A 96,940-nucleotide genomic window follows, 5' to 3' on the forward strand; every position below is an offset into this window, starting at 1 on the left:
CCACGGCCGGCCTCGCGGCCCGGCTGCAGTTCGCCCTCGACGAGATCGAGGACCTGCGCATCGCCGTCGACGAGGCGTGCGCCATGCTGCTCGCCATCGCCACCCGCGACGCCGAGCTGGAGTGCCGGTTCGCGGTCACCGAGGACGCGCTCACCGTCGAGGTCACGGTGCCGACGGTCCGGGGCGCGACGCTGCCGTCGGAGTCGTCGTTCGCCTGGAAGGTGCTCACCGCGCTGACCACCGGGGCGAACGCCCACGCGACCGACGGCCGGGCCACCATCTCCCTGCTGACCCGCCGCGCCGGCTTCTGACCGGGTCGGGGTCACCGCCCCGGCGGCCGTCCGGCGTTCAGCGGGCCGGGTCGCCGAAGCCGAGCGCGCGGTTGGTCGGGCCGCTCACCAGCAACCCGACCATGCCGATGCCGAACGCCATGAGCGGCAGGCCGAGCCAGCCCATGCCGCCCTCGATCATGAACCAGCCGACCGGCAGCAGCATGAGCTGAAGCACGATCGCGGGCGCGCGTGCGCCGGCGCGACGGCGGGACAACGCGCCGCCGAGCGCCCAGAGCGCCACCGCGCCGCCGATCGCGAACGCGGTCACCCACAGCGCCGAGACCAGGTCTGTCGTCTCAGCGGTGAGGTCGGACCAGATGAGCCACACCGCGATCAGCCCGAGCGCCACCGCCTCCGCGCGTAGCAGGAGCACCGCGGCGCGCAGCGTGCCGGGGACCGGGTCGGAGTCGATCGTCACGGGCGCCACGATACCGGTGGGTAGTCGCGGTACAGTGCCGCCCATGCGGGCCGTCCTGGTGGTCAATCCGAAGGCCACCACCACCAGCGAGCGCAGCCGGGACGTGCTGGTCCGGGCGTTGCGCAGTGAAGTCGACCTGTCGGTGCGCTACACGCGCCGGCGGGGCCATGCCATGGACCTGGCCCGGGAGGCCGCCCAGGAGGGCGTCGACCTGGTGGTCACGCTCGGTGGCGACGGCACCGTCAACGAGGTGGTAAACGGCCTGATGGCGGCGGAGCCGCCGACGTTCCGGACCGGGCAGACCTCGGCCGAGCGGCTGCCCGCGCTGGCCACCGTGCCCGGCGGCTCGACGAACGTCTTCGCCCGCGCGCTCGGGCTGCCCCGGGAATGGCCGGACGGCACCAGCATGATCCTGGAGGGACTGCGGCTGGGCCGGTCCCGCACGATCGGGCTGGGCCGGGCCGACGACCGCTACTTCACGTTCTGCGCCGGCTTCGGGCTGGACGCGGCGGTCATCCGCCGGGTGGAACAGTCCCGCAAGAAGGGGCGCGTCTCCACGCCGGCGCTCTACTTCCGGTCCACCGCGAGCCAGTACTTCGTCGGCTCGGACCGCCGCCACCCGTCGATCACGCTGGAGCGTCCGGGTGAGGCGCCGGACACGGAGCTGGCCACGGCGATCATCCAGAACACCGCGCCGTGGACGTATCTGGGCGACCGGGAGATCAACCCGAACCCGGAAGCCTCGTTCGATCTCGGGCTCGACGTGCTCGCGCTGCGGCGGCTGCGGGTGGCCAGCACGGCCCGTACGGCGGCGCAGTTCTTCTCCCGGAAGCCGGACCCGCACGGCAAGCAGGTGCTGCGCCTGCACGACCTGGCGGAGTTCACCCTGCGCTCGGAGCGCCCACTGCCGTTCCAGATGGACGGGGACTACCTCGGCGAGCGGGAGAAAGTCCGATTCACCTCCGTGCCGGCGGCACTGAGAGTAATCTGCTAGGTCTCGGGTACTCCAGTCGGTTGACGCGGATCCCCCCGCCGCGCGGGCGCGGTGGCCGCCACGCCGAGGAAGGGTGCCGGAAATGTCAGCAACGTCACGCAGACCGTACTACATTGATTATCGACTGTGGCACGCCGGGTAACCAGGACCCTGGTAAACCCGGACAAATGGGTGGTGAGCCCGCTCACTGTTCGGAGTTTTTCCGAGCGGCACCCTTGACATCGCTGTAGTTCGTGAAAGTATTCACAAGCGAACTCGTGTTGCCGGGACATTGCCTGGATATGCTCGTTCGGTTGAGCTGTTCCAGCAGGTCCAGGCACCCCACAGCCTGCTCACGCTGCGCCGAATTGATGGATGCTGACCGTCACCCTTCGGCAATGCGGACGCAAATAGGAATAGCAACGAAGCGTTTACTGGCCACCCACTAAGAATGAGGAGTGTTGCCGCCATGGACTGGCGCCACGATTCGGTCTGCCGCGACGAGGACCCGGAGCTGTTCTTCCCCATCGGGACGTCCGGCCCGGCCCTCCTTCAGGTGGAGCAGGCGAAGGCCGTCTGCCGGCGCTGCCCCGTGACCGACCAGTGCCTGCAGTGGGCGCTGGAGTCCGGTCAGGACGCCGGCGTCTGGGGCGGGATGAGCGAGGAGGAGCGCCGCGCGGTGAAGCGCCGCGGCGGTCTCCGGGTGCTGCGCGCTCACTCCGCCTGACCCGTACCACACGACAACGCCCCGGCCGGGATTCCGGCCGGGGCGTTGCGTTGTCCTCACCCGTCAGGCCGCAACCGTGTCCACGCGCCGCCGGACCAGATCCGCCAACTCCGGCAGGTCGTTCAGCGGCTCCGCCACCGCCACCGCGCCCGCCGACCGGGCCGCCGCGCGTACCCCGTCGTGGAACCGGCCCGGCGCCAGGAAGTAGGCCGCCACCGCGACCCGGCGGGCCCCCGCCGCGCGCAGTCGCGCCACCGCGCCGCCGACCTCCGGCGGCGCCGCCGACGCGTACGACACGCGGCACGGCACGCCCAGCCCGGCGCCGAACGCCGCGGCGACCCGGCCCACCGAGGCACGAGCGGCCGGATCCCGGGTACCGGCCGCCGCCAGCACCACCGCGTCCAGCCCGCCCGGCCCGTCGCCGGTCGCCTCCGCCAGGCGGCGGCGCAGCCCGTCCAGCAACCCGCCGTCCACGCCGGAGCCGGCCGGGCCCAGCACGTCGGTCACCCGTACCTCGATCTCGGCGCCGGCCGCCGCGACCGCCGCCGGGATGTCGACCTTCCGGTGGTACGCGGCGGTCAGCAGCAGCGGCACCAGAACCGCCCGGGAGTGGCCGGCGGCGGCAAGCCCGCGCAGCACCTCGGCCGGGCCGGGATCGGTGTGGTCCAGCCAGCTCGGCAGCACCGCACGACCGGGCCAGGTGTCCGCCACGGCCCGGGCCAGCGCCCGGGTCGCCTCCGCCGCCCGAGGGTCACGGCTCCCGTGCGCCACCAGCACCACGGGCGGCCCGGCCCTCAGGTGTGCAGGCCGCACTCGGTCTTCTCGAACATCGCCCAGCGACCGGACCGCGGGTCCTCCCCCGCCTTCGTCCGCCGGGTGCACGGCCAGCAGCCGATCGAGCCGTAGCCACGGGCGAACAACTCGTTGACCGGGATGTCGTACCGGGCCACGTACGCGTCCACCTCCCGCTGCGTCCACGCCGCGATCGGGTTCACCTTGACCTTGCCGCGCCGCGCGTCGAAGCCCACCACCGGCGTGTTCGCCCGGGTCGGCGACTCGTCCCGGCGCAGTCCGGCGGCCCACGCGTCGTACCCGGACAGCGCCCGCTCCAGCGGCTCCACCTTGCGCAGCTGGCAGCAGTCGTCCGGGGACCTGTTGAACAGCCGCGGACCGTACTGGCCGTCCTGCTGGCCCACGGTCATCCGCGGCCGGATCGAGCGCACCCGCACCGGCATCCGGCGGGCCACCTCGTCACGCACCCGCAGCGTCTCCGGGAAGTGCAGCCCGGTGTCCAGGAACACCACGTCGACGCCGGGCGCGACCCGGGAGACCAGGTGCGCCACCACCCCGTCGGCCATCGAGCTGGTCACGCAGAACCGCTCGCCGAACGTCTCGGCCGCCCACCGGGCGATCTCGATCGCCGGAGCGTCCGCCAGCTCCCGGCCGGCCTCCTCGGCCAGCGCGCGCAACTCCTCCGGGTCCCGGCGGGCCGGCCCGGCCTCGCCGATCAGGCCGAGGCCGGCGGCGGAGACGAGGCCGCTCACCGGGTCACCGCCCGGCTCAGCAGACCGGTGAACTTGACCGCGAAGACCCGCGCGCAGGCGTGGCACTCCCAGGCGCCGTGTCCGGCCTCGTGCGGTCGCAGGTCCTCCTCCCCGCAGTACGGGCAGTAGAGAGGCGCAGATCGGGCATCGCTCATCGGAGCTCCTCCTCGTCGGCTCTGATCACCCAGTTGGCGAACGTCTCACCCTCGGTCCGGCCGGCCAGGTAGCGGCGGGCGAGCCGTTCCACGTACTCCGGAAGCTCCTCGGCGGTGGTCTTCAGGCCGCGCAGCTTGCGGCCGAAACCGGCGGTCTGGCCCTGGGCCATGCCGAGGCCGCCGCCGAGGTGCACCTGGAAACCCTCGACCTGCCGGCCGTCCGGGCCGACCACGAGCTGGCCCTTGAGCCCGATGTCCGCGACCTGGGTGCGGGCGCAGGCGTTCGGGCAGCCGTTGAGGTGGATGGAGATGTCCGCGTCGAAGTCGCGCAGCCGCTCCTCCAGGCGCGCGACCAGTTCCTCGCCGCGCCGCTTGGTCTCGACAATGGCGAGCTTGCAGAACTCGATGCCGGTGCAGGCCATCGTGCCGCGCCGCCACGCCGACGGCCGGGCCTCCAGGCCGATCCCGCGCAGCGCCGTGACCAGCTCCTCGGTCCGCTCCGGCGCCACGTCCAGCACCAGCAGCTTCTGGTACGGGGTGAGCCGCACCCGGCCGCTGCCGTGCGCCTCGACCACGTCGGCGAGCTGCGCCAGCTGGGTGCCGGAGACCCGGCCCACCACCGGGGCCGCGCCGACGTAGTTCGCGCCGTCACGCTGGGCGTGCACACCGATGTGGTCCACCGGCTTCGCCGGCAGTTCCGCGGCCGGACCGTCCAGCAGCGTGCGGCCCAGGTACTCCTTCTCCAGCACCTCCCGGAACCGCTCCACGCCCCAGTCGGCGACCAGGAACTTCAGCCGGGCCCGGTTACGCAGCCGGCGGTAGCCGTAGTCGCGGAAGATGCCGACCACACCGGCCCACACGTCCGGCACCTCGTTCAGCGGCACCCAGACGCCGAGCCGCTTGGCGAGCATCGGGTTGGTGGAGAGCCCGCCGCCCACCCACACGTCGAAGCCGGGACCGTGCTCCGGGTGCTCCACGCCGAGGAACGCGATGTCGTTCGCCTCGTACGGGGTGTCGACCAGCCAGGAGATCGAGGTCTTGAACTTGCGGGGCAGGTTGGAGTACGCCTTGTCGCCGACGTACCGGCGGACGATCTCGTCGATCGCCGGAGTCGGGTCGAGCACCTCGTCCCGGGCCACCCCGGCGACCGGGCTGCCCAGCACGATCCGGGGGCAGTCGCCGCACGCCTCGGTGGTCTGCAGGCCGACCGCCTCCAGCCGGCGCCAGATCTCCGGCATGTCCTCGACCCGGATCCAGTGGTACTGGATGTTCTGCCGGTCGGTGATGTCGGCGGTGTCCCGGGCGAACTCGCGGGAGATGTCCGCGATCACGCGGAGCTGGGCCAGGTTGAGCTGGCCGCCGTCCACCCGGACGCGGAGCATGAAGAACTCGTCTTCCAGCTCGTGCGGCTCCAGGACTGCGGTACGCCCGCCGTCGATGCCGGCCTTGCGCTGGGTGTAGAGGCCCCACCAGCGGAACCGGCCGCGCAGGTCCTGCGGGTCGATCGAGGCGAAACCGCGATGGGCGTAGATGTTCTCGATCCGGTCCCGCACGTTCAGCGGGTCGTCGTCCTTCTTGATCCGCTCGTTGGGGTTGAGCGGCTCTTTGTGCCCGAGCGCCCACTGGCCCTCGCCGCGTGGCCGGCGGGGCGCACGGGCGGCGGGCGCCGGGGAGTCGGGACGGGTCGGGGTGCTGCTGACCGCCATCGCGGCGTCCTCCATTGCTTGCTGCGGTGCCTGCGAGCGCGGACGCGGCGGCCGGCCCGGGAGTGGGCCGTGGACGGCGATGTCGATGACGGCCGGCGCGAGTGCGCGCCCGAGACGGAAGGGTCGGGCGTCGTCAGTGGGCCGGACAGATCGCGCTGCGCACGCGGCCGTAATCGACGTGGCGGCGAGCCACGAAGCGGCGGACGACAGCGGCGGTCATGTGCCTCATGCTGCCACACCACGCCCGGCCGGACCACAGCTCCGCACTGTGATCCCACATCACGGGCCCCAACCGGGATCGACTCCCATCCCTGTCCCCCGCCCTCCCTCCCCGCCCTCTCCCGTTGATCAAGGAGTTGACGTCCCCCAACCCGCCACATCAGGCCGCAATCTCCTTGGTCGACACCGCCGGCCCCCGTCCACCCCCGTCACCGCACCGTTGATCATGAAGTTGGCGGGGGCAAAAGGGACGGTGAGTGCCGTCAACCTCATGATCGACGGGGCGGGGGCCGGGGTGGGGCCGGGCGGGGTGGGGTGGGCCGGGTGGGTGGGAAATGGGGGAGCTGGGGGGTGAGCGGGAGCGGGCGTGTGACGCTGCGGGGGTGAGGAGGTTCGGGCCCGCGTCTGTTCGCGCCCTTCCCGGCTGGGCGGTGTGGGTGACGCCGGGGCTGCTCACGCTCGTGGTGACGCTGGCCGGGATCGGGCACGCCCAGCCGTGGCGGGACGAGCTGGCCACCTGGAGCGCGGCCACCCGCCCGCTATCCGACCTGACCCGGATGACCCGCACCATCGACGCCGCCACCGGGCCGTACTACCTGCTCATGCACGGCTGGACGGCGATTGCCGGCACGTCGCCGACGGCGCTGCGACTGCCCTCCGCGCTCGCCATGGCCGTGGCCGCCGCGCTCACCGCCCGCCTCGGCGCGGTGCTGGTCGGCCGTCGCGCCGGGCTGCTGGCCGGACTGCTGTTCGCGGTCCTGCCGGTCACCTCGAGGTACGGGCAGGAGGCCCGCCCGTACGCCCTAGCCACGCTGCTCGCCGTGCTGGCCACGCTGCTGCTGGTCGAGGCGCTGCGCCGGCCGACCTGGCGACGCTGGGCCGGGTACGCCGCTGCGGTCGCCGCGCTCGGCCTGCTCCACCTGGTCGCGCTCACCCTGCTCGCCGCGCACGCCGTGGTGGTGCTGCTGACCGCCGCACATGGCCCTGCGGGGGTCGTCGATCCGCCCGGCCAGTCCCGAGCCCAGATGCCCGACGCGAGCCGGCCACGCCGCAGACACCTGTGGCGTTCCACCCAGCCACGAGATCGAGCGCGAGTGGAACACCACGGGTGTCACGACGCCCCGCAGACACCCACGGCGTTCCACTCAGCCACGAGATCGAACGCCGGTGGAACGCCACGGGTGTCACCGCATCCCGGGAGCAGGGAGCATGGCACGGACGCGCCGGAAGCGGAACCGCAGAACGTGACCGGCGAGGCTCGGGAGGCGCTGGCCGGGTGGCTGCTGGCGCTGGTGCCGGCCGTCGTGCTCGTCACCCCACTGGCACTCGTCGCCCGGGGGCAGCGCGGTCGACAGCTCGACTGGGTCGACCCGGCGCGCCTGCCCGACCTGGCGGCGCTGCCGGGTGCGCTGGCGCAGAGCGGCGTCGTCGGCGGTTTCGTGCTCGCGCTCGCGGCGCTCGGCGTGGCCCGGCTGGGTCGCCGGGCGCTGCTGCCGGCCGCCGCCGTGCTGCTGCCGGTGCTGCTGATGTTCGCCGCCGGAACGATGGTGCCGCTCTGGGTGACCCGCTACCTGGTCTTCACCGTGCCGTTCGCCTGCGTACTGGCCGGCGCCGCGCTGGCTGCCGCGCGGGTCACTCCCGCACCGGCCCGAACGCCGGCAACAGCAACGCCCGCTGAAGCAACGCCCGCTGAAGCAACGCCCGCTGAACCAGCGCCCTCTGAAGCAACGCCCGCTGAACCAGCGCGCACGGCGACACCCGCCGCAGCCGGCCGCACTGCCGCGCCCGTGGAAGCAGAGCAAGGGCCGACGTCGCCGCGCGGACGGGTCGCGGCGGGAATCGCGGTGGTGGTCCTGGCCGGGCTGCTCGGGTTGCCCGATCAGGTGGCGCTGCGCCGCACCCACGAGTGGCCGCGCAGCGCACCCGTCGACTACGCGGGCGCGGCCGGGATCATCCGCGCCGGGCAGCGGCCGGGCGACGCGATCGTCTACTCGCCCCGGGACGGCTGGCTGTTCCCGGATCTCGGCATGGCGTACCACCTGGGGTCGAGGCTGCCACGCGACGTGCTGGTGGTCCGCGACCAGCGTCAGGACGCGAGCCTCTGGGCCGTGGAGTGCGACGACCCGGCGCGGTGCCTGGCCGGGGTGGACCGGGTGTGGCTGGTGGTCACCGGCCGGCGCGCGGACCCGTTGGCGGCGGTGCCGGGTGCGAAGGGCGACGCGCTGCGCGCGGGCTACACGGTGCGGCAGGTGTGGCCGCGTCCGGGGATCACAGTGGCCCTGCTCGTCCGGTGAGGCGGTCGGTGGTGCCGCGGGCCAGCGGTACGACGATGGCCGCCTCGGTGCCGCCGTCGGCGCCGTTACGCAGCTCGATGGTGCCGCGCAGCTCGCCGGTGACCAGCGCCCGGACGATCTGCAGGCCCAGGTTGCCGCCGCGCTCGGCGTCGAACTGCTCGGGCAGCCCCCGGCCGTTGTCGGTCACCGTGACGTGCAGTTGCTTGCGCGCCCGGTGCGCGGAGACCACAACCTCGGGCCGGGGCGCGGAAACCCCCGCCTCCGGCCGGGGCACGTCCACAGGAGGAGCGGCCGCCTCCTCCTCGGCCGACGGGAAACCGTGCTCGACGGCGTTGAGCAGCAGCTCGTTGAGCACCATCACCAGCGAGGTGGCGATCTCGGCGGGCAGGACGCCGAACGTGCCGCGGCGGCGCATGCCGACACTCACCTCGGTGGCGGCGACCTCGGTGGCGGCGCTGGCCACCCGGTCCACGATGCCGTCGAACTCGACCGCCTCGTCGCTGGACATGGAGAGCGTCTCGTGCACCAGCGCGATCGAGGCGACCCGGCGTACCGATTCCTCCAGCGCGACCCGGGCCTCGGGCATGGAGACCCGCCGGGCCTGCAGGCGCAGCAGCGCGGCGACGGTCTGGAGGTTGTTCTTCACCCGGTGGTGGATCTCCCGGATGGTGGCGTCCTTGGTGATCAGGGCGCGGTCGCGGCGGCGTACCTCGGTGATGTCGCGGACCAGCACCAGCGCGCCGATCGGCACTCCGGCGGGCATCAGCGGCAGCGCCCGGGTGAGCATGGTCGCGCCGCGGGCGTCGATCTCCCGCCGGGGCGGCGCCTCGCCGCGCAGCGCGGCGAGCACGGCGTTGCCCGCGTCGGTGCCTTCGAGGGGGTCGCCGGCGAGCCGGCGGTGCAGCTTGGCCAGGTCCTCGCCGACCAGGTGGGAGGCATAGCCGAGGCGGCGGTACGCGGACTGCGCGTTCGGGCTGGCGTAGGTGACCTTGCCGTTGGCGTCGAGCCGCACCAGGCCGTCGCCGACCCGGGGCGCCGAGGTGGTCTCGCCGGGGTGCCGGGGCGGCGGGAACGTGCCGTCGGCGATCATCTGGGCCAGGTCGTCGGCGGTGGTCAGGTAGTTCAGTTCGAGCTGGCTCGGGGTGCGCGCGGTGGACAGGTTGGTGTCCCGGCCCACCACGGCGATCACCTCGCCGGCTTCACCGTCGCCGGTGCGCAGCCGGACCGGGATCGCCTCGTGGCGGGCCGGGACGTCGCCGTACCAGACCGGGTCGCCCTCGCGCCAGATCCGTCCCTGCCGGTAGGCCACCTCCAGGTGGGCCACCTCGGCCCCGCCGACGATCCGCCCGACCTGGTCGTCCAGGTAGGCGGTCGGGGCGGTGGTGGGACGGACCTGGGCCACGCAGAGGAACGTGCCGTCGCCGTCCACCGGCACCCAGAGCAGCAGGTCGGCGAAGGACAGGTCGGACAGCAGCTGCCAGTCGCCGGCGATCCGGTGCAGGTGGTCGATGTCGGCCGGGCGGAGCGCGGTGTGCTCCTCGGCGAGGTCACGGAGGGTGGACACGCCACACAGCGTGCCACGCCGGGCCTCACATCGTCGCCGTGACCTTCTTCAAGCCGCGCGGCGCGTCCGGGTCCTCGCCCCGGGCCAGCGCCAGGGCCAGCGCGAGCCGTTGCAGCGGCAGGATGTCGAGCAGCGGCGCGTACCGCTCGTCGACCTCGGGCACCGCCATCCGGGTCTCGCCGACCTCGGCGGAGCCGACCACCACCACGTCGGCGCGGCGCTCGCCGAGGCGGGGCAGCACTTCGCGCATCGACGTGCCGCCGGGGCCGGAGCCGACCACGGCGAGCACCGGTACGTCCGGATCGGTCATGGCGAGCGGGCCGTGCAGCAGGTCGGCGCCGGAGAAGGCGAGCGCCGGCAGGTACGAGGTCTCCATCAGCTTCAGCGCCGCCTCGCGCGCGGTCGGGTACGCGTACCCCCGGCCGGTGGTGACGAGCTGGGCGGCGAACCGGTAGCGCGGCGCGAGCCGGGCCGGGGTGTCGTCGGCGAGCGTCTGCGCGGCCAGCTCGGGCAGCCGGCTCAGCGCGGCGCGCTCCTCGGCGGGCAGCACGCCGTCGCCGGCGCGTACCCCCTCGATCAGCATGAGCAGCGCGAGCAGTTCGGCGGTGTAGGTCTTGGTGGCGGCGACCGCCCGCTCGTGGCCGGCGGCGATGTCCACGCTCAGCTCGGCGGTCTCGACCAGCGGCGAGCCGGGGTTGTTGGTGACGGCCAGGGTGAGCGCGCCGGAGGCGCGGGCGACCCGCAGCACCTCGGCGAGGTCGGGCGAGCCGCCGCTCTGGCTGACGCCGACGACGAGCGCGTCGGAGAGGTCGGGCCGGGCGCCGAAGACGGTGATCGCGCTGGGCGAGGCCAGCCCGGCGGGCAGTCCGAGGCGGATCTCGGTCAGGTAGGCCGCGTAGAGCGCGGCGTGGTCGGAGGTGCCCCGCGCGGTGAACACCACGTGCCGGGGGCGCCGCTGCGCGACGACGGCCGCGACCTCGGCGATCGCCGCGGCGTGCTCGGCGGAGAGCAGACGCTCGTAACCGGCCGGCTGCTCGTCGATGTCGGCGGCCATACCGGCCCCTGCTCGCGTCACTCCAGACCTCCTTCTGCGCGTTTCTCGCGCGTTCGATGCTCAGTCTTGCACGTTTCAGCAGCCTCAATCAACGCAACGAGCAGGAGTGCGCAGTGGATCACTAATTGACGGAAGATCCCCTAGGCTTGCCCGGCTGACCGACCCCGACCGGCGGAAGGACGACGTGCCCGAGGACGACGCCGCGCTCTCGGCGGAGGAGGAACTCGCGCTGGCCCGGCTGGCGCTGGGCGAGGGCGACCTGCGGCACGCCGCCGACCACATCGCCGCCGCGCTGGTTTGCTCCCCCACGCTGCCCGAGGCGCACGAAGCGCTCGCCCGGCTGGACGCGGCCAGCGGCGGCGACCTGGACCTCTTCCCGCTCGGTCAGCAGGCGTTCGTCGGCGCCGTGGTGGCCCGCGCGCACCTGCTCGCCGCCGCCGGCCGGCCCGCCGAAGGGCTCGACCTGCTGGCCGCCGCCACCGGCTACGCGCCCGCCGCGCCGTGGGCCGCCGTGCCCTGGGTGACTGCCACCGACCTGCCGGAACGCCTCGACCCCGAACGCACCGCCCGGATCCTCATGCAGGTCTGCGCGGCGGCGCCCGACCCCGCGCCGCGCCGGCTGCGCGAGCCGCTGGCGCCGTACCTCACGCTGGCCCGCAACGCGATCACCGTGCATCCGGCCCACCCGCTGCTGCTGGGCGCGGCGTCCGCGCTGGCCCGGCGCCTCGGCGAGGTCACCCTCGCCGTCACCTGGGCCACCCGGGGGGTACGCGCACAGCCCACCAAACTCGGCGAGGTGTGGCTCGGGTACGCGTACCGCAGCGCCGGCCGCACCGGCGAGGCGCTGGCGGCGCTGGAACGGGCTGTCGCGCTCGACCCCGACGACCTCGCCGTCTACGCGGACATCGCCGGCACGCTCGCCGACAACGGCCGGCTCGACGCGGCGCTGGGCTGGATCGACCGGGCGCTGGCGAAGGACCCCACCTTCGACTGTGCCGTGCACACCGCGCACCGGCTGCGCTACCTGCGCGACGGCGACGTGGACCACCTGGTGGCGCTCGCCGATTTCGTCCGGGAACATCCGGACGACACGCACGAGCACGGCGACCTCGCCGAATGCTGCCGGGGGCGGCCCTGGCTGGGTCAGGTCACACCGGCAGACGACGATTTCCCGTCCCCCGACGGGCCCGCCCCCTCGGCAGCCGCGGTACGCCGCCTCCAGCACCTGGCGCACCCGGCGTGGGCGCACCCCCCGGCCGCGTACGACGCCGCCGTCGGGCTGGCCACACTGGACCTCGCCGACCTGCTCGCACTGCTGGCGCACCCGCCGGAGGCACCCGCCACCGCGCTGGGCCGCGTGCTCGGCGGGCAGGACCCGGCACTGTGGAGACGCTGCGCGCAGGTCTGGGCCTGCCTCGGCCTGCTGCACCACCGCACCGACGAGCCGTGGGAGTCGTCGACCCGGCGGCGGGTGCTGCACGAACTGGCCACCGATCCCGGCCCGGCCGCCGAGGCGGCGCTGTTCGCCCTGGTCACCGCCGCCTGGGTGGACCCGGCCACCCGCGCCGACGTGGCCGCCGTGGTGGCCGGGCGGCTCACCGAGGTGGCATCCGGCGCCGCCCGGCGTACCCCGGTGGCGGTGTCGCTCGCCTATCTGGCGCGGGCGACCCCGGCCCTCGACCCGGCCGCCCGCGCCACCGCCGACTCGCTCATCGCCGGCGCCGGCGGAGGCCCGCTGCGCCGCCTCTGGCGACGCCTCACCGCCCTGTTCCGCAGAGGCTGAGCGCCGGGACCGTTCCGGGGCCCCATTTCCGGCCGGCTCCCCGGCCCCCACCACCCAGCCGAGCGCCGCCACTTCGCCGAGGTGGCGCGATCAACTCCCCTCCGACCCCACCACTCCCCCGATGTGGCGGGCAGCGGGCGGAAGGCACCGGGTGCCTCGCTGGAGTGGATACGCGGCGGCCCCGCGTACCCCCGGGGTGGGGGCGCGGGGCTGCGGCGGGTGAGTCAGGCGACGGGGGCCTTGCCGAGCGCGGCCTCGGCCTCGTCCTCCGGCGTGGGGCCGGCCGGCCGCACGTCGTTCGTCGCGCGCAGCGGCACCTCCTTGATGAACCAGGCGAGCACCGGCACGGCCACGGTGAAGAGGACCGCCCAGAAGAAGACGTGCGAGATGGCGTCGGCGAGGCCGCCGAGCACCGCCTCGCGCATCGGGCCGGTGAGCTTCTTGAGGGCTTCCAGGTTCATCGCGCCGCCCTCGCCGCCACCCGAGCCCGCGAACGCGGGGCCGGCCGCCGAGTCGGCGAGACGGTTGGCGAAGATCGCGCCGAAGAGGGAGACGCCGAACGAGCCGCCGATGGACCGGAAGAACGTGGCGGCGCCGCTGGCGGCGCCGAGGTCCTTCTGCTCGACGCTGTTCTGCGCGATCAGCATCGAGGTCTGCATCAGGAAGCCCATGCCGACGCCGAGCACGACCATGTAGAGCGAGGACTGCGCCTTGCTGGTGTCCACGTCGAGCAGGCTGAGCAGGCCCATCCCGGCGGCCATCACGACGCCGCCGACGATCGGGAAGGCCCGGTAGCGGCCGGTCTTGGTGATCGTCCGGCCGACCACGAGCGAGACCACGAGCATGCCGAACATGAGCGGGAGCAGCAGCAGGCCGCTGTTGGTGGCCGAGGCGCCCTGGACGGTCTGCTGGTAGAGCGGCAGGAAGTTCATCGCCCCGAACATGGCGAAGCCGAGCAGGAACCCGATCACCGAGATCAGCGCGAAGTTGCGGTTGGCGAACAGGCTCAGCGGCAGGATCGGCTCGGGCGCGCGCCGCTCGACGAGAGCGAACACGCCGAGCGCGGCCACCGCCAGCACGGCGAGGCCGAGGATCTGCGGCGAGGCCCAGTCGTACTGGTTGCCGCCCCAGGTGGTGACCAGCACGATCGCGGTGATGCCCACGGACAGCAGCGCCGCGCCCAGCCAGTCGATCTTGTGCTCGGTGCGGTACTTCGGCAGGTGCATGGTGGTGGCCAGGACCAGCAGCGCCACGCCGCCCAGCGGCAGGTTGACGTAGAACGCCCACCGCCAGGAGAGGTTGTCGGTGATGAAGCCGCCGACCAGCGGCCCCGCGACCATGGCGATGGCCATGATGCCGGCGATCATGCCCTGGTAGCGGCCCCGCTCGCGGGGCGGCACCAGGTCACCGATGATCGCCATGACGCCGACCATCAGGCCACCGGCGCCGAGGCCCTGCACGGCGCGGAACGCGATCAGCTCGATCATGCCGCTGTCGGCGCCGCCGAAGACTCCGGAGCCGGACATGCCGCACAGCGCCGAGCCGACCAGGAACACGACGACGGCGGTGAGGAAGACGGCCTTGCGTCCGTAGAGGTCGCCGAGTTTGCCCCAGATCGGCGTGGAGACAGTAGTGCCCAGCACGTACGCGGTGACCACCCAGGTGAAGTGGTCGGCGCCCCCGAACTCGAAGACGATCCGCGGCAGCGCGGTGCTGACGATCATGTTGTCGAGCATCGCGAGCATCATCGCGATCATCAGGCCGAACAGGACGACGCGGATGTTCGGTCTCGCGACGACCGGGGCTTGTTGACTCATCGGTAGGCTCCCCCGCAGATCATGTGATCAACTTACTTGCCGCCCGGCTAGTTTGCTTACTAGCCGGACGGTAAGCTGATGACGGTCGGACGTCAAGCGGATTGGAAGGAAGTCGGCTGGTGAGGGAGACCACAGGAGGCACACGGCAGCGCATCCAGGCCGTCGCCTTGGAACTCTTCACCGAGCAGGGCTACGAGAAGACGTCACTGCGGGAGATCGCCGAGCGGCTCGGCGTCACGAAGGCGGCGCTCTACTACCACTTCAAGAGCAAGGACGAGATCGTCACCAGCTTCGTCGACGACCGGCTGCGCCGGATGGACGAGCTGATCGCCTGGGCCGCCGACCAGCCACCCACCCTGGCGACCCGGCGCGCCCTGCTCGGGCGGTACGCCGACAGCATGTTCGCCGGCGACCTGCCCCAGGTGATGCGCTTCTTCGAGCAGAACCAGACGGTGCTCAAGAGCCTGGTCGCCGGCCAGCAGATGCGGGACCGGATGATGCGGCTGGCCCACGAGCTGTGCCGGGGTGACGACTCGCCGGCCGCCCAGCTGCGCGCCACGCTGACGCTGTTCGCGGTGCACACCAGCTGGTTCGCGGTCCGCGCGCCCGGCATCACCGACGACGAGCGGAAGCGGATCGCGCTCGAGGTGGCCGACGAGCTGCTCGCCAAGATCGGCGAGACCGGCCAGGGCTGAGCCGGTTCAGCCCGCCGCGGTCAGGTCCAGCCGCAGACCGAGCAGGTCGATGCCGGGCAGCGGCGACCAGTCCTTCTCCGGCAGCCGGACGAACCCGAGCCGCTCGTAGAGGCGGTGCGCGTTCGCCGCCATCCCGGCGCGTACGCAGATCACCACCGCCGTGCAGCCCAGCTCCGTCGCGCGCGTCACGCACGCGGCCGCGAGCGCGGCGCCGGCGCCCCGGCCCTGCGCGGCCGGATCCACCGCGAGCATCCGGAACTCCGCCTCGCCCGGGCCGGCGAGTTCGGCGTACGGGGTGCCGGGCAGCACGAACGTCACCGCGCCGAGCACCTGGCCGGTGGTGTCGTCGACGGCCACCAGCACCTCGCCGGTCTGGGCGCGGGTGGCCACGTCGGCGAGCACCGGCGCGTACCCGCTCTCGTCCTTGAGCTGGCCGTCCGCCTCGTACGCGGCCACAGTCAGCCGCGCCACGGCCGGGAAGTCCGCCGGCTCAGCGCGGCGCACCAGCAAGGCGGTCAACCGATCTCCGCGATCAGGTCGCCGTCCTGCACCACGTCTCCCTCGTTGACGGCGAGGCGCTGCACCACGCCGTCGGACTCGGCGACCACCGGGATCTCCATCTTCATCGACTCCAGGATGACGAGCGTGTCGCCCTCGGACACGGTGTCGCCGGCCGACACCACGACCTTCCAGACGTTCGCCACCATCTCGGCGCGGATCTCCTCGGCCATCTTCCGGCCCTCCCTCTCCCCGACGACTCCCCGACAGTCCTGCGAACGGTATCCAATCATGACGCCGGTCACGCCGGCCCGCGCACCACCGGGCACGCGATGCGCCCCACCGCGCTCCGGCGGGCTGCGTCGGCACTAGCATCGTGCGGGTCGGCCACCGGCGAGCCGGGGAGCCACACCGCGACCTCCGCCGCGGCCAGCCGCGGACGGAACCGTGACCAGCACAAGGAGGCAGAGCATGGCGAAGAAGGCCCGCAAGAAGAAGGCCCGGAAGAAGAGCAGCGCCAACCACGGCAAGCGCCCCAACTCCTGATCATCGGGAGCAGCGCGGCACCTGCCGGAAACGCGTGACGGCCCGGGTCCGATCATTCGGACCCGGGCCGTTCCGTCGCTTGTTCAGTCGGCCAGTTCGCGGGACTCGGTGGTCTCGAAGACCACCAGCTCGGTCAGCCGCAGACGCAGCCGCTCACGCAGCTTCTCCGGCGCCGAGTCGTTGCCGCAGCACCGGGCCACGAGCGCCTTGACCTCCTGCTCGATGCCGTACTCGCGCAGGCACGGCCCGCACTCGTCCAGGTGGTGCCGGATCAGCAGCCGGCGCTCCTCGCCGCACTCCAGGTCGAGGTAGAGGTAGACCTCGGCGAGCACCTCGCGGCAGTCCGTCTCGTGCGGTTGTCCACAGCTCACGGTCACACCTCCCGGCTGGCGGCGGCGGTCGAACCCTTCTTCGACGAGGCGGCGCTGAAACCGCGCTCCGCCGCGTACTGCTCGAGCAGCTTCCGCAGATTACGTCGGCCACGGTGCAGACGGGACATCACGGTGCCGATCGGCGTGCCCATGATGTCGGCGACCTCCTTGTAGGAGAAGCCCTCGACGTCGGTCAGGTAGACGGCCAGGCGGAACTCCTCCGGCAACTGCTGGAGGGCCTCCTTGACGTCGCTGTCCGGGAGCCGGTCGAGCGCCTCCGTCTCGGCCGAGCGCAGGCCGCTGGAGGTGTGCGACTCGGCCTCGGCGAGCTGCCAGTCGGTGATCTCCTCGGTCGGCGCCTGAATGGGCTGCCGCTGCCGCTTACGGTAGGTGTTGATGTAGGTGTTGGTCAGGATCCGGTAGAGCCAGGCCTTCAGGTTCGTGCCCTGCTCGAACTGGTGGAAGGCGGCGTACGCCTTCAGGTACGTCTCCTGAACCAGGTCCTCCGCGTCGGCCGGGTTGCGGGTCATCCGCAGACCGGCGGCGTAGAGCTGGTCGACGAAGGGCATAGCGTCCCGCTCGAAGCGGGCCCTGCGCTCGTCCGTCTTCTCGGTGGTCAACCGCACATCCCCTCGCGTCGGATGCTTTCCCGCTGAGGATACGCGTACCCACTTTCCGGCAGATTCACTTCCGGAGTCTGTGCCGGTGCTCACGACCGACGCCGCGGGCCACTCCGGCGCGTCGAGCAGCCGCCTGAGCTGCCGCTCGTCCCGTTCGTCCCGTTCCCGGCTCCGTGTCTGTATCGGCACCGGTCACCCCCCTCGCGCTGGCACTGTCGTCGTCCACAGGGAGGTAACGCGAGGTACGGGGTGCGGCATTCCACCGGTCCCACCCGATCCTGGCCCCGGCGGCGGCCGCGACCGCCGCTGGGACCAGGAAGGGCCTGGGAGGGTGGCCCCGGCGCACCCGAACCGGGCGGCCGGCACCAACCGGTGCAACGACCCGCCGCGGGCGACGGTCACGGCGCGCGCCGCCGCTCAGGACAACCATCCGTGTACGCGCAGCCAGTCCCGGACCACGGCGGCCGTGCCGGCCGGGTCGCCCCGCAGGTCGTGCCGCTGTCCCGGCCGGACCACCACCTCGATCCCCGGGCCGGGTTCGGGCACGCCGAACGGGTCCCGGTCGCCGTTGACCACGAGCGTGGGCAGCCCGGTGAGCAGTTCCGCGGCCCGGGAGCGTTCCGGCCGGCCCGGCGGGTGCAGCGGGAACGCCAGCGCGACGACTCCGGCCGCCCCGACGGCGGCGGCGGTGCGGCAGGCCACCCGGGCGCCGCTGGACCGGCCGCCGACCACCCAGTCGCGCACCTGCGGGGCGCGCCGGCGAAGCTCGGCCAGCACCGCCGTCCACGCCTCGTCGAGGTGCCCGGCGGGAGCGGGCGCGCGCCGCCCGGCGACACGGTACGGCTGGGTCACCAGGGCCACCCCGGCCCCGGCGTCGCGCACCGCGTCCCGGACCGCCGTGAGGTCCGGCGCGTCCACGTCGCCGCCTGCCCCGTGGCCCAGCACCAGCACTGTCGCGCCGTCTGCGGGCGGGTGGAAGCGGAACCGGGCTCGTCCCCGGGGTGTGTCGATCTCGTCGTCGTGCCGCACCGGCCCATTCTGCGCGTGCCGGTCGGCCGGCGGCGCCGGGACGGGCCGAACCGGTCGTCGCCCGTGGCCCGCGGACGGGCCACGGGCGACGAGGGATCAGCTCAGCGGCACCAGGGTGAGCAGGCGGTCACGCACCGGCGGGCCGGCGTCGTCGATCGCGTCCGGATCGGGTTGCACCTCGCTGCGCCAGGCCACGAGCATGGCTCGGCGCTCGCGCGGCGTCGTGCCGCCCCAGACGCCGTGGCAGTCGCCCACCTCCAGCGCCCAGGCCAGGCAGGAGCCCTGGACGTCGCACGTGCGGCAGAGCGCCACCGCCGCGTCGGCCGGCTCGTTCGGCGCCGGGAAGAACGTCTCCGGATCGACGTTCTGACAGGTGCCTCTGGTGCGCCACGCCTCGTCCTGGCGTCGTTCGTGCAGAGCCCGCAGCAGTCGTGGGTCGCGCCGTGCCGCGGCGACCTCGTGCGGGCGGGGCATGCGTGCCCGTGTCAATACACCCACCTCCCCCGTGGGACCGGCAGAGATCTTTCAGCAAGATCGATGGGTGTCGTCGCCCCGTGCGAACCAACGCCCATCACCGGCGCTGTGTTCTATCGCATTCGCATACGTAAGGACAAGAGTCTTCAATGAAACTGACTGAACGTCCGGGCGACTTTTCCGGCGCAACCCCGGCAAACGGGGCGCGTCGATGTGGCGGAGCGTGATCAGAACAGGGTCGGCCCGGAGACCGCCTCCACGCCCTCCGGAGACACCCGCGCGATCAGCTCGGGACCATCGTTGCGGACGTCGCCGACCGCCCGGGAGACCGGGCGGATCTCCAGCCCGGCGAGCAGGCCGGCGTCGGGCGGCGCGAGCAACCCGGCCGGGTCGTCGGCGGGGCCGAGCCAATCCGCCCAGCGATCCGGCGCCAGCAGCAGCGGCATCCGGTCGTGCACCTCGGCCAGCTCGCCGACCGCAGCGGTGGTGAGCACGCTGAACGTGAGCCGGGCCACCCCGGCCGACTCCCACACCGACCAGATGCCGGCGAAGGCGAGCACCGAGCCGTCCCGGGGCGTCATGAAGTAGGGCTGCCGCCCGCCACCGGCGAGCCGGACCCACTCGTACCACCCGTCGGCCGGCACCAGGCACCGGCGCCGGGCGAACGACGGCGCGTACGCCCGGCTGGTCGCGACCGTCTCGGCCCGCGCGTTGATCATGCGGGCGGCGCCGGCGGCGCTGCGGGACCACCCCGGCAACAGCCCCCAGCGGCCCAGGGAGAGCAGCCGGTGCCCCTCCGGAGCGAGCCGGACCAGCGGCACCGGATCGGTCGGGGCGACGTTGAAGTCCGGCGCCACCCCGCCGGTCTCGTCAGCCGAGGAGAACAGCGCGCTCAGGTCACCGGCGCTCCGGGTCGTGGCGTACCTCCCGCACATGGCGCCCACGCTAGCCCCATCCGGACGTTTCGGCTGTCCCGCCCAACGGGAGCAGCGGCCACGGACGGTTCCACCGGGCCGGGAACTTGGCAGAATGTGACCGTGGGGAATCCGATCGCTACCCGTCAGCCGCAACCGTGGACCGCGCCGACCGCCAGCGACCCGGTCGCCGCGACACTGCGCCTGCCCGGCTCCAAGTCGATGACCGCCCGGGCCCTGGTGCTCGGCGCGCTGGCCAGCGGGCCGTCGACACTGGCCCGGCCGCTGCGCGCCCGGGACACCGAGCTGATGGCCGGCGGCCTGCGCGAGCTGGGCGCGCACATGTCCATCTCCGACGACGACCGCTGGCTGGTCCGCCCGCATCCGCTCGCCGGGCCGGCGCACGTCGACGTCGGCCTGGCCGGCACGGTGATGCGCTTCCTGCCGCCGGTGGCGGGGCTGGCCGCCGGCCGGGTCACGTTCGACGGCGACCCGCACGCCCGCACCCGCCCGCTCGGCCCGCTGATCGGCGCGCTGCGGGCGCTCGGCGTCCGCATCGACGCCCCGCCGACGGGCAGCCTGCCGCTCGTCGTGCTCGGCGCCGGGCAGGTGACCGGCGGCGACGTGGTCATCGACGCCTCCGCGTCCAGCCAGCTCGTCTCCGGGCTGCTGCTGGCCGCGCCCCGGTTCGACCGGGGCGTGGTGGTCCGGCACCAGGGTCCCCCGGTCCCGTCCGCGCCGCACCTGCGGATGACGGTGCAGATGCTGCGCGCCGCCGGCGCCGCGGTGGACGACACCACGCCGGACGTCTGGGCCGTCGAGCCGGGCCCGCTGTCCGGGCGGGGCTGGGAGATCGAACCCGACCTCTCCGGCGCCGCGCCGTTCTTCGCCGCCGCGCTGGTCACCGGCGGCGAGGTGACGTTGCAGGACTGGCCGCGCAGCAGCCTCCAGCCGGTCGAGCGGCTGCGGGAGCTGCTGCACCGGATGGGCGGCGAGGTGACGCTCGGCACCGACGGCCTGACCGTGCGGGGCACCGGCACGGTACGCGGGCTGGACGCCGACCTCTCCGACGTCGGCGAGCTGACCCCGGTGCTGACCGCGCTCACGCTGCTGGCCGACGGCCCGTCCCGGCTCACCGGCATCGGCCACATCCGGGGCCACGAGACCGACCGGGTCACCGCACTCGCCAAGGAGTTCACCGCGCTCGGCGCGGACATCACCGAGACCCCCGACGGGCTGGACATCCGGCCCCGCCCGCTGCGCGGCGGGACGTTCCGCACGTACGCCGACCACCGGATGGCGCACGCCGCGGCGGTGGCCGGGCTGGCCGTCCCCGGCATCGAGGTCGACGACGTGGCGTGCACCTCCAAGACCATGCCGGAGTTCCCGGCACTATGGTCGGGGATGGTGACCGGCAAGAACTGACAGCGGGGGGACGTCCTGGCGACGAAGCGGCGCGAGTACGACGAGGACGACGTCCGGGTCCGACCGGGCCGGTCGTCGCGGCCGCGTACGCGCACCCGCCCCCGGCACGCCGACGCCGTCGACGGGTTCGTCATCGCCGTCGACCGGGGCCGCTACACCTGCGTGCTGCCCGGGGCCGGGCCGGATGCCCCGCTCGTCACCGCCATGCGCGCCCGCGAGCTGGGACGCAAGTCGGTGGTGGTGGGTGACCGGGTGGGTCTGGTCGGGGACACCTCCGGCGCGCCGGGCGCGCTGGCCCGGATCGTGCGCATCGCCGAACGGACCTCGGTGCTGCGGCGTACCGCGGACGACGACGAGACCACCGCCGAGGGGCGGCTGGAACGGGTGGTGGTGGCGAACGCCGACCAGTTGGTGATCGTCAGCGCGCTCGCCGACCCGCCGCCGCGTACCGGGTTCATCGACCGCTGCCTGGTGGCCGCGTACGACGCCGACATCGAGCCGCTGCTCTGCCTCACCAAGGCCGACCTGGGTGGCCCGGAGGCGGTGCTCGGCTACTACACCGAGCTGGAGCTGCCGTACGTGCTGATCCGCCCGGACTCCGACCTGGCCGCGCTGCGGGCGCTGCTCGCCGGCCGGGTGTCGGTGATGGTGGGTCACTCCGGGGTGGGCAAGTCGACGCTGGTCAACCGCCTGGTCCCGGACGCCGAACGCGCGGTGGGCACGGTCAGCGCGATCGGCCGGGGCCGGCACACCTCGACCAGCGCGGTGGCGTTGCGGCTGCCCGCCGAGCCCGGCGCCGACGGCGACACCGGCTGGATCGTCGACACCCCGGGGGTGCGCAGCTTCGGGCTGGCCCACGTGTCCGCCGAGAGCCTGCTGCACGGCTTCCCGGACCTCGTCGAGGCGACGGTGGACTGCCCGGCCAACTGCCCGCACACCGCCGACGAGGCGGACTGCGCGCTGGACGCCTGGGTGGCCGCCGGGAAGGCGGACGCGCGCCGGCTCGCCTCGTACCGGCGGTTGCTGGCCTCCCGCAGCGGCGAGGGCGACCCGCGCGAGCCGGAGCGCAACCCCGGCGATCCGCTCGCCGGGTCCTGACCGGCGTCGCCGGCCGGGCCCACGGCGCCGGGCCTCGCCGGTACGCTGACCCACCATGATCGATCCCCGGCCGACCCCACGGCCTCTGCCCGCCGAGCGGGTGCTGGAGCTGGCCGCGCCGATGCTCACCGAGGTGGGTGGCGAGTGGCGGATGACCGACGGGCCGATGCTGCGGTCGGGATCGCTGGGCGTCCGGGTCCTTCCACCGGACAGCGACGACTACCGCCACCTGGACCTGGAGCTCCTGCTGAACGCGGACCGGCCGGACGTGCCGACGATCGTCGACTGCACGCTCGGCCTGGCGGCCGACCCGGTCGAGGCGGCCCGTCAGGCGATCGGGGCGTGGATCGAGACCTGCCTGGTGACGGTCCTGGAGATGATCGAGCAGCGAGGGCGGCTGGCGAGCCACTTCAGGTCGGGCGACAAGGGCGGGTTCGCCGGCTGGCATGCGATCGTCGGCGGCGTGACCGGATGGTCCGCCGACGGATCGCAGCACAAGCAGGAGTGGTTCGCCGAGGCGATGCCGTGGTCGACCCTGGCGCCGGTGATCGCGGCCGGGCTGGACCGTCCACATCTCAACGGCGTTCGCATGCTGGTCGGCCAGGGTGGTGACGTCACCGAGTGCGAGGTGCGGATCAACGGCCGGCGGCACGAGCCGTCCGCCGCCGCGCTCGCCGCTCTGGACTGGCCGCGCACCGACCGTTTCGGCCTGGCACGCACCTTCGTCCTCCTGGTCGGCCCCGACTGAGGCGGTGACAGCGCTCGGGTGACGCCCCGACGACCGACGGTCGTGGTCACGCCACTAGCGTGTCCGTCATGACCGGGTACGCCGACGATCTCGCCCTCGCCCACCTGCTCGCCGACGCCGCGGACGCGGTCTCCTCGGCCCGGTTCCGCGCGCTGGACCTGCGCGTCGAGTCGAAGCCGGACCTGACCCCGGTCTCCGACGCGGACACCGCCGTGGAGCGGGAGATCCGCGCGCTGCTGGCCACCCACCGTCCCGGCGACGGCCTGCTCGGCGAGGAGTACGGCGAGCAGCCGCCGGCCGGGCCGGACGGGCGGCGCTGGGTGATCGACCCGATCGACGGCACGAAGAACTTCGTCCGGGGCGTACCGGTCTGGGCCACGCTGATCGCGCTGCTGGAGCACGACCGGCCGGTGCTCGGCCTGGTCTCCGCCCCGGCGCTGGGCCGCCGCTGGTGGGGCGCGCTCGGCGCGGGCGCGTTCGCCGGCGCCGGACCGGCGGACGGCACGCCGATCCGGGTCTCCGGCGTCACCGCGCTCGGCGACGCGAGCATCTGCTACTCGTCGCTGACCGGGTGGGAGCAGGCCGGCCGGCTGGACGCGATCCTCCAGCTCATGCGGGACACCTGGCGCAGCCGCGCGTACGGCGACTTCTACGGTTACATGCTGCTGGCCGAGGGCGCGCTGGACGTGATGGTGGAGCCGGAGCTGTCGCTGTGGGACATCGCCGCGCTGGTGCCGATCGTCACCGAGGCGGGTGGCGTGATCACGGATCTGGCCGGCCGGCCGGCCCCGGCGGGCGCGGACTCCGCCGACATCAGCGCCGTGGCCAGCAACGGCGCGCTGCACGACGACATCCTGGCCCGGCTCGGCCGTCCAGCCGAGCGCTGAACCGGGAAGAGCCTCTATCCTCGCCAGGTGGTTTCCTCCGGTTGGTGCTTCCTGGCAGCGATGATCGTCGCGTACGGCTTCGCCAACCTTCTCCAGTCGGTCGCCGCGGCGCGGACAACCGTGCACCACACGTTCGACCCGGGGCTGCTGCTGCGCCTGGCCGGGCACCGGACGTACCTGATCGGCCTGACCTGCCAGGTGGTCGGCTTCGTGCTGGCGTTCCTGGCCCGCCGCGACCTGCCGCTGTTCCTGGTGCAGGCGAGCGTGGCGGCCGGGCTCGGGGTGACCGCCGTACTCGGCGTGCTGGTGCTCAAGTGGCGGTTGCCGGCCGCCGAGGTGGTGCTGCTGGTGCTGCTGTTCGCCGGCATCACCGCGCTGGTGCTGTCGGCCCAGCCGGCGCCGTCGCGGCAGCTCGGCACCGCCGGACTGGTCGGCCTGGCGGTGGCGGTGTTCGCGATCGCCGGGTCCGGGTTCTTCGCCGCCCGGCTGCACGGCGCGCTCGGGTCGGTGGTGCTCGGCTCACTGGCCGGGATGGCGTTCTCCGCCGCCGCGGTGGCGGCCCGCCCGCTCGCCTCGGCCGGATCGGTGGAGGCGTTCGTCCGCGACCCGCTGCTCTACCTGCTGATCGTCCACTCGGTCATCGGCCAGCTGCTGCTCGGCCTGGCCATGCAGCGCGGGTCGACCACGGCGGCGGTGGCCGCGATGGACGCCGCCGGGGCGGTGCCCGCGGCGATCGTCGGCCTGCTGCTGCTCAACGACAAGATCTGGCCCGGCCGGGAGTGGCTGGCCGGTCTGGGCTTCCTGGTCACGCTCGCGGCGGTGGTCGGCCTGACCCGGTACGCCGAACCGCAGCACCACCACGCCAGCGCCCGCCAGAAGGCGATCGTGGGCGCCGGGATGGTGCCGGTTCAGGCCGCCTCGACCGGTCCCCGTTCCGAGACGGCCACCTCGACCGGCGGCGTCACCTCGACCGGCGTCGGCTCGATCGGCGTGGCCGGGCGGCGACGCCCGATCACCCGCTCGTAGAGACGTTCCAGCGCGGCGGCGGTACGTTCCCAGGTGTAGCTGCACCGGACCCGGTCCACCGCGGCGTGCCCGTACGCGAACCGCCCGGCGTTGTCCGACAGCAGCCGGCGCAGCGTGACCCCGAGCGTGCGTACGTCACCGGGCGGCACCAGCTTGCCGGTCACCTCGTCCACCACCGCGTCGGCGATGCCGCCCATGGCGTAACCGACCACCGGCACGCCGCAGGCCATCGCCTCCAGCGACACCCGCCCGGCCGACGCGTAGTGCGGCGTGCAGGCCACCACGTCGGCGGAGCGGTACCAGGTCGCCATCTGGTCGTGCGGCACCGCGCCGACCAGCTTCACCTGCTCCGCCACCCCGGCCCGCTCGGCCAGCTCCCGCAGCCGGCGCGCCTCGGCGTGCCCGTCCAGCCGCTCGGCCGGCGGGCCGCCGGCGATCACCAGCTCCGCGTCGCCGACCAGCCGCATCGCCCGGATCAGGTCGTCCTGCCCGTGTCCGGGGGCGAGCCCGCCGACGGAGAGGATCCGGGCCCGCTGGTCGCGGGGCGCCGCCTCGCCGTCCGGATGGAACTGGCCGGTGTCCACCCCGGTCGGCACCATCGCCACCGACGTGCGCTGCAGGCCCATCCGGGTCAGCTCGTCCACCTCGTCGTTGCACTGGGCCACCGCCACGTCCACCGCCCGGGTCAGCGCCCGTTCCAGCGGGATGCGCTCGCCCGGGCCGCCGTACCGGGGCCCGAGGTGCCGCAGTTGCTCCACGCCGAGCGAGTGGAACGTCTGCACCACCGGGATGTCCGTGGCGCGTACCGCGTGGGCGGCGGCCAGCCCGCCGACCCAGTAGTGGCCGTGCACCACGTCGGGGGTCCAGTCACCGGCCCACTGCCCGGCCAGCCAGCGGCCGTACTCGGCGACGAAGGGCACCAGCTCGGCGGTGGAGAGCACGTCGGGCGGGCCGACCGGCACACGTTCCACCCGGTAGCCGTCGAGTTCGGTCAGGGCGGGCTGGGCGGCGGCGGCACGGCGCTCGTACACGCGGACGTCATGGCCCCGGGCGGCGAGCTCCGCCGCCACGCGCGCAATGTGCTCCTGCGTCCCGACGGTGGGACCGTCGGTGGACGAGCCGGCGTGCGCGCATACAAGGCCGACGCGCATGGTGCACCTCCATGCGTTTCTCGCGTAGCGGGGTCTCCGGTCAGAGCGTCCCATTAACCCAGGTCCGGCGCGCCCAAACCTGGCAGATCGGGGTCACCGGGCCACCGCTGTCCCGCGAGCGGGACGGCCGACCGAACCCGATCACCGTCGAAATCGGTCGGCATGACCGGGCGGCCCGGGGGTACCGCCGGAGAATGCCGCTAACCCGCAGCCTCTCCGACGCAACGGTCGTCATCACCGGCGCCTCCAGCGGGATCGGCGCGGCGACCGCGTACGCGCTGGCCCAGCGGGGCGCCGACGTGGTGCTCGCCGCCCGGACCGGGTCGGCGCTGCGCCGGGTGGCGGCGAGCTGCCGGGAACTGGGCGGACGGGCCCTGGTGGTGCCCACCGACGTGACCGACCCGGAGGCGGTGGAGCAGCTCGCGGCGCGGGCGGTGGCCGAGTTCGGCCGGATCGACGCCTGGGTCAACAACGCGGCGGTCGGCACCGTGGGACTGTTCGACGAGATCCCGGTGGCCGAGTTCCGCCGGGTGGTGGACGTGAACCTGCTGGGGGCCGTGTACGGGACACGCGCGGCGCTGCCCTGGCTGACCGCCGCCGGTGGCGGGGTGCTGGTCAACAACGCCTCGGTGCTGGCCGAGGTGGCGATGCCGTACCAGTCGGCGTACAACGCCACGAAGCACGCGATCCGCGGCCTGGCCGACACGGTCCGGCAGGAGCTGCGGGTGACCGGGCGGGGCAACATCTCGATCTGCACGGTGCTGCCGGCCACCATCGACACGCCGTTCTTCCGGCACGCGGCCAACCACACCGGCCGGGAACTGACCCCGCCACCGCCGGTGTACCCGCCGGAGATGGTCGCCGAGACGATCGTGAAACTGCTGCGCCGGCCCCGGCGGGAGGCGTACGCGGGCGGCGCGGCCCGGCTGATCGGGCTCCAGTGGCGGCTCGCCCCGGCGCTGGCCGAGCGGGTGATGGGCTGGTACACCGCGCGCACCCAGTTCGGGCCCGGCGTACGCGCCGACTCCACCGGCGCCGTCTTCACCCCCGGCGCGGCGGCGGAGCGGACCGACGGCTGGTCCGGGCGGCGGGGTCAGTTGCTGCGGCTCACCGCGGCCGTCGGTCTGGCGGCCGGCACCGCTGTCGGCACGGCGGCGGCGATCAGCCGCCGGTCCCGGACGGGCCGGCCGTGAGTCCCGCCGACCGGACCGGTGCGCGGGCGGCGGCCGAGGTGCACAATGGGGCGATCATGCCGACGGATGCGCGTTGCCTGGTGGAGACCGACGATTCCTCCGCGAGAGTCCGGCTGACCGGCGTGCTCGACCGGGCCGAGGTGGAGGCCGTGCGGGACGCGCTGCTGGCCCGGCTGTGGCAGCGCCCCGGCCTGCTGCTCGTGGACCTGTCCGGGGTGCGTATCGCCGACCCGCTGGCCCGCGACGCGCTGGACGAGGTCTGCCGGGCGGTGTCCGACTGGCCGGCCAGCGAGATGCTGCTCGACCCGGAAGCCACGCCGCCGGACCCGCCGCCGGACCCGCTCGGCGTCGAACTGCCCCCGGTGGTCGAGGCCGCGCGCGAGGCACGGTCGCTGGTCTCCGCCGGGTGCCTCCGGTGGGGCCTGCCGGAGCTGGTCGAACCGGCCTGCATCGCGGTCACCGAGATGGTCAACAACGTGGTGGCGCACGCGCTGACCCCGATGACGCTCCGGCTGGCGCCGCGCGGCAACGCGCTGCACGTGGCCGTCCGCGACCACTCGGCCGGGCAGCCCGCGTACGCGGGTCCGGCGGCGGCGGACGCGCTGGGCGGGCGCGGGCTGCTGCTCATCGACACGGTGGCCCGGCGCTGGGGCAGCACTCCGCTGCCCGACGGCAAGGTGGTGTGGTGCGTGCTGTACGTCGAGGACGAGGCGGCGGTCCGCAACTGAGGCGCCCTTTCGCCCTGTTGCTCCCGATCCACCCGGCCGGTTGCGGTTAGGGCGGGGAGCGCAGTGGGTAGTTCCCGAGCATGCGCGACGACGAGTACCCCACCCCCGTGTCCGATCCCGAGGCGGCGGGCCTGCCCGACACCGCCGACGACGACTCCACCGCCAACGACGACGTGCTGACCGGGCGCGAGGCGGACGGCCCCGAGCCGGCCCAGCTCCCCGGCGACCGCACGCCGGTCGCGGTGGACGAGTTCGGCACCACGGCGGAGGAGCAGCTCGACGGCGAGTCGCTGGACTACAAGCTCCAGCGCGAGCAGTACGAGCGTCCCGCCGACGACCCGCTGGCCGGCCCGGTCGACCCGGACATCGCCGCCGAGGCGGACAGCGAGGAGGCCGCCGCGCAGGCCCAGCTCGACGCCGACGTGATCGACCCGGGCCCGGTATCCGACCCGGACTCCCCCGTCTCCGTGTACGACCACGGTCAGCTCGGCACCGTCGCCGACCACCAGGTGGGCCGGCTGGTCGAGCCGGACGAGGGCGCGCACACCGACCAGGAGACCGACAACGTCGCCTACGACGCGGGCGCGGCCGGTGGCGGGGCCAGCGCGGAGGAGCTGGCGGTGCACGAGACCCGCCCGCCGGACGCCCGCTAGCTAGCCGTCCAGGCCCCGCTCGATGGCGTACCGGGTCAGCTCGACCCGGTTGTGCAACTGGAGCTTGCCCAGGGTGTTCTGCACGTGGTTCTGCACGGTCCGGTGGGACAGGCCCAGCCGGTCGGCGATCTGCTTGTAGGACAGCCCCTTGGCGACCAGGCGCAGCACCTCGGTCTCCCGCTCGGTGAGCCGGGGTGCGTCGTCGTCCGGGGCGGGCGGCGCCGCGGCCAGCCGCCGGTACTCCCCCAGCACCAGCCCGGCCAGGCCCGGCGTGAACACCGGCTCGCCGGCCGCCGTGCGGCGCACCGCGTCCAGGAACTCCGCCGGGGCGGCCGACTTGACCAGGTAGCCGGTGGCGCCGGCCTTGACCGCGTCCAGCACGCCCTGCGGCTCGCCGCTGGCCGAGAGCATCAGCACCCGCACCTCGGGCAACGCCGCGCGCAGCCCCCGGATCACCTCGACGCCGGAGATGTCCGGCAGCTGGAGGTCGAGCACGACCAGGTCGGGGCGGGCCGCCGCGGCCACCCGTACCGCCTGCCGCCCCTCGCCGCTGGTCGCCACCACCTGGTGACCCGCCTCGGTGAGGTCGCGGGCCACGCCCTCGCGCCACATCGGGTGGTCGTCGACCACCATCACCCGGATGCTCACCCGCGGCTCCTCGGCACGATCAGCTCGATCTCGGTGCCGGCGCCCGGCGCGGACGCGATCCGCACCTCGCCGCCCAGGTCGGCCACCCGGCCCCGGATGGACTGCGCCACCCCGAGCCGCCCCTGCGCGGCGGCCTCCGCCAGCCGCCCGTCCGGGATGCCCGGCCCCTCGTCGCGTACCGAGACGGTCACCGTCTCCTCCTCGTCCTCGATCAGCACCCAGGCCCGGCCACCGGCGTGCCGGGCCACGTTGTCCAGCGCCGCGCCGACCGCCGCGCCCAGCTCACCGGCGGTCCGCGCGGGCAGCGGCACCGGGGTGGCGGGCGCGGACACCACGACGGTGGCCGAGGCGTACCTGTCGATCAGGTCGCGCAGGTCCTGCTCGGCCCCGGCCGGGTCCGGCGGCGCGCCCGCCCGGCCGATGAGCGCCCGCAGCGCGGCCTCCTGCTCGCCGGCCAGCCGGGCCAGCTCGGCCGCCTCGCCGTCCAGGTCCGCGCCGCGCCGCCGGACCAGCGCGAGCACCTGGAGCACGGAGTCGTGGATGTCGCGGGCCAGCCGCTCCCGTTCCCGGGCCGCCGCCTCCAGTTCCACCGCCCGCTGCAACCGCTCCTCCGCCTGCACCGCCAGCCGCGCCACGTGCCCGACCACCACACCGGCGAGCAACATCAGGATCGCCCCGGTCAGCGCGGACGGGCTGATCCGGTCCCGGGTGGCGAGGTCGGCGCCGCCGAGCACCAGCGCGGCCACCGCGCCGCGCCGCCGCCCGCCGGAGACCGCCCAGGCGAGCACCGGCCCGGCCAGCCAGGCGGCGGTCAGCATCGGCACGCCGGCGGCGAGCGCCGCGCGCCCGACCACCCAGGGCGTGACCAGGATGATCGCCAGCACCACGCCGAGGTCGGCCAGCAGCAGCGGCCAGCGCCGCCCGGCCGGGCGGCCGTAGCCGGCCGCCGTCACGCCGCTCCAGGCCAGCATCGCCAGCAGGACGCCGCCCGCGGCGACCGGGTGCGCGTAGCGGTCCGCGTCGCGCAGCACGACCAGCCCGACGTACGCGAGCGCGGCGAACCGGAACACCGCGATGGAGCGCCAGAACGGGCCCTCGAGGCCGGAGGACGACGGCATGTGCGTCACCCTGTCACAGCCGGACGAGGGGACCCCGGCCGGTGCGGCCTGAGAAACCCTGACGTACGGTTGAAATGCCGCGAAAGTCGTCGAGAGCCATCGTCGGGACGGGGTCATGACAGACGCAGAACTCCCCGCACCGCGTACGGTTGTGCCCATCGAACCTTCCCTCCTTCTCGCCACGGCCTTCGGTCAGGCGCAGGTGACCGAGCTGCGGCACTCGGTGACCTCCTGCGCGCAGGACTCCGGCCTGTCCGGTCAACGGCTGGACGACTTCGTGCTGGCGGTCAACGAGCTGATCACCAACGCGGTGCGGCACGGCGGCGGGCAGGGCTGGTTGCGACTCTGGCAGCGCGACGGCGAGCTGGTCTGCCAGGTCGCCGACCACGGGCCCGGGATCAGCGAGCGGCGGCTGCGCGACCGTGACCGGCCGGCGCCGGACACCGCCGGCGGCTGGGGCCTCTGGCTGGCCCGGGAGCTGAGCGACACGATGGAGGTGGAGACCGGCGACGCCGGCACCGTCGTCCGGATCACCGCCGCGCTCGCCACCGTCAGGCGAACAGGGCGCTGACCGACTCCCCGTTGTGGATCCGCCGCATCGCCTCGGCCAGAGCCGGCGCCACCGACAGCACCTCCAGCTTCGGCACCCGCTTCTCCGCCGGGATCGGCACGGTGTTGGTGCAGACGATCTCCAGTACGCCCTCCTGCGCGCTGAGCCGCTCCAGCGCCCCGCTGGAGAACAGGCCGTGCGTACAGGCCAGCCGGATCGAACGGACCCGCCGCTCGCGCAGGTGCGAGATCAGCTCGATCACGGTGCTGCCCTTGGCGATCTCGTCGTCCAGCACGATCACGTCCCGGTCCGTCACGTCGCCGATGATCGTGCTGATCTGCACCCGGTCGTCGCTGAAGCGCTGCTTCGCGCCGGCCGCCACCGGCGTACCCAGCATCCGGGCGAACGCGGCGGCCTCCTTGGCGTTGCCCAGGTCCGGCGAGACCACCACCGCGTTGCCCAGGTCGTGCCCCTTGAAGTGGGCGGCCAGCTCCCGCAGCGCGTGCAGGTGGTCCACCGGGACGCTGAAGAAGCCGTGCACCTGCGGCGAGTGCAGCGTCATGGCCAGCACCCGGTGCGCGCCGGCGGAGGTGAGCAGGTCGGCGACGAGCCGGCCGCCGATGGAGATGCGCGGCGCGTCCTTCTTGTCCGACCGGGCGTACGCGTAGTGCGGCAGCACCACTGTGATCCGGGCGGCCGACGCGCCCCGGGCCGCGTCGATCATGAGCAGCAGCTCGACCAGGTGCTCCTGCACCGGCGGCACCAGCGGCTGGATGAGGAAGACGTCGCGCTCCCGGCAGTTCGCCTGCAACTGCACCTCCAGGCAGTCGTTGGCGAACCGGGACACCCGCACCGGATGCAACGGGACGTGGAGGTGGGCGCAGATCTCGGCGGCGAGGACCGGATGGGCCGACCCGCTGAACACGGCAATGTCACGCACGTCTGATGATCGTACGGGCCGCCGGGAGGAGACGGTGGACACTCGCGGCGGGTACGGTGCTGCCGTGACCGCAGAGTTCGTCGCCGCCATCGACCAGGGCACCACGTCGTCGCGCTGCATCGTCTTCGACCGGGCCGGCGAGATCGTCGCCGTGGCCCAGCGCGAGCACCGGCAGATCTTCCCCCGGCCCGGCTGGGTGGAACACGACGCCGAGGAGATCTGGACGAACGTCGAGCACGTGGTCCGCGAGGCGCTGGCCAGCGCCGACATCGGCACCGAGTCGCTGGCCGCGGTGGGCATCACCAACCAGCGGGAGACCACTGTGGTGTGGGACCGGGAGACCGGCCGCCCGGTGGCGAACGCGATCGTCTGGCAGGACACCCGCACCGGCCCGCTGCTGCGGGAGCTGACCGAGACGTACGACCAGGAGCGGCTGCGGGCCCGCACCGGCCTGACCCCGGCCACCTACTTCGCCGGGCCGAAGCTGCGCTGGCTGCTCGACCACGTCGACGGGCTGCGCGAGCGGGCCGAGCGCGGCGAGGTGCTGTTCGGCACCATGGACAGCTGGCTGATCTGGAAGCTGACCGGCCGGCACGTCACCGACGTGACGAACGCCAGCCGCACCATGCTGATGGACCTGGAGACGCTCGACTGGGACCCGGAGCTGCTCGACGCGCTGCGCGTCCCGGCCGCCGTGCTGCCCGAGATCCGCAGCTCGGCCGAGGTGTACGGCACCGCCCAGGGGGTGCTGGCCGGGGTGCCGGTGGCGAGCGCGCTCGGCGACCAGCAGGCCGCGTTGTTCGGGCAGACCTGCTTCCAGCCCGGCGAGGCCAAGTGCACCTACGGCACCGGCAGCTTCCTGCTGCTCAACACCGGGGCCAGCCCGGTGCCGTCGCGGCACGGCCTGCTCACCACCGTGGCGTACCGGATCGAGGGCCAGCCCGCCGTGTACGCGCTGGAGGGTGCCATCGCGGTCACCGGCTCGCTGGTGCAGTGGCTGCGCGACAACCTCGGCCTGATCTCCTCCGCCCCGCAGGTCGAGGAGCTGGCCCGCACCGTCGACGACAACGGCGGCTGCTACGTGGTGCCGGCCTTCTCCGGCCTGTTCGCCCCGCACTGGCGCAGCGACGCCCGGGGCGTGATCGCCGGGCTGACCGGCTACATCACCAAGGGGCATCTGGCCCGCGCGGTGCTGGAGGCGTCCGCGTTCCAGACCCGCGAGGTGGTCGACGCGATGAACGCCGACTCCGACGTGGCTCTGCGCCGGCTGCGGGTCGACGGCGGGATGACCGGCAACGAGCTGCTCATGCAGTTCCTCGCCGATGTGCTGGCCGTGCCGGTCGTACGGTCCCGGATCACCGAGACGACGTGCCTCGGCGCCGCGTACGCCGCCGGCCTGGCCGTCGGGTTCTGGCCGGACCTGGCCACGCTGCGCGAGAAGTGGCGTTCGGACGCGCAGTGGGAGTCGACGATGGACCCGGCGCACCGGGAGCGTGAGCTGCGTCAGTGGCACAAGGCGGTCCAGCGCACGCTCGACTGGGCCGAGTGAGCGTCAGTCCCAGCGGTTGCCGGTGAGTTTCTCGTACACCTCGACGTAGCGGGCCCGGGTCGCCTCGATCACCTCGGCCGGCACCTCCGGTGCGGGCGGCTGCTTGTCCCAGCCGCTGGATGTGGCCCAGTCCCGCACGTACTGCTTGTCGTAGGAGAACTGGGCGCGGCCCGGCTGGTACGACTCGGCCGGCCAGAACCGGGACGAGTCGGAGGTGAGCACCTCGTCGCCGAGAACCAGCGTGCCGTCCGCCGCCCAGCCCAGCTCCAGCTTCGTGTCCGCGATCAGGATGCCCCGCTCGGCGGCGATCTCCGCGCCGCGCCGGTAGACGTCGATGGTGATCTGCCGCAGCCGCTCCGCGACCTCCGGGCCGACCTTGTCGACCACCTGCTCGTACGTGATCGGCTCGTCGTGCTCGCCCTTCGGCGCCTTCGTCGACGGCGTGAAGATCGGCTCGGGCAGGATCGACGCCTCGACCAGGCCGCGCGGCAGCGGCACCCCGGAGACCGAGCCGGTGCGCTGGTACTCGGCGAAGCCGCCGCCGGTCAGGTAGCCCCGGGCCACGCACTCGACCGGCACCATGTCCAGCCGGCGGCAGCGGATCGCCCGGCCGGCGAACTCCGCCGGCACGTCCGTCGCCGAGATCACGTGGTTCGGCACCAGGTCGGACAGCTGCTCGAACCACCACAGCGACAGCGCGGTGAGCAGGCGGCCCTTGTCCGGGATCGGGGTCGGCAGCACCACGTCGTAGATGGAGACGCGGTCGGTGGCGACCAGGATCAGGTCCTCGCCGTCGGCGTAGACGTCCCGGACCTTGCCCGAATGCAGAAGTTCCACGGCGCTAGTACACCATGACCGGCGGGGGCCGCCCGGCGCGCCCACCGGAGGTCCCGCCCGGCGTTGACACCCCGCCGTAGGGGCCGGTGAAATGATCCGTCCACCGACGTTCGGAGAGAGATCCGTGCCCGCTGCGCAGTCCGTACCCCGTCCCGGCCTGGACCGGCGACGGCTTCTCGGCGCGCTCGCCGGGCTGCCGCTGCTCGGCGGCGGGCTGCCGGCACTGGCCGGGTGCAGCCCGGAGGAGGCGGCCGTCGACGACGGCCCGGTCGAGCTGTCGGTGTTCTGGTGGGGCGGCGACCGGCGGGCGGCGGCCACCGAGCAGGCGCTGCGCCTGTACTCGCAGCAGAACCCCCGGGTCAGCTTCCGGGTCACCTGGCAGGGGTTGAGCGGCTACTACGACCGGCTGGCCACCCAGGCCACCGGCGGCAACCCGCCGGACCTGTTCCAGATCGACGACACGCTGCTCGCCGAGTACGCCGGCCGGGACATCCTGCTCGACCTCAGCCCGTACGCCGCCGACGGGCGGATCGACCTGCGCGAGGTGCCGGCGCAGCTGGCCCGCTACGGCCAGGTGGACGAGCGGACCGTGGGCGTGGCGGCCGCGCAGACCAGCGCGGCGCTGGTGTTCAACCGCGCGCTGCTGCGCCGGCTGGGCCAGCCCGAGCCGCGCACCGGGATGTCCTGGAAGGAATACGTCGCCTGGGCCGCCCGCGTGACCCGCGCCTCCGGCAACCGGGTGGCCGGCACCATGGACGCCTCCGGCGACTACCGGGCGCTCTGGCTGTGGCTGCGCGGCCAGGGCAGCGAGATGTACCGGGGGCGGCAGCTCGGTTTCAGCTCGGCCGAGCTGCTCGACTGGTTCGAGTTCTGGGAGGTGGCCCGCTTCGGCCGGGCCACCCCGAGCGCCGCGCTGGTCGAGCAGGCGGACAGCGGCGAGCTGGCCCGCCAGCTCGTGGTCACCGGGCACACCGCGGCCTCGTTCGCCTGGTCGCACCAGTTGCCGGAGCTGCAACGCCTGACCGACGACGAGCTGGCGGCGGTGGCCTTTCCGGGCACGCCCGCCGCCCAGTGGCCCCGGGCGTCGATGTACTGGGCCGGCTTCCAGGGCACCCGCCACCCGGAGGTGGTGGCGAACGTGATCGACTTCCTGACCACGAACGTGGCGGCCGGCCGGCTCCTCGGCGTGGAGCGCGGCCTCAACGCCAGCAAGCAGGTGCGCTCGTTCGTCGCCGGCGAGCTGACCGACCGGTCCGAGAAGCGCATGGCCGCGCTCGGCGCCGAACTGGACGGGCTGGCCGGTCCGTCACCCGCGCCGCCGCCCAAGGGACACGCCAAGGTCCGCACCCTGCTGATCGACGCGGCCGAGAGCATCCGCGGCAAGCGCTCCGGCGCCCGCACCGCCACCTCGCGCTTCATGGCCCAGGCCAACGCCGCCCTGGCGAGCTGACCCGCCCGCCGCGCCCGACCGACCGCCCTGCCCGGCGATCATGAGGTTGGCGGCGACAAATCGGACGCGGCGCACCGCCAACTTCATGATCAGCCGGGGCGGGCGGGCCCGGGGGTCAGCGCGGAGGGCGGTTGCGGCGTCCGCGTGTGAGCAGCAGCACCAGCAGCACGATGCCGCCGACCACCACGAGGCAGCAGAGCAGGCCGAGGAAGCCGAACCCGCCGCGACCGCGCCGGCGCGCCGCCTCCACCACGATCTCGCCGGTGCCCGACGACGCCCAGGCCGCGACCGGCACGAACACCGAGAGCACGACCGTACCGAGGACCGCGCCCAGGCGGCCCCACCACTTGTTCCATGCAGACATGCCCCCCATCCTCGCCGAGACCCGCAACCGGGGCACGGCGGATGAGGGCGGATGTCGCCGGACACGGCGAAGGACCCCGGAAAGAATTCCGAGGCCCTTCGTCACGAGTAGCGGGGACAGGATTTGAACCTGCGACCTCTGGGTTATGAGCCCAGCGAGCTACCGAGCTGCTCCACCCCGCGTCGGCTCGTAAAGCTTATCGCACTCCGATCCCGGAGATCAGCCGGGTCCCCGATCCTGCCGCCGGCCCGCGCGGACCGGCGGCAGGCGGAAACGGCGAAGGGCCCCGGAGAGAACTCCGGGGCCCTTCGTCACGAGTAGCGGGGACAGGATTTGAACCTGCGACCTCTGGGTTATGAGCCCAGCGAGCTACCGAGCTGCTCCACCCCGCGTCGGCTCGACAACCGTAGCGCACCGACCCGGGGAGGCGCAAAACGGGTACTCAGTCCAGCCACCGCCGGACCGCCTCGACCGCCCGGCGGCTGTCCGCGTCGAACTGGGCGCGCTCGGTCGAGGTGCTCTCCCAGCCCTGCTCCCACAGCAGCGACACCACGTCACCGACGCGGACCGCCCGAATCAGGTGCACCTCGTCGCCGCCGCTCGGATCGCCGTTCGCGTCCCGGTACGGCGTCCGCGTCTCGAACAGCACCGACTCGTCGCCGTACCCGCTGTCGGGCAGCAGACGCTGCCGCACCGTCACCGGCGGCGTACCCCGGGCGGGCTGCTCGGGGCAGGCCCGCACCGCGGCGCGCAGCTCGGCCAACGCGGCGCCGGCGCCGCCGGACCGGTAGATCGTGATGCTGTGCCGGTAGTTGCCCGACGGCACCTCGTCGGCCGAGGCCCCGGCCCGCCGGTACGGCAGCGACCGGGCCCGCCGCGCCACCACCCGCTCGTCGCCGGGGCTCGCGCCGCAGAGCACCGGCAGCACCGGCCCCGGGCCGAAGTAGTTACCGGTACCGGCGTCGTTCGCGGCCGGCAGCACGAAGAACGCCCGGTCCGGGATCGTGGTCGGGGTCGCCGCGGCCGGCGGCGTGGTGGTCACGGCCGGGCTCCGCGAGGCGGGGGTACGGCCGACGGACGGCGACGGCGGGGGCGGCGACGACGGCGCGACCGAAGGCGCGACGGACGACGGCCGCGGGGTGGGCGTACCCGCGGGCGGTGGAGCCGGGTCGGGGCCCGGCCCGGCGGCGAGCACCAGCTGGCTGCCGGCCACCGTGCCCGCGACCAGCCCGGCGGCGGCCAGGACGGTCAGCGCGGCCCGGCGGCGGGCCCAGCGGTCGGCGCTGCGGCGCAGCCGGTCCGGCGCCGGCAGCACCCGCTCGTCCGTGTCGGCGGCGAGGGACCGGTAGTAGCGGTGCAGTTCAGGCGACATCGTTGACCTCCAGCTCCTCGGCGGCGACGCCGGGCAACAGCTCGGCCAGCCGAGCCCGTCCCCGGGACAGCCAGGACTTCACAGTGCCGGCGGGAACCCCGGCCTCCCGGGCGATCTCCTCCACCGGCAGGTCGAACAGGTAGTGCAGGGCGAGCGCCTGCCGGTGCCGGGGCGGAAGCTGCCGCAGCGCCCCGACCAGCAGCACGGTGTCCTCGCCCGGCGGCCCGACGTCGGGCGGCGGCCCGGTGCGGCTGGCCGCGAGGCGCCACCCGCGCAGCCGCCGGAACCGGTCGGCCGCCAGCCGGCTGATCACCAGCCGCAGCCACGCCTCCGGAGCGGGATGGGCGGCGAGCTTCGCCCACTGCCGCCAGGCCCGCGCGTACGCCTCCTGCACGAGGTCCTGGGCCTCGGCCGGGTCGCCGGCCACCGCGTATCCGTACCGGATGGCCCGCCCCGACGTGCTGCGGTAGAAGTCGTCGAAGCTGTTCGCGTCCCGCATGTGCCCTCCCGCCCCCACACGTCCACCTGCACTGTTGACGGCGCAGTGCGGTCCGGGGTTGCGGGCGGGGAGTCCGGAAGACGACACGAGCCCGGGTCCGGGTGACCGTTGCGGTCCCGGACCACGGGCTCGTGGTGTCGGCTCGGCGTCAGCCGCTCGGCGTGGGCGCGGGCGACGTGGGCGCCGGCGGTGAGGGGCTGCCCGACGGCGCCGGGTTGCCCGAGCCGCCGGCCGCGGACTGTGCCTGCTGGAACGCGCTCATCGCCTCGTCCAGCGCCTTCAGCGCGCGCCCGTACCGCTCGAAGTCGCCGGACGCCTGCGCGGCCTTGACCTCGCTGATCGCGGTCTGCACCCGGGCCGCCGCCTGGGCCAGTTCGCCGGTCGCCGGCGGGGTGTTGTTGTCACCCCCGGTCGGCGTCGGCGTCGGCGTCGGCGTCTCGTTGTCGTCGGTGCTCGGCGGCGGGTTGTTGTTCGGCGCCCGCTTGCCCTGTTCGACGAGCTGCTTGATGCCGTCGTTGAGGTTGTTGGCGAGCACCACGTACGAGCCGCCGTCACCGTAGGAGAGCAGCACCTTCTGCAGCAGCGGGTACGCGTCCTGGTTGCTGCTCTTCACGTAGACCGGCTCGACGTAGAGCATGCCGTCGGCGAACGGCAGCGAGAGCAGGTTGCCGTACTGCACCTGGGCCTGGTTCGAGGAGAGCAGGTTGAGCTGCTGCCGGATGTCGCCGTTGTTCGTCATCTGCTGGTGCACCTGCGTCGGCCCGGAGATCCGGGTCTGGTCCGGCAGCTCCAGCACCTCCAGTTGTGGCTTGCCGTCGACGTACGAGCCGGAGACCAGCGCGGCGAGGTTCTGCCGCCCGTTCGGGGTGACCGCGGAGGTCAGCTGGAAGCGTGGCCCCTCCTGCCCGGGGAACTGGGTGAAGAGGTAGTACGGCGGCTGCTTCTGCCCGCTGTCCGGCGCGTCCGGCACGTTCGGCACCTGCCAGAAGTCCTGGCCGGAGTAGAAGTCGCCGGGGTCGGTGACGTGGAACTTGGTGAGCAGGTTGCGCTGCACCTTGAACATGTCCGCCGGGTAGCGGAAGTGCTCGGCCAGCTCGGCCGGGATGTCGCCCTTGGGTAGCACCAGGTCACCGCCGAACGCCTTGTTCCACGCCTTGAGCACCGGGTCGGTGTCGTCGTACGAGTAGAGCTTGACCGTGCCGTCGTAGGCGTCGACAGTCGCCTTCACCGAGTTGCGGATGTAGTTGACGTTCTCCCGGGCGAGCTGGAACGTGCCCCGGCCGGTCAGCTCGTCGGCGGTCTCCGCCTGGAGGTTGACCCGCTCGGCGTACGGGTAGGTCGCCGCCGTGGTGTAGCCGTCGATGATCCACAGGACCCGGCCGTTCACGACCGCCGGGTACGGGTCGCCGTCGAGCGTGAGGAACGGGGCGACCTTCTCCACCCGGTCACGCGGGTTGCGCACGTAGAGCAGCTTCGAGTTCTCGTTGACCGCCTCGGAGAGCAGGAAGTTCGGCTCCTGCTCCTTGATCGAGTAGAGCAGGCGGCGCGGGAACGAACCGATCTTGACGCCACCCTCGCCGCTGTACGTGTAGTACTGCTCGCCACCGGTGGAGGTGGGCCGGTCGAACTCGACGTTGCGGTCGCCGTTCTGGCCGACGATCGCGTAGTCCCCGGGCTCCATCCGCTCGCCGTAGTAGATCCGCGGCTGCTGGGCCGGGATCTCCTCAGCCGGCGAGGAACACGCCTCCTGCGCCTTCTCACCCAGGAAGCCGGAGACGAAGTACGGCTGACCGCCGCAGACCACCTGGTTCGCCGGGGCGGCCACCAGGCCGTACCCGTGGGTGTAGACGGTGTGGCGGTTGATCCAGTTGCTCTGCTGGTCGGTCAGCTCGCCGTAGTTGATCTCACGGACGCCGACCACGTAGTCGGAGGTCTTGTCCTTGACCGAGTACCTGTCGATGTCCAGCTTCGAGCCGAAGTCGTAGAAGCCACGTACCTGCTGGAGCTGGGTGTACGTCTCGGAGACCAGCTGCGGGTCGAGCAGCCGGATGTTCTGCACCACCGAGGTGTCGGTGGCCAGGCTGGCGGGTGGAACGAGGTTGCTCGCCGCGTACGGTGTGGTCTTCGTGCCTTCGAGGCCGAACGCGGTGCGGGTGGCCTTGATGCTGCGTTCGATGTACGGCGCTTCCTTGTCCCGGGCGCTCGGCTTGACCTCGAACGTCTGCACGGCCCACGGGTAGATGCCGCCGATCGCGACCGCGGAGACGCCGAGCAGGGCGAGCGAGATGCCCGGCCAGACCAGGTTCCGCATGACCGCGTTGGAGAACACGATGATCGCCAGCGCCACCAGGACGGAGATCCAGGCGAGGATCTCCTTCGCCGGCAGCAGCGCGTTGACGTCGGCGTAGCCGGCGCCGTAGAGCTTGGCGCTGTCGTTGTACTCCAGCAGCATGGCCCGCCGGTCCAGCACGTACGCGACGGCCTTGAGCAGCACGAAGAACGCGACCAGCGAGCTGAGGTGGGCGCGGGCGGCGTTCGTCATCCGGTCGCCGACGCCCTGCAGCCGCACCCCGCCGAAGATGTAGTGCACGGCGAGCGCGCCGAGCAGGGACAGCACGACGGCGGTGAAGCCGACGCCGAGCAGGTAGCGCCAGAACGGGAGCTGGAAGACGTAGAAGCCGACGTCGATGCCGAACTCGGGGTCCTTCACGCCGAAGTCGCCGCCGTTGCGGAACAGCAGCCACTGGCTCCACCGGCTCTGCGCGGACAGGCCGGCGAACAGCCCGACGACGGCGGCGGCGAGCGCGATCCAGGTGCCGAGGCGAGGGCTCAGGAGCATCCGGTAGCGCTCCAGCGTGGCCTGCTCGGCCGAGTGCGGGCGCATCCGGGGTCGCAGCCGGTAGGCGAGCCAGAGGTTGCCGGCCACGATCAGCGCCATGCCGACGCCGACCACCAGGAACAGCAGCAGCCGGGTGGCGAGCACGCCGGTGAAGACCTGGGTGTAGCGGACCTCGTTGAACCAGAGCCAGTCCGTCCATGCGTTGACGCCCCAGCCGAGCAGGGTGAACAAGACGAACACCCCGATCAGGACACCGATGGTGACGCGTCCGCGTCGGCTCATCCTCGGCAAGGGACTGCTACGCATGACCACTGTTGGCTCCGCACGCTCGATGTGATCGGCTCCGACCAGGCACCAAGAGTACGGGGTCATCCTGAGCACGTCGGGTCAAGGTCACGTCACGATCGGCACAGCAGTCGTGGTCCCGGCCGGTTCAGCAGCGCGTCGGCTGCCCCCCGGTACGCAGCGCCTCGAGTGCCTTCAATGCCTCGTCCAGCGTGGCGACCTTCAGCATCGGCAGGCCCGGCTGCGGGTTGCGGACGGCCTCGGCGCAGTTGTCGGCGGGCACCAGGAACGCGTTCGCGCCGGCCTCCTTGGCGCCGACGAGCTTCTGCGCGATACCGCCGATCGGGCCGACGCGGCCCTCGTCGTCGATGGTGCCGGTACCGGCGATGATCTTGCCGCCGGTCAGGTCGGCCGGCTCCAGCTTGTCGATGATGCCGAGCGAGAACATCAGCCCGGCGCTCGGCCCGCCGATGTCCCCCAGGTCGATCTTGAGGGTGAACGGGTGCGGCTGCTGCTGGTCGATCTCCACGCCGATCCGCGGTCGGCCGTCCTGCTCCTGGCTGGTCACCGTGGCCGTGCCGGGGGTGTCGCCGCGGGTGTAGCCGATCCGCAGCGCGGTGCCGGCCGGCTTCGACCGGATCAGCTCGGTCAGCTTGGCCGCGCTCGTCACCGGCACCCCGTCGACCGAGGTGAGCACGTCGTCGGGGCGCAGCACGTCGGCCGACGGCCCGCCCGCCGTGACCGCCTTGACCAGCACCTTGATCGGGTAGCCCAGCTCACGCAGGGCCGCCGTCTCGGCGCTGGTCTGCGAGTTCTGGAAGTCCTCCGCGTTGCGCTTCTCGACCTCCTCCTGCGACTGCCCCGGCGGGTAGACCAGCTCGCGCGGCACCACCGCCTCGTCCGAGGAGAACCATCCGGCCAGCGCCGACCGGAGCCGCACCGTCGGCTGCACGCCGACCGTGGTGAGCCGGAGCTGACCGGCGGACGTCGACGTCGCGCGGCCGGTCACCTGGATGACCTCCTTGCCGTCCTCGCTGCCCAGCGTGTTCACCGTCGGACCCGGGCCGAGCACCACGTACGGCAGCGGCACGCTCAGCACACCGACGCTGAGCAGTGCGGTGAGCAGGGCACCGAGCAGGACGGTCACGCCGCGACGTCTCATGCGCCAGAGCGTACCGATCCGCGCCCCGCCGCCCGGCGCGGTGACCCGAGGACTTCGCCCTCAGCGCAACGCCGAGTGGCACGACCTGCGGCGGGGCCCGCGTACCGTAGACGTCGTGCCTGATATTCCGTTCGGTTTCGCGCTCCCGGGTGGTCAACCACCGGACCCCAACGATCCCGCGGCGATGCAGCAGTTCATGTCGCAGTTGCAGCACCTGCTCTCGGCGCCGGGCAGCGGGCCGGTCAACTGGGACCTCGCCCGGCAGGTAGCCGCCAGCCAGCTCGCCGCCGCCGGCGACCCGGCGGTGTCGCCGTTCGAACGCAACGCGGTCGAGGAGGCGCTGCGCATCGCCGACCTCTGGCTCGAGCCGGCGACCTCGTGGCCCTCCGGCATCCGCACCTCGGTCGCCTGGAACCGCAACGAGTGGATCTTCAAGACGCTCGACGTGTGGCGCAAGCTCTGCGACCCGGTCGCCAGCCGGATGGTCGGCGCGATGGGCGACCTGGTGCCGCCGGAGGCCCGCGCCCAGCTCGGCCCGATGCAGTCGATGGTCGCCACGCTCGGCGGCGCGCTCTTCGGCGGCCAGCTCGGCCAGGCACTCGGCTCGCTCGCCGCCGAGGTGCTCTCCGCCGGCGACATCGGCCTGCCGCTCGGCCCCGCCGGCACCGCCGCGCTCGTCCCCGCCAACATCAAGGCGTACGGCGAGGGCCTGGAGCTGCCCGAGGACGAGGTACGCCTCTACGTGGCCCTGCGCGAGGCCGCCCACCAGCGGCTGTTCCAGCACGTGCCGTGGCTGCGCGGGCACGTGCTGACGGCGGTGGAGAACTACGCCGCGGGCATCCGGGTCAACCGGGAGGCGATCGAGGAGGCGATGGGCCGGGTCGACCCGACCGACCCGGAGTCGATGCAGGCGATCGCGCTGGAGGGCATCTTCACGCCCGAGGACACTCCCGCGCAGAAGGCGTCGCTGGCCCGGCTGGAGACCGTACTCGCCCTGGTCGAGGGCTGGGTCTGCCACGTCGTCGACAGCGCCGCCGGTGACCGCCTCCCCAACGTCGTACGCCTCGGCGAGGCGTTCCGCCGCCGCCGCGCCGCGGGTGGCCCGGCCGAGCAGACGTTCGCCGCGCTCGTCGGTCTCGAACTGCGGCCCCGCCGGCTGCGCGAGGCCACTGTGCTGTGGGCGGCGCTGACCGAGCACCGCGGCATCGCCGGCCGGGACGCGATCTGGGGCCACCCGGACCTGCTGCCCTCCGACGACGACTTCGCCGCGCCGGAGGCGTTCGCCACGACCAGCACCGATCTCGACGACGAGCTGGCGAACTTCGACTTCTCCGCGCCGGGCGCCCCGGAGGAGAAGTCCCCCGGCGAGGACGACGACAAGCGCTGACGCAGTACACCCCCCGGCCCGCCCCGGCCCGGCCCGGCCCGGCCCGTCGATCTTGGAGTTGTGGCGCCCAGGATGCCCGAGTAGCGACGTCTGTCAGGCACCACAACTCCAAGATCGGCGGAGTGGCCGGATGCGCGGAGTGGCCGGATGCGCGGCGAGGCAGTAGGGACAGGGGTCAGACGGGGCGGCCGGACAGCAGGGCCCGGGTGGCCTCCCAGCCCTCGACGGCCGGGTCGAGCGCGGCCAGGTCGGCGGGACCGCGCATCCGGCGCCAGCCGGCGGTGACCGCCACGTCCCCCGGGCTCGGCGCGGCCCGGCGCACCTCGGCCGGCGCGGTCGTGTCCAGGTCCAGCGCCGGCAACCACGCCGGTACGGGCAGTCGAGCAGCCACTCCCAGCAGCCCGGTTCCGCCTCCCTCGACCGGGGCCACCGCCACCGGCCGGGTGGTCAGCGGCCGCAGCAGCTTGCCGAGCGTCAGCCCCGGCACGTCCGGCGCGTCCGCCGCCACCACTGCCACCTGGTCGTAGCCCGCAGCGGCGAGCGTCGCGAACACCGCGTTCGGCGTCGGCTCCGGCACCTCGTACACCGGGGTGCCGGGCCAGACCACGGCGTCGGCCAGCCAGCGGTCCGGTGCGGTGACCGCGACGGCGGTCTCCACCTCGTTCAGCGTGGCGAGCAGGTCGACCACGTCCTCGGCGAGGGCGGTACGCCATCGCGCCGGCTCGATTCCGGGCGGCGTCCAGGTCACCGGGCCGAGCAACGCCACCACCACACGTCGGGACACCCGCCGACCTTAACCCCACCCCACACGCGATCATGAAGTTGACGGTGACGAAACGGACGGATCACCAGGCCAACCTCATGATCAACCGCGCGCGGGCGGGGGCGCGGTCAGGGGATGGCGGCGGTGGCGGCCACGCCCTCCAGGTAGCCGCGCGCCCGCTCCGAGCGCGGGTACCGGGCGACCAGCGCCCAGAACTCGGCGTTGTGACTGGGCACGATGAGGTGCGTCAGCTCGTGCAGGAGGACGTAGTCGATCACCCAGTCGGGCATGTCCTGGATCCGGTGCGAGATCCGGATGGTGCGGTCGGCGGGGGTGCAGGAGCCCCAGCGGCCGTTCTGGTTGGTCACCCAGCGCACGCTCGCGGGCACGGCGGCCGAGCCGTACTCGGGAAGGTAACTGTCGATCAGGCGGCGGGCGCGGGCGAGCAGTTCGGCGTCCGAGCGGGCGAGCCGGCCCTCGCGGGCGGCGAGCCGGGCCAGCATCCGGTCGACCCACTCGCTCTCCTCGGCCCGGGAGAACTGGTCGGGGATCAGCACGACGACGCGCTCCCCGTCCCGGTACGCGGACACCGTGCGCCGCCGGCGCTGACTGCGCCGTACCTCGACGACGGGCTTCCGCGTCACGGCCATTACCGGCCCGCGCAGCCTCGGTTGACTGTCACGATGGAAAGCTAATGCGTACTGACCAGGACTCCGCAAGAGTCAACACGACGACACGCGCCCGGAAAATGGCGGTTGATTGTCAGGAGTCCAGAAAAAATTCTTTGCGCTGGTAGATGACCATCACCAACCGACCCTCTGCAACGTTAAGTGATCTACGGTGAGTGACCGGCGTCAGGGGCACACGAAGGGGATCTGGGCGCTTTTACCCGGCGTGTCCGCGCGAAACTGACTTATCCGACGTAACTCGGCATGCACACTCTCGACGTCGACTAGCTCACAGAGTCGGCGTACAGCTGACATGGAACCGCCCAGACCTGGGTAGGGTCCGCCAACCACGGTCAGGTGACTGATCGCGGAGAACCCCCCGGCGCCGACGTCACGTTCGGCCGCAGGGAGACCGCCGGGACAACCTCCGGCGGACGAGACGAGGAGGCTACCGTGGCCGACCAGGCCCAGACCTACAACGGTTACTGCGTCAAGTGCAAGGAGAAGCGGGACTTCGAGGGGCACGTGGAGGTCTCGAAGACCGGCATGAACATGGCCAAGGGCAAGTGCCCGGTGTGCGGCACAACAGTGAACCGCATCCTGGGCAAGGCCAAGGTCTGACCGCTCCACGGGGAGGGCGGCCCTCGGCCGCCCTCCCCGTCGGGTAACCGACACAGTTACCCGCCAGTTGTGGAAAACCGGCGAGATCCTGTGGACAAGGCTGGCCACGGCTCGCCGCACCTGTGGACAACGAACGACGGAGCGCTTGGAGACGGTCACTATCGGTGGCGTGACCGATCCGACACCGCTCGTCCGTCCGATCCTGCTGCCCGGCCTGACCCGGCTCTGGCGCGACCGCCACACGCTCCAACTCGGTGAGCTGCCCGGCCGGGCGGTGCTGCTGGAGATGTCCTCGCCGGGCACGGCCCGCCTGCTCGACCTGCTCGACGGCACCCGCAGCGAGCGCGCCGTGCTGGCCGAGGCCGGCGCCGCCCGGGTGCCGCCCGACGAGGCACGCGCGCTGCTCGACACGCTCCGCGACGCCGGCCTGGTGGTGCCCGCGCAGGCCCTGTTCCCCCGTGACCTCGCCGGCGCGGCCCGGACCCGGTTGGCAGCCGAGGCCGCCGCGCTGGCGCTTACCTGCCCCGACCTGCCCGGCACACCGGCCCGGCTGCTGCGCCGCCGCCGGTCCGCCCGGGTGCTGGTCACCGGCACGGGACGACTCGGCGCGGCGGTCGCCGTCGCGCTGGCCCAGGCCGGCGTCGGGCACGTCGTACCCGATCTGGCCGGCCCGGTCGGCGCCGGCGACCTGGTCGGCACCGGCCTGACCGCCGCGGAGCTGGGCCGGCCGCTGGGCCCGGCGGTACGCGCGGCGCTGGAGCGGTGCGCGCCGGGCACTGCCACGACCCCGATCCGGGCGGCCCGGCCGGACCTGGTGGTGCAGCTCGGCGTGGACCGGCCGGCCGAGCTGCTGGCCACCGGGTACGCCCGCCGACGCCAGCCCCACCTGCTGCTCGACCTGCGCGGCGGCGTACCCGTGATCGGCCCGCTGGTCCGCCCACCCGTCGGTCCGTGCCTGCGCTGCCTCGACCTGCACCGCGGCGACCGGGACCCGGACTGGCCGGCGCTCGCCGCCCAGCTCGCCGCCGACCGGGGCGAGCGGGCCTGCGCCGCCACCACCCGGCTCGCCGCCGCCGCGTTCGCCACGGCCGAGGCGCTGGCCCAGCTCGACGGCGGCCACCCGGAGACGCTCGGCGGCGCGGTGGAGGTCGCAGCCCCGGGCCGGGTGCGTCACCGACGGTGGCCGCCGCACCCCTCCTGTGGCTGCTGCCGGCGTCGCCCGATCCGGTCGGCCCCGGCCGCTCCCGGCCGCACGGCAGCAGCGAGGGCCCCGAGTCGGTAACAATGGCCGGGTGACCGACATCCCGCGCCGGGCCGTGTCCCGCACCGCCAAACTCGCCGCCCTGCCGCTCGGATTCGCCGGTCGAACCGTCCTCGGCATGGGCAAGCGGGTGACCGGGCTCGCGTCCGACGTCATCTCCGCCGAGATCCAGCAGCGCACCGCCGAGCAGCTGTTCAGCGTGCTCGGGCAGCTCAAGGGCGGGGCGATGAAGTTCGGCCAGGCCCTGTCGGTGTTCGAGGCGGCGCTGCCCGAGGAGGTGGCCGCACCCTACCGGCAGGCGCTCACCAAGCTCCAGGAGGCCGCCCCGCCGCTGCCGGCGGCGACGGTGCACAAGGTGCTCGCCGAGCAGCTCGGCCCGGACTGGCGCGACCGGTTCGTCGAGTTCAACGACACCCCGGCCGCGGCGGCCAGCATCGGCCAGGTGCACCGCGCCCTCTGGCGCGACCCCGGGTACGGCCCGAACGGCGGCCCGCAGCACCGGGACGTGGCCGTGAAGATCCAGTACCCGGGCGCAGGTGACGCCCTGCTCGCCGACCTCAAGCAGCTCTCCCGGCTCGGCGGCATGTTCCGGGCGATCCAGCCGGGGCTGGACGTGAAGCCGCTCCTGGCCGAACTGCGCGAGCGCATCACCGAGGAACTGGACTACGAGCTGGAGGCGGAGTCGCAGCGGGCGTTCGCCGCCGCGTACGCCGACGACCCGGACATCTTCATCCCGGAGGTGCTCGACGCCGCGCCCCGGGTGCTGATCACCGAGTGGGTCGAGGGCATCCCGCTGTCCCAGATCATCCGGGAGGGCACCGAGGAGCAGCGCGACGAGGCCGGCCGGCTGATGGCCGAGCTGCACCTCTCCGCGCCGGAGCGGGCCGGGTTGCTGCACGCCGACCCGCACCCGGGCAACTTCCGGCTGCTGCCGGACGGGCGGCTCGGCGTGATCGACTTCGGCGCGGTGGCCCGGATGCCGCAGGGCACGCCGGAGCCGATCGGCCGGATCGCGGCGCTCGCGCTGAACGGCGACGCCGACGCCGTGGTGGAGGGGCTGCGTGCCGAGGGCTTCGTCAGCCGCACCGAGTCGATCGACGCCCCGGCGGTGCTCGACTTCCTGCGTCCGATGCTGGAGCCGATCGCGGCCGACGAGTTCCGCTTCACCCGGGCCTGGCTGCGCGCCGAGGCGACCCGGCTGGCCAGTCCCCGCTCCCCCGCGTACCAGCTCAGCCGCCAGCTCAACCTGCCCCCGTCGTATCTGATGATCCATCGGGTCACGCTGGGTTCGATCGGCGTGCTCTGCCAGCTGGAGGCGAAGGCGTCCTACCGGTCGATCCTGGAACGCTGGCTGCCCGGCTTCGCGCCGGTGCCCTGAGCACCGGCTGGGCACGGAGCAGGCGAAGGGGCGGTGACCAGCAGGTCACCGCCCCTTCCTCACGCGATCGTTCTACAGGACGCCCAGGTCGCGGGCCGACTGGCTGCGACTCCGCATGGCGACGGTACGGGCGGAACGGGTTGCCTCAGTGCTCGTGGTGGTGCGACCGGCCTGAGGCCGGCGCATTCGGGCCCTGGACAACGCTTCGTGGAGTAGTTGCATCTCGAATCCGTTCGGCAGGTTCAGCATCAGAATTTCTCTCTCAGGTCGGCCGGTGGAGGGACACCGGCATCGGTCGGTCTTGGAACGTAGGTGTGTCAGGCTGCCAGCCGGACGGCGCTACGCGACTCGGACAGCCCGCTGGCCGCCAGTCGCGCCTCCGCCTCGACCCGGAGCTGCGCGTCGCGGGCGAGGTCCTCCTTGCGCGGACGGCCACGGGGCCGCTTGCGCGGAACGACCGCGCCACGCTCGAAGATCTCGCCGCCCCAGACGCCCCAGGGCTCGGCTCGCTCGACCGCCCCGGCCAGGCACTCGACGCGCAGCGGGCAGTCCCCGCAGAGCGACTTGGCCAGCTCGAGCTCGGCGGGCGAGTCGGAGAACCACAGGTCGGGGTCGAACTTCCGGCAGGGCAGGTTCGCCTCCACGTCGACGCTCACGTCGAGGGGGGCCAACGCCAGACTCATCCTCCGGTCACCTCTCTCTCACTTCGATCTCGTGGATCGCATTCCGACGTACTTCGGCGGGACAAAAAACTGAGGCCGCGGATCCCGGTATGCGGGTTCCGCGGCCTCGAGGTGAGCCGGCGTCTGATGGATCAGACCGGTCTACCTCGAGGTGGAACGCCGCGGACATCCGTGCGCTTCTTGGCGCCATCGATGCCCTTGCCCGCGAAGCCACTGGTCCCCTCGACTCCGGCGATCGGCGCAACGGTCAGGTTCAGCTCGGCCTGAACCTGGACCTGGTGCACCTGCGGAGCCGACGGTCGAGCGGCGAGGGCCACCCGGACAGCCGACAGCGGAGCGACGGCAGACGGCATCGCCGCGAGACGCTCATAGTTGAAGATCTTCACTGCTGCCACCTCCCTACTCTCCTCGTGCCGACCGTGGACTCATCCCCGTTGAGCAGCCAGAACAGCGCCGCTCGCGAGGTGTGTCATGAGGCTATTCCTCGCCCTCGGGCGAGGGCAAACGATTTACGGCTAGTTTTCAGAAGTTTTCTGTGAGCAGACCTCGTCCACCGTGGCGCCCGCCACCAGGGCGAGGACCGTATCACCGTAAAGCCCGACTTTTCGGGGCCCGATCCCGGCGATCGCCACCAGTTCCTCGGTGCGACCGGGCTTCCGTTCGGCCAGCGCGGTGAGCGTGGCGTCGGTGAAGACCACGTACGCCGGCACCTTCTGCGCTCCCGCGACCCGCTGCCGCCAATCGCGCAGCCGCTCGTACAGCTCCTCGTCGATGTCAGACGGGCAGGTCGGGCAGCGGCCCAGTTTGCGGTCCGCGCCGGCGAGCAGCGTCGCGCCGCAGATCCGGCACGAGACCACCTGCGGCCGGCGCCGCTCGGCCCGCCGCGCCGGTCCGCCGCCGCCGGCCCGCTCGCCGCCGCCGGAGCGGTCGAGCTGCGGCAGGAACCGCGACGGCCGCCGGGGCCGCCCACCCGGCGAGCGCGCCGTGGCGTACGACAGCCAGAGCCACTCCCGGGCCCGGGTGATCCCGACGTAGAGCAGCCGCCGTTCCTCCTCGACCTGCTCCATGGTCTTCGCGTACGTGGTGGGCAGCGTGCCCTCGGCCAGCCCGACCAGGAACACCGCGTCCCACTCCAGCCCCTTCGCCGAGTGCAGCGACGCGAGCGTGACCCCCTCGACGGTGGGCACGTGCTGCTGGGCGGCCCGCCGGGCCAGTTCCTCGGTGAACCCGGTCAGCCCCGGCTCCGCCTCGGCGTCGGCGGCGTACTCCTCGGCGAGCTGGACCAGCGCGGCGAGCGCCTCCCACCGCTCGCGCGCGGCGCCGCCGGGCGGGGGCGCGTCGGGCGCCCAGCCGACCGCCGAGAGCCCTTCGACCACGGCGGCCGGCAGCGGCGTGTCGACGGACGCCGACCGGGTGGCGGCGCGCAGCGCGATCATCGCCTGGCGCACCTCGGGCCGTTCGAAGAACCGCTCCGCGCCCTGGAGCACGTACGGCACGCCGGCCTCGGAGAGCGCCTTCTCGTACGCCTCGGACTGCGCGTTGGTGCGGAACAGCACAGCGATCTCCCGCGCCGGGGTGCCGCCCGCGACCAGCGCCCGGCAGCGGGCGGCGACCGCGTTCGCCTCGGCCGGCTCGTCGGTGAAGATCCGCAGTTCCGGCTCCGGACCGGGCCGGCGCTGGCCGTGCAGCTCCAGCCGCAGCCGCGCCTCGGTGCCCCGCGCCTGGGAGATCACCGCGTTGGCCAGCCCGACCACCTGCGGGGTGGAGCGGTAGTCGCGGACCAGCCGGACCACTGTCGCGCCCCGGTGCAGCCGGGGGAAGTCGACCAGGTACGACGAGGTCGCGCCGGTGAACGAGTAGATCGTCTGACTGGCGTCGCCGACCACTGTCAGGTCGTCCCGGCCACCCAGCCACGCCTCCAGCAGCCGCTGCTGGAGCGGGTTGACGTCCTGGTACTCGTCGACCACGAAGTGCCGGTACTGGTTGCGCACCTGCTCGGCGACGTCCGGGTGCTCCTCGATGCCCCAGACCGCGGCGCGCAGCATGTCCTCGAAGTCGATCACCCCGTTGCCGCGCTTGAGCCGCTCGTACGCGTCGAACACGTCGGCCACCCGGGCCGGCTCGTACGGCGTCTCGCGCAGCGCCTTGGCCGCGGCGACGACGTATTCCCCGGGCTCGACCAGCGACGACTTGGCCCATTCGATCTCGGCGGCGAGGTCGCGCGCGGCGGCCCGGTCGGCGCGCAGCCCGACCTTGGCGGCGGCGAGCGTGACCACCCGCACCTTGCTGTCCAGCAGCTCCGGCATGGCCCGCCCGGCCAGCAGCCGGGGCGCGAAGTAGCGGACCTGCCGCAGCGCCGCCGCGTGGAACGTGCGCGCCTGCACCCCCTGCACGCCGAGCACGGTGAGGCGGCTGCGCATCTCGGCCGCGGCGCGGGCGGTGAACGTGACCGCCAGCACGTGCCGGCCGGCGATGTCGCCGGTCAGCGCCCGGTACGCGATCCGCGACGTCACCGCCCGCGTCTTGCCGGTGCCGGCGCCGGCCAGGATGCAGACCGGCCCGGCCGGGGCGGTCACCGCGGACCGCTGCTCCGGATCTAGCCCGGCCAGCACCCGTTCCGCACCTGAGTGAACGCCCACAGCAGGGAATCATCCCAGCATCGTGTGACGTTGCAGCGGTTAGCCTGGCCTGATCGGACCGGGCGCGAGCCACCCCTTGGAGGACCAGACCATGCTGACGATGTATTCCACCCCGTGGTGCGGCTACTGCCACCGGCTGAAGTCGCAGCTCGACCGGGAGGGCATCGCGTACGAGGTGGTCGACATCGAGCAGGACCCCGCGGCCGCGGACTTCGTGATGAGCGTCAACGGCGGCAACCAGACCGTCCCGACGCTGCGCTTCGCCGACGGCAGCGCCCTGACCAACCCCTCGATCAACCAGGTCAAGCAGCACCTGGCCGCGCTGCCCGGCTGATCTTCCGCGACACTGCGAGCGGCTGTACCCGACCCGAGTACGGCCGCTCGCCGTCGTTCAGGAGCCGCCCCGACTGAGCACGCCGTCGTCGGCCGGCTTCCGGGGCCCCGGGATCCGCACCGGCCCGGCGACCGGCGCGCTCAGCCCGCGGCCCCGCCACAGGTAGAGGCCGGCCGCCGTGGTGACCGCCCCGACCACTGCGAACAGCAGCCGGTAGTCGAACACGCCGACGAGCAGCGCGCCGGTGCCGATGGAGAGCGCCTGCGGACCGCTGACCAGGGCCTCCGACGCCGCGGTGACCCGGCCGAGCAGCCGCGGCGGGGTCCGCCGCTGGATCAGCGTGTTCAACCCCACCATGGTCAGCGGTAGCGACAGGCCGGCCAGCAGCAGCGCCACCACCCCGAGCCACAACCGGGGGTACGCGAGCGCCAGCGCGGCCGGTCCGAAGAACGTCACCCCGGCGGCCAGCGCCCCGACTTCGCCGTACCGGCGGACCACGGCGGCCGAGAACAGGCCGCCGACCAGGCCGCCGACGCCCTGCACCATGACCAGCACGCCGACGAACGCGGCCTCGCGGCGCAGACCCAGGTCGACGTACGCGAAGATCAGCGACTCGGTGAAGCCCATCACCAGCGAGCCGAGCCCGTACCCGAGCAGCGCCCGGCGCAGCGCCGGCTCGCCGGTCAGGTGGCGCAGCCCGGCGCTCAGCTCGGACGGCCCGCGGCGGCCGGACCGCGACGGTTCCCGCTCCTGCGCCCGCAGCCGGCCGACCACCGCCGCGGCCACCAGGAATCCGGTCATGGCCAGGACGGCGAGCAGCCAGCCGCCGACGGCGGCGTAGACGCCCGCCCCGGCGAGCGGCCCGATCAGCCGCAGGCCCTGCCGGACCGTTTGCAGCAGTCCGTTCGCGTCGGCCAGCGACTCGGCCGGAACGAGATGCCGGATCAGTCCGTTGAGCACGGCGGCGAGGGTGATGTACGACAGTCCGTAGAACGCCGCGACCACGTAGATCACCCAGACGTCGGAGCGGTCCCGGACCGTGAGCAGCGGACTGAGCAGCGCCGCGGCGACCAGGTTGGCAGCGATGAAGAAGGGTTTCCGGCGGTAGCGGTCGACCACCCAGCCGACGAGCGGGGCGAGGGCCATCGGTGCGATGACCGCGAAGATGGTCGCCCCCGCCATGCTGTCCGACCCGGTCAGATCCTTGACCCAGACGGCCAGAGCGAGCAGCAGCACCGACTCCGCCGCCATGCTCGCCACCACTGCGGCGAAGAGGAGACGGAAGTCGGGGCGGCGCAGGACGGTGCGCATCGGGTTGCCTCCGGCAGGGGTGCGCCACCAGGGGCGCGTCGGGGGTGGGCGCTGGTGAAGACACCCTCCACAGTCCTCTTTTTGTCTCGTGACACGCCCGTGCCGGAACCTCCGACGCCGGTCGCGACGTCCATACTGACCGTGGGGGGCGAATTTCATACAGTTACCGTCGCGTCCTGCGACGGTCGACGGGAAAGAGGACGCCGTGCCTCCTGCCGTACCAGGCCCGATTCTGCGCCGCCGTCGACTCGGCATCGAGCTGCGCCGGCTCCGCGAACAGGCCGGTCTGACCGGTGACCAGGTCATCGAGCGGATCGGCTGGGCCTCCGCATCCAAGTTGTCCCGCCTGGAGAACGGCCGCAGCCGGCCCGACCCGGACGACGTGGACGTGCTGTTGACGCTCTACGGCGCCGACGAGGAGCAGCGCGCGGAACTGACCGGCATCACCCACGAGGCCGGCGACATGCGCGGCTGGCTGCGCAACTTCCCGGTGATGACCCAGCAGCAGCGCGCCTTCGCCGAGCTGGAGGCCGGCTGCGCGGAGATCTCCGAGTACAACCCGGTGCTGGTCCCGGGGCTGCTGCAGACGCCGGGGTACGCCCGGCACCGGATCATGTCGGCGGCGCAGGTCGCCGCCCAGGCCGGCGACCAGGAGCACGAGGACCCGGAGACCGAGGTACGCGCGCGGCAGGCCCGCCAGTCGCTGCTGACCCGCTCCCCCGACGTGCCCCGGTACACGGCCGTGCTGGAGGAGGCCGCCCTCGGCCGGCGGGCCGGCCCGCCGGAGGTGCTGCACGACCAGCTCGTCCACCTGTGCGAGATGGCCCTGCTCCCGAACGTGACGTTGCTGCTGCTGTTGCGGGACACCCGGGTCGGCGACTGGTACCTTCCGCCGACCGCGTTCTCGGTCTACCGGTTCGCCGATCCGCTCGATCCGGAGACATTGGCCATCGAAGGTGGGTTCACCGACGTCATGTCGACCGAGGTGAACACCCTAAATCGCTATAAAGTGGTGTTCGAGTGGCTATGCTCGTCGGCACTCTCCGCATCGGACACCCTCTCCTGGTTGATCGAGGCGACAGGACGGCTGACCGGCACGGCAGTCGAGTCCACGGCGGTGTACGGGCCGGCAACGGCGCCGACCCAGCGCCGCCGGGACTCGGGGCGCCTCACCACGGAGCGGTGATCCGGTAGGGACACCGTCCGCGCTCCGGCGTCGCTCGGTCCCATCGGAGCACCTCACCAGGAGCAAGCACCATGAACGAGATCCGTACCAGCACGACCGCCCTCTCGGGACAGCTCGTGGGCGCCGCCTGGCGCAAGAGCACCCGCAGCCAGACCTCCAACTGCGTGGAGGTCGCGCCGCTCGGCACCGGGCCGGCGACCATGGCGCTGCGGGACAGCAAGGACCCGAGCGGGCCGGTCCTGCTGTTCGACCGGGCCGGCTGGCTCGGCTTCCTCGCCGGAGCGAAGAACGGTCAGTTCGATCTGGACTGATCCGGCGAACGTTCGGGGCCGTCGGCGTCACGCCGGCGGCCCCCTCGCGTGTCCGGCCCCGACAACGGTCCTGACCTGGCATCCCCCGATCGGTCGACGTGGCGCGTTCCACTTGTCGGGAGGACACATCGGCGTAACATGACGCGGGAGTGACGTGGAAGTTCCAGCGGGTAACCGTCCACTCTCCGGGGGACACCATGCGGTTCCTGATCGTCCGCACCGAGATCCGTACCGCCGCCGACGCCGACATCGCCGCCGCCTGGGCCGGTGGGGGCCGCCTGCGGGACGAGACGAGCACGCCGGAACCCCGCCGCCAGGTCGTCCACGCCGAGGACCGGGACGCCGCGCTCCTGCTCGCCCGAGCGCTGTCCGCCGTCGGGGCGGTACGCGCCGGCCGGCACCGGGTCAAGGTGCTGCCCATCGAGGACTCCGCACCGGGGCAGCCGTACCGCTGGCACGGTGGATGACCGGACGCTGACGTCCGTCGTGGCCGGACCGGCTTCCCCCGCCGATCATCGCCTCACCCGGCCACGACGGCCCGTGTTCCCGGCCCGCGACCGTCGCGGCAACGACGGTCCGGGCCGGGACCGTGCCCGCCCGGCCCTGCGCCCGCCAGCCGAAACGCCCCAACCCGACGGGCGGGCGGGACCAGGGCGGGTCAGCAGTGGCCGTCGAGCCAGCGGTGCACCAGGAACAGCGCGATCGACGACGGCGGCGGCAGGACCAGCCGGTCTCCCCCGCCCACCGGCACCGGCTCGCCGGCCAGCGCGGCCCCGATCTCCCGGCGGGTGAACCAGCGCGCGTGCGCGATCTCGGCCAGGTCGACCCGGATCGGCGCGTCGGCGTCGGCGCGGGCCAGGAATCCGAGCATCAGCGAGCCGGGGAACGGCCAGGACTGGCTGCCCACGTACGCGATCTCCTCGACCGGGACGCCTACCTCCTCGCGGACCTCGCGGAGCACGGCGGCCTCGGCCGACTCGCCGGGCTCGACGTATCCGGCCAGGCAGGAGTAGCGGCGCTGTCCCGGGGTGCGCGGCCAGGCCGCGTTGTTGCCGAGCAGGCAGAGGCCGTCCGCGCCGTCCATGCCGTCGTGCACCAGCACGATCATGGCCGGGTCGGTACGCGGCCAGACCCGGTCGCCGCCCGGGTCGATCCGTGACCAGCCGGCCTCGTCGGCCTGCGTCGCCTTCCCGGTCGTGGACGAGTAGCCGTGCCGCAGGTGCCAGTTGAGCAGCGCCAGCGCGGTGGTGAACAGGCCCGCGTCCCGGTCGGTCATCAGGTGGCCGACCTCGCGCAGGTGCGCCGGGCGGGTTTCCGGCAGCGCCGGCAGCGGCCCGTCGACCGCGAAGACCGGCACGCCGTCCGGCTCGACGCCGAGGAACATCGGCACCGACCGGGGCACCTCGGGCAGGTCGCCGGGGCCGACCAGGACCAGTTCGGGTGGGCTCGCCACGCCCCGGACCAGGGCACGCCCCTCGGCGGCGGAGTCGAGCACCAGCACCCGCGCCCGCTCCCACGCCTCGGCCAGCCAGGCCGGGTCGGTACGCCGGTGGGCGGCCCGGTCGAGCGTGGACCGGGCCAGCGGCGGCGCGGGCTCGCCGCTCACGCGGATTCCGTACGCACCGGTGTCAGCGCGGCGAGCGAGTCGGCCACCCGTTCGGCGTCGCCGAGCACGACGGTGACCGCGCGGGCCGGCGCCAGGTAGCGGGCGGCCACCTCGGCCACGTCGTCCACAGTCGCGGCGGCGAGCCGGGCTGCGTGCTCGGCGAGGAAGTCCAGTCGCAGCCCGTTGCCGGCGTACGCGCTGGTCAGCGACGCGAGCCCGGCCTGGGTCGACATGCCGAGCTGGAGCGTGCCGAGCGCGTACTGGCGGGCCTGCTCCAGCTCGTCGGCCTTCGGCGGCACCGTGGCGAGTCGGCCCAGCTCGTAGTTCGTCTCCACCAGCGCCGCCGCTGTCACCTCGGTGGCCACCTCGGCGCCGGCGATGAGCACCGAACCGGCCACCGAGTGCTCGACGAGCGAGTGCGGCCCGTACGTGTAGCCCTTGTCCTCGCGGATGTTCTCCACCCAGCGGGAGGAGAAGTAGCCGCCGAAGATGAGGTTCGCCAGTTGCAGCGCGGCGTGGTCCGGGTGGGTACGGGGCACCGCGGGCAGCGCGAGGCGTACCGAGGACTGCACCGAGCCGGGCCGGTCGACGAGCAGCAGCGGCCCGGGTTCCAGCGGCGGCGCGGGCGGCAGTTCGGCGACGTGGCCGTCGCCGCGCCAGCCGGCGAGCGCCTGCTCGGCCGCGTCCAGCGCCCGCTCCGGCGCCACGTCGCCGACGAGCACGAGCACCGCACCGGCCGGGTGCACCCGCTCGGCGTGCAGCCGGCGCAACGCGGCCGGGCGGACCGCCCGGACCTGGTCCGGGTCGGGCGTCTGCACGGCGTACGGGTGGCGGCCGTACACCCGCTTGAGCAGGGCGGTTCGGGCCAGGTGCGAGGGCTGGCTCTGGGCGACCTGGATGCGGTCGACCAGCCGGTCCCGTTCGGTCTCCACCCAGTCGGCCGGGTAGTTGGCGCCGGTGAGCACCTCGGCGAGCAGTTCCAGCATCCGGTCCAGGCCGGTGACCAGGCCCGCGCCGGAGAGCATCAACCGGTCCGGGTCGAGCCCGGCGGTCAGTCCGCCGCCGACCTTCTGCAGCTCGGCCGCGATCTCGGTGGCGCTGTGCGCCTGCGTGCCGGCGAGCATGGTCTGCGCCAGCATCGCGCCGCGGGCCAGGTGCGTGCGCCCGAACGGCATCCACAGTCGCAGCTCGACCAGCGGTACGGCGGAGCGGCGTACCGCGATCACGGTGAGGCCGTTGCGCAGCGTGCGCTCGGCCTGCTTGGGCACCTTGAGGCGGCGGTTCGGGCGCAGCGCCGGCAGCGGCCGGACGGCGGTGGCGGTGGTCGTACTCGTGCTCATCGGGCTCCTCCGGCGACGACCTCGACGGACGCGCGGCGCTCGGGCCGCAGGGTGGCGGCGGCGGCGCGGACCTGGTCCTCGGTCACCGCGCCGACCAGCCCGGGCAGCTCGTTGAGCAGGCCCGGCTCGCCGCGCTGCTGTTCCAGCACGGCCATCCGCAGCGCCCGGCCGAGCACCGCGTCGGTGTCGCGCAGCAGGTGGGTGGCCATCCGGGCCTGGGTGCGCGCCAGCTCTCCGTCGGTCAGCCCGTCGGTCGCCAGCCGGTCCAGTTCCTCGTCGATGGTGCGCAGCACCTTGTCCACGTCGCCGCCGGGCGGCAGGTGCGCCTGGAGCAGCAGCGCGGTGGGGTCGCGCACGTCGAACGGGTCGCCCATGAAACCGACGTACCCGCCGAGGCTGGTGACCGACCGGTCGCGCTGCACCAGCCGCTCGACCAGCCGGGACGCGTCGCCGTCGGTGAGCACCTCGGCCAGCACCACGTAGGGCAGGTAGCCGGCGAAGTCGTCGACCGGGTCGGGCACGCGCCACGCGCCGGCCACCGCCGGGAGCGGCGCCAGCGCGTCGGTGTACGTGCTGCGCCGCTCGGTGGTCAGGTCGGGCTCGGCGAAGTCGGGCCGCTGCGGGGCGGGACGGGCCGGGACGTCGCCGAAGTGCCGTTCGATGAGCGTGGTCGCCTCGGCCACGTCGATGTCGCCGCTGACCGCCAGTACGGCGTTGCCGCTGGCGTAGTAGCGGCGGAAGAAGTCGGCGGCGTCGGCCACCGTCGCCGACTCCAGGTCGTCGAAGGAGCCGTAGCCGTCGTGCGCGTTGGGGAAGGTGTCGAACATCACCGGAGGCAGCGTCAGCCAGGGGAACCCGCCGTACGGCCGGTTCAGCACGTTGACCCGGATCTCCTCCTTGACCACGTCGACCTGGTTGCGCAGGTTCTCCTCGGTCAGCCGGGGGCCGCGCATCCGGTCGGCCTCCAGGAACAGCGCGCGTTCCAGGGCGTTGGCGGGCAGCGTCTCGAAGTAGTCGGTGTAGTCCAGGTGGGTGGAGCCGTTGAACGTCCCGCCGGCGCCCTGGACGTGCCGGAAGTGGGCCAGCTTCTCCAGGTTCTCCGACCCCTGGAACATCAGGTGCTCGAAGAGGTGGGCGAAGCCGGTGCGTCCCTCCGGCTCGGAGCGGATGCCGACGTCGTAGACCACAGCCACCCCGATGACCGGGGCGCTGCGGTCCGGCGTGAGCACCACACGCAGGCCGTTGTCGAGGGTGAACCGTTCGGCCGGGTACTTCGTCGCTGGGATCTTCGCTCTCCGCGTGGACACGAGATCGACATTAGCGCTTCCGTACCGGCTCTATCGCCGGTGTGCCCTGGCCGAACGGTGGACTGTTGCGGGACGGGTCTTGACGCCGACGGCCACTTGCCCCACTCTTCCTACCAACTAAATAGGAATACTGCGGATTGGACATTCGATGAGAGGGCTTCCCCTGCGCCGCCTGGTCACCCTGGCGACCCTGGCCGCGGTCGGCGCGGCCACGCTCGGCACCACCGCCGCCTGCGGCGAGGACAGCGACGCCGCCGGCGGGTCCGGCCCGGTCACGCTGCGCCTGGGCTACTTCCCCAACATCACGCACGCCCCGGCCGTGGTCGGCGTGGAGAAGGGGATCTTCAAGGAGAAACTCGGCAGCGACGTCGAGCTGGACACCAAGACCTTCAACGCCGGCCCGGCCGCCATCGAGGCGGTCTTCTCCGGCGCGCTCGACGCCACGTACATCGGCCCGAACCCGACGGTGAACGCCTTCTCCAAGTCCAAGGGCGAGGCGGTCCGGGTCATCTCCGGCGCGGCGTCCGGCGGCGTCGCGCTCGTGGTCAAGCCCGGCATCACCTCGGTGGAGCAGCTGCGCGGCAAGAAGATCGCCACTCCGCAGCTCGGCAACACCCAGGACGTGGCGCTGCGCTTCTGGCTCAAGGAGAAGGGCCTGGAGACCACCAAGGAGGGCGGCGGCGACGTCAAGATCGTGCCGCAGGAGAACGCGCAGACGATCGAGACGTTCGGCAGCGGCGCCATCGACGGCGCATGGGTGCCCGAGCCGTTCGTCTCCCGGCTGGTCAACGCCGGCGGCAAGGTGCTCGTCGACGAGCGTGACCTCTGGCCGGACAAGAAGTTCGTCATCACCAACCTGCTGGTCAGCACCAAGTTCCTCAAGGCACACCCGGACGTGGTGAAGAAGCTGGTCGAGGGCCAGGTCGCGGCGAACGAGTTCGTCAACACCAAGCCGGACGAGGCGCAGCAGGCCATCTCCGACCACATCGGCAAGATCACCGGCAAGCCGCTGGACCTCAAGCTGATCAAGCAGGCCTGGCCGACGCTGGAGTTCACAAACGACCCGATCCCGGCCTCGCTGAAGACCGGCCTGGACCACGCCGTCGCGGTCGGGCTGACCCAGCCGGTCGACCTGAACGGCCTGTACGACCTCAAGTACCTCAACGAGGTCCTCAAGGCGCAGGGCAAGGCCGAGGTCAGCCAGCCGTGACGTCGACGACCACGACCCCGCGCAGCGCGACCGGCTCGGTCGCGCTGCGCGGCGTCACAAAGGTGTACGGCCAGGGCGACCAGGCCGTCCTGGCGCTGGACGGACTGTCGCTGGACATCGCGCCCGGCGAGTTCGTCTGCATGGTCGGCGCGTCCGGCTGCGGCAAGAGCACGCTGCTCAACCTGGTCGCCGGCCTGGACCGGGCCAGCGGCGGCACCATCGAGCTGGGCGAGGGCGTCAACCCGGGGCTCATGTTCCAGGAGCCGGCGCTCTTCCCCTGGCTCACCGTCGAGGGCAACGTCGAGGTGCCGCTGAAGCTGCGCGGTCTCCCCCGCGACCAGCGCAAGGAGCGGGTGGCCGAGCTGCTGCGCACGGTCCACCTGTCGGAGTTCGGCCGCAAGCGCCCGCACCAGCTCTCCGGCGGCATGCGGCAGCGCGTCGCGCTGGCCCGCACGCTCGCGCTGGAGACGCCGGTGCTGCTGATGGACGAGCCGTTCGGCGCGCTGGACGCGATGACCCGCGACATCCTGCACGACGAGCTGGAGCGGATCTGGACCGAGCGCAAGCTCACCGTCCTGTTCGTCACGCACAACGTCCGCGAGGCGGCCCGGCTCGCCGACCGCATCGTGCTGCTCTCCAGCCGGCCCGGCCGGATCATCTACTCCACCGAGGTCGCCGTGCCGCGCCCCCGGCGGATCGACTCGCCGGAGGTCTCGGCCATCGCCGCCGAGGTCACCGACCGGCTGCGCAAGGAGGTGGGCCGGCATGGCCAGTGACACCCTGTCCGCGTCGGCGCGGGCCGACGCGGAGATCTCCGGGCTCGACGCGCTGGAGATCGCCGGCCGGGAGAAGGGCCCGTCCCGGGTACGCCGCCTGTGGTCGGCCACCTGGCCCAAGCTCGCCGCGCTCGCGCTCGCGGTGGCGATCTGGCAGGCGGTGGTCTGGTCCGGGTGGAAGGAGCCGTGGGCGCTGCCCGGCCCGGCCGTGGTCTTCGGCGACCTCGGGGAGTACCTGCTCAGCTCGGCGCTCTGGGAGGGCCTCGCCACCACGGCCCGGCGGGCGGCCGTCGGGTTCGCCGCCGCGGTCGCGGTCGGCCTGCTGCTCGGCCTCGGCGTGGCCCGGGTCAAGGTGCTCCGGGCCGCGCTCGGCTCGATGATCACCGCGTTGCAGACCATGCCGTCGATCGCCTGGTTCCCGCTGGCCATCCTGCTGTTCCAGCTCAGCGAGCAGGCGATCTTCTTCGTGGTGGTGCTCGGCGCCGCGCCGTCGGTCGCCAACGGCGTCATCCACGGCGTGGACTACGTGCCGCCGCTGCTGGTCCGCGCCGGCCGCAACCTCGGCGCCCGGGGGCTCAACCTCTACCGGTACGTGATCGCGCCGGCCGCGCTACCGGCCATCGTGGCCGGGCTCAAGCAGGGCTGGGCGTTCGCCTGGCGCAGCCTGATGGCCGGTGAGCTGCTGGTGGTCATCGCCACCCGCACCTCGATCGGCGCGCAGCTCACCTACGCACGCGAGCTGAGCGAGGCGCCACGCCTGATGGCCATCATGATCGTCATCCTGGTGGTGGGCCTGCTCGTGGACACCGCGTTCGGGGCCGCCGACAAGGCCATCCGCCGCCGCTGGGGCGTGCTGGACCAGGCCGGCAACTGACGTCGTGTACATCTCCGCGCGCGCCGACTACGCGCTCCGGGCCATGCTCGCCGTCGCCGACGCCGCCGGTACCCCCGGCGACGCGGTGTCCGGCGGCGGCGAGCTGGTCAAGGCGGCGAGCCTGGCCGAGAGCCAGGACATCCCGCTCAGCTTCCTCCAGGGGATCCTGCTCGACCTGCGGCGGGCCGGGCTGCTGCACAGCCATCGCGGCACCGAGGGCGGGTACGCGCTGACCCGCCCGCCGGACGAGATCAGCGTGGGCGACGTGCTCCGCGCGGTGGGTGGCGCGATCACCAGCGTCCGGGGCATCCCCGCCGACCGGGCCGGCTACCACGGCGTGGCCACCGGCCTGCGGGACGTGTGGCTGGCGGTGGACGGCGCGATCGCCCTGGTCGTGGACCGGACCACGCTCGCCGACCTGCTGAGCGACCGGGCGACGGCACCCTGACGCGCGTCCGGTCACAGGGCGACGGCGCGCGGGGTCGCGGACCCGGCCGGTTGTCGGCCACAGAGGGCATGACTCCTGGCCGATATGACTCTCGGGCATATTTATACCTGAGAGTCATATCGCTTTCCGGGCATCATCCGCCCGGCGCGGCTACTGAGCGTGCGGGGCGCTCATTCCGGGCGTGAAGCTGCGGGCGGCGCCGCGATCCGGCGAGCCGCCGTCGGAGGGCCGCCAGGGCCCGAACGCGGCCACCGCGGCGAGCGCCAGGCCGGCCCCCGCCACCGCGAGCACCAGCAGCACTTCCCGTGCACCGCCCGATCCGGCTTCCCCCGCCATGAACCGCTCCCTCCGCGTCCGGCCGACCCCCCGACCGGTCCCCGCCCGACAGCATCGCCGCCACGGCGAGGCCGGACAGTCGGACAGCCGACCGAACGTCGACTGATTCCCGACTCAGGGACGGTCGGCCGGCCCGCTCGAAGCCGAGCCGGTCAGGCGCGGTCAGCGGCGGCGCGGACGCCGGCGAGGACGGGTCGCCGGGGCGGGGTGCGCGGCAGCGGGCGCGGCGATGGTCACCGGCACACCGGACGGCTCCCGGGCGCCGGTGAGCCGGCTCAGCTCGCTGTCGCCGGGGCGTACCCGGGTGGTCTTGGGGTTGATGCCCGCGGTGCTCATCAGCCGGGCGACGTCGCGGCGCTGCTCCGGCAGCACCAGCGTGACCACGGTGCCCGACTCGCCGGCCCGCGCGGTCCGGCCACCCCGGTGCAGGTAGTCCTTGGCCTCCGCGGGCGGGTCGGCGTTGACCACCAGGTCCAGCCCGTCGACGTGGATGCCCCGGGCCGCCACGTCGGTGGCCACCAGCGCGGTGACCTGCCCGGTGCGGAACTGCTCCAGGATGCGGGTGCGCTGCGGCTGCGACTTGCCGCCGTGCAGCGCCGCGGCGCGTACGCCCTTGGCGAGCAACTGCCGGGCCACCCGGTCGGCGCGGTGCTTGGTGGCGATGAAGACGATGGTGCGGCCCTCGCGGGCGGCGATGTGGGCCAGCGCGGCCTGCTTGTCGTCCGCCTCGAGGTGCAGCACGTGGTGGGTCATCGCGGTGACGGTGGCGGTGCCCGGGTCGACGGAATGCGTCACCGGGTCGGCCAGGAATCGGCGGACCAGCCGGTCCACGCCCCGGTCCAGGGTGGCCGAGAAGAGCATCCGCTGCCCGCCCGGCGCGACCTGCTCCAGCAGCTTCGTCACCTGCGGCAGGAAGCCCATGTCGGCCATCTGGTCGGCCTCGTCCAGCACCGTGATGGACACCTGGTCCAGCCGGGCCTCCCCGCGATCGATCAGGTCGTGCAGCCGGCCCGGCGTGGCCACCAGCACCTCGGCGCCGGCGCGCAGCGCGGCCGCCTGCCGGGTCAGGGAGAGCCCGCCGACCACTGTGGCGCAGCGCAGCCCGAGCGTGGCAGCGTACGGGGTGAGCGCGGCGGTGACCTGCGCGGCCAGTTCCCGGGTGGGTACGAGCACCAGCGCGAGCGGACGGCCCGGACGGGCCCGGCGGCCGGCCGTACGGTGCAGCAGCGGCAGCCCGAACGCGAGCGTCTTGCCGGAGCCGGTGCGGCCCCGGCCGAGCACGTCGCGGCCGGCCAGCGAGTCCGGCAGCGTGGCCGCCTGGATCGGGAACGGCGCGGAGATGCCCTGCGCGGTCAGCTCGGAGACGAGCGCCGGCGCCAGGCCGGTGGCGGCGAACGTGGGCAGGGTCGTGGTCATGCGGAAAGCCTTCCTCGAGGCGGCACGTGTCGAGGAAGGGCGCCGGGCTGCGGCGCGTCACCGGCGTCACCGGTGGTCACAAGCACGAACCGAAAGGGACGGGCCGGCCCGGCAGAGGCGGGCCGGCCCGTGCACCGCGCCCGAGAGGGCGCGGTGGTGGTGCCGGTTGATCCGAAGATCAGAGCGGGCGGATGTTCTCCGCCTGCGGGCCCTTCTGGCCCTGGGTCACCTCGAACTCGACCCGCTGGTTCTCGTCCAGGCTCCGGTAGCCGGAGGTCTGGATCGCCGAGAAGTGGGCGAAGACGTCGGCGCCGCCGTCGTCCGGGGTGATGAAGCCGAAGCCCTTGTCAGCGTTGAACCACTTGACGGTGCCAATTGCCATGTGTTTCGTCTCCTTGACGGAACGGTCGGCCCGCACGTGTTGCGGGCCGGAGAGGAGCACCCCGCGCGTGGAATACGCGGCGTGCCTGTCGCTGCTGGTCGCCCCGCCCGGAGAACTCCGGACACAACAAAGAGCGCCTGGGGCCACAATCCGCCAGGCGCACACAGAGTCTCTGGAAACCAAAACTGCAACCCGGACAACGTATCACGGACTCGTGCGCTGCGGTAGATCCCCCGGGATTTCCGGCACGGCGGCCACCAGATCGGCCAGCCCGTCCGCGTCGAGCAGGTCGGCCGGGCGGATGGTCACCGAGTCCCGGACGTAGTGGAACGCCGCGCCGACCCGCTCCACCGGCACCCCGGCCAGTTCCGCCCAGGCCAGCCGGTAGACCGCCAACTGCACCGCCGCCGCGTCGGCCTCCCGGCCGGTGGGCTGCCGCCCGGTCTTCCAGTCGACCACGTCGTAGCGCCCGCCCGGGCGGGCGAACACGGCGTCCATCCGGCCCCGGATCACCACCCCGGCGACGACAGTGGCGAACGGCACCTCCACCTCCACCGGCACCCGGTCGGCCCACTCGCTGGCCAGGAAGCGCTCCTGCAACTCGACCAGGGCCTCGTCCGGGGCCGCGTCCTCGTCCGCCGCGCCGGGCAGCTCGTCCACGTCGAGCAGCCGGTCCGCGCCGAAGCGCTGCTCCAGCCAGGCGTGGAACGCGGTGCCGCGCCGGGCGTACGGCGTCGGTTCGGTGGGCATCGGGCGGCGCAGCGTACGGGCCAGCGCCTCCGGGTCGCGGCGCAACGCCACCAGCTGGGTCACCGAGAGATGGCCGGGCAGTTCGACCTCGACCGCCTCGGCCTGCCGGGCCAGCTCCGCCCGCTCGGCGAGCAGCAGCTCGGCCTCACGCCGCCAGCGGGCCACCTCGGCGTCCTCCGCCGCGCCGGTGGTGGCGAGCAGCGCCGCCTCGCGCCGGGCCACCTCCGGGTCGGCGAGGTACCGGCGAACCAGCGCCGCCGCCTCGGTCAGCGCGGGCCGGCGGGCGCCCAGCGGGTCGGCCGGCCACTCGGCCCGCAGCACCGTCTCGGTGGTCGGGTTCACCGCGTCCCCGGCCGGCTCGGGCGTCCACGCGTCGATTACACGGCCGTCCGGGTCGGCCAGGCAGGCGTCGTGCACCTCCCGCAGGAACACCGACGGGCCGCGGAACCGCTTGGTCCCCTCCCCCCACCAGTAGCCGGAGCAGAGCAGCAGGCGGCGGGGGCGGGTCACCGCCACGTACGCCAGCCGGCGCTCCTCCCGCTCGTCGTGCGCCCGCCAGTCGTCGGTGAACTCGGTCAGCGCCCGGGCCACCCCGCGCTGGTCCTCCGCCTCCGGCAGGGCCAGCTCGGGCAGCCCGTCCGCGTCGCCGCGCAGCGGGAACGGCAGCACGCCCAGCCCGCCCAGCCAGTGGTCGGAGTTGCGCACCGGCCCCGGCCAGACGCCCCGGGTCATCCCGGCCACCGCCACCACGTCCCACTCCAGGCCCTTGGCGGCGTGCGAGGTGAGCACCTGCACCGCGCCGGCCACCACCTCGACCTCGCCCGGCGCCAGCCCACGCTCCTCGTCCTCGGCGGCGGCCAGGTAGGCGAGGAAACCGGCGAGCGTCGCGCCGGGCGTCTCGCCGCTGAACCGGGCCGCCACGTCGCCGAGCGCGTCCAGGTGCGCGCGGGCCAGCCCGGCGTCGCCCGCGCCGTCCCGGCCGGCCCGGACCGCCACCTCGACGTCGAGGCCGATGGTCCGCTCGATGTCCGCGATCAGTTCCGGCAGCGACTGGTCCAGGCGGTAGCGCAGCAGCGCCAGTTCCATCCCGTACGAGCGCAGCCGCGCGTAGCCCTCGGCCGAGTACGCCTGCGCCGGCCCCAGGTCCGCCAGCGCCTCCACGAGCGTCGCCTCGTCCAGCACGTCCACGGTGATCTCCGGGCCCTCGTCGCCGGTCAGTTCCCGGCGGCTGCGGGCGATCGCGCGAGCGCGGCGGTGCAGGGCGACCAGGTCACGCGGGCCGATCCGCCAGCGCGCGCCGGTGAGCAGTCGCAGCAACGCCGCCCCGTCGGTCGGGTCGGCGAGCACGCGCAGCGTGCACACCACGTCCCGTACCTCGGGGGTGTCCAGCAGCCCGCCCAGGCCGACCACGTCGACAGGAAGCCCACGGGCGCGCAACGCCGCCTCGATCGCCGGGATCTGGCTGCGCAGCCGCACCAGCACCGCGGTGGTCGGGCGGCGGTCGGCCGGGATGTGCTCGGGCAGCGCGCCGGGCATCCCGGCCGCGCCCCGCCAGGCCGCCAGCACGCTGTCCGCGATCCAGTCGGCCTCGTCGGCGTACGTCTCCAGCAGCGCGCAGTGCACGGTGCCGGCGGCCTGCCCGCCCGGGGTGCGGTGCGGGATCGGGTCGCGGACGCTGAGCGCGGCGTGCAGCTCCGGCACCCGCGCGCCGGCCGCCCGCAGCGGCACCGACAGCGTGTTGGCGACACCGAGGATCTCCGGCCGGTTGCGCCAGCTCGTGGTCAGGCTGAGCACGTCGGCGGGGCTGCCGTCGGTGCGGGCGAACTCGGCCGGGAACCGGTCCAGCGTGCCGGCGCTGGCCCCGCGCCAGCCGTAGATGGACTGGCACGGGTCGCCCACGGCGGTGACCGGGTGGCCGCCGCCGAACAGCGCGTTGAGCAGCACCACCTGGGCGTGGCTGGTGTCCTGGTACTCGTCGAGCAGCACCACCCGGAACCGGTCCCGCTCGATCACGCCGACGCCGGGGTGGTCGCGGGCCACCCGGGCCGCGCGGGCGAGCTGGTCGGCGAAGTCCATCGCCTCGAAGTCGTCCTTGCGCCGGGCGTACGCGCGCACCAGCGGCAGCAGCTTCAGCCGGGTCCGCTGGAGCTGGAGCGCCTTGCGCACGTCGGCGTAGACCCGGCCGGGACGCGACTGCACCTCGGCGAAGAACCGGCCGGTCCAGCCGGCCAGCTCGTCCGGGTCGACCAGGTGCTCGTCCAGCTCACCGGCGAGCGCCAGGACCGCGTCGGTGATGGTGGACGGCATCCGGTCCACCTCGGACATGTCCCCGTCGTAGTTGCGCACCAGCATGTCGACGAGCTGCCAGCGGGACGCCTCGGTGAGCAGCCGGGTGGTCGGCTCGTACCCGGCGCGCAGCCCGTGCTCGGTGACGATCCGCCCGGCGTACGAGTGGTACGTGGACACGGTCGGCTCGCCCGCCAGCGGGTCGTCGTGCGGGTCCCGCCCCTGCCGGCCGAGCCGCCGGATGAGCTGGTCGAGCCGCGTGCGGACCCGGTGGGCCAGCTCGCCGGCCGCCTTGCGGGTGAAGGTGAGGCCGAGGATGTGCTCGGGGCGCACGTAGGAGTTGGCGACCAGCCACACCACCCGCGCGGCCATCGTCTCGGTCTTGCCGGAGCCGGCGCCCGCGACCACCAGCAGCGGCTCCACCGGCGCGGCGATGATCGCGGCCTGTTCCCGGGTGGGCGCGGGCAGCCGCAGCAGCCGGGCCAGCTCCACCGGCGTGTAGCGGGGCCCGGCGTCGGCCGCGCGCGGCGCGGGCGTGGCGGAGGCGCCGAACAGCGCCGGCTGAACGCTCATGAGTTCTCCGGGGGCGGCTCGACCACCTGGCGGCCCTGGCCGGAGACCGGGCAGCTGGTGCGTACCGGGCAGACCCGGCACTTGGAGTTGGCCACCGCGGCGAACGTCGAGGCGGCCATCGTGTCGGCGGTACGGCGCACCAGCGCGGTGGCCCACCCGGCCTCCGGCCCCTCCCCGGCCGCGGCCTGGGTCTGCTCCTTGGCGTCCCGCGCGCCGGTGCCGAGCTGCACCAGCGCGGCCCCGCCCGTTTCCTCGCCGAACTCGGCGAACCCGCCCGCCTCCACCGCCGCCTGGTACGCGCCGAGCTGCGGATGCTCGGCCACCTCCCGCTCGGTGACCGCCGTCGACTTGCCGGTCTTCAGGTCGATCACCACGAGCCGCCCCTCGGCGTCGACCTCCAGCCGGTCGACCCGGCCGGTCAGCTCGATCGGGCGGGACGGATCGTCGAGGCGGACCGCGAACTCGTGCTCGATCGCCAGCAGCCGGCGCGGGTTTCCGGCCAGCCAGCGCAGCAGCTTGTCCACCATCGCCTCGGCGCGCTGCCGCTCCGGGCCGGCCATCCACCGGGCGGCCAGCTCGATCGCGTCGAACCGGGCGGCCACGTACTCCAGCAACGCCTCCCGGTCGACGCTGGCGTCCTCGGCGAGCATCGCGGCGGCGTGCACCAGGTTGCCGACGCCCTGCGCGGCGCTCGCCGGCCCGCTGCCGCCGTGCCGTTCCAGCAGCCAGCGCAGGCTGCACCGCAACGCGCTCTCCATCGCCGACGGCGTGACCCGCACCGGCTCGCCCTCGTCGACCAGCGGGCGGTCGTCGGAGAGGCCGCGCAGCCCCCACCAGTCGTCCGGGTGCGCGCCGGGCACCCCGGCGGCGGCCAGCCGCGCCAGCTCACCCGCCGCCGCGTGCCGCCGGGTGATCGGCGCCGCCGGGTCGGTGACAGCGGTACGCAGCTCCGCCACCAGCGCGGACAGGGTGAGACCGCGTGGCGGCAGCGTGACCGGGAGTACGGCGGGCGGCCCGTCCTGCGGATGCTCGTCCCCGTGCGGCACCGGCCCGTCAGCGGTTTGCCCGCGCGTGACCTGGCCGGTCGGTCCGTTCCCGGCCGGGTCCGGGCCGGTCGGGTCCGGGCCGGTCGGGTCCGGGCCGGTCGGGGCGGTGCCGCCTGCGCCGGTGGCGGGTGGGTCGGCGGCTGCGATTTCGTGCAGGAAGCGGCTCGGCTGCTCCTCGTGGTCGTCCCCGCCGACCGCCGCCGACGCCACAGCGGTGACCAGCAGCCGCCGCCGCGCCCGGCTGATCGCCACGTGGAACAGCCGCCGCTCCTCGTCCAGCAACGCCGACGTCTGCCCGACCAGGCTGGCCCGCAGGCCGGCCCCGTCGGCGCGACCGGCCAGCACGTCGACCAGGCGCTCCGAGCCGAGCAGGCTGCCGCGCAGGCGCAGGTCCGGCCAGACGCCCTCCTGCACCCCGGCCACCGCGACCAGGTCCCATTCCAGGCCCTTCGCGGCGTGCGCGGTGAGCAGGCGTACCGCGTCGCCCCGGTCGGCGGCGGCGGCGAGCGTGTCGGCGGGCAGTTCCTGCCCGAGAACGTGGTCGAGGAACACCTCGGTACGCGCGCCGGGCAGCCGGTCGGTGAACCGGGCCGCCGCGTCGAACAGCACGAGTACGGCGTCCAGGTCCCGGTCGGCGGCCTCGGCCCGCCACCGCTGGGCGGTCTCGTGCTCGCCGGTGGCCGCCCGCCCCCTGGTGATCGCCCCGGCCCAGCGTTCGGCCAGCCCGCTCTCCCGCCACACCGCCCAGAGCACGTCCTCGACCGTCGCGCCCGGGGTGGCGGCGGCCTGCCGGGCGGTCTCCAGCAGGTGCGCCACGGCCTGCGCGGGGGCCGCCCAGCGGCGCTCGATGGTGGACAGTTCGGCCGGGTCGCGCAGCGCCTCCACCAGCAGGTCGCCGGAGGAACGGCGGTCGCCGCCGGCCAGCGCCAGCGCCCGCAGCCCTTGACGCAGCCGCCGCTCGGCCAGCGGGTCGGCCCCGCCCAGCGGCGAGTGCAGCAGCGCGACAGCGGCTTCCTCGTCCAGCCGGTCCGGTTCGAGCGCACAGCGCAGCAGGAGCAGCAGCGGGGCGACCGCTGGCTGGAGGTGCAGCGGAAGGTCCTCGCCGTGCACGACGGTCGGCACCCCGGCCGTGTGCAGCGCGCGCCGCAGCGACGGCAGTTGCCGGCCGGTGGAGCGGACCAGCACCGCCATCCGGGACCACGGCACGCCGTCGAGCAGGTGCGCCTCGCGCAACGCGTGCGCCAGCCAGGCCGACTCGCTGGTGGCGGAGCGGAACGTCCGTACCTCCACCGTTCCGGCCGGCGCATCGGGCAGCGGGCGCAGCCGCCGGTGCGCCGCCGGGCCGCGCAGCCGCCGGGCCAGCCGGGCGGTGGCCGCGAGCAGTTCCGGCCCGGCCCGGTACGAGGTGGTGAGCGTGACCTGGGCCGCCGGCGCGCCGGAGGCGGTGCGGAAGCGGTGCGGGAACGTGGCGACGCCGGCCGGGTCGGCGCCCCGGAAGGCGTACGTGGACGAGTCCGGGTCGGCGAACGCCACCAGGGATCGCCCGCCTCCGGCCACCACGGCGAGCAGGTCGAGCTGCGCCGGGTCGGTGTCGGCCAACTCGTCCACGTACACGTGGGCCAGGCGGCGGCGCTCGGCGGCGAGCAGCTCGGGATCGTCGAGCAGCATGCCGGTGGCGGCCCGCACCAGCTCCGCCGGGTCGTACGCGACCGAGCCCCTGTTGCTCACGTCGCGCAGGGCGAGCACGGCGACGTACTCCCGCAGGAAACGCGCGGCGGCCGGCCAGTCGGCGCGGCCCAGCTTCTCGCCGAGCCGGGCCAGCTCCACCGGCCCGACGCCGCGCTCCGCGGCCCGCATCAGCAGGTCGCGCAGCTGCTGGGCGAACGCCCGGGTACGCAGCGCGGGGCGCAGATCCTCCGGCCAGCCGACCGGGTCGTCGCCGGGCTCCTCCCCCACCACGTCGAGCAGCTCGCGGATGATCAGATCCTGCTCCGGGCCGGTGAGCAGCCGCGGTGAGGGCTCGCCGCGTTCGGCCGCCGCGCGGCGCAGCAGCCCGAAGGCGTACGCCGGGAACGTGCGCACCAGCGGCTCGCGGACCACGCGGTGTCCGTCCCCGGCGATACGCGCCTCGATCCGGTGGCGCAGCTCGGTGGCGCCCCGCCGGCCGAAGGTGAGCACCAAGATCCGCTCCGGGTCGACGCCCTCGGCCACCCGGGCGGCGACCGCCTCGACGAGCGTGGACGTCTTGCCGGTGCCGGGACCACCCACGACGAGCATCGGCCCGTCGGTGTGCGCGACCACCTCGGCCTGCACCGGATCGACCCGGCGCGAGACGTTCGTGCCCGCCCCGGCCCTGGTCCCCGACGGTGACGACGCCCCGGTCCCGGTCTGCGGCGAGGCGCTGTCGTGCGGCGTGGCGGTCTGTGGGTGCGCGGCATCGCCCGCCGACCCCCCGGATCGCGGCTCCGCCTCGGCCGGCCCACCGGACCGACCCACCCCCTGCCCCGCCCCGGCGTCGTGGGTGACCCCCGCCCCCGCGCCGCCGGGCCGGCGCACCAACCGGTACGCCTGCATCACCGACATCCCACCACGCCGGTACGACACCCGGAAACCGACAGTCGTCCCGCCCGTCACCAGCTCACCTTGCCCGCGGCGCGCACCATTGCCGGCTCCGCCCCACGCCCGGCTCCATGCGTTCACGCCACCTCGGCGAAGTGGCCGCATCACGCGCGCCCGGACACCACCACCTCCCCGAAGTGGTGTCGATCAAGCACGCCGAGACGGTGGTGAACAAGCACGGGTGGCCGGGCGCGCGTCAGGTGAGGCGGGCGTCGATCAGGTCGAGCGCGGCGGGCACGCTGTCGGCGACCATCAGCAGGTCCAGCGCGGCCGGCTTGAGGAAGCGCTGCTCGCCGAGCCCGCGGATCCAGTCGAGCAGCGGCCGGTAGAAGCCGTCCACGTCGACGATCACCATCGGCTTGGCGTGCAGGGCCAGGGTGGCTGTAGTCCACACCTCGAACAGCTCGTCCAACGTGCCCAGGCCGCCGGGCAGCGCCACGAACGCGTCGGACTTCTCGTCCATCAGCGTCTTGCGGTCGGCCAGGCTGTCGGTCACCAGCAGCTCGTCGGAGTCCAGGTCGGCGACCTCCAGGTCGACCAGGGACTGCGGGATGACGCCGATGGTGCGGCCGCCGGCCGCCCGCGCGCCCTCCACCACGGCGCCCATCATGCCGACGCAGCCGCCGCCGCTCACCAGCGTGTGACCGCGCCGGGCGAGTTCCTCGCCGGTCTCGGTGGCCAGCGCGAGCCAGCGGTCGTCGAGAGTACGGGAGGACGCGCAGAAGACACAGACGTTCGCCACGTTCAGCTCCGTCCGGCCGGGCCCTCGGGGGCGGCCTCGGCGGCGGCGCGCTGGTCGGCGGCGACCCGGGCGACCGCCTCCTCGCGTACCGCCTCCTGCTCGGCGGAGAGCACCGCCTCGGCCTCCACGATGTGCCGGACCGCTTCGTTGACGTCGTCGGTGAGCCGGATCAGGTCGAGGTCGGCCGGGCCGATCTTGCCCTCGGCGGCCATCGTCGTACGCAGCCAGTCGAGCAGTCCGCGCCAGTAGTCGGTGCCCATCAGCACCACCGGGAACCGGGTCACCTTGCCGGTCTGCACCAGGGTGAGCGCCTCGAACAGCTCGTCCAGGGTGCCGAAGCCGCCGGGCAGCACCACGAACGCCTGGGCGTACTTGACGAACATGGTCTTGCGGGCGAAGAAGTAGCGGAAGTCGATGGCCAGGTCGACCCAGTCGTTGAGGCCCTGCTCGAACGGCAGCTCGATGCCGAGCCCGACGGAGAGGCCGCCGGCTTCGCCGGCGCCACGGTTGGCGGCCTCCATCACGCCGGGGCCGCCCCCGGTGATCACCGCGTAGCCGGCCCGGGCCAGTGCCGCGCCCACTTCCTCGGCCATCCGGCACTCCGGGCTGTCCGGCTTGCTGCGGGCGGAGCCGAAGACGCTCACCGCCGGGGGCAGGTCGGCGAGGGTGTCGAAGCCCTCGACGAACTCGGACAGGATCCGCAGGGCCCGCCAGGCGTCCTTGGTCTTCCAGTCGCTGCGTCCCCGGGAGTCGAGCAGTCGCTGATCAGCGGTACTCGTCGGAATCGCCCGGTTGCGCAGCGTCACCGCACCGCGGTGCCGTTCCGCCCGACGCGTCTCCCCCCGCTGCCCCTGCCCAGCCGACTTCCCGCTGCTCTCGCCCATGTGGTCACCGTAATGGAGCGGATCCGGCGGGACGCGCTGGCCCGGGAGCCGAAGAAAATCTGGGATACGGGCAACTAAATCGCTGGCTCGTACGTCTTACTATTCACATACCCGGTATACCCCGGGCGACGCGCCTTCGGGGGAGGAGCCAGCGTTGATCAGTAACAGCGAGATGATCCGGATTCGCCGTCAGATGCAGCGGCGGATCCGCGACGTGGTGGCCGAGCGCCGCCGCGCCCGGATGATGGAGACCCACCGCACCGACCTCACCGGCGAGACCGGCGAGGCGGACGCGCCCCTGACGACCAGCGTCTGACGATCCGGGGCCCGCCAGGCGGGTGCGGGCCCCGGATCGCGGCGCGTCAGGCCGGGGCCAGCCAGCGGTGCAGGGTGGCCGCGCCGTCCCGGATCTTGGTCAGTTCGACGTGCTCGTCCTTGTGGTGCGCCAGGTTCGGGTCGCCGGGCCCGAAGTTCAGCGCCGGGATGCCCATGGCCGCGAACCGCGCCACGTCCGTCCAGCCCAGCTTGCCGATCGGGGCGGCGCCCACCGCCGCCAGGAACTCCTGCGCCGCCGGGTTGTCCAGCCCGGGTGGCGCGCCGGCCGCCGCGTCGGTGACCGCCAGGTCGAAGCCGGCGAAGACCTCGCGCAGGTGCGCCTCGGCGCCCGCCGGGTCGCGGTCCGGGGCGTACCGGTAGTTGATCTCGATCTCGCACCGGTCGGGGATGACGTTGCCGGCCACCCCGCCGGTGATCCGTACCGCGTTGAGGCCCTCGCGGTAGTCGCAGCCCTCGATCGTCACCCGGCGCGCCTCGTACGTGGTCAGCCGCCGCAGCACCTCGCTCGCGCCGTGGATGGCGTTCACCCCGTGCCAGGAACGCGCCGCGTGGGCCCGCTCCCCGTGCGTGGTGATCACCGCCCGCATGGTGCCCTGGCAGCCCGCCTCGACGATGCCGTACGTCGGCTCCAGCAGCACCGCGAAGTCGGCCTCCAGCCACTCCGGGTGGGTCTGCGCGACCAGGGTGAGGCCGTTGTACTTCGACTCGATCTCCTCCGCCTCGTAGAAGAAGTACGTGACGTCGTAGCGCGGGTCGGGCAGCGTGACCGCCAGGTGCAGGGCGAACGCCACGCCGGACTTCATGTCGGAGGTGCCGCAGCCGTACATCAGGTCGCCGCGCATGGTCGAGGGGAAGTTGCCGTTGAGCGGGACGGTGTCCAGGTGGCCGGCGAGCACCACGCGCTGGGCCCGGCCCAGGTCGGTACGGGCCATGACGGTGTTCTGGTGCCGGTACGTGGTCAGGTGCGGCACACGGCGCAGCACCTCCTCGACGCAGTCGGCGATCGCCTTCTCGTTGAGGGAGACCGACTCGATGTCGACCAGGGCGCGGGTCAGCGCCACCGGATCGGCCAGGACCTCGGGGGTCAACGGGTTCTGCATGTCTCGCACGGTACCGTCAACCTCGGCGGGCCAGGGAACACGTTCGGCGAGGCCCGCGGCCGCGAGCAGCGGCGGACGCCGTTGCCGGAGGAGAAGGGTGACATCGTGACGTCCGCACCATCTGCCTGGGGCATCGGCCTGGCCACCGTCACCGCCGAGGACCAGGTGCTCGACACCTGGTACCCGACCGGCAAGCTGGGTCTGGGCGAGCTGCCACTGGTGCCCGGCGAGGACCAGGCCGACGTGCTCGACCTGCCGCCGGGCGCGATCGGCGAGCGGGCGCTGCCCGGGTTGCGCACGGTCGAGGTGACCACGCTGATCGGCTCTCTGGACGACCCGATCAAGGACGCGGCCGACGCGTACCTTCGGTTGCACCTGCTCTCCCACCGCCTGGTGCGGCCGAACGAGCTGAACCTCGACGGCATCTTCGGCAAGCTGGCGAACGTGGCCTGGACGTCGGCCGGGCCGTGCCCGCCGGAGCGGGTGGACGAGCTGCGTGTCATCGAGCGGGCGGCGGGCCGCCACCTGGCCGTGTACGGGGTCGACAAGTTCCCCCGGATGACCGACTACGTGGTGCCGTCCGGGGTGCGGATCGCCGACGCGGACCGGGTCCGGCTGGGCGCGTACCTGTCCTCCGGCACCACCGTGATGCACGAGGGCTTCGTCAACTTCAACGCGGGCACGCTGGGCACCTCGATGGTCGAGGGCCGCATCGTGCAGGGCGTGGTGGTCGGCGACGGCTCCGACGTCGGCGGCGGCGCCTCGATCATGGGCACGCTCTCCGGCGGCGGCACGGAGAGGGTGCGCATCGGTGAGCGCAGCCTGATCGGCGCGAACGCCGGTGTCGGCATCACGCTCGGCGACGACTGCGTGGTGGAGGCCGGCTGCTACATCACCGCCGCCTCGAAGATCACCCTTCCGGACGGCCGGACGGTCAAGGCCCGCGAGCTGTCCGGCGTCGACGGGCTGCTGTTCTGGCGCAACTCGGTGACCGGCGCGCTGGAGGCGAAGCCCCGCACCGGGCAGGGCATCAAACTGAACGCCGCGCTGCACGCCAACGACTGAGCCGTACCCCCGTCCGGGTCCGCGCCCACCGCGCGGACCCGGACGGCCGGCTCACCGCAGGCGGTACGCCTGGATGATCCGCTGGGTCACGGTGTTGCCGGCGTCGTCACGGGCGGTGGCCCGCAGCGACGCGTACCCCGGGCCGGCCGGGTGCCGGACGGTGGCCGCCCACGCCCCGCCCTGCTTCTTCACCGTCGCCTTGCGCCAGGTCTTCCCGCCGTCGTAGGAGACGTCGACGGTGAGCGCGACGACCCGGCCGGACGGCGCGCCGGGCTGGCGCTGCACCGCCACCGGCACGGTGAACGTCCGGCCCGCCGGTGCCGAGCTGTCCACCGCCAGCGGCGGGGTGAACCGGACCGCCATGGCCGGCAGCCGGGCCGGCACGTCGCCCGGAACCCGCTTGGAGCGGAACGTCCAGCTCGCCGAGACCTCGGTGCTCAGGTCGGTGAAGCCCCGCTTCGCCACGGTCTCCAGCCGGTAGTTCGCCGCGCCCGGCGGCACTGTGAACTCGCCGTAGCCCGGGTAGGGCGACTCGCCGAGCAGCTTGCCGTTGCGGAACAGCCGCGTCTGCTCGGTGTCGTTGAGCGAACCGCCCGGGTGGCCGGCCGCGTCGCTGTGCACCGGCAGCGAGACCACGATGCTGTCGCCGATGCGGGTGATGCTCTCCTCCGGCCAGCGCGGCTGCGGGAACGACGGGCCGAAGGGGCCCTTGTTCCATTCCTCGGTGTAGGTGCGCCCGGCCCGGTAGCGGGTGGGCACGGACTGCAGCACCGCCCGCGCCTCCAGCCAGCCGTCCTCGCCCCGCTCACCGAAGTCCAGCTCGGCGCTCCAGCGGGTCTTGGCGGTGGAGAGGTGCTCGATCCGCTTGCCGGGCACCTGGACCGGCAGGACGATCGCCGAGCCGCCGATGTCGTAGTCGGACTCCGGGAACACGACCCGTTCGTTGTCCATCCCGGTGTAGCCGGCGGCGAACCGGCTCGTGACGGTGGCGAAGTCGGCGGGCCGGTAGTGCCTGACGAAACCGGTCGGGAACCGGCCCGGGAACTGCTCGTTCAGGCCGTAGAAGTACGGGCTGCGCTCGGGCGCCTTCGCCTCGGTCCACTGGCTGGCGACCGCGCCGACGAAGAGGTCGGCGGAGACGTTGCGGCCGACCTGGCCCGAGTAGAGACCGTCGAACTTGTCGGCCCAGAGCCCGAAGCTGGCTTGGAAGTCGTCGAGCTTCCAGGCCGCGGTGAGGTCGATCAGCAGCGGTGCCGCGCCGCGCTGCGGCACCGTGGTACGGACCGGCTTCGCCGCCCGCGCGTCCAGCACGAGCCGCTGGTTGCCGGTCACCACCAGCTCCGGCTGGGCGAGGAAGGAGACCTCCGACCAGCCCTCGTCGCCGGCTGCGAAGATCAGGCTCTGCACGCCGTACCGGCCCTTTGGCACCCGCAGCCGGGCCTCGCCGTCGGCGTCGTACACGTCGCGGTAGCTGGCGTCGTCGAGCCCGAGCAGGCTGGTGAAGTAGTCACCGGTCAGAGCGCCGGAGCGGTTGCGGTGCGTCACCGTCAGGTCGTAGCTCTCCACCTCGCGGTCGACCGCGAGCGGGGTCACCGCCACCGCGTCGCCGGCGCGGGCGACCAGGCGGCCGGTCCAGTAGCCGTCGGCGCCGCCGAGCCGGGTGTCCACGACCACCGTCACCTGGGCGCTGCCGCCCGCCGGGACGGTGAGCCGGGAGGCGCCGAGGGTGAGCATGCCGGCCGGTGCGGACCGTCCGCCCGGCCCGGTGAACTCGGTGCTCAGGTCCAGCGTGACCGGGGCGGTCCCGCCGTTGCGGTAGGTGACGGTCCGGCTGATCGGCTGGTCGTCGGTGTGCGGCCAGGTCGCCACGCCGAACGAGACGGACGGCGGGTCGCTGGTCACCTGCTGGGTGATCGCGCGGGCGAGGTCGACCCGGCCCGCGCCCTGCTGGTACGCGGTCTGCTCCGGGTGCGGCTTCGCCGAGGCCATCAACGTCGCCTTGTAGCTGGCGGGCGTCCAGCCGGGGTGCTGCTGGGCGAGGAGCGCGACCGCGCCGGCCACGTGCGGCGTGGCCATCGACGTGCCGGACAGTGCGGCGTACTTGTCGCCCACCGGGTCGCCGATCTCGCCGTGTGCGGCCCGGGCGGCCACGATCTCCACGCCGGGCGCGGTGATGTCCGGCTTGATCGCTCCGTCGCCGACCCGGGGGCCACGGCTGGAGAAGTCGGCGAGCGCGTCGTCGCGGTCCACCGCGCCGACCGCCAGCGCGGCGTCGGCGCTGGCCGGCGACCCGACCGAGCCGTCGGCGCCGTCGTTGCCGGCGGCGATCACGAAGAGCGTCCCGTGCTGCTCGGTGAGCGTCCCCACCGCCTCCTCCAGCGGGTCCACCTCCGGCGTGTCGCCGCCGCCGAGACTCATGTTGACCACAGTGGCGTGCTGTTCGGCGGCGGCCCACTGCATGCCGGCCAGGATGGCCGACTCGGTGCAGCCGTAGACCTCGCAGACCTTCCCGGACAGCAGCGTGGCGTCCGGCGCGACGCCCCGGTACTTCCCGCCGGAGGCGGCCCCGCTGCCGGCGATGGTCGAGGCCACGTGGGTGCCGTGCCCGACGATGTCGTCCGGGTTGGTCTCCTCGGTGAAGTTGCGCGACTCGGCGACCTTGCCCGCCAGGTCCGGGTGGGTGAGGTCGACGCCGGTGTCGAGCACCGCGACCCGGACGCCCTTGCCGGTGTATCCGGCGGCCCAGGCGGTCGGCGCGCCGATCTGCGGCACGCTGTGGTCGAGCGTCACCCGCCGCCGGCCGTCGAGCCAGATCCGCTCGACACCCCCCGCCGCGTCGAGCCGGGCACCGGAACTGTCGGCGCTGACCGCGTTCCAGAGCGCGCCGGTGTCGCTCTTGGACGCGACGACCGCCGCGCCGGTGATCGCCGGCAGGTCGCGGGTCACCCGGGCGCCGGCGAGCGGAGCCGCCGCGCGCCGGGCCACCCCCGGCCGGTACGTCACGAGCAGCGGTACGGTGTCGCGCCGCGCGTCGTCGTAGCCGGCCTCGATCAGCCCGGTGACGTCGAACAGCCGCCGGTCGAGTTTGCCGGCGCGGACCAGCGGGAGCGCGTCCTGCGGCAGCACGGTGAGGCGGTCGCGCTCGCGGCGGACCAGGAACTCGATGCCGGTACGCCCGGCGCCGGGGCGTACCGCGGCGTGGCCGCCGGTGACGGTGACCCGGTCCCCGGTGATCAGGGTGACGGTGGCCGTGCGGTTGCCGGCCTGTTCGGACGGGCCGGTGGGCGCGGTCGGGCCGGTGGGCGCGGCAGCCCGCGCGGGCACCGGCAGACCGAGCGCCAGCGCCAGGGCCATGCCCAGCGCGCCCAGTTTTCTGCGATTCCGGAGCAACCTTCCTCCTTCGTCGAACGTTTCATCGATGAGGGACACATCGATGCGGGTATCAGCATTGCATACCGCGTATGCATCGGGAAGTCGCCGATCCGACGGAACCGCCACCACACTCCCGAACCGGCCGGGACGATCGAGCGATGACCTCCATGAAGGACCGGATGCTGGCCGGCGAGCAGTACATCGCCGACGATCCCGCGATCATCGCCGACCTGGAGCGCGCGGCCCGGCTCAGCGAACGCTTCAACCGCAGCTCCGCCGACGATCCGGCGGGCCGCCTCGCCGCGCTGCGCGAACTGCTCGGCTCACTCGGCGAGGACGCCTGGGTCCGGCCGCCACTGCACTGCGACTACGGACACCAGACGCACATCGGCCCGCGCACGTTCGTCAACTTCAACGCGGTCCTCCTCGACGTCGCCCGCATCACCATCGGCGCGGACGTCCAGATCGGACCGAACGTGCAGCTGCTCACCGCCACCCACCCGGTCGAACCGGAGGCGCGCCGGGCCAAGTGGGAATCCGCACAGCCGATCACCATCGGTGACAACGTCTGGCTCGGCGGCGGAGTGATCGTCTTGGCCGGGGTGACCATCGGCGAGAACACGGTGGTCGGCGCCGGCGCTGTCGTGACCCGCGACCTGCCGGCCAATGTGGTGGCGGTGGGTAACCCCGCTCGTCCGATCAGAAGCCTGACTCAGCCATCCTGAGCTGCGGGAACAACCGCTCCAGCGGATGCGGACTCCAGCCCCGGCGTGCACTCTGAGTAGTAGGGCGTTCACCGGGAGGCACTATGGAGCGGGTCCTCGAACTACGGGTGCACGGGGTGTCGAACACCCCGCCGGATCAGCTGCTCGGCCTGAAAGCAGGCGCGAACGGTGACGGTGGGCAACCAGCACTCGTCGCCGGCGGTCAGGTGACCGGCTTCTACCGGTCCACCACAGCCGGCCGGGACGACCCGATCACCGTCGAGGCGTACAGCTGGGGGCAGTTGACCTCCGGCGCGCGGACCCGGCGGGACGTGGAACGGGCGCTGTGGACGCTGCTGCTCCCTTTCGCCCTGGCGAACGTCGCGCTGCACGCCCGCGCGGGCATCCCGCCCGACCCGGACCAGGAGCGCTGGGCCAGCCGGTCCGGCATCACCGCCTGGCTCATCCGCCTGTTCTGCCTGAGCCTGACCTGCACGCTCGTCATGACCGTGACCGGCGTCGGCGTGGACCTGATCGGCTGGCAGTGCGTGGAGGCGGACTGCCTCGGCCGGCTCCCCGGGCCGTGGCAGTTCCTCGGCGACTCCTGGTGGCGGCAGGGCACCCGGGCGCTCGCGCTCGGACTGCTGCTGCCGCTGCTCGTGCTGGCCGCGATCGGACTCGTCGCCTTCCGCACCTACCAGTACGAGGCGCAGATGCCCGCCGACCCGCACCACCATGCGCCCGTCCAGGAAGACGGTGAGCCGGTCGAACCACCGGAGCCGCGCGAGCCGCCGCAGAACCCGCTCCAGGATCCGACGTTCTGGAACGGGGAAGGGCAACTGCGCCGCGCCGCCGTGCTGCACCTGTGCACGGGCGCGGTCACCGCCGCCGCCGTACCCGTCACCGCGGTTCTCATCATGGATCCGCCGCGCGGCCTGCGGGCCGCTGTCGCCTGGCCGACCGTCGCGCTGTTCGCCGCCGTGGTGACGATCGCCGTGATCGCGGTGGCCCGGCCCTGGTTGAGCCGGCGCCAGGGCGCCACCCCGCTCGGCCGGTGGAGCATCGCCGTCGCGGCGCTCACCGCGCTCGGTCTGGTCGGCACGTTCGTCCTGCTGCTGCTGCCCGAGGGCCCGGCCGGCCAGCCGCTGTCGGCGTACCGGCCGCCGCTCGGGTGCGCGGCGCAGCCGGAGATCGCCGGCTGCCATGCCGACCGGTCACTGCCCGGGTACGACACCGCCATCGCCTGGCTCGTCGCCTACCAGGTGCTGCTGCTGGTGGCCATCGCCGCGGCGAACCGCTCCGGCCGGCGGGCACTGGCCGGTCCGGCCGCCGGGGCGCTGCTGCTGCCGCTGGGCGCGACCTGGATCGAACACGGGCTGCCCGGCCTGCCCGACGCGCCGGACGCGCTGCGCACCTGGATGCTCGTCGGCCCGGCCGGTGTGCTGGCCGGCATCGGACTGCTCCTGCCCCGCCTGCGCCCGGCGGTGCCGACCCAGCCGCTCGGCGCGTACACCGATCTGGCCTGGCGGGGCTGCGCCCCGGCGGTCATCGCCGGTTTCGGCTGGATGATGGCGGCGGCCTACTGCGCCGGACTGCTCTACTGGGTCAGCGACCGGCTGGACGCGTCGGCCGAGCCGAGCGGCCCGAGCCGGGTGATACCTCCGCTCGCCGTCTTCTGGGCCGGGCTGGCCTGCGCGGTCGGCCTGCTCGCGCTGATCGGGCTGCTGGTCCGGGTCGCGGTCCTGCTGCACCGCCTGCGCCGGGTGGAGTACGCCCGGCTCACCGCCGCCCCCGGCCTGTCCGCGCACGACCGGCGACGCTGCCGCGACGTCAGCACGTACCGGGCGCTGCACCGGCTGGTCGGCGAGCACGCGGTCCGGCTGATGGGCTGCTACGCCGCGTTCTGCGCGGTCCTGGTCACGCTCTGCTGCGCCGCCGCGCTCTCCGGCGAACGGCCGAGCCCGCTGTCCCCCTCCGGCTGGCAGACCGCCATCCACTGGACCGCCGAACGGGGAGACGCCATCCTCGGCTGGCTGCCGGTGGTGATGGCGGCGCTCGGGCTGCTGGTCTACCGCACCGACTCGGTACGCCGCTCGGTCGGCGTGATCTGGGACGTGTGCACGTTCTGGCCCCGGGCCGCGCACCCGCTCGCCCCGCCCAGCTACGCCGAGCGCGCCGTACCGGAACTCCAGACCCGGGTCGCGGGCCTGCTGGCGCTACCGCCGCACCACAGCGACCGGATGGACGGCGTCATCCTCTCCGGACACAGCCAGGGCACCGTCATCTGCGCCGCAGTGCTTCTGCAACTGCCCCGCCGGTGGCGGCTGCGTACCTGGTTCTTCTCCTACGGCTGCCAGCTCACCCGGCTCTACGGGCGGGTCTTCCCGTCCTACTTCGGCCCGGAGCGGCTGCGTACGCTGGCCGGCGCGCTCACCTGGCCCGGCGGCCACGTGGCCTGGACGAACTTCTGGCGGGACACGGATCCGCTCGGCTGGCAGGTCAGCGCCGGGCAGCGGGACGTGCCGGTGGCGGACCCGGAGGCGCTGCACCCGACCGGCGGCGAGGTGGCCGACCCGCCCATCCGCAGCCACAGCGGCTACCCGGAGGCGGCGGAGTTCACCCGCGAGCGCGCCGTGGTGGCCCGGTTGCTGCGCCGCACCGTGCCGTCGCCCCGGCAACGGGCCGGCTGACCGTGCGCCGGTGCGGCGGCGGGTCTGCGGCAGCGCCCGGCGTCACGCCGGCGGCGGGTCGGCCAGGCGGACCACCAGGTCGGCGTGCACGGCCGTGCCCGCGACCAGCCGGGCGTTCTCCTCGTCGCTGCCCAGCGCCCAGGCCCGGGCCTGCTCCGGCGACTTCCCGTACGCCTCGTGCCGCGCGGTGAGCCGGCGCACCCGCACCTCCGCGTCCAGATCGAGGAACCATGCCTCGTGCAGGAGCGTCCGCACCTCCTCCCACGGGTCGTCCCGCAGCAGCAGGTAGTTGCCCTCGGTGACCACCAGGCGCACCTCGGGCGGGACCTCGATCGCCCCGGCGACCGGCTCCTCCAGGTCACGGCGGAACTCCGGCGCCCACACCGACGTCGGCTCCAGCCGGCGCAACCGGCGCAGCATCGAGGCGAACCCGTTGACGTCGAACGTGTCCGGCGCGCCCTTGCGCCCCGACCGGCCGAGCCGCTCCAACGCCGTCCCGGCCAGGTGGAAGCCGTCCATCGGGACCAGCCGGGCGACCGGGCCGAGCGCGGCCACGATCCCTTCCGCCAGGGTGGACTTGCCCGCACCGGGTGCCCCGGCGATGCCGAGCAGCTGACGCGGGCCGGCCTCGGCCAGCGCGCGCGCCCGGGCGACCAGGTCGTCGAGCCCGAGCACCTCCGCCGCCGGCATCAGCCCAGCACCGGCTCGCTGATGGTGAACCGCGCCTCGACCGCCGCCTGCACCGGCTGCGGCGCCGGGTCCAGCTCCAACTCCAGCTCCGGCTGCTCGCCGGAGCGCGCGTACGCCGCCTTGACCATCATCGGCGGGGACGCGCTCAGCCCGGTGTCGGACAGCTCCCGCAGCGCCGTCACCCGGGCGCCGAGCGCCTCGGCGTACTCCCGGGCCCGGACCAGCGCGTCCGCGATCGCCGCCTGCCGCGCCTCCCGGTAGGCCGGGCTGTCCGGCCGCAGCGACCACACCGGGCCGGCCACCTCGACCTGCTCCTGGTCGGCCAGGCGGAGCATCAGCTCGCCCAGCGCGGTGAAGTCGCTCGTCGTGACAGTGGTGCTCACGCTGCCCTGGTAGGCCACCACGCGGTCGCCGGAACGCCTCGTCACCGGCCAGACGTGCACCTGGCCCGTCTCCCGCCGCTCCACCGCCGGCTCGGCCGCGTCGAGCAGCGCCCGCACCGCGGCGGCCCGTTCGGCCAGCCGGGTCAGCGTGGTCTCGCGATCCCGGTCCCGGGCCGTCGCCGTCACCGTGAACCGCGCCAGCTCGGGCGCCACCTCCCGGTACGCCTCACCGCGTACCGCCACGACCGGTGCGTCCGCCATGCCGCTCAGCCTAACGGCGGCGTGGCCGGCAGGTGCCCCGTGTAGGTGACCGCGCCGCCCGCCTCGCGTACCCCGGTCAGGTGACCGCCCGCGGCGCCCAGCTCCCGCAGGTACGCCAGCTCGCCGACGTGGTCGGCGGCGCACGGGAACTCCCGCCGGTGCGCGGTGAACTCGCGCGCCCGCAGCGTGGACCGGGTCTGCCGCCCCTCGGCGAGGCGCTCGGCCAGCGCGTCGGCGTCGCCGGCGCGCAGCGCCTCGGTCAGCTCGCCCAGGAAGACGCCGAGCGCGTCCAGCTCGGCGAGGACGCGGTCGCGGTTCCCGAGCAGCATGTTCGCGGTCCGTTCGGGCGGCCCGCCGGCGACCCGGGTGCCGTCGGAGAAGCTCCCGGCCGCGAGCGTCAGAACCGCGTCCCGCAGCGCCGACCGGTGCACGGTGCCGGCCAGCGCCCCGGCGAGCACGTGCGGCACGTGCGAGGCGAGCGCCGCCGCTCCGTCGTGCTCCGGGGCGGACATCGGCACCACCCGGGCGTGGAAGACGTCCACGAGCAGCGCGGCCAGCCGCCGGAAGGCGTCCAGCCCGGTCGGCCCCGGGCAGAGCACCCAGGCGGCGCCGTCGAGCAGGCCCGGCTCGGCCGCGTCCGGTCCGGCCCGGTCGGCCCCGGCCATCGGGTGGCCCGGCACGAACCGGTGCCCGAGCCCCTGCACGGTGGCGACGGTGCTCACCTCGGCCTTGACGCTGCCGACGTCGGTGAGCACGCACCTGTCGTCGGTGACGGCGGCGACCCGGGCCAACGTCGCCGGCAACGTCGGCAGGGGGCCGCAGAGGAACACCACGTCCCGGCCGGCCACCGCGTCCTCGACCGTGTCGGCCACCACGACGCCCCGCTCGCGTACCCGCCCGCGGGTCTCCGGGTCCGGGTCCCAGCCGGTCACGTCGAGCCCGGCGTCGCGCAACCGGAGCAGCAGCGAACCGCCGATCAGCCCGGTGCCGACCACCGCCGCCCGTGCCAGCTCGCCCGCCATGTCAGGACCCGGCGAGCCGCCCGGCCACCGCGTCGACACGCTCGTCGGACTCGGTGAGCGCCACCCGGACGTGCCGGGCGCCGGCCGGGCCGTAGAAGATCCCGGCCGCGACCAGGATGCCCCGGCGGGCCAGCCAGTCCACCGTGTCCCAGCAGTCCTCGTCGCGGGTCAGCCAGAGGTAGAGGCCGGCCTCCGAGTGCTCGACCGTGAAGCCGGCCCCGGTGAACGCCGCACGCAGCTTCTCCCGCCGGACGCGGTAGCGCTCCCGCTGGGCGTCGGCGTGCTCCTGGTCGCCGAGCGCGGCCACCATCGCGGCCTGCACCGGCGCAGGCACGATCAGACCCGCGTGCTTGCGGATCTTGAGCAGCTCGGCCACCAGCGCCGGGTCACCGGCGACGAAACCGGCCCGGTACCCGGCCAGGTTCGAGCGCTTGGACAGCGAGTGCACCGCCAACACGCCGTCGTACGAGCCGCCGCACACCTCGGGCGAGAGCACCGAGACGGGCTCGGCGTCCCAGCCCAGCGGCAGGTAGCACTCGTCGCTGGCCACCACGGCCCCGCGCTCGCGCGCCCACTCGACCACCTTGCGCAGGTGGGCGGCGGGCAGCACCCGGCCGGTCGGGTTGCCCGGCGAGTTGACCCAGACCAGCCGGACCCGGGGATCCGGGCCGAGCGCAGTCAGCGAGTCGGTGCGTACGGTGGTCGCGCCGACCAGCCGCGCCCCGTCCTCGTACGTCGGGTAGGCCACCGACGGCACCACCACCACGTCACCGGGGCCGAGCCCGAGCAGCGTGGGCAGCCACGCCACCAGCTCCTTGGAGCCGATCGTGGGCAGCACGCCCAGCCCGTCGACGCCCGCGCCGCAGGCCCGGGCGACCCACGCCGCGATCGCGTCCCGCAGCGCCGCGGTGCCGGCGGTCAGCGGGTAGCCCGGCGCGTTCGACGCGTCGGCCAGCGCCTGCCGGATCAGCTGTGGCACCGGGTCGACCGGCGTGCCCATCGACAGATTGATGAGACCGTCCGGATGCGCCGCGGCCGTGGCGGCCGCGGCGTCCAGGGTGTCCCAGGTGAAGTCGGGCAGCCGTGCCGAGACCGGCGAGCGCCGGTTCAGTGGCCCTCGCCGCGCGGCGGCTGCGCGGCGACGAAGGTGGCGTCCTTCTCCACCTTGCCGATCTTCGAGGCGCCACCGGGCGAGCCCAGGTCCTCGAAGAACTCGTAGTTGGCCCCGGTGTAGTCCTTCCACTGCTCCGGGACGTCGTCCTCGTAGAAGATCGCTTCTACCGGGCAGACCGGCTCGCAGGCACCACAGTCGACGCACTCGTCGGGGTGGATGTAGAGCATCCGGTTGCCCTCGTAGATGCAGTCGACCGGGCACTCCTCGATGCATGCCTTGTCGAGCACATCCACGCACGGCTCGGCGATGATGTAGGTCACCGGTCTTCTCCTCCGCAGACTCGTCGCGATCACCCGCAACGGTAAGAGCCTAGTATCTCGCCGGGGAGGGGGTCGATCGTGCTCCGACAGCAGGACGTGGGACACCGGATCGTGGTCCGCCGGATTGTGGGGATTCGTGAGGGCCGCACGCTGTTCTCCGACGCGCTCGGCGAACTCGTCGAGCTGAGCGAGACCCACATCACCCTCGCCACCGACGCCGGCCCGCTGCGCGTACCGGTCGCCGAGGTGCACCGGGCCAAGCGGGTGCCGCCGGCCCGCCGCCCCACCGCCGCCGCCGTGGTCGCGCTGGAGCTGGCCGCCGACGAGGCGTGGCCCGCACCGGTACGCGGACGGCTCGGCGACTGGCGGCTGCGCTGGGCCGACGGCTGGACCGGCCGGGCCAACAGCGCGCTGCCGGTCGGCGACCCGGACCGGCCCCTGCCCGCCGCGCTGGACGCGGTGCAGCGCTGGTACGCCGAGCGGGGCGGCACCGCGCTGGTGAACACCCCGCTGCCGCTGGCCGCCCCGGTCGGCGCCGAACTGGACGCGCGCGGCTGGACGGCCCGGCCCCCGGTGCTGGTGCAGACCGTGCCGCTGCGCGCCCTGGCCGCGCCGCCGGACGCCGGGCTCGCCGACACGCCGCCGGATGCCGACACGCCGACCGCCGGCCCGGACGGCCCGCCGCCGCTCGCCGGTCCGGACGGCACGCCGCCGGTGACGCTGGCCGGCGCGCCCGCCGACGACTGGCTGGCGATCGCCGCCGGTCGCAAGGGAGGCCTGCCGGACGCCGCGCGGCACGTGCTCACGGCCGTCGACCGGGTCCGCTTCGCGGAGCTGCGGATCGACGGCCGGCTGCTCGCGGTCGGCCGGGGCACGGTGACCGGCGAAGGCCGCTGGCTCGGCGTCAGCCTGCTCGAAGTGCTGCCCGAGGCGCGTCGGCGCGGATTCGCCGTCGCGGTCGTCCGCGCCCTGGCCCGCTGGGGCGCGGACGAGGGCGCCACGCGGGCGTTCCTCCAGGTGGAGCAGAGCAACACCGGCGCGGTCGAGCTCTACCGCCGGCTCGGGTTCACCACCCACCACACCTACCTGACCCGGGTCGCCCCGGCCGCCTGAACGGCCGGAGGGTCAGCGCCGGACGACCCGGCGCGGCCGGGACCGCTTCATCTCGGCGTACCGCTTGAGCTGCCGGGACCGGTAGTCCCGGCCGAGCGCGGTGAGGATCAGGTAGCCGACCAGCACACCGGCGGCGGTGGCGGCGAGATAGAGCCAGATCTGGGCGAAGAAGAGACCGGCGCCACCGCCGAACGGGTTCTCCCCGACCACCAGCGGACCGACGAACACGGTGAGCGCCAGCGCCACCCCCACCGCGGCGGCCAGGTCACCGGCCAGGCGGCCGAGCGGACGGTCGGCCCCCCACCGGAACGCGACGCCCGCCAGGATCAGCCCGATCACCAGGAACATCACCAGCGACACCCGGTCGGACGCGGCGTCGTCGTCCGGGAACGCGAATCTGGTGACCAGCCGGGCCACCACGTTCACCGCGAACAACGCGGCCGCCAGCACTCCGACCGCACGCCACCGCTGACCCATCGCACGCCTCCCGCCGTACCGCCCGCTCCCTCGGCGGGCCTCTGGCAGGAATGTCTACCACCGTCGCCTGTGTGGCGTCAGCACCTCACCGGACAGGGGGCGGCGTCACCAGGTGCCGGAAACCGACCACCGCGAACGTGACCGCGCCGGCCACGATCAGCGCCAGGCCGAGCACGTTGTCGCCGACCAGCGCGAGATCACCCTCGACGGTCCGGACACCGCCCGCCACGATCACCACGAACCACGGCAGCGCGGCCAGCACGACCGCCCAGCGGCCCCCCGTCGACCGGTGCCCGAACGAGCCCAGCAGCACCGTCGCCGCCACCACCACCGGCACGCCGACGACCACCGCGCCCACCCCGACCAGCGCCTGCGCCGCGCCGGAACGGCCCTGCACCAGCTCCCAGGCCCAGGTCGAGAAGATCAGTTCGAGCAGCGCGAGCAGCACGCCGCCCCAGACCGTCAGCACGCCGCCGGTCACCCGCAGCGCGCGGTCGAGCGTCCGCTCCGCCCGGCTCGGCGGCGCGCCCTCCGGTGGCGGCTCGGCAACTGTCGACACGGGTACGGCCGGCAGCGTCACCGGACACCGGCCGCCGCGACCGGGGACCGATCCGCGGCGTCCGGGGCGATCCCGGCGAAGAGGTCGTCCTCCCAGCCGTACGGGCCATGGCCCGGCCCCTTCTCGCCCACCGCGAGCGTGAAGTACTCGACGCCCATGAACTCGCCGCCGAAGTTGCCGGCGATCGAGTAGAGCCACGAGTTGGCCGGGATCTGGGTGGCGTGGGCCCGCATCGCCGCCTCCTTGGCGGCGTGCTGCTCGGTGCCGTCGATCCGGGCGGCGATCTCCGCGTCCGGCGTGCCGAACGGCAGCTCGTCGGCGCTCTCGATGCCGGCGAACGGGTTGTCCGAGGACTCGGTGAACGTCTCCAGCCCGGCGTCGAGCACGCTGCGCGGCATGGCCGTCCAGTAGACCTTCGCCGGGGCGATCCCCTCGGCCGCGGCCAGCTCCACGCCGCGCATCGCCACCCGGTGCGCCTGGATGTGGTCCGGGTGGCCGTAGAAGCCGTTCGGGTCGTACGTGACGAGCACCTGGGGACGGACCTCGCGGATGACCTCCAGCAGGTGCCCGGCGGCGACGTCCAGGTCGGCCTGCCAGAACGCCCGCGGGTGCTCGTTGGTGGCCATGCCCATCATGCCCGAGTCGCGGTAGCGGCCCGCCCCGCCGAGGAACCGGTGATCGGTGACGCCGAGCGCGGCGCAGGCGTCGGCCAGCTCGCCGATCCGGTAGCCGCCGAGCTGGTCCGCCTCGGCCGCGCAGAGCTGGGCCAGCGCCGGGACGTGGATCTCGCCCTCCTCGCCCAGCGTGCAGGTGACGAGCGTGACGTGGGCGCCGGTGGCGGTGTAGTGCGCCATCGTCGCGCCGGTGCCGATCGACTCGTCGTCGGGATGCGCGTGGACCAGCAGAAGGCGTCGGTCGGGCAGCGTCGTCACGCCCGTCACTCTAACCGGCGGTCCTGCCCGCTCGACGGTGATGCGTCCGCTCAGGTCGGCCACATCACCTCCGGCGCGCGCCTACGCTGCAGGCGTGGACTTTCCCGAGCTGGCCGCCCGTACCCGTCGGTTCAGCCACGGGGCGCCGCGCGCCGTCACCGTCTCCGGCGACGGCGCCCGGGTCGTCTTCCTGCGCTCCGCGGGACCGGAGGACCCGGCCGACGCGCTCTGGCTGCTCGACATCGACAGCGGCGAGGAACGCCTGGTCGCCGATCCGGCGGTGCTGCTGGGCGCGGACGCCGATCCGGCCCGCCTGTCCCCGGGTGAGCGGGCGCTGCGCGAGCGGCTGCGGCTCAGCTCCGGCGGCATCGGCTCGTACGCCCTGGACGCGGCCGGCCGGGTGGCCGCGTTCGCGCTGGCCGGGCGGCTGTTCCGGGCCGACCTGGTGCACGGCGACGTGGTCGAGGTGGCTACCGGCGGGCCGGTGATCGACCCCCGGCCCGACCCGACCGGCGAGCGGCTGGCCTACGTCACCGACGCCGCCGAGGGCGTACGCCGGGGCCAGCTGCGGGTGGTGGAGCCGGACGGTACCGACAACCTGCTCGCCGGTGAGGACAGCGGCGTGACCTGGGGGCTGGCCGAGCACATCGCCGCCGAGGAGTTCGACCGCTACCGCGGCTACTGGTGGGCGCCGGACGGGCGCAGCGTGCTGGCCGCCCGGGTCGACGAGTCCCGGCTGGAACGCTGGTACCTGCACGACCCGGCCGACCCGGCGAGCCCGCCGACGTCGCTGGCGTACCCCGTAGCGGGTGGCCCGAACGCGGAGGTCAGCCTGCACCTGCTCGACCTCGACGGCGGCTGGGTCGACGTGCACTGGGACCGGGAGACCTACCCCTACCTGAGCTCGGCGGACTGGTCCGACGGCGGGCCGCTGATCACCGTGCTGCGCCGCTCGCAGCAGCACGGCCTGGTGCTGGCGGTGGACCCGCGCACCGGGGAGACACAGGTGCACGCCGAGCTGGCCGACCCGCGCTGGGTGGAACCGATCCCCGGCACCCCCGCCCACCTGCCCGACGGGCGGGTGCTGGTCGGCGGCGAGCTGGCCCACGACGGGTACGACGCACGCTGCCTGTTCGCCGACGGCACGCTGCTCACCCCGCCCTCGCTGTACGTGCGGCGGGTGGTCGGGCGGCTGCCGAACGGCCCGGGCACGACCGCGGACCTGCTGGTCGAGGCGAGTGAGGGTGAGCCGAGCCAGCGCCACCTCTACCGGGTGCGGACCACCATCGGCGGCGGCATGGACGCCCGCCGGATGGGCAGCGACCCCGGCTGGCACACCGCCTCGATCGGCGGCTCCACGCTGGCGGTGGGCATCGCGTCGCTGGAGCACCCCGGCGTCCGCTGGCGGGTCTGGCACGGCGACCGCGAGGTGGGTGAGCTGCGCTCGCTGGCCGCCACCTGCTCGTACGCGCCGCGGCCGACGATGGTCCGGGTCACCGACCGGCGGCTACCAAGCGCGGTGCTCTACCCGGCCGAGCACGTCAAAGGCACCCGGCTGCCGGTGCTGCTGGACATCTACGGCGGCCCCGGCCACCAGGAGGTGGTGGCGGCCCGCAGCGTCTGGCTGGAGCGGCAGTGGTGGGCCGAGCAGGGCTTCGCGGTGGTCACCATCGACAACCGGGGCACCCCCGGCATCGCGCCTTCGTTCGAGAAGGCGATCCACCGCCGGGTCGCCGACGTGATCCTCACCGACCAGGTGGACGCGCTCACCGCGCTCGCCGACAAGCACCCCGACCTGGACCTGGAACGGGTGGCGGTGCGCGGCTGGTCGTTCGGCGGCTGGCTGGCCGGGCTGGCGGTGCTGCGCCATCCGGAGTTGTTCAAGTGCGCGATCGTCGGCGCGCCGGTCACCGACTGGGCGCTGTACGACACCGCGTACAGCGAGCGCTACCTCGGCATGCCCGACGACGGCATGGACGTCTACGCCCACCACTCGCTGGTCGAGCTGGCCGCCGAGCCGCTCGGCGACCCGGCGCAGGCCCGGCCGATGCTGCTGGTGCACGGCCTGGCCGACGACAACGTGCTGGCCGCGCACACGCTGCGGCTGTCCGCGGCGCTGCTGGCGACGGGCCGCCCGCACGCGGTGCTGCCGCTGACCGGGGCGAGCCACCTGGCCGCGGGCGGGGTGTCCGAGCGCCTGCTCCGGCTGGAGCTGGACTTCCTCCGCCGCTACTTGTAAGGAAGGGCCCCCTTTTAACGCCTGCGGTAGAGGAAGGGCCCCTTCTTAACGCCAGGCGTTAAGAAGGGGCCCTTCCTTGCAGAGCTACTGCTTGACGTACGCGTTGACGAAGCTGGGCCAGCCGAAGATGCTGCCGATGAAGATGCCGCCGGCCTTCTCGCCGTGCGCCACGGAGACCACCTCGTTGTAGAGCGGCACCGCCGGCGCGGACTCCTTCATCAGCTTCTCGTCCAGCTTGCTCCACTCCTCGGCCTGCTTGGCCGGGTCGAGGGCCAGCACCCGGTCGAACTCGGCGTTGATCGCCTCGTTGTTGAGCTGGGACGTGTTGCTGTTGCCCTCGGCCTTGAGGCTGCGGCCGTCGAAGAGCACCGGCAGGATCGAGGCGCCGCTGGGCCAGTCGGCCGCCCACGAGTCGACCCACAGGTCCCAGGGGTTGCTCTTCTTCTTCACGAAGTCGAGGTAGCCGTCCTCGGGGATCGGCTTGACGGTGACCGTGAAGCCGGCCTTCTCCAGCGCGTTCTTGACCTGGGTGGCGGTCTCCTGCGAGGCGGTGTCGTCGGAGGTGCCGAGCACCAGGTTCACCGACTTGCCGCCCAGCGTCTCCTTCGCCTTCGCCGGGTCGCCGCTCTCACCGGCCGGGTACGCGTCGTACTTCTTGTACCCGAGCGTGGTCGGGGGCAGCAGCGTGGTCAGCGGCACCGCGCCGTACGGGCCGCCGAGGTTCTTGGTGATGCTGCTGCGGTCGATCGCGTAGTTGATCGCCTGCCGCACGGACAGGTCGGTGACCCGGGTGGTGTTGATGCTCAGCCGGTAGGCGTTGGGCGTCGCCGCGACGATCATCCGCGCCTTGAGCGCCGGGTCGCCGGTCACCTTCGCGATCAGCTCGGGCGGCACGCCGCCGGTGGCGACCGCCGCTGCGTCGTTGCCGGTGCCGGCGAGGACGCGGTTGGTCTGGGTGGTGTTGTCCGAGCCGAGCGACCAGACGAACTTGTCCGGGTACGCGTGCCGCACCGGGTCGGTGGCCGGATCCCAGTTCGTGTTGCGCTCCAGCACCATCTCCACGCCGGGCTGGATCTTGGTGAACCGGTACGGCCCGGACGAGAACGGCATGTTGTCCAGGTTGACGCCGGTGTCCTTGTCCGGCGGCAGCGGCGCGGTGGCCGGCAGCGACACCGCGAACGGCAGGTCGCAGCGGGGCTTGTTGAACTCGAAGCGCAGCGTGCGCGGGTCCGGCGTGGTCAGGCCGGGCGGCAGCGAGGTCTTGTTCTTCTTGAAGTCCCACTTGGTGTCGTACTGCGGGCTGTCGGCCAGCCACTCCTGCAGGTAGGTGGGGCCGCCGGTCAGGTCCGGGTCGAACGAGCGGGCGATGCCGTACGCGATCTCCTTGGAGGTGATCGGGCGGCCGTCCTCGAACTTGACGCCCTCCTTGATCGTGAACTCCCAGACCTTGCAGTCGTTGTTCACGTTCTTGCCGGGCGTCTCGGCGAGGTCGCCGACCAGCGTGACGTTGCCCTTGCCGTCGTCCTTGAAGGTGGTGAGGAACCGGGCGTAGAGCTGGCTGCCCATCAGGCCGGCGAACGAGTAGACCCGCTGCGGGTCCAGGTGGGAGATCTTGCTCTCGCGCAGGATGTAGAAGGTTCCGCCCTTGGCCGCGCCGGGCACCTCGGCCGCCGGGCCGAGCGAGTCCTTCGGGTCGGTCGCGATGGCGCCGCTGCGGGGCTTGTTCGTGTCCGCGGTGTCGCCGTTGTCGCCGGTGTTCTTGCTGCACGCACTGAGGGCGACCACCAGTGCCATCGCACCGCCCACGGCGGTGGCGAGTCTTGCTCGCATACTCAACTCCTCGGGTCCGATGAAGGAAAGCTTCGCCTAGCTTTCACTCGCGGTAAATTTCGAGCAGATAACGGGGGCACAACGATCGACCACCGGCGACGCCCGGATCAGCCCAGACGCACCCGTGGATCGATGAACGCGTACAGCAGGTCGACCACGATGTTCGCCACCACCACGAACAGCGCCGACACCAGGACGGTGGCCATGATGGTCGGCAGGTCGCCCTGGCGTACCGCCTCCACCGCCGTACGCCCCAGCCCCTGGATGCCGAACGTCGTCTCGGTGATGACGGTGCCGCCCAGTGCCGCGCCCACGTCGAGCCCGGCGATCGTCACGATCGGCGTGATCGCGGCGCGCAGCGCGTGCCGTCCGTACACATTGCGTTTCGCCACGCCCTTGGCCCGCGCGGTCCGCACGAAGTCCTCGGAGAGCGTCTCCAGCATCTGCGCCCGGGACAGCCGCGCGTAGATCGCGGAGAAGAGCAGCGCGAGCGTCACCCACGCCAGCACCAGGCCGCGCGCCCATTCGATCGGGTTCTCCAGGAACGGCACGTAGCGGGGTGTCGGCAGGATCTTCAGCGAGTACACGAAGACCAGCAGCAGCACGGCGCCGACGAAGTAGAGCTGCAGCGAGGCGAACGTCAGCGTCAACCCGATCGAGATGCGGTCGAGCAGCGACCCCCGCCGCAGCGCGGAGATCATCCCGAGCCCCACGCCGAGCGCCAGCCAGAGCACCGCCGCCGGGAGCACGATGTTCAGCGTCACCGGCAGCACCCGGGCGAACGTGTCGGTCACCGCCTCGCTGTTGACGTACGAGTAGCCGAGGCAGGGCGCCTCGCACTTGCCGCCCTGCGCGCTGCCCAGGTCACGGCCGACGAAGATGCCCTTCATGTAGTTGACGTACTGCGTCGGCTTCGGGTCGTTGAGCCCCAGCTCCGTGCGTACCCGCTCCAGCCGCTCGGCGTTGCAGTTCTTCGGGCACATGCCGGTCACCGGGTCGCGGGGCAGCGCGAAGAACATGAGGAAACTGACGATGCTCACCGCGAGCAGCACCGAGACCGCGAGCAGCAGCCGCTTCAGCAGAAACCGCACCATGTCGTCGAACCCCCTACCGTGACGACTTCGGGTCGAGCGCGTCGCGCAGCGCGTCGCCGAAGAGGTTGAACGCCAGCACGAGCGCGAAGATGGTGATGCCGGGGAAGAAGACGTACGCCGGGTCGGTCTGCAGGTAGTCGATGCTGCGGTAGATCATCCGGCCGAAGCTCGGCACCGACTCGGGCAGCCCGACGCCGAGGAAGGACAGCGCCGCCTCGCCCGTGACGTACGACGGCACGGCGAGCGAGAACGCCACCAGGATCGGGGCCCAGATGTTCGGCAGCAACTGCCGGAACAGCATGTGCCCGAGCCCGGCGCCGCTGGCCCGCGCCGCCTCCACGAACTCCCGTTCGCGCAGCGACACCACCTGGCCCCGGACGAGCCGGGCCGTGCCGGTCCAGCCGAACGCGGCGAAGACCACGATCAGCGTGGTCACCGCGAACCACGTCGGCACCGCGTCCCGGGGGCCGTAGAAGCGCAGCGAGAACGTCGGCACCACGGCCAGCGCGAAGATGAGGAACGGCAACGCCAGCGCGACGTCGGTGATCCAGCTGATCACCGAGTCGACCACGCCGCCCAGGAAGCCGGCGACGATCCCGAGCACCACGCCGATGGTCGTGGTGACCAGCGCGGCGCCGAGCGCGATCAGCAGCGACGTCCGGATGCCGTAGATCATCCGGATGAAGATGTCCCGGCCCAGGCCCGGTTCCAGCCCGAACCAGTGGTCACCGCTGACGCCGCCCACGTAGCCCAGCGGCATGCCGGTGGCGTCCAGCAGGTCACCGAACTGCTGGTTCGGCGACACGCCGTACAGCCGCTGGATCAGCGGCGCGGCCACCGCCGCCAGGATGAACAGGGCCAGCACGACACCGCTGACCATTGCGGTACGGTCGCGCCGCAGCCGGGCCCAGACGAGCTGGCCCGGTGAGCGGCCGACCAGCCGCTTCTTCTCGTCCGGCTCCTGATCGGAGGACTCGATCTCGGCGAGCGCCGCGCCCTCGACCGGCGACAGGCTCATTTCGACACCTCCACGGGTTCGCCGGTCGGCATGCCGACCGGTCCGCTCTCCGGGTAGTGGCAGGCGGTGAGCTGCCTGCCGCCGTCCCGGGTGGTCAGCGCCGGTTCTTCGGTGGCGCAGTGGTCGGTGGCTTTCCAGCAGCGGGTACGGAAGCGGCAGCCCGATGGCGGGTTCAACGGGGTGGGGACGTCGCCGGTGAGGCGGATCCGGCCGGCGGGCCCGAGCGTGGAGACGTCCGGAATCGCCGACAGCAGGGCTCGGGTGTAGGGGTGCTGGGGCCGGGTGTAGATGTCGTCGCGATCGCCGATCTCGACGATCTTGCCGAGATACATGACAGCGACGCGGTGGCAGAAGTGGCGGATGACGGCGAGGTCGTGGGCGATGAACACGAACGCCAGGTCCAGGTCGCGTTGCAGGTCGCGCAGCAGGTTGATGACCTGCGCCTGGATCGACACGTCCAGCGCCGAGACGGGTTCGTCGGCGACGATCAGCTTCGGTTTCAACGCCAGGGCGCGGGCGATGCCGATGCGCTGGCGCTGCCCGCCGGAGAACTCGTGCGGGTACCTGTTGTAGTGCTCCGGATTCAACCCGACGAGTTCCAGCAGCTCCTGGACGCGCTTCTTGACGCCGCCCGGTGGGGTGATCCGGTTGACCTGCAACGGCATCGCCACGATCCGCCCGACCGTGTGACGGGGGTTCAGCGAGGCGTACGGGTCCTGAAAGATGATCTGCAGGTCCTGCCGCAACGCGCGCAGCTCACGCCGCCCGCCGTGGGTGATGTCCCGTCCCGCGAACTCGATCGTCCCGGCCGTGGGTTCCAGCAGACGCACCAGCATCCGCCCGGTCGTGGTCTTCCCACACCCGGACTCCCCCACCAGGCCGAGCGTCTCGCCCGGCCGCACATCGAAGTCCAACCCGTCGACAGCACGCACCGCACCCCGCGCGCGCAGCCCCTGCCGCACCGGGAAGTGCTTGGTCAGTCCTCGCACCGACAGCAGCGGTTCGGTCTCGGCGCTCATCGGGCCACCCCCACCTGCGCGACCTCGTTGCGGTAGATCCGCTCCCGGTCACCCGCCGGCAGGTGACAGGCGACCAGGTGACCCGGCACGCCGGCCTCCCGCAGCTCGGGCACCTCGGTGCGGGACCGGTCGCCGTTCACGCCGGCCCACCGGCACCGCGGATGGAACGCGCACCCCGACGGCAGATTGATCAAGCTGGGTGGGTTGCCG

General features: G+C 73.5%; 91 protein-coding genes, 2 tRNA genes and 1 pseudogene (1 of these 94 running past the window's edge). 36 read left to right on the forward strand and 58 right to left on the reverse strand.

What is annotated here, in order from left to right; all coding sequences use genetic code 11:
* On the forward strand, positions 1-311 hold the 3' portion of the coding sequence (locus HA073_RS22065) for an ATP-binding protein (protein ID WP_166457197.1). It extends 94 nt beyond the left edge of the window; the window shows 311 of its 405 coding nt (coding positions 95-405); the start codon falls outside the window, past its left edge; it ends in the stop codon at positions 309-311.
* Between the two features lie 37 nt (positions 312-348).
* On the opposite strand, the gene HA073_RS22070 is transcribed toward HA073_RS22065, so the two are convergent.
* Complete coding sequence (locus tag HA073_RS22070; protein ID WP_064447880.1) at positions 349-750, reverse strand: hypothetical protein; 402 nt, start codon at positions 748-750, stop codon at positions 349-351.
* Positions 751-793: 43 nt separating this feature from the next.
* On the opposite strand from HA073_RS22070, the gene HA073_RS22075 reads away from it, so the two are divergent.
* Positions 794-1,744 (forward strand): diacylglycerol kinase family protein, encoded by a 951-nt coding sequence (locus HA073_RS22075; RefSeq protein ID WP_030503232.1) that lies wholly within the window; start codon positions 794-796, stop codon positions 1,742-1,744.
* 448 nt (positions 1,745-2,192) lie between these two features.
* Positions 2,193-2,450, forward strand: coding sequence for a WhiB family transcriptional regulator (locus tag HA073_RS22080; RefSeq protein WP_013288358.1), 258 nt, complete (start codon positions 2,193-2,195; stop codon positions 2,448-2,450).
* 63 nt (positions 2,451-2,513) lie between these two features.
* Here HA073_RS22080 and HA073_RS22085 read toward each other — a convergent pair whose 3' ends face one another.
* From HA073_RS22085 to HA073_RS22100, 4 genes are read right to left on the reverse strand one after another with little or no spacing between them, the layout of a single operon-like run.
* Positions 2,514-3,263, reverse strand: coding sequence for a sirohydrochlorin chelatase (locus HA073_RS22085; protein WP_181373784.1), 750 nt, complete (start codon positions 3,261-3,263; stop codon positions 2,514-2,516).
* Positions 3,245-3,994: a phosphoadenylyl-sulfate reductase gene (locus tag HA073_RS22090; RefSeq protein WP_043328516.1), complete on the reverse strand. Its 750-nt coding sequence runs from the start codon at positions 3,992-3,994 to the stop codon at positions 3,245-3,247. Before HA073_RS22090 ends, HA073_RS22085 begins: the two co-directional genes overlap by 19 nt.
* Positions 3,991-4,149: a hypothetical protein gene (locus tag HA073_RS22095; protein WP_013288361.1), complete on the reverse strand. Its 159-nt coding sequence runs from the start codon at positions 4,147-4,149 to the stop codon at positions 3,991-3,993. The genes HA073_RS22090 and HA073_RS22095 overlap by 4 nt, the downstream gene beginning before the upstream one ends.
* On the reverse strand, positions 4,146-5,855 hold the full coding sequence (locus HA073_RS22100) for a nitrite/sulfite reductase (RefSeq protein ID WP_043330952.1): 1,710 nt from the start codon (positions 5,853-5,855) through the stop codon (positions 4,146-4,148). The genes HA073_RS22095 and HA073_RS22100 overlap by 4 nt, the downstream gene beginning before the upstream one ends.
* Before the next feature lie 554 nt (positions 5,856-6,409).
* On the opposite strand from HA073_RS22100, the gene HA073_RS22105 reads away from it, so the two are divergent.
* Positions 6,410-8,368, forward strand: a complete 1,959-nt coding sequence (locus tag HA073_RS22105) for a glycosyltransferase family 39 protein (RefSeq protein ID WP_166457198.1) — start codon at positions 6,410-6,412, stop codon at positions 8,366-8,368.
* Here HA073_RS22105 and HA073_RS22110 read toward each other — a convergent pair.
* Both HA073_RS22110 and HA073_RS22115 read right to left on the reverse strand, forming a co-directional pair.
* The gene (locus HA073_RS22110; protein WP_064447882.1) at positions 8,343-9,932 is read right to left on the reverse strand and encodes a PAS domain-containing sensor histidine kinase; all 1,590 of its coding nucleotides are present in this window, start codon (positions 9,930-9,932) and stop codon (positions 8,343-8,345) included. The two genes, HA073_RS22105 and HA073_RS22110, sit on opposite strands and share 26 nt — an antisense overlap.
* A 25-nt stretch (positions 9,933-9,957) precedes the next feature.
* Positions 9,958-10,986 (reverse strand): SIS domain-containing protein, encoded by a 1,029-nt coding sequence (locus HA073_RS22115; RefSeq protein WP_069087353.1) that lies wholly within the window; start codon positions 10,984-10,986, stop codon positions 9,958-9,960.
* Positions 10,987-11,170: 184 nt separating this feature from the next.
* On the opposite strand from HA073_RS22115, the gene HA073_RS22120 reads away from it, so the two are divergent.
* Positions 11,171-12,769: a tetratricopeptide repeat protein gene (locus tag HA073_RS22120; protein ID WP_166457199.1), complete on the forward strand. Its 1,599-nt coding sequence runs from the start codon at positions 11,171-11,173 to the stop codon at positions 12,767-12,769.
* Positions 12,770-12,993: 224 nt separating this feature from the next.
* On the opposite strand, the gene HA073_RS22125 is transcribed toward HA073_RS22120, so the two are convergent.
* Complete coding sequence (locus tag HA073_RS22125; RefSeq protein ID WP_064447883.1) at positions 12,994-14,586, reverse strand: MDR family MFS transporter; 1,593 nt, start codon at positions 14,584-14,586, stop codon at positions 12,994-12,996.
* Between the two features lie 119 nt (positions 14,587-14,705).
* Between HA073_RS22125 and HA073_RS22130 the strand changes: the two genes are divergently transcribed.
* Positions 14,706-15,281 (forward strand): TetR/AcrR family transcriptional regulator, encoded by a 576-nt coding sequence (locus HA073_RS22130; RefSeq protein ID WP_064447884.1) that lies wholly within the window; start codon positions 14,706-14,708, stop codon positions 15,279-15,281.
* Positions 15,282-15,287: 6 nt separating this feature from the next.
* Here HA073_RS22130 and HA073_RS22135 read toward each other — a convergent pair whose 3' ends face one another.
* Positions 15,288-15,800, reverse strand: coding sequence for a GNAT family N-acetyltransferase (locus HA073_RS22135; protein ID WP_064447885.1), 513 nt, complete (start codon positions 15,798-15,800; stop codon positions 15,288-15,290).
* On the reverse strand, positions 15,797-16,012 hold the full coding sequence (locus HA073_RS22140) for a biotin/lipoyl-binding carrier protein (protein WP_043328500.1): 216 nt from the start codon (positions 16,010-16,012) through the stop codon (positions 15,797-15,799). The genes HA073_RS22135 and HA073_RS22140 overlap by 4 nt, the downstream gene beginning before the upstream one ends.
* Positions 16,013-16,250: 238 nt before the next feature.
* Between HA073_RS22140 and HA073_RS31280 the strand changes: the two genes are divergently transcribed.
* Positions 16,251-16,325 (forward strand): 50S ribosomal protein bL37, encoded by a 75-nt coding sequence (locus tag HA073_RS31280; protein WP_369752275.1) that lies wholly within the window; start codon positions 16,251-16,253, stop codon positions 16,323-16,325.
* Between the two features lie 83 nt (positions 16,326-16,408).
* Here the strand turns inward: HA073_RS31280 and rsrA are convergent, their stop codons facing one another.
* From rsrA to HA073_RS22165, 5 genes are all read right to left on the reverse strand, one after another.
* The gene (gene rsrA / locus HA073_RS22145; protein ID WP_043330951.1) at positions 16,409-16,696 is read right to left on the reverse strand and encodes a mycothiol system anti-sigma-R factor; all 288 of its coding nucleotides are present in this window, start codon (positions 16,694-16,696) and stop codon (positions 16,409-16,411) included.
* Between the two features lie 2 nt (positions 16,697-16,698).
* On the reverse strand, positions 16,699-17,505 hold the full coding sequence (locus HA073_RS22150; protein ID WP_043328498.1) for a sigma-70 family RNA polymerase sigma factor: 807 nt from the start codon (positions 17,503-17,505) through the stop codon (positions 16,699-16,701).
* Positions 17,506-17,733: 228 nt separating this feature from the next.
* Complete coding sequence (locus HA073_RS22155; RefSeq protein WP_069087350.1) at positions 17,734-18,345, reverse strand: alpha/beta family hydrolase; 612 nt, start codon at positions 18,343-18,345, stop codon at positions 17,734-17,736.
* 96 nt (positions 18,346-18,441) lie between these two features.
* Entirely contained in the window at positions 18,442-18,834 is a 393-nt protein-coding gene (locus tag HA073_RS22160) for a WhiB family transcriptional regulator (protein ID WP_030503699.1), read from the reverse strand.
* Between the two features lie 212 nt (positions 18,835-19,046).
* The gene (locus tag HA073_RS22165; protein ID WP_104114250.1) at positions 19,047-19,754 is read right to left on the reverse strand and encodes an SOS response-associated peptidase; all 708 of its coding nucleotides are present in this window, start codon (positions 19,752-19,754) and stop codon (positions 19,047-19,049) included.
* A gap of 102 nt (positions 19,755-19,856) precedes the next feature.
* On the opposite strand from HA073_RS22165, the gene aroA reads away from it, so the two are divergent.
* From aroA to HA073_RS22190, 5 genes are all read left to right on the forward strand, one after another.
* Complete coding sequence (aroA, locus tag HA073_RS22170; RefSeq protein ID WP_064447938.1) at positions 19,857-21,158, forward strand: 3-phosphoshikimate 1-carboxyvinyltransferase; 1,302 nt, start codon at positions 19,857-19,859, stop codon at positions 21,156-21,158.
* A 204-nt stretch (positions 21,159-21,362) separates the two neighbouring features.
* Positions 21,363-22,256: a ribosome small subunit-dependent GTPase A gene (gene rsgA / locus HA073_RS22175; RefSeq protein WP_205798140.1), complete on the forward strand. Its 894-nt coding sequence runs from the start codon at positions 21,363-21,365 to the stop codon at positions 22,254-22,256.
* Positions 22,257-22,311: 55 nt separating this feature from the next.
* The gene (locus HA073_RS22180) at positions 22,312-23,004 is read left to right on the forward strand and encodes a DUF6348 family protein (protein WP_166457200.1); all 693 of its coding nucleotides are present in this window, start codon (positions 22,312-22,314) and stop codon (positions 23,002-23,004) included.
* Positions 23,005-23,072: 68 nt separating this feature from the next.
* A complete protein-coding gene (gene hisN, locus HA073_RS22185; RefSeq protein WP_064447890.1) occupies positions 23,073-23,891 on the forward strand; it encodes a histidinol-phosphatase in 819 nt (272 codons plus the stop codon).
* 60 nt (positions 23,892-23,951) lie between these two features.
* A complete protein-coding gene (locus tag HA073_RS22190; RefSeq protein WP_176722743.1) occupies positions 23,952-24,917 on the forward strand; it encodes a hypothetical protein in 966 nt (321 codons plus the stop codon).
* Here HA073_RS22190 and HA073_RS22195 read toward each other — a convergent pair.
* Positions 24,800-26,068: a glycosyltransferase gene (locus HA073_RS22195; protein WP_064447891.1), complete on the reverse strand. Its 1,269-nt coding sequence runs from the start codon at positions 26,066-26,068 to the stop codon at positions 24,800-24,802. The two genes, HA073_RS22190 and HA073_RS22195, sit on opposite strands and share 118 nt — an antisense overlap.
* 194 nt (positions 26,069-26,262) lie before the next feature.
* On the opposite strand from HA073_RS22195, the gene HA073_RS22200 reads away from it, so the two are divergent.
* From HA073_RS22200 to HA073_RS22210, 3 genes are all read left to right on the forward strand, one after another.
* Positions 26,263-27,261 (forward strand): SDR family oxidoreductase, encoded by a 999-nt coding sequence (locus HA073_RS22200; protein WP_043328486.1) that lies wholly within the window; start codon positions 26,263-26,265, stop codon positions 27,259-27,261.
* Positions 27,262-27,317: 56 nt separating this feature from the next.
* Positions 27,318-27,989 carry an ATP-binding protein gene (locus tag HA073_RS22205; RefSeq protein ID WP_082931095.1) on the forward strand — a complete coding sequence of 224 codons (672 nt, stop codon included), beginning with the start codon at positions 27,318-27,320 and terminating at the stop codon, positions 27,987-27,989.
* Between the two features lie 80 nt (positions 27,990-28,069).
* Complete coding sequence (locus tag HA073_RS22210; protein WP_043328485.1) at positions 28,070-28,642, forward strand: DUF5709 domain-containing protein; 573 nt, start codon at positions 28,070-28,072, stop codon at positions 28,640-28,642.
* Here HA073_RS22210 and HA073_RS22215 read toward each other — a convergent pair whose 3' ends face one another.
* Both HA073_RS22215 and macS read right to left on the reverse strand, forming a co-directional pair.
* Entirely contained in the window at positions 28,643-29,275 is a 633-nt protein-coding gene (locus HA073_RS22215; RefSeq protein WP_176722742.1) for a response regulator transcription factor, read from the reverse strand. It lies immediately after the preceding gene.
* An 11-nt stretch (positions 29,276-29,286) separates the two neighbouring features.
* Positions 29,287-30,408 (reverse strand): MacS family sensor histidine kinase, encoded by a 1,122-nt coding sequence (macS, locus tag HA073_RS22220; protein WP_166457201.1) that lies wholly within the window; start codon positions 30,406-30,408, stop codon positions 29,287-29,289.
* A gap of 115 nt (positions 30,409-30,523) precedes the next feature.
* Here macS and HA073_RS22225 point away from each other — a divergent pair, with 115 nt between their 5' ends.
* Positions 30,524-30,979 (forward strand): ATP-binding protein, encoded by a 456-nt coding sequence (locus tag HA073_RS22225; protein WP_043328481.1) that lies wholly within the window; start codon positions 30,524-30,526, stop codon positions 30,977-30,979.
* Here HA073_RS22225 and HA073_RS22230 read toward each other — a convergent pair.
* Positions 30,960-31,898 (reverse strand): ribose-phosphate pyrophosphokinase, encoded by a 939-nt coding sequence (locus tag HA073_RS22230; RefSeq protein ID WP_064447893.1) that lies wholly within the window; start codon positions 31,896-31,898, stop codon positions 30,960-30,962. The two genes, HA073_RS22225 and HA073_RS22230, sit on opposite strands and share 20 nt — an antisense overlap.
* Positions 31,899-31,962: 64 nt before the next feature.
* On the opposite strand from HA073_RS22230, the gene glpK reads away from it, so the two are divergent.
* Positions 31,963-33,447, forward strand: a complete 1,485-nt coding sequence (gene glpK / locus HA073_RS22235) for a glycerol kinase GlpK (RefSeq protein ID WP_210871750.1) — start codon at positions 31,963-31,965, stop codon at positions 33,445-33,447.
* Positions 33,448-33,450: 3 nt separating this feature from the next.
* Here the strand turns inward: glpK and HA073_RS22240 are convergent, their stop codons facing one another.
* The gene (locus HA073_RS22240) at positions 33,451-34,284 is read right to left on the reverse strand and encodes a phosphoribosylaminoimidazolesuccinocarboxamide synthase (RefSeq protein WP_043328477.1); all 834 of its coding nucleotides are present in this window, start codon (positions 34,282-34,284) and stop codon (positions 33,451-33,453) included.
* Between the two features lie 124 nt (positions 34,285-34,408).
* On the opposite strand from HA073_RS22240, the gene HA073_RS22245 reads away from it, so the two are divergent.
* On the forward strand, positions 34,409-35,734 hold the full coding sequence (locus HA073_RS22245) for an ABC transporter substrate-binding protein (RefSeq protein ID WP_166457203.1): 1,326 nt from the start codon (positions 34,409-34,411) through the stop codon (positions 35,732-35,734).
* A 115-nt stretch (positions 35,735-35,849) separates the two neighbouring features.
* Here HA073_RS22245 and HA073_RS22250 read toward each other — a convergent pair whose 3' ends face one another.
* From HA073_RS22250 to HA073_RS22280, 7 genes are all read right to left on the reverse strand, one after another.
* On the reverse strand, positions 35,850-36,098 hold the full coding sequence (locus HA073_RS22250; protein WP_043328474.1) for a hypothetical protein: 249 nt from the start codon (positions 36,096-36,098) through the stop codon (positions 35,850-35,852).
* 108 nt (positions 36,099-36,206) lie between these two features.
* Positions 36,207-36,280, reverse strand: a tRNA-Met gene (locus HA073_RS22255).
* Between the two features lie 136 nt (positions 36,281-36,416).
* Positions 36,417-36,490, reverse strand: a tRNA-Met gene (locus HA073_RS22260).
* 50 nt (positions 36,491-36,540) lie between these two features.
* Positions 36,541-37,470, reverse strand: coding sequence for a hypothetical protein (locus HA073_RS22265; protein ID WP_166457204.1), 930 nt, complete (start codon positions 37,468-37,470; stop codon positions 36,541-36,543).
* Positions 37,460-37,969 (reverse strand): RNA polymerase sigma factor, encoded by a 510-nt coding sequence (locus HA073_RS22270; RefSeq protein ID WP_043328470.1) that lies wholly within the window; start codon positions 37,967-37,969, stop codon positions 37,460-37,462. Before HA073_RS22270 ends, HA073_RS22265 begins: the two co-directional genes overlap by 11 nt.
* A 148-nt stretch (positions 37,970-38,117) precedes the next feature.
* Positions 38,118-41,114: a UPF0182 family protein gene (locus HA073_RS22275; RefSeq protein WP_205798147.1), complete on the reverse strand. Its 2,997-nt coding sequence runs from the start codon at positions 41,112-41,114 to the stop codon at positions 38,118-38,120.
* A gap of 127 nt (positions 41,115-41,241) precedes the next feature.
* Complete coding sequence (locus HA073_RS22280; protein WP_205798149.1) at positions 41,242-42,255, reverse strand: PDZ domain-containing protein; 1,014 nt, start codon at positions 42,253-42,255, stop codon at positions 41,242-41,244.
* A gap of 115 nt (positions 42,256-42,370) precedes the next feature.
* On the opposite strand from HA073_RS22280, the gene HA073_RS22285 reads away from it, so the two are divergent.
* Positions 42,371-43,642, forward strand: a complete 1,272-nt coding sequence (locus HA073_RS22285; RefSeq protein ID WP_082931089.1) for a zinc-dependent metalloprotease — start codon at positions 42,371-42,373, stop codon at positions 43,640-43,642.
* Between the two features lie 175 nt (positions 43,643-43,817).
* Here HA073_RS22285 and HA073_RS22290 read toward each other — a convergent pair whose 3' ends face one another.
* Complete coding sequence (locus HA073_RS22290; RefSeq protein ID WP_166457206.1) at positions 43,818-44,426, reverse strand: hypothetical protein; 609 nt, start codon at positions 44,424-44,426, stop codon at positions 43,818-43,820.
* Positions 44,427-44,533: 107 nt separating this feature from the next.
* Entirely contained in the window at positions 44,534-45,055 is a 522-nt protein-coding gene (locus HA073_RS22295) for a M48 family metallopeptidase (protein ID WP_043328464.1), read from the reverse strand.
* A gap of 471 nt (positions 45,056-45,526) precedes the next feature.
* On the opposite strand from HA073_RS22295, the gene HA073_RS30740 reads away from it, so the two are divergent.
* The 3 genes from HA073_RS30740 (at position 45,527) to HA073_RS22310 (ending at position 48,333) form a co-directional block, all read left to right on the forward strand.
* A complete protein-coding gene (locus HA073_RS30740) occupies positions 45,527-45,694 on the forward strand; it encodes a DUF5679 domain-containing protein (protein WP_007464795.1) in 168 nt (55 codons plus the stop codon).
* A 169-nt stretch (positions 45,695-45,863) separates the two neighbouring features.
* On the forward strand, positions 45,864-46,976 hold the full coding sequence (locus HA073_RS22305) for a TOMM precursor leader peptide-binding protein (RefSeq protein ID WP_146074852.1): 1,113 nt from the start codon (positions 45,864-45,866) through the stop codon (positions 46,974-46,976).
* A gap of 10 nt (positions 46,977-46,986) precedes the next feature.
* Positions 46,987-48,333 (forward strand): AarF/ABC1/UbiB kinase family protein, encoded by a 1,347-nt coding sequence (locus HA073_RS22310; protein WP_030503671.1) that lies wholly within the window; start codon positions 46,987-46,989, stop codon positions 48,331-48,333.
* A 317-nt stretch (positions 48,334-48,650) separates the two neighbouring features.
* Here HA073_RS22310 and HA073_RS22315 read toward each other — a convergent pair whose 3' ends face one another.
* From HA073_RS22315 to HA073_RS22325, 3 genes are all read right to left on the reverse strand, one after another.
* Entirely contained in the window at positions 48,651-49,016 is a 366-nt protein-coding gene (locus HA073_RS22315) for a WhiB family transcriptional regulator (protein ID WP_030503670.1), read from the reverse strand.
* A 131-nt stretch (positions 49,017-49,147) separates the two neighbouring features.
* Positions 49,148-49,402 (reverse strand): hypothetical protein, encoded by a 255-nt coding sequence (locus HA073_RS22320; RefSeq protein WP_082931090.1) that lies wholly within the window; start codon positions 49,400-49,402, stop codon positions 49,148-49,150.
* Positions 49,403-49,531: 129 nt separating this feature from the next.
* Positions 49,532-51,655 (reverse strand): ATP-dependent DNA helicase UvrD2, encoded by a 2,124-nt coding sequence (locus HA073_RS22325; protein ID WP_166457207.1) that lies wholly within the window; start codon positions 51,653-51,655, stop codon positions 49,532-49,534.
* Between the two features lie 91 nt (positions 51,656-51,746).
* Between HA073_RS22325 and HA073_RS22330 the strand changes: the two genes are divergently transcribed.
* A complete protein-coding gene (locus HA073_RS22330) occupies positions 51,747-51,989 on the forward strand; it encodes a mycoredoxin (protein ID WP_043328458.1) in 243 nt (80 codons plus the stop codon).
* Between the two features lie 57 nt (positions 51,990-52,046).
* Here HA073_RS22330 and HA073_RS22335 read toward each other — a convergent pair whose 3' ends face one another.
* Complete coding sequence (locus tag HA073_RS22335; protein ID WP_043328456.1) at positions 52,047-53,300, reverse strand: MFS transporter; 1,254 nt, start codon at positions 53,298-53,300, stop codon at positions 52,047-52,049.
* A gap of 205 nt (positions 53,301-53,505) precedes the next feature.
* Between HA073_RS22335 and HA073_RS22340 the strand changes: the two genes are divergently transcribed.
* From HA073_RS22340 to HA073_RS22350, 3 genes are all read left to right on the forward strand, one after another.
* Positions 53,506-54,486 carry a helix-turn-helix transcriptional regulator gene (locus HA073_RS22340; protein WP_030503665.1) on the forward strand — a complete coding sequence of 327 codons (981 nt, stop codon included), beginning with the start codon at positions 53,506-53,508 and terminating at the stop codon, positions 54,484-54,486.
* Between the two features lie 71 nt (positions 54,487-54,557).
* Entirely contained in the window at positions 54,558-54,797 is a 240-nt protein-coding gene (locus HA073_RS22345; protein ID WP_064447901.1) for a DUF397 domain-containing protein, read from the forward strand.
* A 197-nt stretch (positions 54,798-54,994) separates the two neighbouring features.
* A complete protein-coding gene (locus HA073_RS22350; RefSeq protein ID WP_043328453.1) occupies positions 54,995-55,264 on the forward strand; it encodes a hypothetical protein in 270 nt (89 codons plus the stop codon).
* Positions 55,265-55,455: 191 nt separating this feature from the next.
* Here HA073_RS22350 and nudC read toward each other — a convergent pair whose 3' ends face one another.
* The 3 genes from nudC to HA073_RS22365 are packed head-to-tail and all read right to left on the reverse strand — an operon-like array spanning position 55,456 to position 59,050.
* On the reverse strand, positions 55,456-56,403 hold the full coding sequence (nudC, locus tag HA073_RS22355) for an NAD(+) diphosphatase (protein ID WP_166457208.1): 948 nt from the start codon (positions 56,401-56,403) through the stop codon (positions 55,456-55,458).
* The gene (locus HA073_RS22360; protein WP_043328450.1) at positions 56,400-57,743 is read right to left on the reverse strand and encodes a pitrilysin family protein; all 1,344 of its coding nucleotides are present in this window, start codon (positions 57,741-57,743) and stop codon (positions 56,400-56,402) included. The genes nudC and HA073_RS22360 overlap by 4 nt, the downstream gene beginning before the upstream one ends.
* Positions 57,740-59,050 carry a pitrilysin family protein gene (locus HA073_RS22365; protein ID WP_166457209.1) on the reverse strand — a complete coding sequence of 437 codons (1,311 nt, stop codon included), beginning with the start codon at positions 59,048-59,050 and terminating at the stop codon, positions 57,740-57,742. Before HA073_RS22365 ends, HA073_RS22360 begins: the two co-directional genes overlap by 4 nt.
* A gap of 148 nt (positions 59,051-59,198) precedes the next feature.
* Between HA073_RS22365 and HA073_RS22370 the strand changes: the two genes are divergently transcribed.
* From HA073_RS22370 to HA073_RS22385, 4 genes are read left to right on the forward strand one after another with little or no spacing between them, the layout of a single operon-like run.
* Positions 59,199-60,260, forward strand: a complete 1,062-nt coding sequence (locus tag HA073_RS22370) for an ABC transporter substrate-binding protein (protein ID WP_064447905.1) — start codon at positions 59,199-59,201, stop codon at positions 60,258-60,260.
* A complete protein-coding gene (locus HA073_RS22375; RefSeq protein ID WP_030503658.1) occupies positions 60,257-61,036 on the forward strand; it encodes an ABC transporter ATP-binding protein in 780 nt (259 codons plus the stop codon). Before HA073_RS22370 ends, HA073_RS22375 begins: the two co-directional genes overlap by 4 nt.
* Positions 61,026-61,910 (forward strand): ABC transporter permease, encoded by an 885-nt coding sequence (locus HA073_RS22380; protein WP_030503657.1) that lies wholly within the window; start codon positions 61,026-61,028, stop codon positions 61,908-61,910. Before HA073_RS22375 ends, HA073_RS22380 begins: the two co-directional genes overlap by 11 nt.
* A 4-nt stretch (positions 61,911-61,914) precedes the next feature.
* Positions 61,915-62,358, forward strand: a complete 444-nt coding sequence (locus HA073_RS22385; RefSeq protein WP_069087336.1) for an Rrf2 family transcriptional regulator — start codon at positions 61,915-61,917, stop codon at positions 62,356-62,358.
* A gap of 150 nt (positions 62,359-62,508) precedes the next feature.
* Here the strand turns inward: HA073_RS22385 and HA073_RS22390 are convergent, their stop codons facing one another.
* The 7 genes from HA073_RS22390 to HA073_RS22420 all read right to left on the reverse strand — a co-directional run bounded on the left by HA073_RS22390 (position 62,509) and on the right by HA073_RS22420 (position 73,392).
* Positions 62,509-62,694, reverse strand: coding sequence for a hypothetical protein (locus HA073_RS22390; protein WP_043328445.1), 186 nt, complete (start codon positions 62,692-62,694; stop codon positions 62,509-62,511).
* A gap of 162 nt (positions 62,695-62,856) precedes the next feature.
* Positions 62,857-64,110, reverse strand: a complete 1,254-nt coding sequence (locus HA073_RS22395) for a DEAD/DEAH box helicase (protein ID WP_166457210.1) — start codon at positions 64,108-64,110, stop codon at positions 62,857-62,859.
* Positions 64,111-64,288: 178 nt separating this feature from the next.
* Positions 64,289-64,492 (reverse strand): cold-shock protein, encoded by a 204-nt coding sequence (locus HA073_RS22400; RefSeq protein WP_013288421.1) that lies wholly within the window; start codon positions 64,490-64,492, stop codon positions 64,289-64,291.
* A 204-nt stretch (positions 64,493-64,696) separates the two neighbouring features.
* Positions 64,697-68,101: an ATP-dependent helicase gene (locus HA073_RS22405; RefSeq protein ID WP_166457211.1), complete on the reverse strand. Its 3,405-nt coding sequence runs from the start codon at positions 68,099-68,101 to the stop codon at positions 64,697-64,699.
* Positions 68,098-71,721, reverse strand: coding sequence for an ATP-dependent DNA helicase (locus HA073_RS22410; RefSeq protein WP_205798233.1), 3,624 nt, complete (start codon positions 71,719-71,721; stop codon positions 68,098-68,100). The genes HA073_RS22405 and HA073_RS22410 overlap by 4 nt, the downstream gene beginning before the upstream one ends.
* 241 nt (positions 71,722-71,962) lie before the next feature.
* Positions 71,963-72,508, reverse strand: coding sequence for a TIGR00730 family Rossman fold protein (locus HA073_RS22415; protein WP_043328444.1), 546 nt, complete (start codon positions 72,506-72,508; stop codon positions 71,963-71,965).
* Between the two features lie 2 nt (positions 72,509-72,510).
* Positions 72,511-73,392 (reverse strand): TIGR00730 family Rossman fold protein, encoded by an 882-nt coding sequence (locus tag HA073_RS22420; protein ID WP_113974675.1) that lies wholly within the window; start codon positions 73,390-73,392, stop codon positions 72,511-72,513.
* 154 nt (positions 73,393-73,546) lie between these two features.
* Between HA073_RS22420 and HA073_RS22425 the strand changes: the two genes are divergently transcribed.
* A complete protein-coding gene (locus HA073_RS22425; protein ID WP_166457212.1) occupies positions 73,547-73,708 on the forward strand; it encodes a hypothetical protein in 162 nt (53 codons plus the stop codon).
* 46 nt (positions 73,709-73,754) lie between these two features.
* On the opposite strand, the gene dapE is transcribed toward HA073_RS22425, so the two are convergent.
* Entirely contained in the window at positions 73,755-74,828 is a 1,074-nt protein-coding gene (gene dapE / locus HA073_RS22430) for a succinyl-diaminopimelate desuccinylase (RefSeq protein ID WP_043328442.1), read from the reverse strand.
* Between the two features lie 105 nt (positions 74,829-74,933).
* Here dapE and dapD point away from each other — a divergent pair, with 105 nt between their 5' ends.
* Positions 74,934-75,893 (forward strand): 2,3,4,5-tetrahydropyridine-2,6-dicarboxylate N-succinyltransferase, encoded by a 960-nt coding sequence (gene dapD / locus HA073_RS22435; protein WP_104115170.1) that lies wholly within the window; start codon positions 74,934-74,936, stop codon positions 75,891-75,893.
* A 51-nt stretch (positions 75,894-75,944) separates the two neighbouring features.
* Here the strand turns inward: dapD and HA073_RS22440 are convergent, their stop codons facing one another.
* Entirely contained in the window at positions 75,945-79,283 is a 3,339-nt protein-coding gene (locus HA073_RS22440; RefSeq protein ID WP_166457213.1) for a S8 family serine peptidase, read from the reverse strand.
* A gap of 140 nt (positions 79,284-79,423) precedes the next feature.
* Between HA073_RS22440 and HA073_RS22445 the strand changes: the two genes are divergently transcribed.
* Positions 79,424-79,990 (forward strand): sugar O-acetyltransferase, encoded by a 567-nt coding sequence (locus HA073_RS22445; RefSeq protein ID WP_166457214.1) that lies wholly within the window; start codon positions 79,424-79,426, stop codon positions 79,988-79,990.
* Between the two features lie 83 nt (positions 79,991-80,073).
* Positions 80,074-82,659: a hypothetical protein gene (locus HA073_RS22450; RefSeq protein ID WP_166457215.1), complete on the forward strand. Its 2,586-nt coding sequence runs from the start codon at positions 80,074-80,076 to the stop codon at positions 82,657-82,659.
* Between the two features lie 42 nt (positions 82,660-82,701).
* Here the strand turns inward: HA073_RS22450 and HA073_RS22455 are convergent, their stop codons facing one another.
* Genes HA073_RS22455 through fdxA form a run of 5 tightly spaced genes read right to left on the reverse strand, consistent with a single transcriptional unit; the run spans position 82,702 to position 86,449 of the window.
* Positions 82,702-83,349 (reverse strand): nucleoside/nucleotide kinase family protein, encoded by a 648-nt coding sequence (locus tag HA073_RS22455; protein WP_043328439.1) that lies wholly within the window; start codon positions 83,347-83,349, stop codon positions 82,702-82,704.
* Positions 83,349-83,993 (reverse strand): SIMPL domain-containing protein, encoded by a 645-nt coding sequence (locus tag HA073_RS22460; RefSeq protein WP_030504648.1) that lies wholly within the window; start codon positions 83,991-83,993, stop codon positions 83,349-83,351. Before HA073_RS22460 ends, HA073_RS22455 begins: the two co-directional genes overlap by 1 nt.
* A gap of 5 nt (positions 83,994-83,998) precedes the next feature.
* The gene (locus HA073_RS22465; protein WP_069087329.1) at positions 83,999-85,015 is read right to left on the reverse strand and encodes a prephenate dehydrogenase/arogenate dehydrogenase family protein; all 1,017 of its coding nucleotides are present in this window, start codon (positions 85,013-85,015) and stop codon (positions 83,999-84,001) included.
* A gap of 1 nt (position 85,016) precedes the next feature.
* Positions 85,017-86,126 carry a succinyldiaminopimelate transaminase gene (dapC, locus tag HA073_RS22470; protein ID WP_043330946.1) on the reverse strand — a complete coding sequence of 370 codons (1,110 nt, stop codon included), beginning with the start codon at positions 86,124-86,126 and terminating at the stop codon, positions 85,017-85,019.
* The gene (gene fdxA, locus HA073_RS30365) at positions 86,123-86,449 is read right to left on the reverse strand and encodes a ferredoxin (protein ID WP_007464872.1); all 327 of its coding nucleotides are present in this window, start codon (positions 86,447-86,449) and stop codon (positions 86,123-86,125) included. The genes dapC and fdxA overlap by 4 nt, the downstream gene beginning before the upstream one ends.
* A 78-nt stretch (positions 86,450-86,527) precedes the next feature.
* On the opposite strand from fdxA, the gene HA073_RS22480 reads away from it, so the two are divergent.
* Positions 86,528-87,562, forward strand: a complete 1,035-nt coding sequence (locus tag HA073_RS22480; protein ID WP_104115156.1) for a GNAT family N-acetyltransferase — start codon at positions 86,528-86,530, stop codon at positions 87,560-87,562.
* A 12-nt stretch (positions 87,563-87,574) separates the two neighbouring features.
* On the opposite strand, the gene HA073_RS22485 is transcribed toward HA073_RS22480, so the two are convergent.
* The 3 genes from HA073_RS22485 to mshB form a co-directional block, all read right to left on the reverse strand.
* Complete coding sequence (locus tag HA073_RS22485; protein ID WP_104115157.1) at positions 87,575-88,039, reverse strand: hypothetical protein; 465 nt, start codon at positions 88,037-88,039, stop codon at positions 87,575-87,577.
* An 85-nt stretch (positions 88,040-88,124) separates the two neighbouring features.
* Positions 88,125-88,619 carry a hypothetical protein gene (locus tag HA073_RS22490; RefSeq protein ID WP_166457217.1) on the reverse strand — a complete coding sequence of 165 codons (495 nt, stop codon included), beginning with the start codon at positions 88,617-88,619 and terminating at the stop codon, positions 88,125-88,127.
* The gene (gene mshB / locus HA073_RS22495) at positions 88,616-89,539 is read right to left on the reverse strand and encodes an N-acetyl-1-D-myo-inositol-2-amino-2-deoxy-alpha-D-glucopyranoside deacetylase (protein ID WP_281605528.1); all 924 of its coding nucleotides are present in this window, start codon (positions 89,537-89,539) and stop codon (positions 88,616-88,618) included. The genes HA073_RS22490 and mshB overlap by 4 nt, the downstream gene beginning before the upstream one ends.
* A gap of 85 nt (positions 89,540-89,624) precedes the next feature.
* Between mshB and HA073_RS22500 the strand changes: the two genes are divergently transcribed.
* A complete protein-coding gene (locus HA073_RS22500) occupies positions 89,625-91,769 on the forward strand; it encodes a prolyl oligopeptidase family serine peptidase (protein WP_043328429.1) in 2,145 nt (714 codons plus the stop codon).
* Between the two features lie 84 nt (positions 91,770-91,853).
* On the opposite strand, the gene HA073_RS22505 is transcribed toward HA073_RS22500, so the two are convergent.
* From HA073_RS22505 to HA073_RS22525, 5 genes and pseudogenes are all read right to left on the reverse strand, one after another.
* Entirely contained in the window at positions 91,854-93,599 is a 1,746-nt protein-coding gene (locus HA073_RS22505; protein ID WP_166457219.1) for an ABC transporter substrate-binding protein, read from the reverse strand.
* A 107-nt stretch (positions 93,600-93,706) separates the two neighbouring features.
* Entirely contained in the window at positions 93,707-94,693 is a 987-nt protein-coding gene (locus HA073_RS22510) for an ABC transporter permease (protein WP_043328426.1), read from the reverse strand.
* A 13-nt stretch (positions 94,694-94,706) separates the two neighbouring features.
* The gene (locus HA073_RS22515; protein WP_064447917.1) at positions 94,707-95,711 is read right to left on the reverse strand and encodes an ABC transporter permease; all 1,005 of its coding nucleotides are present in this window, start codon (positions 95,709-95,711) and stop codon (positions 94,707-94,709) included.
* A complete protein-coding gene (locus HA073_RS22520; RefSeq protein WP_166457220.1) occupies positions 95,708-96,730 on the reverse strand; it encodes an ABC transporter ATP-binding protein in 1,023 nt (340 codons plus the stop codon). The genes HA073_RS22515 and HA073_RS22520 overlap by 4 nt, the downstream gene beginning before the upstream one ends.
* A pseudogene (locus tag HA073_RS22525) lies at positions 96,727-96,940 on the reverse strand (ABC transporter ATP-binding protein); the annotation flags it as partial. The gene HA073_RS22520 and the pseudogene HA073_RS22525, both read right to left, overlap by 4 nt.

The sequence above is a fragment of the Micromonospora sp. CMU55-4 genome, from assembly GCF_011602315.1.
GTDB classification, from domain to species: domain Bacteria; phylum Actinomycetota; class Actinomycetes; order Mycobacteriales; family Micromonosporaceae; genus Micromonospora; species Micromonospora chalcea.

Bases quoted from the DNA above. Each gene is read 5' to 3' on its own strand.
- HA073_RS22280 (WP_205798149.1), bottom strand. From the start codon at position 42,255: ATGAGACGTCGCGGCGTGACCGTCCTGCTCGGTGCCCTGCTCACCGCA.
- hisN (WP_064447890.1), top strand. From the start codon at position 23,073: ATGACCGGGTACGCCGACGATCTCGCCCTCGCCCACCTGCTCGCCGAC.
- HA073_RS22210 (WP_043328485.1), top strand. From the start codon at position 28,070: ATGCGCGACGACGAGTACCCCACCCCCGTGTCCGATCCCGAGGCGGCG.
- HA073_RS22520 (WP_166457220.1), bottom strand. From the start codon at position 96,730: ATGAGCGCCGAGACCGAACCGCTGCTGTCGGTGCGAGGACTGACCAAG.
- HA073_RS22080 (WP_013288358.1), top strand. From the start codon at position 2,193: ATGGACTGGCGCCACGATTCGGTCTGCCGCGACGAGGACCCGGAGCTG.
- HA073_RS22195 (WP_064447891.1), bottom strand. From the start codon at position 26,068: ATGCGCGTCGGCCTTGTATGCGCGCACGCCGGCTCGTCCACCGACGGT.
- HA073_RS22450 (WP_166457215.1), top strand. From the start codon at position 80,074: ATGGAGCGGGTCCTCGAACTACGGGTGCACGGGGTGTCGAACACCCCG.
- HA073_RS22215 (WP_176722742.1), bottom strand. From the start codon at position 29,275: ATGGTGGTCGACGACCACCCGATGTGGCGCGAGGGCGTGGCCCGCGAC.
- HA073_RS22190 (WP_176722743.1), top strand. From the start codon at position 23,952: ATGATCGTCGCGTACGGCTTCGCCAACCTTCTCCAGTCGGTCGCCGCG.
- HA073_RS22405 (WP_166457211.1), bottom strand. From the start codon at position 68,101: ATGAGCGTTCAGCCGGCGCTGTTCGGCGCCTCCGCCACGCCCGCGCCG.
- macS (WP_166457201.1), bottom strand. From the start codon at position 30,408: ATGCCGTCGTCCTCCGGCCTCGAGGGCCCGTTCTGGCGCTCCATCGCG.
- HA073_RS22180 (WP_166457200.1), top strand. From the start codon at position 22,312: ATGATCGATCCCCGGCCGACCCCACGGCCTCTGCCCGCCGAGCGGGTG.
- HA073_RS22105 (WP_166457198.1), top strand. From the start codon at position 6,410: ATGGGGGAGCTGGGGGGTGAGCGGGAGCGGGCGTGTGACGCTGCGGGG.
- HA073_RS22360 (WP_043328450.1), bottom strand. From the start codon at position 57,743: ATGAGCACGAGTACGACCACCGCCACCGCCGTCCGGCCGCTGCCGGCG.
- HA073_RS22100 (WP_043330952.1), bottom strand. From the start codon at position 5,855: ATGGCGGTCAGCAGCACCCCGACCCGTCCCGACTCCCCGGCGCCCGCC.
- HA073_RS22345 (WP_064447901.1), top strand. From the start codon at position 54,558: ATGAACGAGATCCGTACCAGCACGACCGCCCTCTCGGGACAGCTCGTG.
- HA073_RS22115 (WP_069087353.1), bottom strand. From the start codon at position 10,986: ATGGCCGCCGACATCGACGAGCAGCCGGCCGGTTACGAGCGTCTGCTC.
- HA073_RS22510 (WP_043328426.1), bottom strand. From the start codon at position 94,693: ATGGTGCGGTTTCTGCTGAAGCGGCTGCTGCTCGCGGTCTCGGTGCTG.
- HA073_RS22455 (WP_043328439.1), bottom strand. From the start codon at position 83,349: ATGCCGGCGGCGGAGGTGCTCGGGCTCGACGACCTGGTCGCCCGGGCG.
- HA073_RS22270 (WP_043328470.1), bottom strand. From the start codon at position 37,969: ATGCGGGACGCGAACAGCTTCGACGACTTCTACCGCAGCACGTCGGGG.
- HA073_RS22420 (WP_113974675.1), bottom strand. From the start codon at position 73,392: ATGGGCGAGAGCAGCGGGAAGTCGGCTGGGCAGGGGCAGCGGGGGGAG.
- HA073_RS22165 (WP_104114250.1), bottom strand. From the start codon at position 19,754: ATGTGCGGGAGGTACGCCACGACCCGGAGCGCCGGTGACCTGAGCGCG.
- HA073_RS22335 (WP_043328456.1), bottom strand. From the start codon at position 53,300: ATGCGCACCGTCCTGCGCCGCCCCGACTTCCGTCTCCTCTTCGCCGCA.
- HA073_RS22125 (WP_064447883.1), bottom strand. From the start codon at position 14,586: ATGAGTCAACAAGCCCCGGTCGTCGCGAGACCGAACATCCGCGTCGTC.
- HA073_RS22380 (WP_030503657.1), top strand. From the start codon at position 61,026: ATGGCCAGTGACACCCTGTCCGCGTCGGCGCGGGCCGACGCGGAGATC.
- HA073_RS22140 (WP_043328500.1), bottom strand. From the start codon at position 16,012: ATGGCCGAGGAGATCCGCGCCGAGATGGTGGCGAACGTCTGGAAGGTC.
- HA073_RS22095 (WP_013288361.1), bottom strand. From the start codon at position 4,149: ATGAGCGATGCCCGATCTGCGCCTCTCTACTGCCCGTACTGCGGGGAG.
- HA073_RS22505 (WP_166457219.1), bottom strand. From the start codon at position 93,599: ATGCGAGCAAGACTCGCCACCGCCGTGGGCGGTGCGATGGCACTGGTG.
- HA073_RS22350 (WP_043328453.1), top strand. From the start codon at position 54,995: ATGCGGTTCCTGATCGTCCGCACCGAGATCCGTACCGCCGCCGACGCC.
- HA073_RS22265 (WP_166457204.1), bottom strand. From the start codon at position 37,470: ATGTCGCCTGAACTGCACCGCTACTACCGGTCCCTCGCCGCCGACACG.
- HA073_RS22250 (WP_043328474.1), bottom strand. From the start codon at position 36,098: ATGTCTGCATGGAACAAGTGGTGGGGCCGCCTGGGCGCGGTCCTCGGT.
- HA073_RS22485 (WP_104115157.1), bottom strand. From the start codon at position 88,039: ATGGGTCAGCGGTGGCGTGCGGTCGGAGTGCTGGCGGCCGCGTTGTTC.
- HA073_RS22200 (WP_043328486.1), top strand. From the start codon at position 26,263: ATGCCGCTAACCCGCAGCCTCTCCGACGCAACGGTCGTCATCACCGGC.
- dapE (WP_043328442.1), bottom strand. From the start codon at position 74,828: ATGCAGAACCCGTTGACCCCCGAGGTCCTGGCCGATCCGGTGGCGCTG.
- HA073_RS22275 (WP_205798147.1), bottom strand. From the start codon at position 41,114: ATGCGTAGCAGTCCCTTGCCGAGGATGAGCCGACGCGGACGCGTCACC.
- HA073_RS22295 (WP_043328464.1), bottom strand. From the start codon at position 45,055: ATGGCCGTGACGCGGAAGCCCGTCGTCGAGGTACGGCGCAGTCAGCGC.
- HA073_RS22395 (WP_166457210.1), bottom strand. From the start codon at position 64,110: ATGACCACGACCCTGCCCACGTTCGCCGCCACCGGCCTGGCGCCGGCG.
- HA073_RS22075 (WP_030503232.1), top strand. From the start codon at position 794: ATGCGGGCCGTCCTGGTGGTCAATCCGAAGGCCACCACCACCAGCGAG.
- HA073_RS22465 (WP_069087329.1), bottom strand. From the start codon at position 85,015: ATGGCGGGCGAGCTGGCACGGGCGGCGGTGGTCGGCACCGGGCTGATC.
- HA073_RS22205 (WP_082931095.1), top strand. From the start codon at position 27,318: ATGCCGACGGATGCGCGTTGCCTGGTGGAGACCGACGATTCCTCCGCG.
- HA073_RS22460 (WP_030504648.1), bottom strand. From the start codon at position 83,993: ATGGCGGACGCACCGGTCGTGGCGGTACGCGGTGAGGCGTACCGGGAG.
- HA073_RS22370 (WP_064447905.1), top strand. From the start codon at position 59,199: ATGAGAGGGCTTCCCCTGCGCCGCCTGGTCACCCTGGCGACCCTGGCC.
- HA073_RS22410 (WP_205798233.1), bottom strand. From the start codon at position 71,721: ATGCAGGCGTACCGGTTGGTGCGCCGGCCCGGCGGCGCGGGGGCGGGG.
- HA073_RS22400 (WP_013288421.1), bottom strand. From the start codon at position 64,492: ATGGCAATTGGCACCGTCAAGTGGTTCAACGCTGACAAGGGCTTCGGC.
- HA073_RS22515 (WP_064447917.1), bottom strand. From the start codon at position 95,711: ATGAGCCTGTCGCCGGTCGAGGGCGCGGCGCTCGCCGAGATCGAGTCC.
- rsgA (WP_205798140.1), top strand. From the start codon at position 21,363: ATGCGCGCCCGCGAGCTGGGACGCAAGTCGGTGGTGGTGGGTGACCGG.
- HA073_RS22390 (WP_043328445.1), bottom strand. From the start codon at position 62,694: ATGGCGGGGGAAGCCGGATCGGGCGGTGCACGGGAAGTGCTGCTGGTG.
- HA073_RS22445 (WP_166457214.1), top strand. From the start codon at position 79,424: ATGACCTCCATGAAGGACCGGATGCTGGCCGGCGAGCAGTACATCGCC.
- HA073_RS22225 (WP_043328481.1), top strand. From the start codon at position 30,524: ATGACAGACGCAGAACTCCCCGCACCGCGTACGGTTGTGCCCATCGAA.
- HA073_RS22330 (WP_043328458.1), top strand. From the start codon at position 51,747: ATGCTGACGATGTATTCCACCCCGTGGTGCGGCTACTGCCACCGGCTG.
- HA073_RS22315 (WP_030503670.1), bottom strand. From the start codon at position 49,016: ATGAGTCTGGCGTTGGCCCCCCTCGACGTGAGCGTCGACGTGGAGGCG.